Genomic DNA, 115,343 nt, shown 5'->3' on the forward strand with positions numbered 1-115,343 from the left:
ATCTGCAGCCGTTGCACTTAAACTTTCACCATTTACATAAGCTTTATCTAGGGTAACTGAATATTTTCCTGTAGCGTCTGCGGTAGCTGTACCGACTACAGTTCCTGCAATATTCTTAACTGTTACAACAGCATTCGCTTCGGTTACACCTGTAACCACTTTACCTGCAGCATCAATCGTTGTAGTTAAGTTTGATGGTGCCGTGGTATCTGGTGCAACAAGGGTTTTCGGCGCTGTAGCATTACCTGATTTATCTGCCGCTGTAGCGCTAAGGCTTTCACCATTTAGATATGCTTTATCTAGGGTAACTGAATATTTACCGGTCACATCCGCTGTAGCTGTACCGACTACAGTTCCTGCAGTATTTTTAATTGTTACAACAGCATTCGCTTCGGTTACACCTGTAACCACTTTACCTGCAGTATCTATAATTGCAGTTAAGCTTGATGGTGCCGTGGTATCTGGTGCAACAATGGTTTTTGGTGCGGTAGCATTACCTGATTTATCTGCAGCCGTTGCACTTAAACTTTCACCATTTACATAAGCTTTATCTAGGGTAACTGAATATTTTCCTGTAGCGTCTGCGGTAGCTGTACCGACTACAGTTCCTGCAATATTCTTAACTGTTACAACAGCATTCGCTTCGGTTACACCTGTAACCACTTTACCTGCAGCATCAATCGTTGTAGTTAAGTTTGATGGTGCCGTGGTATCTGGTGCAACAAGGGTTTTCGGCGCTGTAGCATTACCTGATTTATCTGCCGCTGTAGCGCTAAGGCTTTCACCATTTAGATATGCTTTATCTAGGGTAACTGAATATTTACCGGTCACATCCGCTGTAGCTGTACCGACTACAGTTCCTGCAGTATTTTTAATTGTTACAACAGCATTCGCTTCGGTTACACCTGTAACCACTTTACCTGCAGTATCTATAATTGCAGTTAAGCTTGATGGTGCCGTGGTATCTGGTGCAACAATGGTTTTTGGTGCGGTAGCATTACCTGATTTATCTGCAGCCGTTGCACTTAAACTTTCACCATTTACATAAGCTTTATCTAGGGTAACTGAATATTTTCCTGTAGCGTCTGCGGTAGCTGTACCGACTACAGTTCCTGCAATATTCTTAACTGTTACAACAGCATTCGCTTCGGTTACACCTGTAACCACTTTACCTGCAGCATCAATCGTTGTAGTTAAGTTTGATGGTGCCGTGGTATCTGGTGCAACAAGGGTTTTCGGCGCTGTAGCATTACCTGATTTATCTGCCGCTGTAGCGCTAAGGCTTTCACCATTTAGATATGCTTTATCTAGGGTAACTGAATATTTACCGGTCACATCCGCTGTAGCTGTACCGACTACAGTTCCTGCAGTATTTTTAATTGTTACAACAGCATTCGCTTCGGTTACACCTGTAACCACTTTACCTGCAGTATCTATAATTGCAGTTAAGCTTGATGGTGCCGTGGTATCTGGTGCAACAATGGTTTTTGGTGCGGTAGCATTACCTGATTTATCTGCAGCCGTTGCACTTAAACTTTCACCATTTACATAAGCTTTATCTAGGGTAACTGAATATTTTCCTGTAGCGTCTGCGGTAGCTGTACCGATTACAGTTCCTGCAGTATTTTTAATTGTTACAACAGCATTCGCTTCAGTCGTACCTGTAACCACTTTACCAGCAGCATCTATAATTGCAGTTAAACTTGATGGGGCAGTTTTATCGTCAGCCAAAATTGTTTGAATTGTTGATTTATTACCAGCTAAATCTTCGGCAGAAATAGTAAGATTTTCACCATTTAAATAAGCTTTATCTAGTATGACTGTATATTTTCCATCATTATCAGACTTTGCAGTACCAATGATTTTTCCAGATAAATCTTTCACAGTGACAGTTGAATTAGCCTCTGTCAAACCTGTAATAGTTTTACCATTAGAAGAAATAGCATATGCTAAAGTAGGAGCCGTAATATCAGAAGCGATAAGCTCTTGTTTAACTGTACTATTACCAGCAGCATCTTGAGCAGAAACTTTTAGTGTTTCACCATTAATATACGCTTTATCCAAATTAATTAAGAATGTCCCATCTGCTCCAGCTTTAGCAGAACCGATCACTTGGCCAGCTATATTTTCAACTGTAACAGTTGCACCAGCTTCTGTTAAACCAGTTATCGTTTTACCATCTTTCGACAATATTTTAGTTAAACTTGCTGGAGGAGTCCGATCTGAAGGTGCTGAGCTATCACTACCACCACTTGATGCTGCTACCGCAATACCACCAAGTGCGATCGCAGCGCCACCCCATAACATTGCTTGTGAATCCAATAAACTCTTTTCTTTTAAAACTTCGTCCTTTTCAACTTTCTCCTCAGCCTCAGAATTATTTTCTACTTGCTGACTAGAAACTTGCTCTATGAACTGATCATTTGGACTAATACTATATGATTCAGCTTGAATTACCTCACCACTTTTAAGAGTAATTTCAAAACCATTTCCAGTATCTTTTACACTTTGAACTAAAGAAGCATCTAAAGTAATTTTTTGACCATTTTTAATAAAAGTAAGTATGTTTTGCATTTTTGTAAAAACCTATTTATAACGCAAAAAATTTACCACAAAAAATAATAAAATCCATAAAAATTCATAATAATAATTTTATTAATCGATATAATTTACCTTACCAAGACTTTAGTTAATTAGCACAATAATTTGATCTTAATTTTAATAATTTCTAAAGCTCACTAGCTTTCATAGTTTAAAAAAGTAAATGATGATAGAAAAAGGCAAAAATCACAATATTATTTTAAAAACTTTTATAGAGATGCTTGAGAAGCGGATCGTGGGGAGTTAAAAATCTTTGTTTTTTAATTTATTAAGCTCAAACATCGCATTTTTATATTCAAAATATGCCTTTTCACTGATTAGAACCACAGAGTCTTTCTCTTTTCGTGTAATTTTTACGGCGTAACCTAACAGCACTCTTTCCATGACTTTTGAAAATTGTGATCTTGCATTTGCATAATTAATTTGTTCCACAATATTAGTCCTAATCAGATAAAAGAAAGCCACTTTGATATTAAAGTGGCTGTGATTACATTAAAAATTGTATCGACCTAATAAATTGATTCGAGATAACTTTCCTTCTAAATCTGAAAAAGTTTCTCTCTTACCATAGGTATATTCAACACCAAGATCGACTTTTTCGACAGGCGTCCAAAATAAATTGACGCTTGCATTGATTAGCCTTTTATTTTGATCAGGGTTATTTTCTGAAAAACTTGAATCTTTATAGACAAGACTACCAGCAGACAAAGAAGAGCGTAAGTTTTCATTCCATTTACGCATATAACCTAACTCAATAGAATCAAATTCACTTAAATACATTCGATTTTGATCAAAGTAGAATGCATCATTATCTTTTGAATACAGCATGTAACGGTTATCACCCGCTATGTGATAGTAATTAAACACAAGTGAGTCGTTTTCAGAAAGCTTATACTTTGTGCCTAATCCAGCACCCCAAGCAAGTTTAGTTTGCTCTTCATTCGTATCAGAGATTGCTCGATTTTCATGAAGCATACCGTGCAATTGAACCAAAAAATCTGGATTCTTAAATTCATATCGCATGGTTAATGCAGGAAAACGGCTGCCGCCTTCTACATTTTTATTTTCAACATCACCGCCTTCCAAAGCGACTAATAATTTTTGTTTGGCATCAACAACGTGCTGATAACGGATTTGGATATTACGCTGAGTTCCTGTACCCATCGCGCCTGTAAAATCAACCAAACTTGGAGCTGTATCACTATTCACAAAAGGTGAAGTGGTTTGACCAATCAACCAATTTCCTAGTGAAATATACGCATGTCTAACCCGAACCGAACCATTACCGTTATCTCCGCCACTTCCCATGAAATCGGCTTCTAGCTTTCCAATTAAATCTCCTTTTGAGGTCGGTTTGACAATATCAACACCTACACGGGAAGTCGCAGCAGAAACATTTAATGATTTACTTGTTGAGTTTGAATTATCTAATGGTAATGACCCTGTTTTATTCGCAATTGAACGCGTTGAGCCTTCAAAATCATATGCAGCATCAACCCGTATATTTCCATAAAATTTAATTTTAGTTTGGTCAGCTGTAACAGGCGTTTCGGTGTTTGATGTTTTGTTTCGAATCAAATCAGGTGCTTTGTTTAATCCATTATTTTTATTTAAATTTTGCTGCTCCATCAAATAATCTATTTGTGCTTGTAATTTACTTATTTTTTCATTTAGCGCTGAGTTATCTTCGCTTTCAGCTTGGGCTTGCTGCAAAGTCATACTCATTAATAACGATAAATAAATAATCCCTTTATATTTCATGTCCTTTTCCTTTAGACGAAATTATCTAGACCAAATTGAAATTTCCTATTTTTCAATTAGCGACCTAATAATTATTGAGTTAACTTTTGAGAGGCTAACGAAGCTCAACCATTGACTTCGCTAGTTCCGTTCTTGCTTGAATATTCTTGAATGACCTTATTCGGGTAATTCGCATCCTTTTTGTTTTAAGCTGTTGATCACCCAGCTACGGTCATTTTCACCTACGGCGATTTGATCTAATTGCTTTTGTTCAGCGGCATGTTTGGCACTTGCCTTCAGATAAACTTCTTCTACTTCAGCATACGGTACGCTTAAAAGCCCATCTTCATCCCCTAAAATCAAGTCTCCTGGTTCAATTACCATTCCATTGATTGCGATAGGGACATTAATTTCCCCCGGTCCGTCTTTATAAGGCCCTCGATGTGAAACTCCTGCCGCAAAAAGTGGGAAATCTCCCTCTCCAATTACAACCGAATCACGAATCGCACCATTAATAACAATGCCGGCTATACCTTTTTTAATGGCATAAGCAACCATCATCTCTCCAATTAATGCATTGGTTAGATCACCACCCGCATCAACCACAATGACATCTCCCGCTTGGGCAATATCAATAGCGTAGTGCAACATCAAGTTGTCACCCGGACGCGCCTTAACTGTAATGGCAGGTCCACAAAGATATCCCTTTTTATGCATTGGTCTTAATTGAGCCCCGCCTGAAGTCATTCGATTCATTGAGTCACTGACATTAGCGACTGGTAGATCTCGATATTGCTCAATCCATTTTTGCTCAACTTTTCTGTCGTTTTTTAGCACTCTAAAACCAATTGCCATAACTTTTCCCTTACATCAGTTTTCTTGTGCAAATTAATATGACAGCATTTTTTTGAAATGTCATTTCATTTTTAAATTTAATTTAACTAAAATTTACCCAATTTTTAAATTGAATTTTTACTATTGACTATTTTTTTGAAATGTCGTTTTAATAATATGGATTATTAAGGACGTATTTTGTTCAAAATACTTAAATGGAGTGCAAGTCAAAATGAAACGTAAAGTTCTTATCACGGGGCCAACATTAACTTCAGATGCGTTACTGTATGCTCAATCCCATGATATTCAGTTGATTCCAACTGAACCTTACATGGCAAAAGATGAAATGGAAAAACTCATCCATGATGAACAACCTGATGCAATTATTGTGCGAACAGGCAAACTTTCTAGGGATATGATTTTTGCTTCAGATAATTTAAAAGTCATTGCAAAACATGGTGTTGGGTTTGACACAATCGACACTCAAGCTGCCGCTGAACGAAAAATTCCTGTCACTATTGCCGTAGGCGCAAATGCACAATCTGTTGCCGAACACGCTTTTGCACTCATGTTTAATGTTGCTCGACAAGTCACGTGGTTAGACCAACGAATCAGAGAAGGTCATTGGGACAAAGCAAGTGCAAATGGTGTGGAGTTATATGGAAAAACGCTGGGCTTAATTGGTTTAGGGGCCATCGGCAGCATACTCATGAAGTTAGTCGCTCCCTTAAACATGAAAGTAAAAGTATATGATCCGTTTCTACAAAATCTGCCAGAGCTTGATTATGTAGAACAAGAGCATGACTTTGAAAAACTCTTAGAAACCAGTGACATTATTAGCCTACACTGTCCACTCACAGCAGAGAATAGACACTTATTTTCTCATGCCCAATTTGAAAAGATGAAACGCTCAAGCATCTTAATTAATACAGCACGTGGGGAATTAATTGATCAGGCTGCATTAGTTGATGCACTAAAAAATAATAAAATTGCTGGTGCAGGTTTAGATACTTTTTCTTCAGAACCACCTGAAAAAGATAATCCATTATGGGAATTACCTAATCTAGTTGTTACTCCTCACATAGGAGCAAACACAACAGATTCACGTAATCGCGTCGGTCTCTTAGCACTCGAACAGATTGTGAGTATTTGGGATGGTCAACTATTAAACCCACGAGCTATCGCTAACTGGAAGTTACTCAATAGCTAATCATGGAACTCAATTGTTTCTAAGCTTTTAGATGCGAGAACAATTAAAATATTGAATATAAAAAAGGATTTTTTTATGTCTACAGAATATTCTCAAGCGAGTGCGATTGAACGTGAAACAATGCGCAAGGTGGCGTGGCGATTGCTGCCTTTTTTAACGCTTTGTTATGTGATTGCTATTATTGACCGTGGCAATATTGGTATGGCTTCATTACAAATGAATGAAGACCTTGGATTAACAGCTACTGCCTTTGGTTTTGCCAGTAGCTTATTTTTCTTTGCATATTTTCTATTTGAAGTACCCAGCAACCTCGCCATGCAAAAATTTGGAGCAAAAGTATGGATTGCCCGAATTATGGTGACTTGGGGGGTAATTTCAGCTGCAACAGCATTCGTTGAAAGCTCCACATCGTTATATATTATGCGCTTTTTGCTAGGCGCTGCCGAGGCTGGTTTTTTCCCTGGCGTGATTTTATATCTAACTTATTGGTTGCCCGCCAATTATAGAGGCCGAATGATTGCTATATTTATGGTGGCAATTCCAGGTGCAAACTTTTTAGGTTCACCATTATCTGGTTTTTTGTTATCCCTAGATGGTTTGATGGGCATGCGCGGATGGCATTGGCTATTTATTTTAGAAGGTATTCCTGCGATTTTACTGGGTATCGCTTGCCTATTTGTACTCACAGATCGACCAGAACAGGCAAAATGGCTCAATAGCGAACAAAAAGCTTGGTTAGTTGAAAGACTACAATTTGAACGCCAACAAAAAACTCCGATTGGTCATATTTCACTATGGCAACTTCTAAAGAATAAATATATTTGGGCTATGATCATTATTTATTCTGGTGCTTCTGCTGCTGGAAGTACAATGAGTGTTTGGGCACCTCAATTAATTAAATCATTTGGTTTGAGTAATTTAGAAATCGGTTTAGTGAATGCAATTCCTTATGGCATCGCTTCTATTGCCATGATTCTTTGGGGTCGTAGCTCAGATCGTAAAAATGAACGCCTTTGGCATACAGCAATCGCTCTATTAATGATCTCAATTGGTTTATTAATTGCTTTGCTCACGTCTTCACTTATTGGCACAATCTTTTTACTCAGTATCGTTTTAATTGGTGCTTATTCTGTGAAAGGTCCATTCTGGGCTTTAGCATCCTCATGGATGTCACCGACTACAACGGCGGCTGGACTAGCAGCAATTGGCGCATGCGCTAACCTGATTGGTGGCGGCATGATGGTGAATATCTATGGTGCAATCCATGATGCAACAGGAAGCCATGCTATAGCCCTACTTCCACTTGCAGCCTTAAATCTCGTATCGGCTATTATGGTTTTCATTATGTCTAGAAAGAAAGCCGTTTTGTTTAACCAACCGCAAAGCACTTCGTAAATAATACGAATAAAAAAGGGGCTAAATCATTAGCCCCTTTTTTATATTTAAAATATTAAGATTAATTACGAATACTCTTACCACCTAAACTTTTCGTTAAATCATCTGCAATTTTGAAGAAAAAATCCCCCACAGATTTTGCAATTTCCGCAGTAAAACGACTTGATGGACCTGAAACAACCAATGCGCCAACCACATCATTTTGAGCATCAAACACAGGCAATGCCATTGAAGCAGCATGTGGCTCCGTTACACCCATTGAATAAAAAGGATCAGTTCTTGATAAAACTTGTTCATGTGTTGACCGCAATGCTTGAGCACCTGCCGCACCATCCATTGGTCGAACTTCACCCGGCTGAATATGAACGCGCAATCGATGGGTAGAGTTTATTCGATATTGGCAAAGACGATATGCCCCATGCTTAACGTAAAAAGAAGCTGTTTCGCCAATTTCATCTACAAGTTGCTGTAAACAAGGCACAACATGTCTTTCTAAGTCTAAAGCATCTTGATAAATTGTATTTAAACGCATGACTTCGCTGGCAAGCGTATATCTGCCATCTGAAAGACGGTTAACAAAACCAAAATCTTCTAGCGAAACAATTAAGCGCATGATGGTTGCTTTATTTAATTCTGTTCGTTCAGCGAGTTCTGCTAGGGTTAAAGATTTATCACCTATTCTAAAAGCAGTTAACAAAGTTAAAAGGCGATCAGCCGATGCATTTCCGCTTGTTGCTGGGTGAGGTTTAATTTTAACCATGTTTTTCCTACAATAGCTTGATATCAATTTTAATGTATTGAATTAGGTTTTTAACTTTACCATATTTCTTATATTTTAATTTAATCTCTCAAGTGACCTTCGGTTTTTCTTTACTCAATCATATAAAATTCATATCTTTCAGTCTATTATGCTAAAAACTTGTAAATATTATCTATAAATATCAAAAGCATAATATTTTTCTAATTATATAAAATGTGCATTCTTTTAGCAGAATGCACATTAAACTATCTTTTTAAATATCTACCCAATTTGCATGAAAACCCAAAGGCACCCTTACAGGTAAATCAATAGTAGCTTGGGGGTCTTGCCCAATTTTTTTGGAGTCGAGTATTACGACTTTACTTGGCTTTATTCCGTCTAAAGCATGGATATACGAAATTAACCAACCATCGCCTTCTTCACTCTTAGAGTGTTTTGGTAAAAAAATCACTTCGCCAGTGAAATAATCATCACCATATGAATGCTTATAGGATTCACCTTTGAGTAAATCATGGACCAATAAATTATTTGCTTTTAAATTAATATTATCTACTGGCTCACCTTCATTTCCAACAGAAATTGAATAAGCAAAACGATAAGGTTTCCCAACAAAACGTTCATCTAGACGAGGAAATTCTTGAGGAATTTTTGAAATTACTTCCCGTTTTAGAGTTTGAGTACCAAATTGCAGAGTCCATCTTTCAAACTGGATAAGCTGCTTATCTACTGGCCCCTGAATAGAGTCAGTAAAGGTCTTGGTGTGAACACAAGCATCAAAAATGATATCGCCATTTTCAAGATCATATGCATTAAATGAATGAAAAATAATACATGGATCTACATCAAACCATTTTATATCCTGTGCATCACCATTTTTTGGTAAGACACCTATTCGCGCAGGGTGCTTTTCATTCCATGAATAGGGCAATTGCATCCCTTGTAACATTCTCTCGATTGAAAAAGTTACAGGGAAATCCAGAACTAGCATTTTAGTTTTTGTCATACCGCAATCATGCATCATTGGCCCATGCTTAACAGGGATACTGACCCGCTTCTTAACTTGGCCCGATTGATCAATCACCTGATAATAGACTTGCATTGGCAGTAAAGCATCATAGCAAATCGCATGTAACTCTCCCGTATCTGGGTCTACATGAGGATGAGCTGTAAAAGGATAATTATCTTTACTGTTGAATAAACCATATTTAAGGCTATTTAATTCATGATCTAAAGCGACTGGAAACGGCCCTGATTCTGTTATTGTCCAGATCTTTCCTGCATGACCAATAATATTCGTATTTGCGACATCAACTGGACCTCGAGGCTCACCTTTTATTTTCTCTCGCCCTAATTTTTTATGTATGTGATGCGTCCCTACATATCGATTTTTATACCATAATGCTTGACCATCTTTTAACCTTAGGCCATGTACCATCCCATCGCCCATAAACCAATTATAGTTTGCAGGGTTTTCAACTTCTAATGGATTTGGACCCATTCTTAAAAAAATGCCATTTAATGAAGATGGTATTTCTCCATGCACAACCAAATCACTTGAAAAAACCTCTTTAGTAACTGGTGCAAAGGGACCTACAAGAAAAGGATTATCTGGGCTATAGGGAACTCGGCTTTGATGGAAACTCAGAAACTTCCCTACTACGGAAGAAACCAGCTTATTGTTAACAATTTCATTACGGATACTTGTCCTGTTCATTCGATTACATCCTACCTGTTGATTAATTTTTTGTATAATTCCAGTATGTATCAACGAATGTATACACTGTATACTTAATTAAAATTACACGAGGATGTTTATAGTGTCAACATCGAGCATAAATCCAACTTCTAGCTATCACCATGGTAATTTGAGAGAAGCTTTACTTATTAATGGCTTACAATTATTAGAGTCTAGCCAGGGTGTTGATTTTAGTATGCGAGAATTGACCCGCATGATTGGAGTATCCCCAAATGCGGTTTACAGGCATTTTGCAAATAAAGAAGAACTACTGACCGCTTTAGCCATATATGGTTTTGAACAATTAATAGAAGCTCAAGCGCATGCTATTCATAATGCAACCAACCCCAAAGCCGGTTTTTTAAACTCAGGTAAAGAATACATATATTTTGCTATTAAAAACCCATCTTTATTTAGACTGATGTATAGCCAGTTTGCTGTTGCTCAAGATGATGAAAAATTAAAATCTATGACAGATTTATTCTATACAGGAATGCTATATGCAGCGGCAACAGCATTTCAAACCTCTGTCGATACTGAACAAAGCCAAACGATGGCAAGATTAGCTTGGGGCATGGTTCATGGCCTAAGCTATTTAATTATTGACGGACAATTTAGTCATTTGAGTAATGATGAACTCAACATCATGATCGATAATGTGCTAGAAACAGCAATAGCTGTATCAGGAAAATAGCTGCTTTTAGATTCAAACAACAGCAAGATATGATGAATCAATGTTTTCCTATTCTTATACGAAAACCATGAGGATTTTCATCCGTAATTTTAATTGTATAAAGATATTTAAGCTGTTTTTGATCTTTCCTCATATCAATTTTAACTACCCCATCAGCCTTCTCGCCAACTATATCAACTTTATAAGTATAAAGTGGTCGTTTAGGGATAGAATTATTGATACCAACATATCATACGTTAAAAAAGAAAAACCCCACCAATACTTGATATTTGGCAGGGCTTTCTATGCAGAGAAAATACGACAGGTTAAATCGTAAATTTTCCTAAACGAAAGATTAATATTTAAATAAAGATATTAAAAACGATAACCCACACCTAGATATGTAATTAAGGGATCAATATCAACTTTGGTTGAGGCATGAATTAACTGCTTACCTGTTTTGCTATCAATCACATCAATATTTGCGCGGTTATTTAACTTTGCATAGGACACTGAACCAACAGCATACCAATTTGGAGTGATGTCATAAGTAGCTCCTAGACTCACAATTGGGGCAATCGCATCCGTTGCTTTAACCCGAACATAAGGGTTTGCACTTGAAGTTTTGCCATCTAAAGCTGCACCTGCATTATTATCTAGTACATTCTGAATCATATGCCCCGCAGCAATTAAGTCAGAATTAATTTGGTCGTTTAACTTAATGTTAGAGAAGCGTGAATACATAATTCCGGCACCAACATATGGACGAAATTTATTTACTCCTGCCTTACCAAACTGATATTGAGCCTCTAATGCTGGAGTCCATGCACGCACCGTAGCAGCTTTCGATTTATTACCAAGATTAGTGATTGGAATGTCTTGTAATAAATCAAGCCTATCCCCTATAACCAAAGCAGCCAATCCTTCAGGATTTGCAAAACCAGATAACGGCGCGTTGATTTCTCCTTTCCCCTTAATATCAACTTTTGGAGGAATCCCACCGATTAACTGTAAAGACACGTTCTCATTCACATAGTAATTGAACATTAAACCCAGAGTGTCTACATCTTCTGCTTCAAGCCCTGTTCCTTTACCTTCCCATTGTTCTAATCCTTTAATCGTTGCTGTACCAGTGATATCTGGCGAAACCATGTCATTTTCATCTACAAGCCCTAATAACTGACCAACCGATTGTTGTTGATTGCCGTTTTCATCGACTGGATGACTAAATACCATATCGAGAACTTCTTTGGCATTTTCCCCAGTTGATAATGTTGCATTAGGGTCTATTGATTTCATAAATGCTGAAGTAGAAATAGTTCCGACTTTGGCAGTGGTTCCATTTGCTACAGCAGTATTTATATTGAATGGATTTGCTTTCCCTTGTGGCATGACATGCAACCACCCAGCAGATACAGAAAACCGTTTAAATTCTGCATGTGCTGTTTGAGTTCCCGTTACTAAAGCCACGGCAAGCAGATTTCCGCCTATTAATTTTAAAATATCCATTTTATTTCCTTTATTTTATTTAAGAGGTTTCCATTAACCTCTTCATTTAAAATAAAGATTTTTTTAACTTTTGGTAAAATTTTCCGATAAAAAGCATTATAAAACAATATATTAATTTTAATTAATTTATTTTAATTGATTGAAAAATATACAATATAAGTGAATTTTCTATGGGAATTTATAAATTAAAAAAAAGCCCATCTTCCGATGAGCTTATTCTTACTAGGATAAAGCCGATTTTATTTTTCTTACATTTCACCCATAAAAAACTCCGCTAAATAATTTTTTAGCGGAGTTAAAAATACAGAATAGTCTGTATTTAGATTTAATCAAAAAAAATGCTATCGCATCTATGGAATTTAATTAGTAAATGAAAGAAAAACCATTTTCATAAATTTTATCTGTAGGGACATAGTAATATCCTTGACAAGCACCTGTTACATCATCTATTGCTCCGAGTGAAAGAATACCACTGGCAATCGTTAAAGCTGTAAATACGGGCCCACCACTATCACTACCACCACAAGTAGACGTATTTACATCTACCCAAAAACTGCCAGGAAATAGAGGCGCACCAGTATTAGGATCATATTCTGGAACAATTACACCCACACCTCTAACAGTACCGCAACTATATCCTGTTGCATTACCATAGTGACAAACACTATCACCAACTCTTGTTGCAGATAGAGTACGTCGACCAGTAAGTGTTCTAGTGGTGGTTGGTCCTACGTAGAACTTATTGGTGATATTGGCTGTTGTACTATTCCACTGAAGATCATTAGACTGTGCAAACGGAATCTCACCTACAAATGTATATGGAGTTCCATCCTGTTTACTCTTGAAGTTATTAGGGCAGTGAGCAGCTGTACTCATGTACTTTGTACCATTGACATTTTTGATGCCAAAACCTGTAGTACAATCTGCATACATTGTTGAGTTGATTTGTCCTGCAACAAAAGTTCCACCATTAGCATCTACAAGAGGCTTTACAGACCAGTTAACTAAATTAATTTCTAGCGGTAAGTTCGGGTTGTTCCATTCAGCTTTGATTTGATCTATTTTTCTTTGGTTCTCTGTTGTTTGTTTGCCCTTTACGCGAACATAAATACTTCCACTTTTTTCGTCATATCCAACAGTTTGAACTTTAGAAAAATATTTACTAGCTAATTTAGCAGCTTTATTTAATTGTCCTTTAGCATTCTCTCTTGTTTCTTTAGCTCCGTATTGAATTTCTATAGGCAAATTGCTTTTTGAAATAGCATTCCCTACCGCTACATTTCTTTTCTCATTCTGGCCATAACCTTTGACTCTAACCACAATTTTATATGTAGGTGCGTTTTCCACGTAAATACCACCTATACGCCCTTTAAATTCTTTTTCAATAGTGTCGAGTGCCGAGTCTCGGTTAGCTTCTAATACCAATGCTTTATTTGCTTCTGCTGTACTTACGCCATGCAATAAAGAATAGCTTCGAATATCTTGTTCAGCTCCATTATTTGGTGTAGCGAATGTATAAGTTGAGGATATTAAAATTGTTAGTGCTAATATTTTTTTCATTTTTTACCTTCTGGTCAAAAAAATAAGATTCAAATATAACGATATATTGTTTCTATAAAAACCAACCAAATTTTAAACATGAGGTGCATAACCTCGGGTATTCACATAATGTTTCACCATTAAATATAATATTTCTAAGGAAAAATTAGAGAATTACAATTTATAAAACAAAATATTCTTAACTGTTATTTTTTGTTTATTTTTTAAATAGTCTTTTTGCTTAACTTAGTGTAAGTATTAGAAGTTATAAGATGATGTCTCATAAACAATCAATAAGCTGGGGCTATCTTGTACCATAATTCCTGAGACTATCTGGTTGTAAAATATTATTTTTGATGCTGGCTCATTAATAAACCAAACTTACTAGCTATTATTTTTTTGTTTTAGAGCAGTTACTGCCCTGTCAAGATCGTCACAGCAAATGTTTATAACTCTGCTTACCACACTCATACGGTGTATCTTTTAATTCTTCCAATTCCTCTTGTAATTTTTGTCGATCATGTGGAAAAATATTCATAATATCCTGTTTTTTCAATCTAAATCTTTCTTTATTTAACTCCATAAATTCAATCATTGGTTTTTGTGCTTTCCCAACATCACATAAAAGGTCTGCTATTCTCATCTGATGTTTAAAGCTGACTTGTCCTGCCGAATGAATTCCGCTTAAATAATTTTCTAAATTTTGTTCAGCAGTTCGATAATTTTCTATCAATTTTACATAAGCTTCGATTTTCTCTTTTTCTAATTTTTCAGCATGTAAGTAAGTAGAGCTTAAATAAAATAAGATAAGGATAATTGAAAATAGTTTCATTTTTATTGGACGTAAAAATTCTTTGGATTTAAATTATAAATCAGAAACTCTAGTCTCAATAAACACTACTACAATAAAAAAGCCCATCTTCCGATGAGCTTTTTATTTAATTAAAATTAACGGTATGTATTAGGCTTTAAATTCTGCTAATACTAGACTTATAAGATCTATGATTTAAATACAACGACTACTTATTAAAAAAAAAGAGCACCTAAGTGCTCTCTTGTTCTTATTGATTTTTGGATAAGGCAAAATTTATTGCCCTGTCATATGCGTGTTCTTGTAACTCGGTATATACATAGAAATGCTGTTCTGTCTTGGTAACAGGATTAATGAGTTTCCTTGCTTCATAACTATGAGTATTTAAATCATTAGGATCAACATCAAATGCTTCTAATTGCTGCTCTCTCCACTCACCACTTAGAAAACCACCCACACAAAGCCATTTTGTTGAATTGTCTGACATATCATGTTTACTCTATATAATAGCTGTTGCCATCGGAACTGTTGAAAACCAAATTTAAAGTAGGGTAAATACATTCACCTTTTAACAAAATATATTCAACTTTGGGTCTCTGAACTCTAGATGAATGACCGATTTTATTAGTATCTACTTCTGTATAGTTTGCGTGCGCTCTTTTTTCTTTACCTTGGAAATCAATAATTGTAATTTCTTTTAGCATTAATATGCTCCAATTTAATCATACATATTATGCCCAACGATATTTTTATACTATGAATATTTTGTAGGCAACTAGATTGAATTAATTTTTAAAAACTATTAATCCAAAACGTGGAAAAAATTTATATATGTGTACTTTGTGTACCCCTACTTGAAAGTTGGATAAGGCAATTTCAAAATTTAAAGGATAAGACTCAACAGGTTATATATAATTGATTTTATTTATGAAATAAGTTGTCGACATAAAGATCCTTTCTTGGACAAATCAACACACATGAGTCTTAAAACTACCGCAATGTAAAAGCCTTTAAAGTGTACTATCAACTCTCCCTAATGAAGATAAGAAGATAAAAATGTCAGGTTTTAAAAGTTTTTCTCAAAATACAACTAACCACGCTAATATCATCAAATCTCAAATGAATAAGCATCCTGCAACACCACCTACTGAAACTCAACCTTCAGAAGTTCCAGGCACAGTAAAAGATCTGCCTGAGAATAATGAACAACCTGATCCTAATAACAAATAATTTCTTATTAACAGTGCCTTGGATGTTGTTTTGAGGCTCTGCTACTATAAAGAATAAATTAGTGCACTAATTTATTATACTATTAACTACTTTTATCAATTTGATTTGTTTAGTTATTTAAGAAATTACAGCCATTCATTCCAGAAAATTGATATGACTAGTCTCTCAGATATGAGGGGCTTTTTTAATTGTTTTTACTTAACTCGTATTTAGCCGACTCCGCCTAGATAGGTTAGGCCCACCATAATTGGCGGGCTTATTTTTTAATATGTGAATTATGAAAGATAGGGATGTTTTTGCGCCAAGTGATCATTCGCTATTTTTGTAATTTCAAAATAAGATAATTCTGCACAAAGCCAAAAACGATATATATTTTCGCCCACTAAGTAACTCTGGCGGTTGTATGTTGATTGTTTACTTGCATCTATTTCACTGGCTTCAAAGTAAGTACCTTCACGGTCATATACAACTTCACCATCTAAATCACCGCCAATACAAATGAACATTGTAATAATCCATAAATTTATGAAGATCAGCTTAACACATATAGAAAAAATCCCCCCAAAATAAGAATACTTTGCGGAGCTTTATTTACTGTAAACAGTCAGGAATTTTTAGTCGTATTGGTTAGGGTAGATAAGCTTTATTAATCAAATATCATCATACAGTTCGATAAAAATCGAATATCAACTCTTGATTGAACTTTCTATTTGAATTTTATACTTAATATTTTTCTCCTCATCAATATAGGATAGTAAATGCTCATCCCTTCTTTTCCTTAATTTTCCAATTTCTGAATCAATTTTTGCAGTAATCAACGATTCCTCTTCTTGCTCCTCATTAGGAATGTACTCACTTATTGATTTCATACTTTAACACTCCTGTTTTACTGCATTGTTAGTTTAGAACAACTAAATAAACAAGTGCATTAGAGTGTTTTTTATTATTAAAAGAAAATTTGAAATCTATAAAACAAAAAAGCTCACCTTCCGATGAGCTTTTATTTATTTAAAATTAACGGTATGTATTAGGCGTTAAATTCTGCTAATACAAAGTTTTTTACTATTTCATCAAAAGTTGGTTTCAGAAGAGCTTGCTCGCTATTTTTTATAGTTTTATAACAATAACTCGCTGCAACTCCCATACTGAACAAAGCTAACAATTTCATTGCTCACCTCACTTATTGGGAAGAGTGAAACTTAAAGTATCATTCGCGTTTGTAGCGTTCCAACTCATTTTAGCGAGGTTTCTGTATATATTTTAAGCAATTCGTAATAGAAAAGTTCACAACTTTTTAGCTTTATTTAATAACAATAGTGCAATTTCCTTAGAATTCGATCACTATAACGCAACATTAGCATTTACCCGGTCCCGGTATTGAAGAATATTTAAATTCTCATTTTAAAAGAAAAAATCATATATTTTTTCGGCTGAATATCCAGCTGAAAATATAACGATAGTAGGTGGTATTTCAATAATTATAAATATTATAATTAATTCTAAGAAAATCTTAGGTTTATGTATTCCTACAAGCAAGATATTTTTAAACAATGTACTCACCGATTGTAGAAATGTCATATTCTTACTTTCTTTTTTAGTTACATAGCCATCTATAGAAGCTAATTGGTCTTGAAGGTTTTTTAAAATAGGAGAAAGAAAATTAGCGAAATTTGCAATTACAATATATAGAAATATGATCCAAACTAATACGCTTAATATACCTAATGACCACTTACCAGTTTCAATAGTTCTGACAGTAAAAACAAAACTAATTGATCCCGTGAAAACCTGAGCAGCAAAATTACGTGTGAAATCTAGTGCAGCTTTGGCACCTTCTAATGTTAGTAAATAATGTGGGCCAATATTTAAGGTTGTATTTTTATCAAAATATTTTTCTGAAACTATATCATGGGTATCCCATATCTCATCGGTATCTAAAATTTGAGCGTGACGTGTAGCGCCTCTTTTAGTCCACAGAATTAACCTAGTAGAATTGTCACATATTAAATCTAGTTCTTTATTACTTTCTTTAAATTTCTGTAGATCATCACCTTCAACTTTCAGATAATGTATTCCCTCAACAAAGCCTGAACTTTTCTCTAAAAAATTTCGACGAATAGTTTCTTTATCTATTCGATATAATTCAGCTAACATTTCAGTTGTTAGAACATTAATAGATTGATAATTAATAATTAATATTTTTTTATCGTTAATAATTGTTGAGATATTCATAAGATCACCTTGTTGATATAACTCCTAATTAAGTAAGGAGTTTTACTTTTCACCAACCAAAATGTACCTCTATTTAGGAACAAGTCAAGACAATTTTTATTTTATCCAGAGTGAGATTTTTCAAATAATAAGAAATTTCTTTTCAATTCATGAGCTAAAGCAGCAGTATCCTTACTGTTTTCTTGTAGTAGTTTGACGACATCTTCCCAGAGGTTTAATGGAATTGGTCTATCTCCTGCCAACCACTGTCTAACTCTTCTCGGATCAATATCTATCGCTCGTGCAAAGTCAGTCTGCCAACTCTGGCCATACAATAAATTTCCAGCATGTCGCAATTGCTCAGGAGTCATACGATGCGTATCGTTTGATTCAGACATATAACTTTACTCAAGTACGTAAGTAAGTACTTACTTATAAAAAATTAAAAGCTTTTACTTAAAAATCAGTCAGCACTTACTGATAAAACTTAAAACTATTATTCCATATTTTGCATATTATTCTAAAAACATTTAAGTATTTTAAGGATAAGTTTTAGACTAATGTTTTTAAAAGTTTTAGAAAATTTACTAAAACCTTTAAGAAATATTTTATTAGTTTTAACTGATCCCTGCTAACACATACCCGACTGTACAGCCGTCCCCTCTGTACACTTCTAATAACACTCCCCACCAAAAAACCTCTCCACCACCACATCCCTTTCATCCAAACGATTTGAGCTTAAAATCTGGAACATCAAACCATCAATTAAGTTTAAAACCATATTGGCATCGGGTTTTAGTGGGCAGTTTTCTAAACTAAAAACCAGATCAAAAAGTTCTCGAAGCAACCATTTTCTATACTCAATTGCCATTTGGTAGGCCTGAGAGTAAATCTTTTTAATTTCAAAAATAGCTTTAAGTAATAGATAGTACAGACTATTAAAATTGACATGTAAAGCAATAATCTCTTTGAGTTTATCGCTTGAGGTTCGGTAACGGCTTGAGTAAATAATTGCCAGCACTTCTTCTTTCAGGCGGCTTTTTTGAAAAGATACACACCTTTCAATAAGCTGCTCTTTTGAGTGAAAGTAGTTGTAAAAAGTGGCTTTAGGAATTTTGGATTCTTTGGCAATTAAGTCCACGCTCGTATTGTGAAATCCATAGAGATTGAACAGCTCTATTGCGGTATGAATAACGTGTAATTTTTTGGAAGATGTTTCTAAAGTTGGCATAGTTTTACCGTTATAAATTCTTGTTGTTTCAAAAGAGATAAAAAAAGCCTGTGCCTTCTCTGGGAGAAAAAAAGGCACAGCAAAGCCGTAAAGACTGTGCTTGGCACATCTCAAGTTTTATTGTTGCTAAGTTTTAGACGTAACGAATTAAAGTCCGATAAGCCTATAGCTCATCAAACTGCTTTAAATTGATTTAAGTTGTGTCGAGATAGATTTTGACAGTGACTGCCAATAATTTATGAATGTGCATGGGCCAACTCCTTCTTTTGGGAGTTCTGCCGAAACATTATAAATTATGGTGGCAGAACGGAAGCGGGTTGACGGACTGGTTTCAACTCCAGCACACTCGAAAGTGTCCCACTCCCGTCCTACCGCTACGGGAGGGAACGAGGTGTGCACACAAGACTCTTCCTCAGAAGAAATAATCCTGATGTGGTTGAAATAACGGTCCGTCAAAACCGTCTGGCAATGTAGGCCAGCCCGCAAATGGTAATCTTCAAAAATTAAGGTGTCAATGCGAAATTGACTAGAAATTATTTAATTAATTATTGTTTTTCATTTAATTACACAATTAAGAAAAGCCTTAAATATTAACTTAATAAAACCCTCCTGTTTTATAAACATGTTAACTGTTAGGTTCAATTTGAGTCGTTTTACTACTTGAATATATAAAATAAAGCGCAATCGCTAAACAAATGAGCGCGCCCAATCTATAAGTTGAAAAAGGCAGAATTTCATTGCCAAACCAACCAAAATTATCAATTAACATACTCATGAGAAGTTGCCCAAAAATAACCGCAACAGTTGCAACAGCCGCCCCAATTCTCTGTACTGCTAAGACCATAATCACAATATAGGGAACGCCACACATTGCACCCAGTAATTGCCATTTAGGTACATCTAATAGGGTTAAAGTTTGCTTGGGTTCAAAATAAAAAATCAGTAATGCGGTAATTAAAGCGCCTACAGAAAACGTTAAAAATGCACTACGGAATACGCCAACTTTACTGCCAAGCTGTCCATTAATTGCCGCTTGTACACTGAGTAAAGCACCGCCGATGACTGCCAATAAAATCATAAATATAGTCATATTTCCCCCTTATGCTTTTGCGACTAATGAAAGTGCAACCACAATAAAAACAAGCGCAAGCACACGTTTTCGATCTACTTTTCTATGCGGGGTTCCGAGTAACCCATAATGATCAATAATCAGGCTCTTAAAAACTTGACCAGCCAAAATCCCAATCATGGTCATGGCAATACCAATAATCGGCGCTGTAATGGTGAGAATAATGACGTAGATCGGGCCAATTACCCCACCCAATAACTGCCATGATGGAAGAGTAAAAAATGAGGGACTATTGCGAGGACTACAAAACAACATAAGTAGAAAGGTAAGTGCGGCCCCTACACCAAAAATACTAAAAGTGGCCCACAATTCTCCAACTTGCGTACCTAATGGCCCTAAAAGACCTGCTTCTACCGATAGCCCCATCCCACCTAAAATGGTTAGAAACAGTAATAGAATTTGCATGAACATTGCCTCATGGTATTTAGGCAACGAATCATAGAGTAGCCAATTCAGCAGAAAAACAGCATAATCCATGAATCACTTTTGCAGAAACTGCACAGATGAATTTATCAAATTCGATTGATATTCGTACCCTTCGCTTTTTTATCAGTGTATATAAAGCTCAAAACTTCTCTGTTGTGGCGAGAAAAGAAGATGTCTCGGCATCAATGATTTCTCGGACTATTCAACAGTTAGAAGATGCGTTGGGGCAGCAACTTTTTTATCGAAATACACGAGCAATCACACCGACCGAATCAGGTAAATTGTTTTTTGAATATGCCAAAAGAATTACAGAGCAATTTGATGAAGCTCAAAAGGCGTTGCAGGATAAAACTGTAGAGCCCTCTGGGCTGGTTAGAATTAATGCACCCGTATTTTTTGGTCAAAGACATATTGCGCCGTGGTTAGCAGGTTTATCAGAACGTTATCCAAGACTTTTAATAGAACTGATTCAGACAGACGAATTTATAGACCCTCTTCGAGACAGTACTGATTTAATATTTCGTATCGGAACCCTCACAGATTCATCGTTTCATGCGCGTATTTTTGGCACACAAAAATATCATTTGGCGGCCTCTCCTGCTTACATTGCTAAATACGGCGCGCTTGATCATCCCAAGGTACTCAATGACCATAAATGTTTAGTCTATAAAGGGTTTGAAGGACCTAACCGCTGGTTAATTAGAAAGCCAAATGAGGAATGGGTACATTATCCAATTGTGCCTTTACTTGCTTCAAATAATGCTGAGAGCTTAATGACGGCTGCACTCAATGGTATGGGAATTGTTTTATTTCCTGACTGGCTCATTGGTGAGGCATTAAAGCACGGCAAATTAATAAAACTTTTACCTCAATATGAAGCATCTATTAAACCTCAACCACAGCACATCGCAGCAATTTATCCTAATGTGCGTCATCCGCCCTTAAACATTCGGGTAATTATTGATTATTTTGCTGAAGTCTACGGTGAAACACCTTATTGGCAGGATTAATTTTTCTTTTAATTACACAATTAAGAAAAACCTTAAATATGAGGTTTATTTAAGTTAGGATTAAAAGCCACTCTAACGGTGTAAGTTGGAAAAAGTGGTTCTAATAGGATAGTTTCATTAAAAATAAAGACTTTAGGACATAGAGCCATAACATCGTATATATTTTCGACTATTGATGTCAGCTTAGAAGTAAAGACTGGAATATTCTGATCATCTGCAACAACATAGACATTTTCATCCTGAATTGTTTGCATGCTTTCTAACAACTCGTCCATATCATCAAAATCTTTAAAATCTATATTTTTCCATAAAATATAGTTTTGTTTTATAGGATACATATTCAACTTCTTATAAACAACGTCTACGTCTATATCACTAATAATTTGAAAATCATTTTTGAGTGCATTTTTACATTCTTCAAATAAAGACATATCTTTTACCTAGTTTTCTTTTAACGATTAACAATATATTTCACACTCATTTTATAACTTTTTAGCTATTAATTTATTGTTTTCATTTAATTATACATTTCAGTAAAGTCTACATCTCAAATAAAGTTGCACTATACATCAGGAAAAAATCTGATCGGGTCAACTTACTTTGCATATTAATGATGGGAAACCTATTTATTAAAATATACAAAAGGCCTAAATCCGAACAATTTAAGCCTTTTTGCTTTTAGATAAGAACTATAGCGTTAACTTAAGATAAGAATTCTTTAATCGTCTCTTGCATACTTGTAGTGGCACGACCAATTAACTGGTGCAGATCTTTGCTATCACTATATAAGCCGCCTTTAGATACACCTTCATCTGAATCTGCCAAGATGCCAGCAAACCCTTCTGGTATGCCCAATTGTACCAAGAGCGCTTTATATTCCTCTTCTGGTAGGTCTTGGTAAATGACTTCTTTTTTACTAATTTCACTTGCCCATTTTGCGACATCATCAAGGGTATAACTCGTATCACCCGCTAGTTCATAAACTTTATTTTCATGCCCGTCTTGCGTTAATACCACAGCGGCAGCAGTCGCATAGTCTAAGCGCGAAGCAGAAGCAATTTTGCCGTGATGCGTTGCCCCAAAAATTTTGCCATGCTCAACTGCTTGTGCAAGCCCCATTGCATAGTTTTCGCTGTACCAGTTATTACGTAATAGCGTATATGGGATATCCGATTTTTTTAAATATTGTTCAGTTTCAACATGTTCTTGTGCTAATAGAAGCGGCGTTGTATCTGCGTTTAATAAACTCGTGTAAACAATAAATTTTACGTCTGCAAGTTTTGCCGCATTAATCACATTTTGGTGTTGTACTGTACGTTGACCCACTTCACTCGATGAGATTAATAAAAGCTTATCAATACCAGCCAATTGAACCGAAAGTTTATCTGCGTCATGACCATAATCAAAAGTACGCACTTCGATCCCTTTTGAGCTTAAATCTGATGCTTTTTCTGGATTGCGAACTAATGCGACAATATTTTTTGCGTCAGTCCGTTCGAGTAATTGAGAAATAACCAATTGGCCGAGTTGACCTGATGCACCAGTAACTGCAATACGCATGATGATCTCCATCTGATGTAGTTGATATATTCCAATCATCGTAGTACCTTAACTTACTAAAAGTAAGTACTTACCTAAAAGTAAGTTTAGAAACAAATGTAAACTTTTGTAATGAAGGTGGTACGCGATGAAAGGATACGTTTTTGCAGCAGATTGTCCCTCTCGAAAAATTTTATTAACTCTCACGAGCCGTTGGAGTGTCTTGATTTTAGTTGCACTTCGAGATCAACGTCTGCGTTTTAATGAGTTAAAGAAAATTATTGATGGCATTAGTGAAAAGATGTTGGCACAAACCTTAAAAACGCTTGAGCACGATGGTTTTATCGTACGTCAGGATTATGCAGAAATACCACCTCGTGTAGATTATCAATTAACTGACTTTGGACGCGAGGCTTCCGAACGACTTTTTGATTTAACTACTTGGCTTGAAAATAATTTATCCAAGTTATTAGAAAGTCAGCCTAGTACAGACATAGTTCAAAATTGACTCGGGACATAGAGTTATTATTGTATATCTAGCATTCAAACTCGCTTAATTCGCTACTTTGTGTTAGTATTGTTTTAGTAGTTACTATTGAGTTTATTAATTCGATATGAGTAAAAATAGCAATCTAGAAGTCTGCCCAATCGCCAGAAGCCTTTCTGTACTAGGTGATGCGTGGAGCATGTTGATATTACGAGATGCTCATGCAGGTTTTACACGTTTTGATCAGTTTCGTAAAAGCTTAGGCATTGCACCAACCATGCTAACAAAACGGTTATCTGTTTTAGTCGAAGAAGGCTTACTCGAAAAAAGACAATATTCTGAACACCCACCACGTGAAGAGTATGTATTAACTCAAGCAGGTAAAGATTTTTTACCAGCTTTATTTGTGATTGGTGCATGGGGTCGAAAATATAAACCCTTTGAGCAACCTGAAAAAATGGTAACTTTCATTGATGCAGAACAAGGCACTGAAATCAAACCTATTGTAATTGACCAAGTGACGGGAGCCGAAATTGGTACTCGCCCGATCAGTCAAAAGTAATGAATGATTTAAATATAAAAGCACTCAATTGGAGTGCTTTTTATTGGCCTGATGTAAAGTAAATGGGTTATTTTGCCCGGCTACGTTGGGTGGCATAAGTTCCCCAACCACTGAGTAAAACTGTTTTAATAAATGCCCATAAGCCACTTTCTTTAGGTTTCGGCTCTTTACCTTTACCAATCCGTTTGAGTTGTTGGGTATACCAAAGTACTTCCATAATCCCCAGACTATCAATTTTTTTGATGCCAGTTTTGATGGGTTGCACTGACTGAAAACCATTTTTTCCTGCCAGTAAAGATTTGGGTACATCAGGTTCAATTGCCATAAGTCTTGCAATTCCAATGACATCACATGCATGGGACTGCAAAGCTTGATCCATACCTTCTACAGTTCGGAATCCACCTGTTACCATCAACGGCGTTTTAACAAGTGTTCTCACTTTTTCTGCGAAATCAATAAAGAAAGCTTCGCGTGCAATTGTCGATGCTTTTTGTGGAGCTTTGGCTACTCCAGATTCGTAGGTACCACCCGATATTTCAATGAGGTCAATGCCTGCATTCGCTAATGCCTGAATGGTTTCTAAAGAGTCTTGCTCGGTAAACCCACCTTTTTGAAAGTCTGCCGAGTTAAGCTTAATCGCGATAGGAAACTCTTTACCGACTTGTTTTCTGATCTCTGTATAAACTTCCATTAAGAAACGGCGACGTTTTTCTGGTGTACCACCCCACTCATCATTTCTTAAATTGTGCAAAGGTGACAAAAACTGGTTAATCAGATAACCATGCGCAGCGTGAATCTCAACTCCACTAAATCCAGCCTTTTTACATATCGCAGCGCTACGACCAAAACGCTGAATAATTTCTAAAATCTCTTCGTGTGTTGCTTCATCAGGTGTTGCAAATAAAGACTGCATTTCTGCACCAAATGGCACTGCCGATGCAGAAATGTTCCGTACATTTAATCCTTTCGGTGATTGTTTTCCCGGATGATTTAACTGTGCCCACAATTGAGAACCTTGTTCGGTCACGGTTTTTGCCCATTTCTGTAAAATTGCAAAATCACGCTCATCCTCAACCACCACATTGCCGGCCTCACCTAAGGCTTTGCGGTCAATCATAATGTTGCCAGTTATGATCATCCCAATCCCTGATGCGGCCCAACGCTGATATAGCCGAACATGTTTTTCGTTTGGATTATTTGAATAGCTGGCTAAAGTTTCACTGGTTGCGGCCTTCGCTAACCGGTTTGGAATGATGACACCATTCGGTAAAGTTAAAGGCTGATTCAAAAGATTCGTTTTTAATTGCAGATGAGTCATGGCTTATCTCACACAGTTAAAGAGGGTTTTGAATGGGGTTGAATAAAGTCCACTAAACTTTGAAACCACATCACATCCACAAAATTTCCGGTAATGACAAGGTCTTGTGTTTTAAGTGCAGTTAAAAAAGTGTTTACACTGTCTTTCGCTGACAACACGGCGAAGCCCTTGCTACCCGTTTTAAACGTAAAGGTAAAACTTGGTGACTTGGTTAGCCCTGAATAAGAGTTAATCTTGCCGTTTTTTACTTCGAAATAGCGGCCTTCACCACTTGCTGTTTGAATCTGAAAGATGACATTTTTATCTTTCACATAAGCTGCGCATTTCGGGTTCTTTTTTACAGCACGCTGCATGAGCTTGGTCAGCATCCACAGCAATAATTTAAATTTCATCATTTTTATCTTCTTAATTCATCAAATTGAATGGACCGGACTCATGGACATTATTCATCTAAAAACTGTATTGCATGTTTTACGAAGCGTTCAGGGTACTGAAATTGGGCACCATGTCCTGCATCGGGATAAATAAATAGCTGAGCGTTTGGAATGTTAAGTGCCATGTGATATGCATTGATGGTCGGAATCATCACATCATCGACACCATTTAAAATGAAAGTAGGTTGTTTAATCTCACGTAAATGTGCAAAAGGATCTTGTTCATCAAGTTTAGGTAAAAAATGCATATTGGCTTCTATCTGTGCCTGCATGACTTCAACTGAGCTTGCTGGATCTTGGTTTTTACGCTCATGGCGACGTTGCCAAAATTCATGACCCGCCTGAATAGCAGCTTCAGATCGGCCAAAAAATAAAAAGAGGAAGTTTTCTTCAGAAGGCACAGCAGTTGTTGCATGCTTCAATACCAAAGCGGCAACTTCTGGATCATCTCCACGTGGTTTTCCACCTCTTGGTCCCGTACCTAAAAGCATCAATTTTCTGACGAGTTCAGGATGGCGACGTACTAAATCTTGTGCCTGAAACCCGCCCAGTGAAAAGCCTAATAGGTCAACCTGCTTTAAGCCTAGTGCACGAATAACTGCTGCCGCGTCGTCTGCCATATCTTCAATGCGAGTACGGGGCTGGCCAGTAGATGAAGCAATGCCGCGACCGTTAAACAAAATGACTTCACGCCCTTGCGCTAAACCATCAGTAATCAGTGGATCCCAATTGTCTAAACCACCTCGGAAATGCTGAAGAAAAAATAGCGGTGGTTGTTCTGTATTTGCACTACCCCATCGACGATAGGCAAAATTTGCTCCATCTACTTCAATGAATTGGGTCTCGGCTGTTTGGTGTGTAATTGTTGTCATGGTCATAGTCCTAAATTTAAGTTCTTATTTAGCTAAGAATGTAAGTGATTGTTTTACAAAATCTTCATTAAACTGAAATATTCCCCCGTGGCCTGCATCTGGATAGATTACAAGTGAACTATTCGGTAAACGCTTTGCTAAATCATAAGTATTTACTGTTGGCACCATTCGGTCATGATCACCATTGGCAACAAGAACAGGTTGTTGAATCACAGAAAGGTCAGCAGGTTTTTTACTTCCCCATTTTTTTAATGCTTTAAGCTGGGCACGATAGGCAGAAATGGTAATTTCTTTATCTCGGTTTTCAGTACGTTCATTAATACGTTGAATAAAGGCTTTTGCAGAAGCTTTACCATTTTCTGTACGAGTGAAGAAAAGATAAACCTTAGGGTCTTGACCAGTCACCATTCCACGAACTAAATCCCAATTAGAAACTCGCCCGACTGTACTAATTCCAGTACCGCCCGCAGGGCCAGTTCCCGATAAAATCATTTTTCTAACCAAATTCGGCTGTTTTAGCACAATCTCTTGTGAAATCATGCCGCCCATCGAGAAGCCGAATAAATCAACCTGCTTAAAGCCTTTTGCTTGAATGAAAGTAATCGCATCATCTGCCATTTGTTCAATTGACTTTGCTGGTTCACCAGTCGAAGCACCAACGCCGCGATTATCAAACACAACAACATGATGTTTAGCCGCAATTCCATCAATAATTCGTGGATCCCAGTTATCTAGTACAGCAGCTAAATGGTTTAAAAAAATGACAGGCGTTCCACCGTTTTGTTGACCATATTCTCGGTAAGCGAAGTTAACGCCACCTGCACTAATAAATTGAGTTGGGACATTTGTCCAATTTGTATTTAGTTGGGAATTTTGATCGGCTTGCTGATTGATAACACTGTTTTTTGACACTTCATTCGCCTTAGTAAAAGGGGTGCTAAAAGAGAGTGATTCCACAGTCTCGGCCTGAGTTAAGGGAGCACTAAAAATAGATATCGCCGTCAAACTCATAGCAACTGTATTTAATAAAAAATTCATTTCTCTGATCCTCAAATTTAATTCATTGATCTGATTCATCTGTTTTTATGAGTGATCTTTCAAAGAGAGAAAAGATAAAAACAGAGTAGGTATCGATTTAATATTAACTATATATTGATAAATTCCCTTTGTCACTATCTTTTTAGTACTAACTATTATTTACTTGAATTTCTTGTAAAAATTAAATGAAATAAAAAAGGACTGCTTCGTGTTGATACACAAAACAGCCCTTAAAATTACTGATTATCAGTTCAAGACTTAAAGGTTGGATATCTCTAGGGTTCTATTACTTTAGACATTGCATATTCAGCTAAAGCAGTAATTGTTAAAGCTGGATTTACCCCAGGATTTGCTGGCATTGCTGATCCGTCACAAACCAATAAGTTTTTATATCCAAATATTTGTAAATTATGATCAATCACACCGTGAGCAGCATCTTTTCCAATGACAGCCCCACCTAAAACATGTGCTGTCGTCGGGATATCAGCTATTGCTTCTAAAATATTACTCTGCGCAACACCACCTGTATAATCAGCTACCCACTGTGCAGCCTGATTTGCAATATCAATGTATGTTGGATTTGGCTTATCACTATTCTGCTTAGTGATTAATGTATATCCAGAACCAAACCAACGCTTTTTAGGTAAAAATTGGATTGAGTTATCTAAAGATTGCATTACCAACAACGTAATCATGTGCTGACTCCACCCAATAGGTGACACTGTTTTCAGCCATTGTGCCGGATGCCGCACAATTTGCCACAACCATTTGAGTGGGCGTGTTAATCGATTTCCGTTACCCACTAAAACGGTATACATCAAACTCATAAAGTCCGCATGTCGCCCATAGGTCAAAAACTCAATATGTGTGTTTTGATCAATATGTACGCTGCTACTTGCAGTGACGTCATTCCACGTTTTTAGATCTTTGGGCAATCTTACATTAAGCACAGATTCACTATTGGTACGCACCAATTGTCCCAATTTATTGCTGATATTGGGTAGTGAACCATTCAATTTACAATTGGCTAATAATTCATTGGTTCCCAGTGCGCCTCCTGCAAACACGACACCTTTAGTCGTAAACGTAATTTTTTTAGTAAAGAACAACCCTTTTGTTTGAACTGTAACGCGATAGCCATCACTTCCATCTGATGCATTTAAAGGTTTAATATCAGTAACTTGATGTTCTGGAAAAATTTGAACACCTTTCTTTTCAGCAAACCATAAATAGTTTTTACTTAATGAGTTTACCGCTCCGACTCGACAACCAACCATACATGCGCCACAGCGAATACATCCTGTACGCTCTGGACCTTCACCTCCAAAATAAGGATCAGGCACTTTTTTGTCTGGCTCCCCAAAGAAAATACCTGTTGGTGCACGCTTAAATCCATCACTACAACCAAAATGAGCTGCCATTTCTTTTGCAATATTTTGATTTGTAGAATCAAATTTAATTGTCTCTACGCCCAGCATATATTCGGCTTTATCGTAAAATGGCGTTAAAACCTGTTGCCAATCATCACCAAGATGATTCCACTGAGGATTTTTGAAGAACTCTGGTCTAGCCCGATAGAGAACTCCACCATAAACCGTACTACCACCACCAACAGCAGATTGACTAGGAAAAAAAACATGGCGAAAAATCTTCATTCGCATGATTCCTTTCCATCCAATTGAAGGTACCCATAAAAATTTACTGAGTTGCCAAGTCGATTTAGGCAAGTCCTCATCTTTATAGCGTTTTCCACGTTCTAATACGGCAACTCGATAGTCTTTTTCAGCTAAGCGTAAGGCAGAAACGCTACCACCAAAACCAGAACCTATAACTACCCAGTCGTAATCAAATAATGGGCTGTCAGAAGAAGTGTTTCGCATAATAATTCCTCACTCTAGCTTGTTATCTTTTAGACAACCCATTTTTTAGATGCATGACGATATTTAGTAATTTCGACATTTTATGCTCCCTGAACTTGATATAGCCCACGAAGCTTAGGTTTATCAATTTTACCAACTGCATTTTTGGGAAGAGTCGGAAGAACAATCACTTTTTCTGGTTGCTTATAACGAGTCAAATGCTGCTTACAATACTGATTTATTTGATCAATTGAACATTCGGCATTAGGCTTAAGGGATATAAACGCCCAAACTACTTCCCCCCATTTTTCATCAGAAACACCAATCACAGCCGCTTCAAAAACTTCGGATACCTCAAGCAATGTATCTTCAATTTCTTTTGGATAAATATTTTCGCCCCCGCGAATAATCATTTCTTTTAATCGCCCAACGATTGAAAGATATCCCTCATCGTCAATTCGACCTATATCACCTGTGTGTAGCCAACCATTTACAACCGTTTTTGCTGTTTCTTCTGGTTTATTCAGATAACCCCGCATAACGTTTTTACCTTGAATCAACACTTCCCCGATTTCACCTACAGGTAAATGTCTTCCATTAAAATCAGCTATAGCTATTTTTTGACCGGGTAATGGCAGTCCTACCGTTCCAGCTTTTCTGATACCATTCACTGGATTTAGTGTAGAGCCGCATGTACCTTCCGATAAGCCATATGCTTCTACTATTGGAAAACCATATCGCTTTTCAAAATTAACGAGTAAATCAGCTGAAGTAGGTGCTGCTCCACAAACGCCATAACGTAAACTAGATACGTCTGGCACAACCTCTTTAGGCAAGGCATATAACATTGCGTAAATAGTAGGCACAGCTGAAAAATAAGTCGGTTGCAATTGCTCTATATCAGAAAAGAAAGTTTCTATATCAAATCTTTGACGTATCGTTACACGGCCACCAGAAGCAAGAGGAACAAGAATACTCACAACAATTCCATTGACATGAAATAAGGGCAAAATTAAAAGGCAGTGGTCTTTTTCTGATATTTGTAATCCCTCACGCCCCATTTCAGTCATCGCTATGATATTAGAATGATCTAACATGACTCCTTTTGGTAAACCCGTTGTACCACTTGTATATATTAATAAAGCCAATGCCTCAGGATTAACAACTGGAGCATGTTGAAACTCATCACCATGCTTGAGCATAGTTACAGCTATTGAAGAGACATTATTATCGATTTTCTCACCTGTTAAATTGATGAGTAGTTTTGCTCCTGAATCCTTTAACTGATGATTTGCTTCTTTGTGCGTAAGCATAGGATTAATTGGAGTTATAGCCGCTCCTAAATACCATGCGGCAAACATGGCAACAACAAATTCAACTTGATTTGGTAGCATAAGTGCGACAACGTCACCTTCACGAATACCTTGGCGATCCATTGCGCCAGCTGCTCGAAGAATCGCTTTATGAAACTCAACATTGGTTAAAGAAATATTTGAGTCTGAAATGCAGTGAGCATTTGGGGCTTCCTCTGCCCTTAATTTTGAAAGCATAGTAAATTGCATAGTAGTTCCTTTACAAATTTTGATAAATTCAGTGCAAATTAGTTGAAATTTTGCTTAAGGAATTGAGTTTGATCTTTGACCAATTGCTCAAAAGCCTCACCTGTATAAAAATCAAAATGCCCTGCTTCATAACGTTTAATGACCCCACGTGGAGCATGTTTAACGAGTTTTAAAGTTTGGCCCGCTGGTGTAACTGTATCGGTATCACTTACACAAAAGAGTATTGGGCTTTGGATTTTAGATGCGACTAATCCAGGTCGATATCTTAGAATTTCTGGAATAATTCTTGCGGTTAAGTAATTTACGAATTCGACGCCTTCTGGCATTAATGCTAGATACCCCTCTAACGCATCATGAGCGTTCATAAGAGCGGGCTGTCCCGGAGGAGCTGCAATTGGCACCATGACTGGCGGCAATCCAAATAGTTTTGCAAATAAATCTTTGGTTACTACTGGAATTACTCTTAAGGTATCTTTTAAGCCTAGTGCAGATGCTGAAGCTAAACCATCTGTGAACGGACACTGTGCAATTGCGGCTTTAAGTTCTGGATGTCTGCTCGCAATAGTAATTGCATGCCCTCCACCGAAAGAACTTCCCCAAATTCCTACACGTTCACCATCAAGCGACGGATAGCTTTTTACAAATTTTAAAGCTGCTTCCCAATCATCTAATTGGCGATTTACAGACATGAGTTGACGAGGTTCACCACCACTGTCACCAAGATATCGATAGGTAAAGGCTAAAGCAGCAATACCCGCTTGGGCAAAACGTTCTGCGAAAGCATCTAATCTCATTTCTCGGATTGCACCGATACCATGCCCAAGCACAACTACAGGAGGTTTGGTTACGCCTTTAGGTAGAAACAGCCATGCAGAACAATAAGTTTCACCTGAATCAAAACGAATATCTTCTTTAATGACCTGATATTTAGAAACATTTACTTGATTTTTATTCATTTTTTATTTCCTTCAGACGCTAATGGAAGTGAGCCACTCTTTAAAGTCTCTTGAAATACTTCAGCATCATAGAAAGGTAATTTTTTACGTTGATCGGTTTGCTCTAAATAGCCTTTCATGAGCTTTTGTGCTGTCTCTGTTGGGGATATATGAATAAATTCAGTTCGCTCTCTATGCAGACCTTCTTCTAATGTTTCCGACCCACCAAAATATGCTGCTCGCTTAATTGCAGCGCGTGCTGTTTTAGGACGTTTACTCAAATAAATTGCTCGCTCTAAAGCTTTATCGATCAACTGATCTTTAGGCACGACTTCATCTACATAGCCAATTTCTAACGCAACTTTTGGAGATACAGGTTTTCCTTCAAGCATCATCATTAACGCTCGATGAGTTCCCACTAATCTCGTTAATCGCTGAGTACCTCCACCACCTGGATTAATACCCAGTAAGATTTCAGGTTGGCCAATCACATAATTGCCATCAGCCATAATTCTGATGTCACAGGCTTGTGCAAACTCGCTACCCAAACCCAGAGCAGAGCCATTTAATGCTGCGATAAAAATCACACCACTTCTATTCATTCGTAAAAAAGTTTCATGCAATTTATCTAATTGCATACCACCATCTAAAGGGGTAAGTTCCGCTAACTGCTCTAAGCCTGGAACTCCTCGAATACTTTTAGATGTACGTGCAACCAAAGAAGAAGTTTTTAGCCCCAGCTTTGGAATACTAGCTCCACCTTCTTGTAACCAACGGACATCAGCATGGGCAATAAAATAATCTGGATGATCCCCAGTAAAAATTACTGCCTCAACAGAGGTATGCTTTTTTTCAAGGTCATCTAATAGTTCAGATAACTCTTCAGCCATATCTAGTCCCATTAACTGATAAGGACCACCATCTAAGTGAGCAATGAGCACATTGTCATGAGTTTCCAATTTAATGTGCTTTCTCTGTATTTCACTATTAATCATTTCAGAACCCTTCTTTATTTGACTAACATTAGCCTTGCTATTACTTGTATTTAACGACTGAGAATAATGACTACAGGCCGCTAAACTTATTGCTACTGCTGACAAAACAGCACTTTTAAGTATCTTCATGATGCAATCCTAGTCACCACATTTTATGTCTCTAAGCTCGATATCTCGCTAGAAGAATCCGTTCAGCTTTGCTTAACTTTTATTTAAAAATATGAAATTAGTAGCTACTAAGCATTAACAATAACATTGTTATGGTTTAATATAACAATGTTATTTTTATTGCGCAATAACTTTGTTATGGAAAAAAAAAGTCCTCGTACACGTTTATTAGAAGCAGCAATGCGAATAATCGAAAACCAAGGTCCTTCTCAAATTAAAGCGAGAACTGTTGCTTTAGAAGCAGGTCAGTCCACTATGGGTGTTTATACTCACTTTGGCGGGGTGCCTGAGCTGCTGCAAGCCATAGCTGACGAAGGATTTACCCAACAAGCTCGTTTATTTAAAAGTATAGAAAATACAGACGAGCCAATGACAAACATGTGTTTAATGGCTTTAGAATGCCGAAATTTTGCTATGGCTAATCCGCATCTTTATGATTTGATGTTTGGCTTGTCTATTCAGGGACGATATACACCTCTTCGGAGAAGTGAAGCTTCAGCCAATGAAAGTACAGAAGCATTTAAAAATTCTTATTCACACTTGCGTCAAGAATGTGTCAATCTGATAGAAGCAAAATATATTCGAGACATTGACCCTGATGTGATGGCAGCACAGTTATGGAGTGCACTGCATGGATTTATTATGTTAGAGCTTGGGCAACATTTTACTAGTTGCCCTAATCCCACCACCGAAATTCTAATTCCAATGTGTATTAATCTAATAGTTGGATTAGGCGCAGAAGCACAAATAGCAGAAAATGCGGCAAGTAAAGCTCTAACCATCTGGAATTCAAAGAATATCGTATAAAGCTAGCTATATAAAATGATGTCAACCGAGGCATCATTTTATACAATATTCAAGTTATTCTAAAAACTGAATTACCTTTCCCACAAAGTCTTGATGAAATTGAAATATTCCTCCGTAACCTGTGTCTGGGTAAATAATTAATAAAACTAAACCAAGCGTTTCAAATTCAATCGCGTTATCAGCCATTACTTAAACAGTAGCTGGAGTTTTTCCTTGTGAACCGCCAACACCCCGATTGTCAAAGATGATGCCCCACTTTTCTTTAGCAATCCCATCAATGGCTCTAGGATCCCAATCATCAATTACAGCACTAAAATGATTTAGCAGAATAATTGGTGTGCCTTCTTTTTCCCAAATTCACGATAAGTAAATAAAGTTCCATCGACATTGAGCTTTAAGGTTGGTGAATGATTTGCAGAGCTTTTATTTTTTTTATGCAATTTCTTTCTCCATTAATTTTGAAATTGGTTTGAAAAATCGTATGAGCCAATAAAAACTAGAAATAAATTCGACAAAAGTCACTATCATTTTAGTAGTAACTATTTTGTTTTTAGATTATGATGAAAATATCAAGGTGAAACTGAATAGCGAACACCTTCAAATTGGAAAAAATGGTATGACTGGTAAAGTAGTTCTAATTACAGGCGCATCTTCTGGTATTGGTTTAGCAACAGCAAACCTTTTACATGAGGCTGGATTTATTGTTTATGGCACAAGCCGACAAGCAAAAGATTCATCAAAATACAAATTTCATCTTATTGAGTTAGACGTAAATCAAGATGATTCAGTTGCCCAAGCCGTTGAGAAAGTAATAGCGACCGAAGGAAAAATTGATGTCTTAATTAATAATGCTGGGTTTGCAATAGCACCTGCTGGTGCCGAAGAAAGTTCAATGCAGCAAGCACAGGCTATTTTTGATACCAATTTTTTTGGTGCGGTTCGAATGACTCGTGCTGTGATTCCACATATGCGCCAGAAACACTCAGGATTGATCTTAAATATCAGTTCAATTCTTGGGCTTTTACCTCTGCCTTTTGGTGCACTTTACGCTGCTTCAAAACATGCCCTTGAAGGCTACTCTGAATCTTTAGATCACGAATTAAGATCTCAAGGCATTCGTGTGTCACTTATTGAACCTGCTTACACTAATACTTCTTTGGGAGTAAACTTACTCGAAGCAGATAATAAAATTTCTTTTTACGATCAAACTCGTGAAAAGCTACATAAACAAATGATTAATTCAATTAATAAGTCAGATGACTCGAGTGTGGTTGCCAATACAATTTTAGCGGTCATTCAAAGTCAACATGTTGTGCCACGCTACACAGCAGGAAAAACTGCAAAAAGCTTAAAAGCGTTAAGACGATTTGCACCTGCAAAGATCTTTGACAAATTAATTCACCGTAGCTTGAAAGTTTAGAACAAACCCAAGCCTATAAAACTTTAAAATAATTTTGAGAAATAGAGGTTTCAAATGAAAGCAGCCTACATTAGCCGTTATGGCAACATTGATGACGTACAGCTCGATGAACAATCTCAACCACCACTAACAGCAGACGCTGTGCTCGTTAAAGTTCATGCAGCCAGCATTAACCCTCTCGACTTAAGAGTTTTAGAGGGTGAATTTAAAGCAATTCTCCCAGTGAAGTTTCCTTTTATATTAGGCAATGATTTTGCAGGTACAGTCGTAGAAGTTGGATCGAAGGTTACCCAGTTTAAAGCTGGAGATGAAGTCTATGCCAAGACAGATTTAAACGGCGCTTTTGCTGAATATACTGTGGTTCAACAGTCTTCACTTGCACTGAAACCGCAAAATATTTCAATGGAACAGGCGGCAGCCCTACCATTAGTTGCCTTAACTTCATGGCAAGCACTAGTTGAAATTGCAAAAGTTAAAGCTGGTCAAAAAGTACTTATTCATGCAGGTTCAGGTGGTGTAGGTTCAATTGCAATTCAACTTGCCAAATCACTTGGCGCTACGGTTGCGACCACAACTAGTGCCAAAAACAGTGGTTGGGTGAAAGAGCTAGGTGCTGACATCATCATTGACTATAAAACAATGGACTTTGAGCAAGAACTTAAAGATTACGACGTAGTCTTAGATACACAAGGCGGGAAAACCTTAGAAAAATCACTGAACGTTCTTAAACGTGGTGGACGTCTTATTAGTATTTCAGGACCACCTGACCATGCTTTTGCAGAGGCAGTTAATCCGAACTGGTTCCTAAAATGTGTTATTCCGATGTTAAGCTGGTCAATTCGACATAAAGCAAAAAAACGCGGCATTACTTATACATTTTTATTTATGCAGCCAAATGGTCAACAGCTCTCAAAAATTACTGAACTGGTAGAAGCTGGAAAAATTAAACCCGTAGTTGACCAAACCTATGACTTTATTCAAATTAAAGAAGCGCTCCAATATGTAAATACTGGACGAGCAAAAGGGAAAGTTGTTTTACAATTTGATGAATAAGGTACATAGCTCAAATATTATCTAGATTACGCAAGGGTTCGAAGATTATATAGCCGCTCATATGGCGGCTATAGACCATGAATAAGATGAATTAAAAGGTCTTATTCATTATTTTTGAGCCTAAAAGAAGTAATATTCGTACAAGCTTTTATTTAGTTAAGTTCTTTTATTGTAGATAAAAAAGTTAAGGCTTGCTCAGTTGACCCTTCATTTAAAGGGCTGTGGTTGGGATTAAAGTATCGCAAACAGGCACGTATTATATCGTCAACCTTAGGCACACGGTCTTGTCGAGCTGCTCGGAAATAATCTTTGAAACGAAAACGATGTGGTAATTGCGCATCTTGTTCTACTAGATTTTCGACAGCAACATAAGCCAAAACAATAAATAGAGGGAACGTGAAAACCGCTGCCCCCACTCGAAGTACATTACTATTGCTAAAATATCTAAACATTGCATCGGCTACTTCACGGTGCTCAACCTCTTCAGCTCCGTGCCATTGCAATAAACGTAACATTTCTACATCGACAGGTGCTTGTTGTAGCCCCTCTACATTGAGAACCCAATGTCCTAACACTCCAGTCATATGCTCGGCAGCGGCCACCATTGCTAATCGGGTCGTTAGCCACATCGACTTTAAGCGTGGATGCTTCAATTCATAGCCTAATGGTTTTGAGCCAATCATGTCATTAAATATCCAATTCATCATTTTAGTATAACGACTTAAATCAATCCCTAACGCCTCTATATGCCGAGTTCCGAGAGTGTGCCCATAACTATGAGCACCCTCTTGTTTAATGAAAGCAATTGCTGCCTCTTTCAGTTTTTCATCTTTAATATAAGGCAATGCATCTCTAAACGTCTGACAAAACCAACGCTCTGGTGCAGGTGTAATCGGGTTAATTGAATTTAATATTTGTGAAACTATGGGATCATCATAAATCCAATGACATGGGGTTTCAGTAAAATTAAATACTGGACGCCGTGGCACAATGACATGGTTTTGTCTGATTAAACTATTCATGATAATAAATCCTTATATATCAAAAGCACTTACTATTAATCCTGAGTCAAAATGTTAAAGCCCATACGTGGACCAAAAGCAATCAATGTTCGCACTAAGCCCTTAATCACTTTCGGCTTTTGTCCACTACTAATACGGCGGAATTGGGTCGCGTGCCATGCCAGTTGTAAATAGGCATCTACAGGTTTGTATCCAATGGCTGGAATTTTTGCTGGTTCTAATACCGATTTTCCTGCTAACAGTTGTTTGGCTAAATCAGGCTGTACTGCAAAAGGTCGAGCCAATCCAACCAAATCGACCGTACCATTGGCAACAATATGGTTCATAAAATCTACATCGCGCAGTCCACCAGTTAACATGAGTGGTAATTTGCTTTGTTTACGAAGTGCAGTGGCATAGTCAATAAAATATGCATCACGCTGAGCAGAACGATCTGGTGCATAGCCTAACTGTGCAGGGGATTCATAATTCCCGCCTGAAATCTCTAATAGGTCGATCCCTTCTGCTTCTAAAGCTAATGCAATGTCTATCGATTCTTCCTGACTTAATCCGCCTTTTTGAAAATCGGCAGAGTTGAGTTTTACGCTTAATATTTTGTTTTTCCCTATTGCAGCTCGTACAGCCTGAACCGTTTCAATGAGCATACGGCGTCGATTTTCAGGACTACCGCCCCACTTATCTGTCCGAACATTGGCTAGAGGTGATAAAAATTGTGAGAGTAAATAGCCATGTGCTGCATGCACCTGTACTCCATCAAAACCAGCTTCAATAGCCAGCCTCGCAGTTTGAGCAAATCGATTGATCTGTTCATATATTTCCGCTTCGGTCATCGCACGCGGAATGCGAATAATATTCATGGCAGGTAAATCAAGCCCCACTGCTGAGGGAGCTATTGGCTTTTTCAAAAGTGGTAAAACTGCAACACGGCCGGGATGGTTAATCTGCATAATAATTTTGCTGCCATTGGCCTTAGCAGCCTGAGCCCATAACTTATTTGCTTGCAGAAATTCTGCTGACTCTAAAACCACATTTCGTGGTTCCACAAAAGCACGATGGTCAATCATGACATTGCCGGTAATTAACAACCCTGCTCCACCTCTGGCCCAAGCTGCATAGAGTTGCTGTAAGTCAGTGGTCGGTGAACCATGCCGATCAGCAAGTTGTTCACTCATTGCAGATTTGGCAATTCGGTTTGGAATGCTAATGCCACAGGCTAACGTTAAAGGACTTGCTAATGTGGGTTTTGAATTAGGTTTTGTCATTTTGTTTCTTCCTAAATTTAAAAATCATTCATTAAGATATAGGTCTTTTAATTTCATCATTTGTTCACGGTTATCGTGTTGCCAAGGATGAAAATCTTTAGAATAAAAATCTAAGTAACTGCGACTAATTTTTCGGATCACACCTTGACCGCCAAGCAAATATTTCAAACCCACATATAGACTTTTAAAATCTCTATTTTTGCCCGAAGCCTTTAAAAGCTCTTTTGTTCCTCTGGTGGTAATGATGAGAAAAGAAAGCGTGGTTTCTAACATCACCAACCGTAAGAAATAAGGTCTATTCACTAAAGATTGGTAGACATCAAACGCCACAGCTTTATGCTCTGTTTCTTCAATCGCATGCCAAGCCCAAATTTTTCGCAAATTAACATTAAACAACTCTAAGTCTTCAGGCGCGATACTAATAAAATAGTCCGCTAAAATTGCCGTTAAATGCTCCATACATACCGTGCAAGCCAATTGATGCTCTAAAGAAAATCGTTGCTGCAACATACGGTTCATCTTTTTAAAACGCTTATAGATACGTTCAACGGGATAACCTTTTTTAAGCATGACAGCATTAAGCGCATCGTGCTCTTTGCCGTGATGTGCTTCTTGACCAATAAAAGCTCGGACTTGTTTAAGCAAAATAGGATCGCTAATTTTGTCCTGATAATTACGCACACTATAAATAAACTGCCGTTCACCATCTGGGAAAGCACTTGATAAGGCTGTAAATAACATGGTCAGCAAGGGATTATTTTTAAACCAAAACTCTGGTATTTCATCTGGAAAAGATAAGTCTAACTGGCGCACTGTAATGTCAATTGATGCAGAAATTTTAGAAAAATCTTGGGCTGGTTTTGACTGAAAAAATGCGTTCATGTTTATTCTCCAGTTATAAAACGCGTGGATTAAACTGACGTAATAAAAATAACGGCGTGCGTAAACGAGGTATTTGAATCGGTGGAATTAACCCTCCCGACAAATCAACGCGATGTAATCTGGCCTCTATAACTTCGCCTAACCCCATATCATGTAAAGGATCGTTTGCTGTGCCTGTAAAACGTAAGTTTATTTCAACCTGACGCACTTCAACTGGATGCTCTTTCGGGGTGAATCGAACTTCACGGGGTAAACTAATTCCTAATCCACCCGTAATATTCCGATGCGGTAATCCTAAAATTGGAGGTGCATCATGAATAACTTCACCAAGCTTGGCTTCCATTTCAATGAGTGTTGTGCCTCGGCGTGAAGCTTTGCTTAAAATGCGTTTGCCATCATTTTCCCAGCTAATTTCACCCATCTTTTTAGGGTAGCCGAGCAATTCACGACCAATAATCATGGCGCGGTCATCGTCCAAAATCATCCAAGGACAAAAGATTCCAGTCTTGTTGCCAACTTTAATATGAACAAATAAACCCGCTTCATGGTAAGCGCCCGTATAGACATTTTCTGGGAAATACGCACAAAACAAATCGGCTCTGGCAGGTTTAACTAGTGTCATTCCAGATGGTAACCAGCGCGCCATTGCTTTTTCATCGATTTCAACGACAGCAGTCAAATAGTGGGCATTGTGATAAAGCTTATTGCCAAGATTGGCTAAACCCACAGGCACACGTAAGTCATTAATCAATTGTTTCATGGGCTTAATCTCGAAAATACTTGTTTAAGAATGGGCAGCAAAATAATGCGTGGTGTGTAACGCCCTCCAAAGGTTTGGGCCTGTGCCACGAAACCCGGAATCACAATTCGACAATTCCGATCCATTCCCTGAATGGCTTCTTTGGCGACGCGTTCTGCGGTTACCCAAACAAGACCGCCACCAACACCATCAATTTTTGTAATGCCTGCAACTTCATTAAAACCAGTTTTCGTTGGCCCCGGAGCCAGTAGCGTACAGCTAACCCCTGTCCCTTTAAGTTCGCTATGTAATGACTCTGCAAAAGAATTAGCAAATGCCTTGGTTGCTGCATAAGTTGCATTTGCTGGGGTTGGCTGGTGACCAGAAGTAGAACCCACAATGAGTATTGCCCCAGCTTTTCTTTTAATCATTTGTGGCAACACGGCTAGAGTCAGATCATGAATTGCCACCGAATTAACTTCAACTTCTTCACGCTCTCGATCTGCATCTAACTCTTGAAGTCGTCCAAAAGTTGCAAAACCTGCGTTATTACAAAGAATTGAAACCTCAATACCTTCTAAATACTGACGAAACTTAGCTCTAGCTTGTCTATCTCCCAAATCACATGGATATAAATCTACAGATATTTGATATTCAGCTTTTAGTTTTTCAGCCAGTACTTCTAATTTTTCGACACGGCGAGCGACTAAAACTAAGGAATAGCCTCGTAAAGCGAACTGTTTTGCTAACTCCTCTCCAATACCAGATGAAGCACCTGTAATCACAACGCGAGATGAGGCTCGTGGAATAGGTAGGCTCATAATTCTTACTCAAAATAGAATAAATTGATTATTCCGAAGTTTTAACTTGAGCGTGAGATGTAGATCAGACATACTGATAATCATTTTCGGCCACAACAAAAAAAGAATATGAAGGATCCTTATGGGCTATCCAAAGCCAGTATTCCTATTTCTTATGCGCATTTGTTATTAGAAATCATGGTCGACAAAGGATTTTCTGCGCTTGAAATTTTGAAGAAAAGTAAAATTCCCTTAAACCTTTTAGATCAACTAGATGCGCGAATTACTCCTGTGCAGTGGTCTAAACTGGCATGGGAAAGCTTGTTATTGTCGAAAGATTCTGGCTTAGGATATGAATATGGGCTAAAACTGCGTTTAACTGCTCATGGCCCGATGGGATATGCCTTAATGAGTAGTCCAAACTTACATCAGGCTCTCGATGTTTCAACGCAATTCTTTAACATGCGATTAAAAGATTACCGCATTGCTCTGCTAGATGATCATGAATTTTCTATTATTGAAATTAAAGAAACTCATCCTGTTGTCAGCAATCAGCCCGCGCAAGTGGAAAAGCTTAGACGATTTTTTTATGAATGTTTGATGATTGGGGTGATTCAAGCTGGTCAGTTTTTGATAGAGCATGACTTTACTGAAATTGAGTTATGGGTGGATTGGCCAGAACCTACCTATCACAAAGCCTATCAGCATTTATTGCCACTTATTCGATTTAACCAAGCAACTAATCAAATTCGATATAAAAAACAGCTTCTAGATTTACCCATTAAAATGGCAGATCCGATTGCTTTTAAACAAGCTCTGGCACAGTGTGAAGCTGAACAAATCCGTTTTTCAGAGCAAATTAAAGATATATGCCTGACCGTAAAGGCCGAACTAAACTTAAAACCACAGGTGGGTTATCCCTCATTTGATGAAATTGCGACTCGCTTAAACATGTCTAGTCGAACATTACGGCGCCATTTGAACCAAGTCGGTTCTTCATATCTGCAACTGCTTGAAGAAGCTCAACAAAAAGAAGCTGAGCATTTGTTAATTCATAGTGATATGGATATACAAGAAATTGCGCTTTATCTGGGCTATATACAACCTACAAATTTCACACGAGCTTTTAAGAAATGGACAGGTCAAACACCCATTACATTTAGAACGAATCAATAATGTAGATCTAACAAAATATATCTTGCTGTCTTACTATTTTTATGTATGATTGAGTAGTCACTCAATTAATGTATTTATATATGGCTCGTCCACGCAGTGAAGATAAACGTAATGCAATTTTAAGTGCTGCTATTGAAACATTAGCAGAGCTTGGCGAGCGTGCGTCTACCTCAAAAATTGCAAAAGTCGCTGGTGTCGCGGAAGGTACTTTATTTACCTATTTTAGCAATAAAGAAGAACTGCTGAACCAGTTATATCTTTCACTAAAGGCTGAACTACGTCAGGTCATGATGCTTGGTTACCCTGATCACTCCGATTTGCAAACACAAATGTCTCATATTTGGCAAAGCTATTTGGACTGGAGTTTAGAAGCTCCACTCAAACGCAAAGTCATGGCACAGCTTTCAACCTCTGAACAAATTACCGAGCAAAGCAAACAAATTGGCATGCAAACCTTTTGTGACCTCACCCAAAATATTCAAGAACGTATTAATGATGGCAAATTAAGAGATTATCCACCGTTATTTATTGCTTCAATTTTAGGTGCGCTTGCAGAAGTTACACTTAATTTTATTGCTCAAGACCCTTCTCAAACCGAGCTTTATCGTAAATCTGGTTTTGAAGCGTTTTGGCATGCAGTTTCAATTTAGATAAAAGTTAAGGATGCGCGGCGTCCTTATTTTTAAACGAATTAATGAGTGAGCAAATACTCATTTAAATAAATCAAAATAAGCACTTAGCCCAAGTTCTTATTTGCACATATAGGTTTGTTCCAATAAGGAAAACAAAATGACTATTTCAAATACCACAGACTTGCCTTCCCCCTTAATGCCATCTCAGCAGTACAATGGCAAATTTAGAAATACGCGTCCGAACCAACACAAGCCTTCTTTTGGAAAAACGCTCCAGCTCATGTGGAAGTTTCTATTTAACAAACCCAAAGATACCGTTCCAAACAGAGAAATTCCTGTTTTAAGTTTGTCGAAAGAACAGTTGTTAAGTGCACCCGATCGCTCTCTATTTCGTTTGGGCCACTCAACCCTCTTGTTAAAACTGCAAAATGAATTTTGGTTAACCGACCCAGTTTTTTCAGAGCGTGCATCACCTTTTCAATGGATTGGACCAAAACGTTTCCACCAACCACCGATTAGTATTGCCGAATTACCACCCATTAAAGGCGTGATTTTGTCGCATAACCACTACGACCATCTCGACTACCATGCAGTGATGCAACTTAACGATAAAGTTGAGCATTTCTTAACACCGCTTGGTGTGGGTGACACACTCATTAAATGGGGAATTCCAGCAGAAAAAGTTCAACAACTTGATTGGTGGGATACTACTCATGTGGATGGACTAAAATTGGTGGCTACTCCTGCTCATCATTTTTCAGGCCGTGGTATGGGCGATAGTAATGCGACCCTTTGGGCTTCGTGGGTAATTATTGATAATGACTTACGTGTATTTTTCAGCGGTGATACAGGCTATTTCGATGGGTTTAAAGAGATTGGACACCGTTATGGCCCATTTGATCTGACCATGTTAGAAACTGGTGCTTATGATCCTGAATGGCCCGATGTTCATATGCAACCAGAGCAAACTTTACAAGCACATATCGATTTAAAAGGACGCCATTTGTTGCCTGTACACAACGGTACTTTTGACTTGGCGCTTCATGCTTGGGACGACCCGTTTGAACGTATTGTCGGTTTGGCTAAGCAAAAAGATTTAGGCATTAGCACACCGCAAATGGGTGAAATCTTAAATCTGAACGAGCCAAATGTAGAAAATTATTGGTGGCGTTCGTAAGTTTTCCGATATTTTTTAAATTATTTATTTCTCTTTAAAGGTATTTAAATTCAGATATATAACATCAATTTTCCTTATTTGTAGTATCTTAAAATAAAACTAGGACTAACTTTATCTTAGTTTTATTGTTGACTTAAAACACAGACTACATTAGTCTGTGTTTGTAATTGATCAATTATGAAATTAAATGGCTTATATCACTAGTAGCGTCGAGTATGCGATTCACTGTCTTCTTTTTCTTGTGAACAATGAAGATAAACCTTTGAGTAGTAAGGATCTGGCTGAATTACAAGGAGTCTCTCCAAGTTTTATGGCCAAGATTTTTCCTAAACTTGAAAAGGCAGGCCTTGTTATTGCTCAAGAAGGTGTTCGTGGTGGGTATTTACTCGCTCGATCCGCTCATGAAATCAGTTTTTTAGATATCGTGAATGCAATCGAAGGTGAAAAACCGCTTTTTGAGTGCCAAGAAGTCCGTGGGAAATGTGCGGTCTTTAATCATGCCCCGCCAGATTGGGCAACCAGTGGTGTGTGTGCAGTGCATGCCGTCATGCTACAGGCCGAAAAAGCCATGCGAGATGCGCTAGGTGCTCATACACTTGGTGATATTGCTGACCGTTTTGGCCGTTATGCACCCGACGTATTTTTTAGTGATGTAAATGGCTGGATCAATGAACGCATCGAAGGAAGAACAGCAAAAATGCGGAAAAACAAAATCTCACGGGATACCCCCGACTAATGAGCTGAAAGGGTCTCAAACACTAGAGTAATAACACCCCCTAATCGTTTTAAACGCCTTCTCAGATTTTTCGGACAATCAGGGAAAGGATTCGCTCACCCTAAATTTTGTGATGAGTTGGAATGTGTTGTCCGAAAATCTATCAAAAGGATAATCAAATGAGTAAGCGTATTATTATTGCTGGTTCTGGCTTTGCTGGTTTATGGGCTGCACTTGCTGCCCAAAGAGCAATTCATTTAGCGTCGCAAGAACAAAATATTGAAGTAGTGATGGTTTCCCCTAGCCCGAATGTTGGTATTCGCCCTCGTCTTTATGAAGCTGTACTAGAAAACATGAACCCTGATATTTCAGAGTTACTAGGCGTGGTTGGGGTTAAATATCTAGCAGGTTGGGTAAATCAAATTGATGGCAACCAACAGACAATCGAAGTTTCAACCACCGATGGCAACAAACAAACCTTAAGCTATGACCGTTTTATTTTGGCAACCGGAAGTACTACGTTTATGCCCCCGATACCGGGCCTTACCGAATATGGCTTCAGCGTAAGCACACTAGAAGATGCTGAAAAACTAGACCAACATCTTAAAAACTTAGCTAATAAACCTGCAAATGCAGCGCGTAATACGGTGGTCGTTGCAGGTGGTGGTCTTACCGGGTTAGAAACCGTTACTGAAATGCCTGAACGTCTGCGTAGCATTTTAGGTGAAACTGATGTCCGTGTAGTTTTAGTAGATTCCTCAACAGAAATTGGTGCAGCAATGGGTGACCAAGCTGCTACAGTTATTCGAGAAGCTCTCACAGAACTCGGTGTGGAAGGTAAAGCTGGGCTACGCGTTACTGCACTTGATGCATCAGGGGTAACGCTTTCAAACGGCGAAAGAATTGAAACAGAAACCGTGATTTGGACTGCGGGCATGCGAGCCAACTCGCTCACCTCTCAAGTTACTGGTGAAAAAGATAATTTAGGACGTATTTTAGGGGATGCTTATTTACATGCACCTGAAGCAAAAAATATTTTTGTCACTGGCGATACGGTAAAAGTTCCAACCGATGATTTAGGTAACTTTAACGTGATGTCTTGCCAACATGCCATGAGTCTAGGCCGTGTAGCGGGTTACAACGCTGCGGCAGAACTAGTTGATTTACCACTTCATCCATACAGTCAACCGAAGTATGTGACGTGTGTTGACTTAGGTCCTTGGGGCGCACTCTATAGCGAAGGTTGGGATCGTCAGGTTCAATTTGTGCGTGATGAAGCTAAAAAAATTAAACAAGAAATTAATACCATCTGGATTTACCCACCAGCCGCAGACCGCGAAGCAGTTTTTGCAATAGCAAACCCAGATTTTGTGATTGTTCCTTAAAGTTAGCCTTGCTAGATCACACCACTTTATTTAAACAGTCGAAAAGCAAAACCGTCACTGGTTTTGCTTGTCGGATTTATGTTTGAATCATTAACAATTATGACTTTTCTAGCTCTTCTATTATTGCTAAAGCCGTTCTTTTAGCAGAAAACGGATTTTGACCAGTAATTAAGTTGCCGTCTTGAACCACATACGGCGCAAAAGGAATAAAAGCCTTTTCATAACGAGCACCATATTCTTTCGCTAGCTCTTCGGCATTGTATGGGACTTTTTTTGCTACCCCTGCCAGAACTTCTTCACTCCAAGCAAAGCCTGTTAACTTTTTATCTTTTATCAATCGCTCGCCATTTGAAAGTCTGACATTGAGCAAGCCGCAATATCCGTGACAAACACTCGAAACAATGCCGCCTTTTTCATAAATATTTTTGGTGATTTCTTGCAGTTCTGGATTATCTAAAAAATCCCACATCACACCGTGACCACCAGTATAGTAGATCACGTCATAATCTTGCCAATGAATATCGGAAGGCTTAAAAGTATTTGCTAACAAGGTAATAAAAGCTTGGTCTTTTTCTCTGGCTTTAACAGATTTATCTGCAACCAAAGGCACAAGCGATTTAGGCTCGATCGGGGTTTTTCCGCCATTTGGACTGACAATATCTTGCACATAGCCTTGCTTTTCAAACTCATCATAGGCATGGGTGAGCTCACCCAACCACAGTCCTGTCGGTTCATCTACATCCTTATAGCGTGAAATATTTGTCACGACATGTAATATGCGTTTAGACATTTTCTCACCTCATTTTTCATATTTATAATTCTATTCTTTCATCTATCAAAGCATAGAAAGTTGTTACTGAAAGTGTGTGCTTGGTAAAGTTATGAACCTTGCTTTTAAGTGACTATAAGTCTAAAGTTAACTTGAATGTCAATAGAGTCTGTGGCCATGAATATTAGCGAGTTATCGAAACTAAGCGGTTTAAGCACCCCTACAATTCGTTATTACGAGCAAATCAAACTCTTACCTAAAGCAAAAAGAAAATCGAATGGCTATCGTGAATATACAGATAACGATTTGAAGCAACTTTCTTTAATTCAGCAAGCCCAGCAAGTTGGTTTTTCTTTAGCAGAAATTAAAGCTTTTTTGCCTTCAAAAGTTGCCACTTGGAACCATGACGCACTCATCCAAACGATTGAATTAAAAATTCAGGAAATAGAGCTTTTAGAACAAAAACTCAAGGTGAGTAAGCAAAATTTACGTACCATGATTAATGCCATTAATGACAAACCTGATGAAATTACCTGCGAGCAAAATGCAGAACGACTCATGAATCTCTATTTCGACAAAGCAAAAACACCGTAATTTCTTCGAGACCTATTGACCTTAAAGTGTACTTTAAACATACGATTGGCTACAGGTGATGAATGAGGACCTGTCATGTTTAAAGTTTGGAATTTTCAGCGTTGGTTAACCATTATTTTTGCCATTTTTTTATCTTCACATGCGGTATATGCCGCAGAGTCGGATAAAGCTCAAAATCTTACCAAAGCAAACGGAAAAATTTTAGTCGTAATGACCAATCACTCGGCTTACCCTTCCCGTTCAGATAAAACAGGACTTTGGCTAACCGAACTCACTCATTTTTACGATGTGGCTTTAGCTGCTGGCTATGAAATGGATTTTGTAAGTCCTTTAGGTGGTCAAGTACCACTAGATGAACGTAGTTTAAAGTCCATTTACCTAGACAAATTTGCCCGTCAGCATTTAGCCGACCCAGCATTTATGCAGCGGTTAAAAACAACGTTAGGTCCGAGCGCGATTAATCCTTCGCAATACAAAGCCATTTACTATACTGGTGGCCACGGCACCATGTGGGATTTCCCAACCAATAAAGCTCTGCAAAACATTAGCGAACAGATCTATCGCCAAGGTGGAATCGTTTCAGCAGTATGTCACGGCGTAGGCGGTTTATTACCTTTACAGGATGAAAACGGCAAACCGTTAATTGCAGGTAGAACTGTTACGGGTTTTGCAAATATAGAAGAAACACTTTCTGGTATTAAATCTCAAGTTCCATTTTCTTTACAAAATGGTCTCATTGAACGTAGAGCAAAATACAAAGAAGCATTTATACCGTTTACTTCGTATGTGGTTTCAGACGATAGAATTATTACTGGACAAAACCCGCAGTCGAGCAAAGAAATTGCCGAAGCAGTTGTTAAACGTTTAAACAGCATGCAATAAAGCTAAAAAGACGAATTATAGACCAGCGCTGTAATTCGTCTTTTTCATACAAATATTATAGAAAAAATTAGCTTATCTTTTGATAGTGAAGTCCAATTGCGCCAGAAGCAAATGTTTTATTTTCAATCAGTTTAAGATTGGTTTTTTCCTGAATACCTTGGAATAGTGGTAAGCCACTACCAATTAAAACGGGCGAAACCGTAATTTTATATTCATCAATTAAACCAAGTTGCATGAGATAGTGCGCGAACCGTGGACTTCCCAGAATCACCATATCCTTACCCGCTTGCTGTTTCAGCTTATTAATTTCTTCTTCAACATGATCTTTTACAAGACGGGAATTATTCCATTCAACTGTATCTAAGGTGGTTGAAAAAACGATTTTCTCTGTTTTTTCAATCCACTTAGCGTGGTTGCGTTCATGCTCCGAAGCTTCTGGATTTGAAAGCATAGTTGGCCAGTAATTATGCATCATCTGGTAAGTCGCACGTCCCCAAATTACCGTATCGGCAGTGCTCAAAATTTCTTTGGCATGGTTAGCCAAATCGGCATCGTAAGCAATCCAGCCTATGTCCATTGCCCCATTTGGACCTTCGACAAAACTGTCTAGCGATGCATGAAGAAACAGTATGAGTTTTCTCATTATTCTCATTCCTTTGTTATGAAAAATATTTATCACTTTTTAGTATATTCAATTTGAATTATTTCTTATGGAGTGTTTTGTTTTCTGTTTTTCTTTTTATCTATAGAAAGCTATATTTACTTGAAATATTTAAAAAATAACCCGAACAAGAATGGCTCCTTATCCGGGTTATCTATAAACATGCTGTTTTAATAAAGACTTGGTTAAGTAATGACTAGCGGACCAGAACCCGGTAACTCAGTCACTAGCTTATAACCCATCAATTTTGCTGGCGTATATGTACCGCCTTTCACGGTATTTTTGAGTAAATAATTCACCACAGTCAATGAACCATTTACGGTAAGGCTATACGCATTTTCTGTTTGGATGCGGGCAGTTTTGATTTCCCCACGGGTATTTCTTGCCTCACCCCAAACATAGGTAGGTACTTTCGCGCGAAGCTCTTCATTTGGCCCCACAACCGTTTTTTCAATACGCGACTTAATAAACTTCTGCACGGCATTGATTTTTAATATTGGACGTACATAGTTCATCATTTTCGCACCAAAAATCATTTTGGGAAATGCGGGTACAAATACTTCAATGTTTGGAATACCTGTTGTATAGAACGCGGTAGATACGTCTCCCCACGGAACACTCATGGCACTTTTTTTACCGTCACCAAAATCAATGGTTCGAACATAATGTGCTAATGGAACGGTGGTAATTTTTCCGTTCTTACGAATTTTTCCGCCTTCGGCCATGCCTTCTGTACTTGTTTTAGCAGTACCCGGTGAAAACCCTGTTCTAGAGTCAAAACCAAGTGCTAAATGAGTCGCATCTGGCAATGCTTTTTTCAAGGCAGCAGCAACACAGTCTGTTGGAATTACATCGAAACCGACACCCGGACAAAGCACAATATCGGCTTTTTCGGCTTGGGTGTTAAGTGACTGTGCCAACTCAAATACAGCGATTTCACCCGTAATATCTAAATAGTGAGCACCGGCATTTATACAAGCTTCCATCATGGGTTTTGATGTTGCTGAAAATGGCCCTGCACAGTGCATGACCAATTTAAAGCCTTGCAGTTGCTCACTGACCGCATTTACGTTATCAAGCCCAAAAGCTTTATAGTCGAGTCCCAACTCTTGAGCTAATGTTTCAACCTTAGCTTTGTTACGACCAGCCAAAGTTGGTTTTAGACCTTGGCGTACAGCTTCACGAGCGATTAACTCACCCGTGTAGCCATTTGCTCCATAAATTATCCAGTTTGAATCGTTAGGATTTGTCATAACACAACTCACTTATTAAGAAGCAAATGTATAGTCACGCATGCCTTTTTTGTATTGGCGGGTACGGCATGACATCGCTGATTGTTGCAAAATTAAAGCCCAAGCTGGTGAAACATTTGGTTTTGTTTTTTTACCAGCGCTTAAATTACGTAACTGGAATTTGACCACTGCCATATTGGCAAGTGAAGCGAATGTTTTATTTTCCCAAGTAATCGGCTTGAGTTCAGGTGAAACATTTTTGCCTTGTTTCCAAGCATTTGGCAAACTAGGTTCAATCGCTAAAGCTGTGGCAATACCGACCATATCTACACCACTTTCAACCACTTGCTCTGCCACTTGTTTACGGCGTATGCCACCTGTCACCATAACAGGCATTTTGGCAACTTTACGAATTTCTTGTGCAAATTCTAAAAAGTAAGCTTCACGAGCAAGTGTACGGCCATCACGCGCTTGACCCTGCATTGCTGGCGCTTCATAGCTACCGCCTGAAAGCTCAACCAAATCGACTGCATGCTCATTTAACATTTTAACCACCTGCTGAGCATCTTCAGCGCTAAAACCGCCACGCTGGAAATCGGCTGAGTTCAGTTTTACGGCAACGGTAAACTCTGGCGAAACCACTTTACGGACCGCTTCAACAATCTCAATTAAAATACGAGCGCGGTTTTCTAAAGAACCACCCCATTGATCTTGGCGTTTATTGCTCAGTGGTGAAAGAAACTGGCTTAGTAAATAGCCATGCGCTGCATGAATTTCCACACCAGTAAATCCTGCTTTTTCACCTAAACGTGCCGTGTTTGCAAAACGCTGAATCACCTCTGCAATCATAGATTCAGTCATTTCAATTGGTGTATTAAAGCGATTTGACATTTTGCCAAGATCTAGTGAAATAGCTGATGGCGCCCAAGTCTGCTGACCTAGGTTAGCTTGCATTTGTCGACCCGGATGGTTAATTTGAAGCCAAACCTGAGCACCTTTGGAACGGCTAATTTGTGCCCATTTTTTAAAAGTATCCAGATGCTTTTCATCTTCAAGCACTACGCCGCCCGGTCCAGTCATCGCTCGGCGGTCTACCATCACATTTCCGGTAATGATTAGACCTACGCCACCATTTGCCCAAGCCTGATATAAACGCATTAATTCTTCTGATGGTGCATGGTTTAAATCAGCCATATTTTCTTCCATTGCTGCTTTAGCAATACGGTTAGGAACATATGAGCCATTTGGGAATACTAATTTTTCGAACACTTTCATTGGAATGACCTCATTCAGTATGGCTTTACTTTAAGGTTAAAGCTAACTTTAATGTCAATACCTTTTAGCATTACTATATTTATTACTTTTAATTTCAATTTCTTATAAATAAAAAAGAGGCACTTAATAAGCCTCTTTTTTAAAGTTTAAAGCTTTAAATTATTCGCGAATAAACGCCAACAAGTCAGCATTAATCACTTCATGGTTTACAGTTAACATACCGTGAGAAAAACCCGGGTAGATCTTGAGTTGGCTATTTTGAAGTAACTCTGCAGATTTTACGCCAGACGTTTTATAAGGCACGATCTGGTCGTCATCGCCATGCAACACCAAAACAGGAATGGTGATTTTCTTTAAATCTTCGGTGAAGTCAGTTTGTGAGAACGCCACAATGCCGTCGTAATGTGCTTTTGCACTACCCGTCATGCCCTGACGCCACCAGTTCGAAATGATACCTTCAGATGGCTTCGCATCTGGTCGGTTAAAACCATAAAACGGGCCAGATGGAAGGTCTCGGAAAAATTGCGCACGGTTGGTGAGAACTTGATTTTGCAGGTCATCAAAAACTTCTTTTGGTAAACCTTCAGGATTACTTTCAGTTTTAACCATTATTGGTGGAACTGCACTGACAAGAACAGCTTTTGCAACGTTTTCTTGACCGTGACGAGCAATATAGTGAGCAACTTCACCGCCACCTGTAGAGTGTCCAATATGAATTGCATTTTTAATATTCAGATGTTTGACCACTTCTGCGACATCATCTGCGTAGTGGTCCATATCATGACCATCCCACACCTGACTTGAACGTCCATGGCCACGGCGGTCATGAGCAACTACACGAAAACCTTCTTTAAGGAAAAAAAGTAACTGTGTGTCCCAATCATCTGAACTTAATGGCCAACCATGATGAAAAAATAAAACTTGGGCATCGCGTGGTCCCCAATCTTTATAGAAAATTTCTACGCTATCTTTTGTGGTTACATATCCCATCTTTGTTCTCCTGGTGAAAAACCGCTTGTTGATTCGTTATAAAGATTTGAATATTTATACTAAGCTTAAAGTTAACTTTAAGGTCAACCATCTTAATCATCTTTTAAAAATAAAATTTATATGAAGACTCTCATCAAGTTTGTATCTTTTTAAACTTTAATTGTTTTTATTTTATTTCTTTTAAATGTCAAAGATTTGACATGTCAAAATTAAAGCCTTGACTTTAAAGTTAGCTTTAAACTTATAGTGACCACATTGGCTATTAATTAACACGTCTTGATAAAGACAACGGTAGCTACTCGGTCAATTAATGTAAAGGTGAACTCCAATGAATATAAAACAACAATTTACTGAGGTTGAATTTGGGCAACAAAAAGTCAAAGTACCCAAAGGTGGTTATTATGACCGCTTTAGAATGAATCCTGACCTAGATGAAGTGGCTCAAGATCCAGCTGCTGGCAATATCGACTTTTTCCGTCATATTCCTAAAAAAATTGTGGAATCCCGAGTAGGTCCTGTCTGGGCACCCAACTTTTATTATCGTAGTGCAAATGTTCAGTTGTTAATGCTTGCTCCAATTAAGCAAATTAAAGCAAAACTTCCTGCTGCTTTAACGCCGTTACAACCATTTCCGGGTTATGGGTTGGTCGCCGTCACATTCTTTACCTATTCAGTTTGTGACAATGACCCTTATAACGAAGTGTCGATTGCGATTGTTGTCCGTAAGCCTAATGCTCGTGGGCCACACATCGCCGAGTTAATGAAATCGATGCGTCAACGTCATTTTTATGCGCATGTTTTAGCTTTGCCTGTTGATACTGAAATCGCCAGAGTGCGTGGTGTATATGGTTACCAACTACCAAAATGGTTAACTAAAATTGACATCGACATTAACCCAAAAGAAGTGCAAGCCAATATTTTTGATGTTAATGGAAAATTAGATTTAAGTTTGAAAACTGCTGTTTCTACTTTAAAACGTGTTGACTCTGAAACGCATATTAATAAAGCAACTATGCTTCATGTGGTCGATGAGAAATGGCATCAAACCGAAGTTCAGTCCAACATTCTTTCTTTTGCGCAAAAGCTTTTTCCAAAGAAAGTACAACTAGTGAAAAATGAAGGCCCTTTAACAAAGTTACTAAATGAACTTGGCGCTTCAAAAATTTTACGCTTAGATGTTATTGAGGATGCTCAGGTGGTATTAAATCTACCAACCAGACTTTAGTCATCAGTTTATCTTGCATGCCATTGCCTTATTTAGCTTATCTTTTGCTCAAGACTCTAAAGGTATTTCATAGATTAGAAAGCCCTCACCTTGGGCTTTTTATTTTTGAATCATTTAATTGATATTTGCTAATTTCTCGTTAGTGATTTACTTGAGAGAAAAGTTACTTTTATTGCTTACTTAAAATGTAATTTTATAGCTTGAAGATTCAGAGGAACTTTTATTATTATCTTAATAATATTTAGTACAATAAAGAGATACAAAAAATGCCAAATCAATTTGATTCTGTTTCTATAATAAAAAAAGCGAATGTCTACTATGAGGGGCATTCTATTAGTCATTTAATTGAACTAGCTGATGGAACAAAAAAGACTCTAGGAGTTATTCTTCCATCAGATAAGGCTTTAATATTTAAAACTCATGTGCCAGAGCGCATCGAAATTATTTCTGGGAAATGCACTGTTCAAATTGGCGATGAACCAGAAGCTACAATTTATTCTAGCGGTGAATCTTTTAATGTTCCTGAAAATAGTAAATTTAAAATTATGACAAATGAAGTGATTGATTATGTCTGCCATTTAGAGTGATTTGTGACAGAAATACTATTTTCCATCGTGGCAACTTATTTGGCACTGTATAACAGTTACGCATTATAAAAGTTTATAATATTAGCATTTACATCAAATTAAATTATTGATAATAAAAGTTTTATTATTTTTACAATGAATAATTTTTTAGCTCTAAAAGCGACATCCTTCAATTATAATTTAAAACAATGATTGGATTTAAAAAAACTATTGCAATAATATAAAAACTCTTTTAAATACAATAGATTAATAAAAATTAAATATACATCCTCCTTTTAAAAATTCACTTATTAAACTATTGATTACATTCAACCTTCTTACAATTTTGATATTAATAAGAAAACTTGATAGTAAGGGATATTTACTGTGAATCAAACTCAACATCACACCACGGAAGTTGCAATTTTAGGGGCAGGACCTGTTGGATTAACAATTGCAAATTACTTAAGTAAGCAAGGTGTACAAGTTACTGTTATTGAACAATTAGATCAGCTTATTGATTATCCAAGAGCCATTGGTATTGACGATGAATCATTAAGAACAATCCAATCTTTAGGATTAATTAAACAAGTTTTACCGCATACCACCCCAAATCATGCAATGCGCTTTTTAACTCCTAAAGGACGTTGCTTTGCAGATATCCAACCCATGACTCGCGAATTTGGTTGGCCACGTCGTAATGCATTTATTCAACCTCAAGTTGACCGTGTTTTACTTGAAGGTTTAGCGTTATACCCAACAACACAGGTATTTTTTTCGCGCCACTTAAATAGTTTTACTCAAGACAAAGATCACGTAACTTTAAACCTCACTACAAAAGACAAGAAACAAGAAATTATTCAAGCACAGTACCTTATTGCTTGTGATGGCGGAAATTCATTTGTACGTCGTAATCTCAATATTAATTTTGAAGGAAAAACAGCGCCTAACCAATGGATTGTTATTGATCTTGCAAACGATCCATTAGCTACCCCTCATGTATATTTATGCTGTGATCCAGTTCGTCCTTACGTATCAGCAGCTTTACCACATGGCATCCGACGTTTTGAATTTATGGTAATGCCGGGAGAGACCCAAGAAGAACTTAGTAAACCTGAGAACATTAATCGTCTATTAGGAAAAGTTTTACCTCATACCGATAATATTGAAGTCATACGCCAACGTGTATATACACATAATGCACGTATTGCAGATCGTTTCCGCGTAGACCGTATTTTATTGGCAGGCGATGCTGCACATATTATGCCTGTGTGGCAGGGCCAAGGTTACAATAGTGGTATGCGTGATGCATTTAATCTTGCTTGGAAAATGGCTTTGGTCATTAAAAAAGTGGCAAGCCCTGAAATTCTTGATAGCTATCAACTAGAAAGGAAAGACCACGCGCAAGCAATGATTAATTTATCCGTTCTAGCGGGTCATGTACTTGCCCCACCGAAAAAATGGCAAGGTGTTGTTCGCGATAGTATTTCTTATGCATTGAACTACATACAACCCATAAAACGCTATTTACTAGAAATGCGTTTCAAGCCAATGCCAAAATATAATGAGGGAATATTGACACCATTTTCAGGAAAAAATACACCTGTTGGAAAGATGTTCATACAGCCTCATGTACAGTTTGGAAACAAAGACAAAATTTTATTAGATGATGTCATTGGAAATAACTTTGCCATTCTCGCTTGGGGAGTCAATCCAACTTGGGGCATCTCACCCAATATTATGAAAAAATGGATTAAATTAGGCATTAAATTTATTCAAGTCGTCCCTAACGTGCAATTAGATGCACCCAATCAAACCTCTAATGCAGATTTCATTACAATCGGTGATGCAGATAGTGAAATCCGCACTTGGTTTGGTCAAACAAATCAATCTATGGTGATATTACGACCTGACCGTTTTATAGCAGGTCTTGCTATTCCCCAAACGGTGAATAGTATAAGTGAAGAACTGTTTGAAAAAATGCATTTAATTAACTAAAGTTTTTTAAGCCATTCTTTTGAATGGCTTTTTTATATTAACTAAAGTCCAGATAAAATTGTTTTTTAAGTACATCTAAAATCAAATCTATAGCTTTATTAACATGATCTTTTCGATAAGAAACATATAAACCTATCATCGGTAATGGTTCTATCGTCTTTTTAACTATAATTTTATCTCCTAATAGAGGAATCACATACTGTGGTACCAAGCTCCAACCAATTTCCATTCCGACTAAATTAACGTTAAGTAAGATATTAGTTGAGTGCTGTACAACAGCGACGTTAAGCTTAGTTTTTTTAAAGAAGTTATGAATAATTCGATAAAGTTCTGGCGATGACTCTTCATTGCAAATCACAAAATCATGTTGTTCAAAACTTTTTATACTAATACGCTCCTGCTGAGCCTCTGGCGAATTTTTGGGAATAATTAAGGTAAGTGGCTCTTGAAATACCTGAATCGAAACCAGTTCATCTGAATCAGCACCATAGCGAGTAAAAGCGATATCTATTTCGCCTTTTCTAAGCGCTGCTAGTTGTTCATCATCCGTAAGGCTATGAAAATCAATTGTTAATTCTGGGAAGTGCGCTCTTATATTGGGCATGATATAGGGGAAGATTTTCATTTCTGCCGCTGGAACAAAACCAATATTTAATTGTTCTTGTTCAACTTTGGCAGTTTGTTGAGCCAAACTAATTGCTTTCTCTGTATGTTCTAAAATGATTAGAGCTTCTTTAAAAAAAACTTCTCCTGCTTTGGTCAGTTCAACTTTTCGCTTACTTCGTATAAAAAGCTGAACTCCCACTTCTTCTTCTAAATCTTTAATCTGCTGACTAAGAGAAGGTTGCACCGTATGCATACGCATTGCTGCCTTAGTAAAATTCAGCTCTTCAGCAACCGCAACAAAGTAGCGTAAGTGACGTAATTCCATGTCATATCCTGATTATTGTCTTTCCATCTTTATTACATATCCAACGATATAAAAACAAAGTCATTATCGTAAGGAATGCACACAACTGGTAAGTTTTCTCATAGCCTATTTGGGCAATAATTAATCCTACCAAAACTGAACCAATGGCCATTCCGAAATCAAATAAAGTAAAAAAGGTTGAAACAGCATGCCCTATTCTCTTTTTCTCAACCGATTGTATTGCCATGGTTTGAAAAATAGGAAAAAGGGATCCGTATCCCATTCCTATGAGTACTGCCGCTAACCAATAGCCCCACTGTGTTTGCATCCAACTAACTAAAAATAAGCCTAGTGAAAAAAGGATAAATGAAGGGTAAACCACGGAATTAGCTCCTCTTTTATCGTATGAATAGCCAACCCAAGGACGCGCGATAATCATTGATATTGCAAAGATAATAAAAAAAATACTTGTTTCAGCGAGTAAGTGTTTCGTTTCGCTATAGACACTAATGAAACTCATAATGCTTGAATAAGCCATTGCAATAAATAAAGCAATCACACCGATAGGAACTACTCTTCTTTCGATAATATCGTTTAAACTAATTTTTTGATTTACTTGAACAACCTCTCTATCTTTTAACGACGCAACTGGTATAAGAAAGCAAAAAACCAAACCTAGACACACAATTAAAGTGAGAAGAATAAATAGGTTATAAAAACTAGTGTAACGTACAGTAGCTAGCGCAATCATTGGCCCAAATACAACCGCTAAATTTGTAGACATGACGAAATATCCCATGCCTTCGCCTTTTCTCTGCTCTGGGATGAATTCATTTACAATGGGTACTGTTACTGTAGTCAAAATACTAAACCAGATGCCATGCGCGAACCGAATAAACAGTAATATCCATAGTTGATTTATAAATAAATAACCAAAGGCCAAAAATGCAAACAGTAATGCTGAACCGCGCAATGCGGTTTTTTCGCCTAACCGTTCAATGATCAAACCAGCAAAAGGACGAGTGATAATAGATGAAACCAAAAATAAAGTTAGTGCTAAACCTGCCTGACTAATTGAACCGGATAATTCTTTTAAAATATAAAGTGGCAATATTGTGAGTAATGCATAGTAATAAATGAATAAAAAAAGATTGTTCAATACACACAGAATAAATGAACGATTCCAAAGCTTTTCCTTGCTAACTGAATACATTTTTCTTACTCAATATAGATGATTAGTAAAACCAGAATTCGACTCATATGCTCGATACAGTTATTAACTTACTAAAACATTCCGATGATCAAATTTGAAATTTCACTCAAATAATGCCAAATATGAAAAAAGCTCCTAAATATGAGCTTTTTTCATTGTGATGTTCAAATTATTGGGCCTGATGTAATTTGCGAATCACTAAAAGCATCAGTAATGCTGAAATGATAATTCCAGGGATGGCAGCAGAAATTACGCCTGTAGCACCGCTTCCCATCGCGAGTAATTGTCCAGCAATCGCAGGTCCTAACATTGCACCAATACGCCCAACCGCTGCGGCACTGCCTACACCCGTTGCCCGAATCTCAGTTGGATATACAATGCTACCAAATGCATATAAAACGCCTTGCCCACCAATTGTAAATGTTCCCATTAAGGCTGCGGCTGCATACATCGCAGTAAGACTTCCAGCTCCATTTAAACTAAATAAACCAACTAAAATACCTATGTACATCAATATAATGACATAAGCTTTATTCCAGCGATCAATCAGAATACCCAAAACAACCGTACCTAGTGCAGCGCCCATTTGGAAACAGACTTGAGCTAAACTACCCTGTTGACGAGAGAATCCTAACTCCATAAAGAGAGATGGCAACCAACTCAACATGATGTATACAACCATCAAGGTAAAAAAATAGCTTGCCCAAAGTAATAGAGTCTGCCCTGCATAGTTATTTTGAAATAGATTTTTAAAAGAGCTTTCTATGCGTGTAATAGATTTATCCTGAAATCTAGTTTGTAAAAACTCCCGTGACTCCGGTAAAAATTTGATCATAAGTGGAAGTACAAGAAGAGGAACGATTCCACCAACATAAAAAATTGTTTGCCAATGTCCACTTACATCGTAGGCTGCCAGTAATGACACCAATATGGCTCCTATTGGCATACCACAATACATCAAACCGACAGCACGCCCACGATTTTCGCTAGAAACAGCTTCCGAAACTAGAGCAATTAAATTTGGCATTGCAGCCCCTAATCCAGCTCCTGCTAAAAAACGTACCAACAGCAACATATAGAAACTATTCACCCAAACGGTACTAAGGGTAAATACTGCAAAAATAGCGACAGCCCCGATTAACACCATCTTACGGCCAATGCGGTCTGCATAACGTCCACCAATTAATGCACCGGGTAATAACCCCAATATTCCGACACTAAAAAAAATACCGAGTTGAGAGCTATCTAGACCAAAAGATTCTCGAATACCTACAGCAGCGATACCCGCTGCCTGAATATCAATCCCTTCAATCACAGCAATTAAAAAACAAATGACGATCGTAATAATAGAGTGCTTATTTCCTGCACGGTCCATAGAAAAATCCTTTTCTACTAGTTTAAAAAATCATTCACCATCATTTATTAACTGCTTTTATTTCTAAATTAGCCTTAAGTTCTATAATTTCATAAAAAAATTAAAAAACATTTACTACATTTTACTTAAATACTTTAGCCTTATAAAAACAACCTATAATAAAATTAAAATAAACACATATTTCAATTATTTAAATTGAAAAATAAAATTTAAAATCTAAAAAACATATTAATCACTCAACAAAAATAAAATCTATTAATAGTTAAAAATTATAATTCAGTTCAAATTAAGTATTAATAACATCCACTCATGGAAAATATTTATGATTAACCATAAAAAAAACCACCATATAATCATGACGGTTTTTATTTTCAATATTAAATAGGCTTTTAGTATAACAACCCTAATTAAATTAATTTGCGTAATTCAATAGACACATCTAGCAACTTTTCTTTATCAAAGGCGCTAGAACTAGAAACCAATTTTTTTAAATGCCGAACATCACGCGCCTGATTGACTGCAATACCCGCTACAACGATACCTTGGTCTAACCCAAATAAGGTGAATCCAACATTTTTGTCTTCTTGCGGATTCATATTGCCTCGTATATGCCATTCTTTTGCAGACATATCGCCAACGAATTGAAAATTAATATCATATTGATCTGTCCAGAACCATGATGGATTAGCTTTAGGTTGCGCTAATCCCATGACATGACGAGCAAAAATACCTGCTTGATTATTGGCATTTTCCCAAGTTTCAATACGGGCATAATTACCATCTGTACGCAACTGAGTTGCTACATCACCAGCAGCATAAATATCTGGATGAGAAGTTTGGCAGTTTTCATTCACTTTAATAGCAAAATCGACGTCTAAACCAGCATCTATGGCCAATTGAGCATTCGGTACAATCCCAATGCCATAAACAACAGCATCGGCAATCAGCTCTTCACCACTTTCCAATATTACGACTATCTCTTCACCACGTAAGGAGACATTGGCAATTTGCACATTTAAGTGAATATCGACCCCTCGGTTGCGGTGTTCATCAAGTAAAAATTGGCTAATAATTGCTGGTGAACGTCCCATAATCATTGGGCTTTGTTCAATTAAGGTCACCTGACAATCTTTAAAACGAGCACTTGATGCTAATTCAAGACCAATAACCCCACCGCCTACAAGCAAAATGCGCTTCCCTGCTTGAAAGACTGGAACCAAGGCTTGTGCATCCTCCAAATTTCTCAGGGTATAAACATGTTTACCAACTGCATCTAAAATTGGAAGACGACGAGGAGCCCCACCTGTCGCGAGTAATAACTTGTCATAGTGAATACTTTCACCATTTTTCAAAATCACTTGATATTGTTCAGGCTCAATGCGAACAACCGCATTGCCTTGAATGGCTTCGACACCTAAATCTTTCAATTTTTGTTGTGACAGAATTTCAATTTTGGTCTGTTCAGGCCTTAAAATCATATCTTTAGATAAAGGAGGACGCTCGTAAGGCAGATGTGTTTCATCTCCAATCAAAATGATTTTACCGTCGTATTTGTTATTACGTAGTTCCAGAATAGCACTTGCACCTGCCTGTCCAGCACCGATGATGACAATAGTTTGAATATTCATCGTTTTATCCTTTATTTCAGCTCGGCAGATACAATGCCAAAACCAGCAATCCATTCACTGATAGGTTCATAGCAATGTAAGGTCATCTCATAATCGCCAACAGCTTCTAATGCCGCAAAAGCAGCCATCCATGTACGAACTTCTTGCCCACCACGCCCACCTTCACGGCGAATTTCATCTTCAGTCATATTTTCAAGCGCAGCAAAGTCTGCATTTTTGAATTTTTCCAATAACTGTTCATCCCATTCAGGATTAAGCGGAACAGATACGCTCTTGTCACCTGCTGCCAAACGCTGTCCCACTGAAATGATTTTGGCCTGACGTGTATTACGAGCTTCAACAGTTGGGTTACGCCCAGCGATTAGAAACTCTTCAACTTCTGGGGGTGCAGAGCCCATTTGAGGAGTAGGTGGATCGTGTGAAAGTCCACCTGTGCCCAAAATCAATATACGTTCATTTTCTAGATTAATTGAGTTGATGAAAGCCCCAACCGCTCGTCCTAAAGCAATCGTTCGTTTTGTCGTAGGCATTGGCGCAGCAGCACCATTAATAAATATTGGAATGGTTGGGTAACGATTAAGTTGACCATCACATAAAAAATGCAGCGGTTGGGTTACGCCATGATCCGCTTGCATACGATATGAATATGCAACATCCACACCTTCATCAAGTACACGTCGAATTAAACCCAATGCTGTGTTTTCTGGCACATTGAGCTCACCCGGACCATAATTCCAATCACCTGCTGCTGTTGCGCGGACACCTACACAGAAACTCGGCATCAGGTCATAAAAGAAGCCGTTAAAATGATCTGGCCCAAAAGCAATAATTAAAGTTGGGTCGTATGCTTTGACCTCGGCTGCCAGTTTTTCAAATGTCTTACGCACCGTTTGTTCTTGTTGTTTTTCTGCCGGAGACGCAAATTCCATTAGCGGGCTATGAGAAGCACAAATAAGTTTAACAGTCATGATTAGCTCCGAAATAAGACAGTTTTTAGCTGTCTTATTAGTCCATTAATATCGGATTAAAATTAAGCATCAAAAAAACCAGCGTTCGCTTGGCGTAAGCCACGAATACCCAAACCACAGTCAGCATTTATAAAAACGCCAGATAATGGTCGGTTATTTTGACGTGATGCGAGCAATACATAAGAACCAGTCATGTCTTCTGGTTCTGGTAAGAATCTCAATGGCATGCCTTGTCCAATTTTTTGCGGATCGCGTGCATCAAGTAATCCTAGATTTTCCTGCCCAAGAGATGCAGCACCTTTCACATTGACATTCATGCCTGATGGAGCAACTGCATTCACACGCACTTTCGGTGCCAGCTCATAGGCCAGTTCACGCACTAAACCTACACCAGCATGTTTTGATGCGGTATAAATTGGACCACCACCAGATGAATAAAACGCTGAGTTAGATAAGGTAAAAATCATTGAGCCTTCAGTTTTGAGTAACTCATCTAAAGCTGCTTTTGCACCAAGTAGATAACCTTTTGTGTTAATACTCATGATTTCATCAAAGGCTTTATCTAACTGTTCGCCACTCATGTTAACGATGTCGGCATAATGATCCCAAATACCAGCGTTACCAATAAAACAGTCCAGTTTTCCAAAACGTTCTACTGTAGCCTGCACAGCACGAACGTTATCCTGAAAACTCGCCACATCTCCATTAATCGCAACAATTTTGTCACCATAGCGTGCAATCAATTCATCTATTTTTGATTGAGACCGTTGCAACACACCAACATGCGCACCCTCTTGCAAAAAGCGCTCAACCAACGCAAGCCCTAGTCCCGAACCACCACCAGTAATTAGTGCAACTTCACCCTCTAGCCAGCCCATCATTACGCTCCTGCCATTTCGACATAAAGTACACCATCTTCAATCACGACAGAGAATGTCTGAATCGGATCAGTTGCTGGTACACATTGTGGTACGCCAGTTTTCAAACAAAAACGTGATGCATGAAGTGGACATTCAACCGTGCCATCATCCTCTAGGTAGCCTTCTGACATAGAAGCATTACCATGACTGCATTTATCATTCATGGCAAAAAACTCACCATTGAAATTGAACACCGCAAGTGCAGCAATATCACCTACATTACAATCTACTTTCAGCGCTTCGCCTTCATCCAACTCATCAATCTGACAAACGAAAATCTTATTCATTAGAAAAACACCGTAATATTGTGAGAAATCAAAGTCGCTTGATCGAGGGTGATATCGCGTTTAGCAATTTTCCAACCTAAACTACTGCTATCATCTTTTCGAATCAAATCAACTCGTTTACCAACATAGGTCAATACGTCTTTTTCTTTTTGCGAGCGATAAAGCAAATAATTACTAAAAACTTGATATTCATTTGCTTGCGTAGTTGCTTCGACCCGAATATTAGTAATCAAGTGACGAGTACGTGATGGCGGTTCTTCGGACCACGACATTCCTGTTTCTAATTTTGCTACGCGACGCTCTAATACAAATTTGTCGTCGTGATAAATCCATGTTGATGGTGGTGCAATACATTTACGACGATCACGTGTTTGCGCATTTGTCGTCGTTTTGAGCGTATATAAAATATCTTCGCTTAAGATGTCCAACCAATCACGGAATTTCCAGTCATCTAACAATTGTGCTTCTGCATATAGAAACTGACTAATGTCATGGTGAAGTTCCAATCCAATAGAACGCCATACTGGCTGTGATTTTAATGAGTCAATGATCTGGTTCATTTCACAAGCTCCTTCTCATCCTTTTTAGCCGCTTTTTTCAAAAGCTCTTGCTCATAAGCCTCATCTGCCCGTTGTACGTCTTCCCATTTTTCATGCATCAACAGGTTTGCCCAATGACGATACATGCCACGTGCAGCTGTTTCAGAAAAAACATGGTTAGTAATACCAGGAATACCATCTTCACGGTATTTTTCATTGCCAAGGCCCATTTCCATAATGAGTTTGCTTTTTCGCGCTTTATAACCACGTAACACTTTCTGGATCTCAATCCAGTTTTCACCATCGTCTGCTTCAGCAAAACCAGCTGGGCCAAATGCTCGGCAAGCATTCAACTCCATCGCTTCTTTGATGTGCTGCGGCGCTGCTTTGTCCGTGATACAGAATGCCCAAACTTCAGTTTTATCTGGTCCACGTGGATGCCAAATACGCATCGTCGTCATACCATTTAACCAAGATAAAGTTGGGAACATGGTGTTATGTCCAGCCAAGCGTAAAGCACGTGTGTCGCCCAAACGCTCTTTTGTTTCTTCATAGGTTTCACGGAAGTAATCTGCTACTTGACCATCAACCCAGAAATTAGCATCTGGTTTTTCAGTCAGGAAGAAACCTGAACCATGACCACGTTGACCATATTGCACACAGCTTTCTGCTGTTTCCCAAACTGGACGTGCCGTTTGTGCTGTTCCTAATGCTTTAGAAGCATCATCATTTGGTTTACCACCTAAAACTTGTACTGCAGAGGCATGCGAGTACGGCGCGTGGTATTGATCAGAAGCAAACTGTTCTGCTGCAAATTTCCAGTTACAGTTAATTTCCCATTTATGAATGCCACCAATGACTTCCGAACCACCTTCACGGCGGTCAATCATTGCATCGAGATACCAAGCAATATCACCCATATAGTCGAGTAATTCGGGTGTATCATCTGCCCAACAACCAAAAACCAAACCTTTATAGCTTGCAACACGCGGAACCTCTTGCAATCCCCATTGTTCTTTACAAGCCCCATGTGGAAAAGCAATACCTTCCAATGGAATATCTTTAAGAGAACCGTCAATCCCATAGGACCAGCCATGATATGGGCAGGTAAACGCACGCGTATTACCACAGTCAGCATAGCTAACCCGCATAGAACGGTGACGACATTGATTTAATAATGCTTTAATCGAACCATCTTTTTGATGCGTAACAATAATTGGGTCCTCACCCATATACGTATTGAAAAAGTCGCCTGATTTTGGAATCTGGCTTTCGTGACAAAGAAATAACCAACAACGTCCAAAAACACGCTCTAACTCTAGTTCGTATAATTGTGGATCTGTATAGATAGTTGGCGAGATACGTCCATTTTGTGCATCGACTAAAGCATCGATTTCACACACTTCAATTTTTCCATTCATGAGAAGCACTCCTGCTGCCGCCAAAAACGCACAACATAAAATTCAATTTGAATGGATAATGATTTTTTAACTGTTTTAAGTGAAATATTTTATTTGTTTCAAATTAGACTTTTTATGAATTATTCATTATAGATTTTAAATATTAAAATTAAGTTCGACTGATACTGATCAGTGGTTTTATAAACGGATTTATGGTTTTCAAGCATTTAGCATATTTTATTAACTATCCAACGTTAATAATAGGATTTTGGGATCACAACTGATATGGAATTACGTCATTTACGCTACTTTGTAATGGTGGCTGAAGAACTCAACTTTAGTAAAGCTGCACTTCGCCTCTACACAGCTCAACCCTCATTAAGTCAACAAATTAAAGACCTTGAGGATGAGGTTGGCGTTACATTACTACATCGCACTAAACGTAAAGTTGAACTCACTGAAGAAGGTAGTGTATTTCTTGAACAAGCCCGTCTGACTTTAGCTCAGGCGGACAAAGCGATTGCTATGGCTCGTCAAGTTTCAAAATTTAAAAAACAACAACTGACCATTGGTTTTGTTCCAGTAGTAGAAATGAAAGTTTTCCCGTGTGTTCTTCCGAGTTTACGCATACAAAATCCAAACTTAAAAATTGAATTACGGAGCATGAATAATACCGAACAAATGGAAGCCTTAAAGAAAGGTGAAATTGACATTGCCTTTATGAGAGATAACTTAAATAACGATGAGATTCAGAGTCAGTTTGTATTACGTGAACCTCTAATGCTATTGCTTCCTCGAGATCACCCACTTGCTCAGTACGAGCGTATTCCGGTGAAGCTTTTAAATAATATTGATTTTATTATCCCATCGTCAGAACAGTCGTCGATTTTACATAATACAATTCTTAATTTTGCTGAACTTCATAAAATTAAATTTAACATTGTGCAAACTGCTCATAATATTTTATTTAATATTAATTCAATAGGAATGGGATTAGGTTGCGGGATCTTGCCTAGCTATATAGAGCCGCTCACTTTAAATAATATTGTCACTAGACCCCTTGATGTCGATCTACCTTTTTTAGATTTATTTGTAAGCTATCGCAAAGATGCAGAATCTTCTGGGGTTAAAGAATTCATGGATTTATTAAGTAAAGTTTTTTACTTAAATATTAATCAGATCTAACTTATCTTATTTAATACAAAAGTCTAAGATAAAATGACAGGGCTCAGCAAAAAACCAAAATTTTTAATTTAAATACAGGAAGAATAATAATTTATCCTTCCTGTATTTTTTATATTTTATTTAACATCATGTACTGCTAAATATTGTTTAATAATCTGGTTAAATTCTTGTGCTCTTTCAACTTGCGACCAATGACCACATTGACTAAAAATATGAGCATCAGCATAAGGTACGATATTCAAAATATCCCATGTACGAGATACAGGAATAACTACATCTTGCACCCCATGAATGAGTAGTACAGGAACTTGAATCTCTTTCATCTTTTCAAAATCAAGCGGGAACTCAAAACGGTCACGGTCTCGTGCACCAACAACATCCATCAATCGATCCGAAGCGTAGTCATTTTTTGCTGAGTCAAAACGAACTTTAACCAATTCATCTGTAACTAAAGACTTATCGACCACAAACATTTCTAAAGTTTTACGGATACCAGCTTCTGTCAATTCAGGATTAGCATGTGCTTTAAGTGCTGCCGTCTGTTTAGCACCACCCGTTCCCATTGATACAATACCTAGTACACGCTCTGGGTAATCCAATATAAACTGGAATGCTAACCAACCACCTAAAGAATTACCTACTAACCAGGTTTTTTCAATTCCTAAAGCATCTAATACACGGACTGCATGATCTACCCATGCACGGATGCCATAAGCGGTCCCTTCTGCAACAACAGTTTGTCCATAACCAATCGAATCAATAGCAATACAGCGTGCCTGCTCAGCAATTTGTGGTAAGTTCAGCCACCAGTTTGCTGCTGCTGAAACACCAGTACCCGAACCATGTAAAAATAAAATTGGAGTACCTTCTCCAAGCTCATGATAATGAGTAAGCTCGCCTGCTGCTGTTTCAATCCATTTGTCTTCCAAACCAAAAAATGGATCTGTTTTATATTCGGGGATTTGTACTGTGCCCATGTCATTCCTCTTACAATTTATACAGCTCAACTCAAGATTAAGCTGCTTTTAGTAGGCCAAATTTTAAATGTTTTACTCACCCATTTTACCTGTTCACAGCGCCTAAACTGATACTTGTTTACGATGAGGTGATACAAAAAAAATATTAATAACCATTTGTTATTTAAATAAATATTTAAAAGTATTTAAAATTTATAGGTGTATGTCGTTGCAATACGATGTTCCTGCAAATCGCTTGCTTGGCCTGCAATATTGTCGAAGTTCACATCGATATACATCCACTGAAAACCCAAGCCTTTTAACTTCCCTTCTGGCACTACGTAATTCAGAATAAAGTTGAATTCATCTTCTTTTCCTTTGCCTGTTAATGCACTTGATTCATAAGCTGAATCAATGCCCCAACCATGCCAATATTTTGCAGTGGTTTTTAAACCTTTAATGCCAAGATCACTAAAATCATAGCTATAAGCCACACCCACCGATTTCTCATCTTTACGGATAAAGCTCGCAACTGACCAGTTATCCAAATAAGGCTGAGGTACCCAACCTGCGAGGGATGGGAAATATGGTGCACCAGTTGCTGCACTCGGGTTACTACCATGGTCACCAAACATTTGCTGATAAGATAAACCTACGCTGTGTGAGCCATAAGTTAAGGTTGAGCCTATAGACAATGCCTGATTATCAATATCACCATACAAGGCATCTCCCGACTCTGCATTGTCGAAAAAACGTATGTGTGAATCGACTTTTAACTTGTCATAATTGTTTTTATAGTTCACACCCAAGTAATTTTGACGATAGATATTCGTCACATCGCCATAAAAGTAACTTGCAGACCAGTTTTTATTTAATTGGTAATCTATGCCCGCAACATACATCCCATCAGTTTTACCATCATTATTTAATGCTTTAGGCCATAGACCAAAATCCATTGGCTGATTTTCATAACGGGCATTGATACTATCCAAATAACCTAACGTTAATTTGGTGTTTTTAAGATCTTTTGACTCCAGCCATACCCCATTATAAGTGGTCAATAATTGACGTGATGGGTCAAAATGAATTACTGGTGTTACAGGTAAAATTTCACCAATTCGTAATTCAGTTTGACTGATTTTCGCTTTAAGAGTTGCCCCTATTTTGCCAAACTGGCGCTCTTGTTTTCCTGTGCCTGTACCAGAAATCCCACTGTACGGCAGAACCCAATCGGCATTACGGTCACGGCCATCCAGACGCACAGCGTACTGTGCTAACACATCAACACCGAGTTGTAACGCCCCAAACTCTGCATAGCCCGATTTTGCATCCAGTGTCACAGCTTGCGACCAACTCCCCCAGTTTTTTGCAGGGGTGTCATCATACTGACGATCTAAATAGAAGTTTTTAAATTTAAGCTGAACCTGACTATCTTCAACAAAACCAGCATGTGTGCCAGTAGCCCCTATTGTTGCTATTGCGCAAGCCATTGCGATCCATAACGTTTGACGACGCATTGCGTACTTCCTTTCAATCAATCCATGAAACCAAGCCCTATCATGCTCAACTCTATTTTTATGAAAAATTCGACTAGAGTATTAAGATATTTTTCTTTTTAAACTCAATGCTTTAAAAAAAGGTTACTTTTCCAGTAATGAGGATTTTTAACAGATCACTAAAAACGATTAATCATCTACTTAAAACCAGAATAAACATTTGTTATATATATTTTTTTTATTAAAATATCTTTATTTAAATTTGCTATTTTTAATTTTCTAATCGTTTTTTTATTTAAATAGAAGCTCATCCAATCAAAAATGATGTCCATCCATTTATAGAAAATAACGCTTATACCCAAGTTATTTCATCTAGATCAAATCATTAGATGTAAAAAAGCACTCTCGTGGAGTGCTCTTTTTCATTTGTAAAAAACTTATGCGCTCATTACTTTCGCTTTTGACATGGTCAAGGCAAGATCTTCAATCATATCCTCCTGCCCCCCAACCGTACCACGGCGACCAAGCTCTAATAAAATTTCACGTGCAGAGACACCATATTTAGCTTCAGCACGTTTTGCAAACAACAAGAAAGAAGAATATACACCTGCATAACCTAACGTTGCTGCATCACGATCGGCACGAATTGGATTTAGCATCATTGGAATCACAAGATCTTCTGCAATATCCTGTACTTTAAACAAGTCTACGCCTGTTTCTATTTGCATACGATTTGCAACTGCAATAAATAACTCAAGTGGTGTATTGCCTGCTCCAGCTCCTAGACCAGCTGCCGCCAAGTCGACCCGAATTGCGCCAGCGTCAACCGCAGCAACAGTATTGGCAACGCCCATACCCAAGTTATGGTGACCATGGAAACCTAACTCAATACTGCTATCAAGTTCTTGGCGAAGTAACCCAACCCGATCGGTAACATCTTGTGGCAACATGTACCCAGCAGAGTCAGTGACATAAATACAGTTAGCACCGTAAGACACCATTTTTTTTGCTTCTTCTAGCAAATGTTGTGGCGATGCCATATGTGCCAACATTAGAAAGCCTACTGTGTCCATTCCCAATTTTCGTGCAGCAGTAATATGCTGTTCAGACACGTCTGCTTCTGTACAGTGTGTTGCAACACGAATGGTTGAAACACCAATCTCATGTGCCATTTTTAAATGGTCAACTGTTCCAATGCCAGGCAATAACAACGCTGACACCTTGGCATTTTTCATGCGTGGCACAACAGCAGATAAATATTCTTCATCTGTTGCAGCAGCGAAACCGTAGTTAACGGAACTCCCCCCTAAGCCATCACCATGAGTCACTTCAATTAATGGCACACCCGCTTCGTCTAACGCGGTTGAAATGGCAATCATTTGCTCAACTGTAGTTTGATGACGTTGTGGATGCATACCATCACGTAAAGTCATATCATGCACAATAATCTTAGACATACGGTTTCTCCTTAAACAACTTCAGCTTTTTGATTAGATAAAACGCGTTCTGCAAACATTTCTGCAGTACGTGCAGCTGCCGCAGTCATAATGTCAAGGTTACCTGCATATTTCGGTAAATAATCACCTAGACCTTCTACTTCAAGAAACATAGAAACACGATTGCCATCAAATACAGGTCCATTCACGAGTTTGTAGCCCGGAACATATTTTTGGACTTCTTTGATCATGGCATTGACTGATTCCGTAATTGCAACTTGGTCAGGCTCTCCTTCAACTAAACAATGTACTGTGTCACGCATCATTAATGGTGGTTCAGCCGGGTTAATAATAATGATGGCTTTACCTTGTTTGGCACCACCAACTTTTTCAATTGCTCCAGCAGTTGTACGGGTAAATTCATCAATATTTTTACGCGTACCTGGGCCAACCGATTTAGTCGAAACCGTTGCAATGATTTCAGCATAGCTAACCGTTTGTACCCGTGAAATTGCCGCGACCATTGGAATAGTTGCTTGCCCACCACAGGTCACCATATTTACATTGGGTACTTCACCAGCATCTAACAAAGCTTCCAAATTCACTGGCGGCACACAAAATGGACCAATTGCCGCAGGAGTCAAATCAATCATTAACACCCCAAGCTCATTGAGCTTGCGACTGTTCTCTGCATGTACATATGCTGAAGTTGCATCAAAAGCAATTTTGATATCATCTTCAAGTACGTGAGATAATAAACCATCAACGCCTTCAGCCGTGGTTTTTAAACCCATTGTTGCAGCACGAGCTAAGCCTTCAGAAGTAGGATCAATTCCAACCATCCATACTGGCTCTAAAACTTCACTACGCTGCAATTTATACAGCAAATCTGTTCCAATATTTCCTGGACCAATTAAGGCACATTTTATCTTTTTCATTTCCTTATCCTTTATTCAGCAGCAAAGCATGCAACAACCGAATTGAAGCCTTCAATTTCAACTTTAAACTCATCCCCAGGATGAGCCACCACCATTGGACCCAATGCCCCAGTCAGGACAATATCTCCTGCTTGTAATGGACGTCCGCGTCTTACCATTTCATCAGCTAACCAAACTGCTGCATTCAATGGATTAGCTAAACAAGCTTTACCAACACCTTGCGAAACGACCTCATTACCACGAGTCATCGTCATTTTGCAGTTAACTAAATCAAGTTGATTAAGCTGTACTGGACGTGAGCCCAACACAAAAGCTGCACTTGATGCATTGTCAGCAACCGTGTCAATCAATGAGATTTTCCAGTTCTCAATGCGACTATCGACTATTTCAATAGCCGGTAAGGCATAGTCAGTTGCACTAATAATGTCTGCATATGTATGTCGGGCTTGGGTTAAATCCTTTTTGAGTACGAGCGCAATTTCAGCTTCAACTTTTGGCTGAATCAACTTACCCGCTGGAATGAGTTCACCATCGCCATATGCCATATCAGCAAATAACATCCCAAAGTCAGGTTGATCTACGCCAAGTTGGGCTTGTACCACTTTAGAAGTGAGGCCAATTTTTCGACCTACTAAACGGCGCCCTTCCGAGAGTGCACGTACAGTATTGATTTCCTGTACTGCATAAGCGATATCCATATTTGCCTGTTCACCACCGAGCTCAGTACGAATAGGAATAATCGCAGTTTGTGATAGTTCAGCTTGTCTTAAGGCAAAAGCAACTGAATCAACAACAGCAGAATTCGACATCAATATTTCCTTAAACTGCAAAATTGAACGTATACTGCGTTACTGAAGGTATAAAAACGGAATACGAAGTTCAGGCAAAGTTAGACACAACAAATCCCTTGTATTTTCCGAGACAGCTACCTACTGGAACGTGTACATAAAACGGTTTAAGAATGGAAAAATCCCCATCTAAATGCCAATACTTATTTTGTTTCATATAATAGTTTTTATTTATAATCAGCCCAGAAATGCCTTTAAAGGATTATATTAATCTACAAGTTTCAAAAACTCTTTCATCTTTATAATTATCCAATTAAATATGATTAGATTTAATAAAATTTAAAGTAAACATACTAAATTTCTATATTTTTATTAATTTTTTAGATAAAAAATAAGTAAGCCTTTAAATATTAAAAATTATATAGTTCATTTAAAATACTATAATATAGTTGTATTTATTTAGAACGAGTCTATTAAGTTAATAGACTCGTTCTAAAGTTTTATTTCAGTGGCGATACTGAAGTTGGTAGTGCAATCATTGACCGCATTTCATGCGTTAACCATTGTGGACCACCTTTTGGTGGCCAAATACCATCTGCAACCGATTTAGCACGAACTTCCGAACGCTCATTCAATGACGCATATGGCCAAATACTTACAATACGAGGTGTGCCATCAAGAGCATACATCGCTATTGTTAATTTTGAGTATTGAGTCCGAGTTGGCACTGCATTTTTCCATGCTTCAAGGACATGAGGGACACCACCATGTTTCAACTCATAAGTGCGGATTTCATATACAGGACCAAATTCACCCACCTCAACTTCTGGTAAGAAATCAAAACCAGCAAAATTTTCTACTGAATATCTAATAATATTTTCAGATGCTCCAAACAAGTTTTCTTGTGCTGCTAAACGCGTATTTTCATCATCTAATTCTTGTTGTGAAGCATAGCTGCGTAATACAACAACTTGGTTGAGCTCGCCTATATCAGAGAAAAATACTCCAAGTAACTTACCTTTAGCTGCCTCATCTTGGTAAAAACTTTGAATACCTGCTGCAACAGTCGCAGTTGTACCCATTTTGATAGTGATGTTAATCAATTGATAAAGCTTCATGCGGTTCTCCGTGGTTGTGTCATTTGTGTAGGTTGTTCAGTCACTTGTTTATTTAGTTTTCCTGCGGCAAATTGAGCAATTCGCCAAGCAAATACCATCCCTGGCCCTAGTGTTGTTCCTGGGCCTGGATATGTTCCTTTAAAAATTGAAGATAGGTCATTACCGCAGGCAAATAGTCCAGTAATCACCTGATTATTCTGATCAAGCACTCGACCATAAATATCGCCAGCTAATCCACCACTACTCGCACAGTCCATTGGAATGACAGGTAAAGCGTAAAAGGGACCTTGCTCAAGTTTGCCCAAGCATGGATTAGGTTTGACTTCAGGATCTCCATTAAAACGATTCATCACACCACTGCCTTTACCAAAGTCTATGTCTACACCCTGTTCAACGAGGTGATTAAAACGTTGAACTGTATTCACCAATCCTTGAGCGTTAATCCCAACCTTTTGGGCAAGCTCTTCTAGTGAATTTGCAGAGAATAAATATTTTGCTTTGAGGTAGTAATCGAGTTTTTTTGCGCCAGGCAAAACAAAACCTAATCCATATTTTTGAATCGCAGTTTGGTCGCAAATCAGGTAAGACTGAATTTTTGGTTTACCTTGATTTGTTTTAAGCTGAGCCATACAAAAGTCGTGGTACGAATCTGACTCATTGACAAAGCGGTTACCATCGTCATTGACAGCTATTACACCTGGTTTGGCCCGGTCTAAAATAATGTGTGGCCAAATAGCTTTATAACCGTTGGCATGAACATGGATGGAGCATGGGAAATACAGCACACTGCTATCCACAGATGGGTCAAGTTTTGCACCTTTTTCCATAGCTTTACCAAGCCCATCGCCCGTGTTTGAGTAAGGTGAAAGTGAGTCTGCGATTAAACCTTTTGGGAACAATTGTTGGCGTAACTTTATATTCCATCCCACACCACCAGTGGCTAAAACTACCCCCTTTCTGGCACGAACAACTTTAACACCTTGTTCGGTTTCAATTTTGGCTCCCACAACTTTGCCTTTTTCGACCAGTAGCTCTTGCAGTGGTGCATTAAACCAAACAGAAACATGTTTTTGTTTAAGGTTATAAAATAAGCTACCTACCAAAGCATTACCCATAACAAGCCGTGTACCCCGATTAAAGCGTAGACGTGACAGAAAATAAGGTATCACAACTTTTAAGGTAGTCATAAAGTTCTGAAAGCTTTGTAAAGGATTTAACAATGCATTTAATTCAGTACGATTGACCATCATGCCTCCTAAGCCCATAAATTCCGGTCGTGGGGGACGTACATATTTAAAGTCAGCACCTAAAACACTTGCATCAAACTCAGCAGGTGCAAGTGCACGACCACCAAATGCTTCACCTGGTTGATTTTTCACATAATCGGGGTGTGCTAAACAAGCGTTAAGCTTAACTGTAGTTTTCTCATCTAAATCACGGACCATATCCGCACATGAAGCTAGAAATGCTTCACGAAGTTCTTCACCACCACGTTCACCAACGACAGATTTAAGAAAAATTCGAGCTTGCTCAATATCATCAGGAACGCCTGCTTGAACACTTAAATGTGAGCCTGGTGCCCAAATCGTTCCACCTGATGTTGCTGAAGTGCCACCTACTTGTGAAGCCTTTTCGCAAAGTAAGACATCTAATCCATTAAGCTTGGCAAAAAGTGCTGCGGACATGCCTGCTGCCCCACCGCCAATAACCAATAAATCAACTTCTTTATCCATGTTCAATTCTCCTTAGTCTTGCTTATGTGGCAGGAACGCTACTGTTTCAGTTCTAGCTTGTTCAGCAATTTTTTTTGCAGCAAGATAACCAAATGTCATGGCTGGACCCAAGGTAATTCCACCACTTGGATATTGCCCCCCCATGATGCTATTAAGATCATTTCCAGCCGCAAATAATCCATTAATCGGTTGCCCTGTTTTATTTAGAACTTGGGCATATTCATCTGTAACCAGTCCTGCAAATGTCCCTAAACTTCCTGGCACCACCTCAACTGCATAAAATGGTCCATTTTCAATCGGGGCAATACATGGGTTCGGATGATGATCGGCATCACCCTGTGCTTTTTGATAAGGAGTAGTACCACGTTGAAATTCGGGGTCTTGGCCTAAATAGGCATATTGGTTGTACTGCTCTACTGTTTTTAAAAACTGAACTGGATCTATACCGCACGCCACAGCCAGCTCTTGAATAGTGTGTCCTTGTTTTAAGTAACCGTTGTCTAGCCAAGGCTTTAGAGAAATTGGAAAAGGTTTAACAGCGCCTAAGCCGTAACGGCGGATGAACTTGTGATCACAAATCAACCAGCAATGTGCTTGTTTGCCTTGCGATGTATGTTTGAATAAATCTTTAATAAATAATGGATAGGAATCACCTTCATTCGTGAACCGACGGCCATTTTTTAAAACAGCAATTAACCCTGGTTTGCCTCGCTCAACCAAATGTGGAAAACGACCTAAAGTTCCATCTAAACGTGGCATTAGTGAAACAGGTGCCCATGCGCCAGACCAAGGCAAGGTTTGATCAACAGTTGCTCCAATTGCTTCTGCTGCAATTAAGCCATCACCTATATTTGTTTCAGGAGCAGCTGAATGATGAGGAGTTCCTTCACTCACATGTTTGAATAAAGCTTGTTTACGTTTTTCATCATGCGGAAAACCGCCTGTCGCTAATACCACGCCATGTTTTGCTACTATCTTGACGATACCAGCTGGTGTTTTAAATAATGCTCCAATCACTCGACCATTTTCTTCAACTAATTCAGTCATGGCATGATTTGCTAATAGTTTTACTTTGTAATCAAATGCAGATTTGAGTAGCCGAGCCACCAAAGCATTACCATTCACAATTTGAGTTGAGCGCTTAGTAAAAATTAGATCAAAAAAATGTCGTAATACTCGTTTGGTCGCATAGATAAAGGAAGGAATTGCATTAAAAGTATTAATGAAATGTTTCATATCTGCGCCAGAAGCGATACCCATTCCCCAAAGCGTAGTTTCAGGAATTGGCGGACGTAGGATATTTAGTTTCTGACCAAGTAAACGACCATCGTAAGGTGCAGCAACAATCGAACGCCACCCAACCCTAGCACCCTCAATATTGAAAAAGTCAGGTACTGCAGCACCAATATTAAACTTAACCTCAGTTTTGGCTTCGAAAAATTCCACCATTTTTGGTGCTTGAGTTAAATAAGTATGAATCTTTGCTTCATCATACTTTTCACCCAAAATATTTTTTAAATATAGCTTAGGTATCTCAATTGGTTCGGCTTTTCCTTCACGTACAGCATGAGGTGTATTAGGAATCCATAACCACCCTCCCGATACAGCAGTAGTTCCACCAAATACGGATGCTTTCTCTGCGACAATAACCTTTAATCCTTCATATGCTGCGGTCACGGCGCTTGAAAGCCCACCTGCACCTGAGCCAATGACCAAAACATCACATTCGTAGCATTCACGAATTGGCATCGGAATCATCTGAAATGGTTGTTGGGTTTTTGCGTTCATACTTATTACCCCGTAACCGTGCCCAATTGAGCGAGCGCAACGAGCTGCTTCATTGCTTGCAAATTAACTTCAGCGCGTTCGAGAGCAGGACGTTCAGCTAGTACTAAATTGGGGACTTCTGCAGCTAACATAATTTCTTTAGGTAAAGCACGAATTAACCCTACAAGATCAATTTCGCCTTGCCCTGGCACTAATCGATTAGAACGTGCAATCTTAATTAAGCCTTCGTCGCTCGGATCATATTCAGCAAAACCATCGCAAAGCTGAACATAGTTCAATTGCTTTGGATTAAGTGCTTTGATCTGCTCAAGTGTTGAATCTGATCGGTCAAAATGTAATGCATCAATTAAAATGGCCGCATTTTCTTGCCCTGATTGATTCACGATATATTCAGCCTGCGCCAAATTTTTCACATTGGTCCACGGCATGAACTCTAGGTCACAACTCAAGCCAAACTGTTTACTTAATTCACAAAATTGTGCGAAGTGATGTATTTGTCTTGACTGCTCAGGATCATTTCCTGCAACTAAAATATGCCTAGCTCCGAGTTGCTCAGCGGTACTTAAAAACTGCAAATATTTATTTGGTTCAAAGTCAGAAGTAATTCGTACAATTTCAACATCAGCAATACGAACACCTGTATCATCCAAAGCAGCCCTTGTTTCCTTAATTAGCTTGCTATCATTTAAAATTGGATAATCTACTTCATTAGGTGCTGCTGGCAGCAGGCGTAAGCCCACTGCTGCATAACCACACTTTGCTGCAATTTTGACTGCTTCTACAGGACTCACATCTGCAACTGTCAAAAATGAAAGTGAATATTCACGCGACATCTTGTTGCTCCTGCTCTTTCTCAAGTAAATAAGCAATCATTAGGTCACGAACTTCAATAAACATGTCCGTTCCTTTGACTGCGTTACATCCCAAAGTCGACGCATGCTGAATAAATGGCGTGTTTTCAGGACTAGTCACCACATCTGCAACTGACATTTGTGCAGTTATTTTTTCTAATTGAAAAGCTGCTGAAGGATCACCATTCATTCCCATAGGTGTCGCATTGACCACAACGTCGAATCCTGTTGGATCATTGTTATGTGCAACAACTTTGCCTTTACCTAGCTGTTGAAGTTGTTCAACTAGTTGTTGTTGACGCGTTTGATCTACATCAAAAATTGCTAACTCAGCCACCTCAGCAAGAAGTAATTCATAAGCAATCGCTTTACCTGCTCCACCCGCTCCCGCCAAAATGGCACGTTTATCTTTTAGCTCGATTAACTTATTTCGTATCGCTTGTACCATGCCTTTACCATCAAGCATGTCTCCTTCCCACCCTTCTTTACAGCGGCGAATCGTATTTACCGCCCCAATAAACTGTGCACGTGAAGTTAATTTTTGGCAGCAATTCAAAGCCAAAATTTTATGAGGCACCGTGACAATCAAGCCGTCACTATTATTTAAATACAAATTTTGCTGTACAAAATTTGGGAAGTGTTCTGGTGCTACATCAGCAGGTATAACAATCGCATTTAAATCCTTTTTAAGCAGCTCCATCGTTACACCCTCAGGTGATTTGACCTGTACAATCGGATGTCCGACCACAAAATAAAGACGAGTTGATCCATTCAATTGAATATCCATTATTCAATCTCCTTAAAAGTCGATGAGTTAGAAAATTTTAGATTTGAACTTTTTTAAGTTCGTGCTGACGTATCTTTGTTGGCGAATAAACCAGTTTCATAATGATTAATGCTGCGACCATGCCGGCGGTTGGTAAGCAAAGCACAAGAAAAATTTTGCTTGTTGCCCATCCTAGGCTTAAAAAATATGCTCCGGCAAATGCGCTACCCACTGCTCCTAATCGGCCTATCCCATGCATCCAACTGTTGCCGGTCGCGCGAGCAAAAACTGGGTAAAATGAACTGGAAACACTATTAATACCTGCATTCGCACCATTCATCCACATACCGATGAAGAAACACATCATGCTATACATTACAAAGTTATGACCCACTGCACCTAGAAAGAACATGAAGCCAATCGCTAAAAGATATGCAATCACTAATCCAAGGTGTGGATTCAACTTGTCCATCAAATAACCGCATGCGATACAACCTACTGGGCCCCCTAACTGATAAATCGCAGTGATAATTGAAGCTTCACTAATGCTGAAACCAAATTCATGGCTCATCATTGGTAACCAACTTCCAAGTAAATACACCACAAACAAACCAGATGCATAGCTCCACCAGAGCAAAAAGCTGCCTAAGAAATAAAAAGGACTCAGGACTGCTTTTACTGGATTATCAACCGTATTGGTTTTTGCTTTAGGTAAAACAAATACAGTGTTAACCGTATCAAACTCTGGCGCCATTTTATGGATAATGGCATCAATCTCTGCTTTTGGATGTTCCTTCAGGACTTTATAACCAATAGATTCAGGTAATTTAAATACTGCGATAACGGCTAGAACAAGCGGTAGGACTCCACCAATAATCATCATGGCATGCCAGTTAAAATGTGGAATCACCCAAGCAGCCAAAAAACCTCCAATAGCAGCACCAATTGTGAATCCACTTAGAATGATGGTAACCATACGGCCATTCATTCTCATGGGAGAGTAATCCGTTACCAACGTAACAGCTTGCGGCATTACTCCACCCATAAATAAACCAGCAATAAAACGGAACATCATCAGTTCCGTCACATTGCTAGAAACTGCTGCACATAAAGTAAATACACCAAAACCAATTAAGTTAATAATGAGTAGTTTTTTACGTCCAAACTTGTCTGCTAAAGGTCCTGAAATCACTGCGCCTACAGCTAAACCAATTAAAGCTGCACTCATTACGGGTGCAAGATCAGTTGTAGTAATTCCCCATTGCTGCTTAATGACGGGAGCCACAAATCCCATGATTGATATGTCGATACCATCAACAACGACAATCATTAAACATAAAAAAATAACTAGTTTTTGTATTGGGGATATGCGATTTTCATCAATAAACTCCCTTAAATTTACCTGTTGAGTCATACACTTACTCCATTAGTGTGTATCAGCAAATATGCGTTTTCCATCGCTTATTCAGTTTTGCTCCCTACTTATTCTCAAAAGCTGAATAATTAGGAAACTCCTTATCTGAATGATTCATCTGTAAGGCATTTGAGATAGAATCTAAAACAACTATAATCTGTTTTTAATTTTTTTGGAACACTGTTCCAGAAAATAATATTAGGATTTTTATGCTCAGCAATACCGATCGTTCTTTGCTCATCCTCGAAGCACTATTAAAAGAAGTGGATGGATGTGCACTTAGTCAGCTTTCTGTTGATCTTGATATCCCAAAGTCTGCAATGCATCGCATTCTGACTGCGATGAAAGACATGGGATATATCTATCAAGATGAAATCACCCAACACTACAAGCTCACTCTTAAAATTGCCTCAATGGGTTTGAGTTTTCTGTCTTCACGCTCGATTACCGAAACATTTCAACCCTATCTTGATGAACTGGCAGAAACCTCTTCTGAACTGGTTCGCCTTGGTTTAATCGAAGACGAAAAAATTATCTGGATTGGTAAAGCTCAAGGAGCCAAATCAGGTCTAAAATATGATCCTGACTCTGGCAACGTGGCCTATTTACCAGCTTCAGCTTGTGGTTTAGCCTATTTATCTACCCTTGACCAAAATGACTTTTCCCGAATTGTGGAACGTGAAGGTTTCGATAAAGCCAAGAACTTTGGACCAAACTCACCAAAAGACCTTACAGAACTAGAGCAAATGATTAAGGCTTCTAGAGAGCGAGGTTATGGTGTGATTAGTGACACCTATGAGCTAGGCATGTCTGCTATGGCTAAAATCATTCTCAATCCACAGACGGGCCAACCTTTTGGCACAGTCAGTATTGCAGGGCCTTCTGTACGTTTAAGTCCTAAACGTATTGAAGAGTTAGCACCAGCACTCATGGCAACTTCTGAAAAAATTGCTTCCATCATCAATTTAATCCATATCTAATTTTTAGCTTCTAAGGCAATCAAAATCATATTTCGATTGCCTAAATTCCCTTTAAACATATTTTAAGTTCCAAAAATTGATCAATCGTTATTTATGACAAGCCAATATAGGCGCCACCTTAAATTTAAGTTGATGCATCAACCAAACGATAGTCACCATTAATAATGCTGCAATTAGCCCTAATGTGATGACCACCCCGAAATATTCAATAAAATAACTGGAAAGGATGACAGGCCAGATCGTACCTTGATAAGCAATAAACAAATAACTAGAAAAGATCAGCGGATTTTTTTCCCGATCCATCATATTGCCAATAAAGTGGTAGACAGCACTTAAGGTAAAACCATGTCCCATACCCGTCAGTAAAATACTGATCAATAAAAACCAAACGATGTGTTCGATTTCTGCCATTACCAAACTAATGGTTCCAAGCAATAAAGCGAATAGCCCGGCATACAACACATGCAATTCTTTAAACGATTTACAAAATAATTGACTCAGTACTGACACAAATAAAATGATTGAAATTGATACACCTGTTAAGGTGGCTGATGATTTAATCGGTAATTCTTTAATAAAAGTCCCAGCTAAAGCTGCATATAAGCTGAAGGCTCCGAAACTACAAAGTGCAGCCACACTACAGACCCAGAAAACTTTACGTGAAGCTACCTGCGGCAATGCTAAACCTTGTAACTTTAATAACTCATTTAACTGATATTTTTTCTCAATTTTAAATCTGGGTTTGACCCAAAACACACTGATAAATATTAGAAGTGAAAAAAAGATAATAATCCAATAAGGATCAGCCAAAGGTCGCACAGTATGATCAGCTAATACACCACCGACCAAAGGTCCCAAACCAAAACCCAAGACAGTAATTATAGAAGTAAGCTTTTCAGCTAATGCCTTATTACGAAATGGATATTGGTCTTTGAGTCCCACCATTGCAGCGGTGGTAATAAGTCCTGAAGCAATTCCAATCAGAAACCTTGAAAAGCCCAGTAACCAAACAGAACTTGCCAATGCAGACAACATTAAACCTAAAATGGTTAAAGCCAGACTGACCAAAATCACATTTTTATAGTGATAAATTGCATTGAGTTTATTTAAAAACAGCAGTGAAAAAACTACGCCTAACATATAGGAAATAAAGATATAGCCTATTTGAGACGTTGAAACTCCCCACTCTTGTTCATAGATTGCATATAGAGGACTTGCTAGAGCGGTGCTTAAAGCAGCAAGACACAGCGCAAAGCTAATAATGCAATATTGAACACTGGACTTTGGTGTCTGCATAATTCAACCAAAAGTGACTTTTAAGTCGATTTTAATTCAAATATGACCCACAGGTCAATTTATGTTAAAATAATCTTGTTAACAATGAAATCTAGTTCAACATGACGAAATCTAAAACACGCGGCCCTAGTCTAGAAAAGACGCAAGAAACTAAAAAGAAAATTATTGACTCTGCTCTACAACATTTTATTGAAGTAGGTTTTGCAAGAGCAAAAATTTCAGATATTGCTAAACATGCTGAATTAGGCAAAGGTACAATTTATTCTTATTTTGAAACTAAAGATCAGTTATTTGAAGCAGTAATTGATGCTCTCATCAACGATTCATTTCGCCCTATTCGCGCTTCTGAAATCACTCAAAATGAAACTGTTTACGAGTTTATTTGTAAAAAGATTATTCCCAGTGTTTTAACGCTTGAAACGACTGGTCGTGCGGATATGGCACTCTTAATTTTACGTGAAGGAAATAATTTTCCGCATATTCGTCAAACTTACGTAAATAAGATTTTTTTACCTATTCAGTATGAGCTTGAGCAATTAACCAGTTTAGCGATTCAACGTGGAGAATTATCAGCCACTATTTCCCCACAGCAATTTGCATTGCTTATTGTGAGCCCTATGTGGATGGGTATGATTCACAATGGCATCCTAAATCCAAATGAAGTTTTATCACTTGAAACGCTTTTCCAAGAAAATCTAAAAATCTTGTTTGGAAAATAAAAAGGCAAACCTCTGTTTGCCTTTTTACTCATACATATTTAAAAATTAAGTTTCATGGTCATACCGACTACCCAAGCATCATCCACTTGTTTTAGACCACCAGCTTGATGCACATATTGAATATTTGGTCGTAAAGCAATACTAGGTGACCATTGAAAGTTATAGTTCAATTCAATATTCAATTCGTCATGCTGAATCGGTGTATATTTCGGATTCGCATAGTCAACTTCGGTTAATCCCAGCAATTGATTAGATGCATTTTGGCGTTCTCGGACACGATCATTCACATCAAAACGTGCCAGACCTAAACCAATAGTATCATTTGGTCGATGCTCGAATATGCCCTTATACCAAAGTGCTAGTTGCTGTGTGCTTTCAACGACAGTTGTAGATTTATCATTAAAAGTAAAGTTTGCTGAAATAAATAAACCATGCTTAGGGTCGTCCGCAGGCGCAAAAACCTGTTGTTGCGCATTAAGCCAAACACTATGCTTATTGTTTTGCCATTTCCGATCTGCTGCATTTGGCTCAATATTACCTTTTTCATCTGTACTAACATTATGTGCATCTGCCGTTGACAAAAATGCACCGACTTTATATTCACCACTTAAGCCATCGAAAAATGCTAGATTGGGTTTCCAAGATAGTTCCACAGGAATTAAAATACCTTTACGTTGATCCATATCCAAATTAAAACCATGTTGCTCTAAAGCATTTTCAGGATTGACCTCATAAATCCCTGTTCCAAACCAGAGCGATGGTAAAAATTGATATTTGGCGTTAATTCCCCATTGGCTTACAGGACTATTAAACCAAATATCTCCTACTGTTTTACCTAACTGACCTCCACATAACATTAAGTTTTGAAACTCACAATGTGATGCATTAAAATCATCTGAAAGTCCCATGCGACCTACCTTAATGTGTAGATCATTATTCAAAAATCCTTTTTTAATCCATGCACTGGTTAAGCGCCACCATTGTCCACGCCCATAAATCTCTTGAGCACTACTAAATTGCGGCGCTCTAGGATCACTAATCCGATCAGTAGAAAGCGGTTGTCCATCTCGTTTCGTTATGCTCAACTGGGCTTGAGTATCTTTCCAATCTGCTATTTTTTCTAAATCTAGACGTGTACCAAATGTCCATTGGTTTGCATTAAATAGTCGTGGTGAATCGTCATATCCTCCACTCAGATTAATAGCACTTTCATTTTGAAAAGCTGCGGTAAATTGATAACCTTGCTGCTCGAGTTGAGCGCGTTTTCCGTTCCAATCGCCCAATATCCATTTTTGGTCCTGAGCTAAAGGATCGAAGGCAAATACCGCACTACTTGCTAATGTAAAAGTTGAAATCATCGCAAGCGAAGTCATAGAAAATTTCATTAATGCTGTTCCTTAGCACATTGTTTATTATGAACATAAAGCCTTGAATTATTTCAGCTGAATCAACTGCTATACATTTTTTAAGTGTATTTATCCCTACCTGACCAGCATGCTGATCAAGCTAATTCAAAGCCATAGAAAACATTTAAGAAGCAAAGATAGATTTTAAAATAGTTAATCAACTTGCTTTATTACTGATTTAACTCAACTGTGTTTTGGTTTGCACAATAGACTGTTTCGTTTTAATACCCTGAATTAAAACGGCAAAACCAGAAAGTACAGCAGGAATCATTAATAATGAGAACATCATAGAAAATGGCATACCTGAACTGATCATCGCAGCTCCAGCAAACGCACTTAATATTGCACCAAAGCGCCCAATACCATTCATCCAGCTTGCTCCGGTTGCGCGAGCAGAAGTCGGATAATATCCAGTCGCTAAAGCACTCAAACCAACGGCCCCACCATTAAAAGTAAAACCAAGAATCCATGCAAAAATACACATAAGCACCATATCATGACCAAAATGCCCTAACCCAAAGGTTGCAAGTGCGCCAATCAACATGGCAATAAAAAGTACCAAACGCGGACGATAATGATCCATACACCAACCTAGAGTGATACTTCCAACAGGACCACCAATTTGAAAGAACGAAGTCACAATGGCAGCTTGAGAAATCGTAAATTGATTCGATTTAATTAAGGTTGGTAACCAGCTACTGCATAGGTAGATTAAAAATAATGCCATGAAATAACTGATCCAGAGCATAATAGTGCCATAGCGATATTTACTAGATAAAATTAGACCTAGACCAGATTTCTCGGTTTTTACTTCATTCAGATAAATTTCTTGATTTAAAAAAGAAGATTGTGGAAATAAGCGTTTTAAAATCGCTTTGATTTTGTCTTGGGAGTACGATTGTTTGACTAAATAAGTAATTGATTCAGGCATTTTCCAATATAAAAATGGTACCAAAATCAAAGGCAGTACGCCGCCTAATATCAACATACTACGCCAGCCAAACTCCGGAATCAGCCATGCTGCTAAAAAACCACCTGCGGCAGCGCCTAAAGAAAATCCACAGTAGGCAACAGTAACTGAAAATGAACGGCGATGATCTGCTGCATATTCTGAAACTAAAGTCGCTGCATTGGGAGCAGCAGCACCTGCACCTAATCCAGTAAGAAAACGATAAATTAAAAGATGTGTGATATCAGTTGAAAACGCTGTTAGCAAAGTAAAAATACCAAAGCCAAGTACGCTTAAAATTAGCACTGGTTTTCGGCCAAATTTATCTGATAAAGGCCCAGAAACTAATGCACCTATTGCTAATCCAACCAATGCTGCACTTAAAACTGGTGCTAACTCTTGTGCACTAATACCCCACTCCTGAATAATCTGAGGAGCAATCAATCCCATGACTACGACATCCAGACCATCTAAAGCAATAATAGCAAAGCAAAAAAATAGAATGAGCTTTTGTAGTCCACCCATCTTATTTTCATTTAATATGCTTTTTACATCTTTCCTTTGTATTTGACTTGTGCTCATGAGTTTCTCCTTATAAAAGCACGAAGTTTCCCTCGGTGTTTTTCTCAAAACACCTTTCCTTAAGGGAATTTTTAAATAAACTGCTGTTTAAGGCTTAATTAATGAAGCTAAGTTCACTGGCCTTAAAATTTGATTCACCTGTGACGTCACTAAACCTTCAGATGCTTTCAAATAAACTTGGAAGTCAGGATCTGTATCTCGGGCAAAACTACGCTTTTCATAGTCATCCAGACTGTCATAACCCCACAAATGTACGACCTGATTTAACGTACCGATATTACTAATATAAAAACCAAGTGGCTCGCCCAAGTGCTTTTTCAAAATAGGCATCGCCAGCTGATCGAATACCTCAAGAAATCTAGGCATGCATCGTGGTGTAATATTGTAAATACGGTGATCAACAATCGGTTTATGAAACATGAAAAGTCTCCTTAACAGATTGAGAGTTGGCAGATTTAGAATTTTTAGATGATATAAAACCATTCCCTCCTTTAGCTAAATCAGCAATATGTGATCCTGTGATATAACCAAAAGTCATGATTGGCCCTAAAGTAATTCCTGCACCTGGATAGTTTCCACCCATAATACTCGCACGGTCATTACCAACTGCGTATAAACCTTGAATGGGTTGGTGAAACTGATTTAAAACTTCACCAGTAACGGCTGTTCTGATTCCATCAAATGTTCCTAAATCGCCCATAAACACCTTCACAGCATAAAATGGACCTTGCTCAATTGGTGCTACACATGGATTTGGTTTGTGATCTGGATCGGCCAAATATCGGTTAAACGAAGTAGAACCACGGTGGAATTCTGGATCCTGGCCTTTCACAGCCCCTTCGTTATAACGCTGTACCGTCTTAACTAACTGCTCAGCATTAATTCCTGCCTGCTGTGCCAGCTCTTTTAAACTATTACCTTTAAAGAGATATCCTTTTTTAATTAAAGATGAAAGTGGCATTGGAGCTGGTTTGGCATAACCTAAACCATATTTGCCAATCGTTTTATGATCACAAATCAACCACATAGCAGTTTCATCAAGCTCCTCACAAGCCCTAAATAAATCTGCACCAACGTCATGATAAGAATTTGATTCATTGGTGAAACGCTTACCATTTTTAAGTACACCAATAATTCCAGGCTTATAGCGATCTAATAAATGGGGAAATACACCGTAACCATCTGCATAGGGAACTTTTGACACAGGCATCCATGCAGCAGAGTCCGCATATTGAATATCTACTACACCACCAACCGATTCTGCAAGGCGACATCCATCTCCTGTATTAGTCTTTGGTACAGGTGAGATGTGTTCACCACCACGTTTCAGGTGCGCGTAAACTTGTTTGAGTCGTTCAATATCATGTGAAAAACCTCCACATGCTAGTACTACTCCATTTTTAGATTTAATCTGGCAGCGCTGATCTTGTTGTTGAACTTGTACGCCAACAACTTTGCCATTCTCAAAATTTAACTGCTTAACTTCAGCTTCTGTATAGATTGGAATATTTAAATCAAATGCAGATTTAGCCAAACGTGCAGCCAAAGCATTACCGCTTGTGACATTAGTACCACGACCGTAAACAGCCAGTTCTTTTAAATGAATAGCTAATCGCTTTGCCACATAGATAAAGGAAGTAAACGATTTAGTGGCATTAAAAAAGTGCTTTAAATCTGCATTAGATGAATTAAACATCATGCCAATAAAGGTAATTGTTTTAAGGGGCGGACGTAGGCGTTTCATATTCTCGCCCAAACCACGAATATCATAGGGTGCAGCTAGTACAGAGCGACCAATATCAACCCCACCCAGAGCATCCGGATGATAGTCTGGATAAAGTGTCGGGATAAATTTGACTGAGGTATTTTGTTCAAAAAACTGGAGCATTTCAGGTGCATAATCCAGAAATGCATTTACAGCCTCAGCATTAAAAAACTCTTTGGTTTCATGCTTTAAATAGGTCAACGCTGCTTCACGACTATCTTGTATACCATTTTGTTTTGCATGATGATTCCCTGGAACCCATAGTACTCCACCAGAAAAAGCTGTTGTACCTCCGAACACATCGTCTTTTTCAAGGACAATAACATTTAAGCCTTTTTTCTTAGCAGTAATCGCAGTCGACAAACCGCCTGCCCCTGCACCCACCACAACCAAATCGCATTCAAGCTGTTGAGGTAATTTGGTATTCATTGTTGTCACTCCTTGCGACAGATCCATGCGTTCACTTGCCTGAAATAAGCTGGCTACACCATCCTGATAGTGTTGTATCGAACGCTTTTCTTTTTATTAAACTACGGGGCTATCACAGTTCCGACTAGACACTTTCTTTTAAATTGAACGATGATCGCGCAAACACATCTTATATCGTTCACTGTTTATAAAATCATCTCTTCCAACGGTTATATAAGACAAATTAAATAGTCTTAAAATATTGATAAAATTATTTTAAATATAAAAAAAACGCCCGATGAGGACGTTTGATTGAAACTACAGAACAATAAACTAAATCATGTCTCGAATTTCTTTGGCTGCCTCTCTTAGTAATGGCAAAACCGTATTAATCAGATAGGTATCATTTACTTTAGAAATCGGAGCAACAGCATTTAATCCCGCAATAATATCACCAGTCTGATTAATAATCGGTATCGCAATTGCTGTTACGCCCAGTTCATATTCTTCAGCGGAAATACAATAACCATTGTCCTTAATGGTCTGTAATGCAGCTAGAAAACTGGCTTCTTCTGTGTATGTATATGCAGTAAATCGTTTAAGTCCATATAACTTAATCCAGTTTTTCTGCTCTTCTAAGGATTTATGCGCTAATAAAACTTTACCCGTTGATGAAGCATGAGCAGGAATTCGGTTACCTAGATGAATACCAAAAGGACTTACCCGGAAATGATCATTTTGCGGGACACTTCTAGCAATCGGAACGACTTCATAATTATCTTGAACCACCACGGAGAAAACTAATGTCGTTTTTTCAGATAAATGATTTAAGACAGACTGCGATATTTTTGGCAAATGTGCTGTACTTAAAAAAGCCCCTGAAAACTTAAGTACCTTATGTGTTAACCAGTAATAATATTCATCAGTTTCAAGATAGCCTAAAAACTTGAGTGTCTTTAGATATCTACGTGCTGCTGTACGAGTAATATTAGTTCGCTCTGCGACTTGAGTAACATTTAAACGCTGTCGATCTGTGCCAAATGCTTCAAGAATATTGAGGCCCTTTGCTAAACCTGCAATATAGTCATCGTATTTAATCGTCTCTTCTGAGAGCGGATGTTGAATAATCTGATCCCTCATCATTTTCCCTTTTCTAAATTCCCTGTCCGATATTCGCTCAGTATGTCTGAATATCGTCTTCATTCCCAGATTGTATCTAGAGCTCGTTTGGCTAAATACGTATTTTAAGTCTTACAGGAGAACTTCAATATTTAAGCATCTATTTCACAAAGAGAGCTTAGATCAAAACTTAGGATTTAGGAAATGTATTATGTCTAGACTACAAAATAAAGTCTGTATTATCACAGGTGCAGCCTCTGGTATGGGTGAGTCCGAAGCAATTGCTTTTGCACAACAAGGAGCAAAATTAATTATTGCCGACATGAATTTAGAACAGGCTAACCAAGTTGCCGGGAAGATCATCAACGCAGGTGGAGAAGCCTTTGCTTTTCAAGTGGATGTCACTCAATTTAATCAGCTCAAGCAGTTAGTTGAATTTACATTAGAGAAATTTGGTCGAATTGATGTACTACTGAATAATGCAGGTATTTTCGACAAATATACCAATAGCTTAGATACGACCGAAGAACTTTGGGACCGAATGTTTGCCATAAATGTAAAAGCCGTATTCAATTTAAGTAATTTAGTTTTGCCTAAAATGATTGAACAGGGTTCTGGAGCAATTATCAATATTGCATCTATTGCGGGTCTAGTAGCTCAAATGGGAGGCGCTTCTTATACAGCCTCAAAACATGCTGTAATTGGTTATACAAAACATCTAGCAGCAGTGTATGCCAAACATGGCATCAAAATTAATGCTATTTGCCCAGGTACTATTCGTACGCCAATGACGGCCAAAATGCTAGAAACCCGTCCGACTGATAAAATTCCACTGGACCGTTTTGGAGAAGCGTCTGAAGTTGCCGAGTTAGCTATTTTTCTAGCTTCTGATGAAGCCCGTTTTATGAATGGCTCATGTATTACAATTGACGGCGGATACACTATTATTTAATAAAATATCTTTACTAATCTAATAGAAATATCTATTAGATTAGTTTAAAAACAATAGTAATTGTTTTAAATGATATATGTCTTATTTTGAAATTAAAGAAACAACAATATTAAATCTTTCTTGAGTAAGAAAATAAAACCCAAAATCACATGGTAATTTTGGGTTAATACAAAAAATAAGCACGATCTATATGCGAATATTTGGAGACAATAAACCATGTTTAATCAATCTTGCACGAATAATATTTCGGCTTATTCCTAGTAATTTTGCAGTATGCAATTGATTGTGATGACAATATTCATAGGCAGCTCCTGTAATTTCTGCCTCTAATTGCTCATTTAAATCTTCTATTCCTTGTTCAAACCAACTAAACAGCAATTGTTTTAAAGTTTGATTTGAGTTGCGATAAATCGAAAAATCATATTCAGAAGTGAGTAATTTATGCTTGAAACCGGAAAGTTGGAAATCATAACTTTGAATCACCCCATTTTTACAAATGAGCAATGCGTGATGAATTGCATTTTCTAATTCACGAATATTTCCCGGCCAATGATAATCAACGAGCAATTGTTGAGCTTCTTCACTTAACATAGGCGGTTTCTTATTCAGACTCTGCGAATAGTCATAAATGAAGTGCTGTGCTAGAGGTAAAATATCACCAGTTCGTAGGCGAAGCGGTAAAACATGGAGCGATGCAACTTTTAATCGAAAATATAAATCTTCTCTGAAATTACCTGCATATACGGCTTCTTCTAATCGAATATTCGTTGCAGCAATTACTCTGACATCAATTTTTTTGGTCTGTCGAGAACCAACCCGAACCACTTCATTTTCTTGTAAAATTCTTAGCAGCTTCACTTGAATGCTTGGTGACAAATCACCAATTTCATCTAAAAAAATAGTTCCGCCATGCGCTGCTTCAAACCACCCGATCTGAAGGCTTATGGCTCCTGTAAAAGCTCCTTTTTCATGACCGAACAACTCTGTTTCAGCTAACGTATCAGATAAAGCACCACAGTTTACAGCAACAAAGGGTTTATTTTTCCGATTAGATAAAGCATGAATCTTTCGAGCAACCAGTTCTTTACCTGTTCCTGTTTCACCAACAATTAAAACGGACGCTTCGCTTGGTGCGATTTGTTCAACATAAGACATTAAACACTTTGAATTTTGATCTTCAAATACATATGCACTAGCTTTAACCGTACGTACGAGTTGGCGAGATTCGGGATGTTTGACGATATCCATAATAATCTCCAAAATTTAAAGTGGATGAGATCAATCTGAACGAGTACTTTTTCTTAAATCAGAAAAATAGCTAAACAACGCACCTTAATCTAAGTTTTCTAGATAACTAATACCAATAATATTAAGTGCAAATAATATTAAATTTAATTATTTGCTCATTTAGAGTACTCGATGTGAAATAGGCAACATTCCAAAAGCATAGTGTTGTTTATGCAACAGCACATCAACACTTTAAATTTAAAGCCAACCTGCCACATGAGAAAAAAGATACAGTCTGTTGAAATTTAATAAATATTTTATTGGCATAGTGTTTGCTGGCTGCATGCTATGAGACTTTAGTTTGGTTGATCTCTTGTGATTTATCTAGCTATAACAACTTATAAATCAATTGAAGCACCAGCCAATTATTTATTCGTCCTTCACGCCACATCGTGAAAGTAAGTCTTAAATTATGTCAAAAATAGATAAATAAAGGATAAGGCAAGTATGAACGTTTTTAATCAGAACCACAGTATTCGTAGTCTTTCTGATGTTATTCCTGTTGCACAGTCTCTGGCTCAACAGTTTGCGCAAACTGCTATAGAAAGAGATAAAGTTGGCGGTACGCCTAAATATGAACGTGATTTAATTCGTCAAAGTGGTCTTCTTTCTTTATCTATTCCAGAGCAATTTGGTGGCTTGTCCGGTCAGTGGCAAGACATCTTTAATGTTGTCAAAATCTTTGCTCAGGCTGATAGCTCACTCGCCCATGTTTTTGGTTTTCATCATTTGCTTTTAGCAACGGTTCGCTTATTTGGCAATTCACAGCAATGGCAGCGTTGGTACCAACTCACGGCTGAAAAATCGTGGTTTTGGGGAAATGCATTAAACCCACTCGACAAACGTACCGTCGTAAAAAAACAAGATGACTGGTACGAATTTTCCGGGAAAAAAAGTTTTTGCTCGGGTGCGCTTGACTCAGAAATGCTTATTGCATCAGGAGTAGATGAAAAAACTGGAAATCTTTTAATTGCAGCGGTACCAACCTCACGCTCAGGAATTACGTTGTACCATGACTGGGATAATATTGGACAACGTCAAACAGACAGTGGTAGTTCCATTTTCGAACGGGTTCGTGTTGAAATAAAAGATATGTTGCTTGACCCAGGGCCACTAAGTACCCCATTTTCAACGTTAAGACCTTTAATTGCACAATTGGTTTTTGTGAATATGTTCTTGGGCGTTTCCGAAGGTGCAATGCTTGAAGCCAAACGTTATACAAAAACTGAATCACGTGCATGGTTTTTATCAGGCGTGGAACATGCCGACCAAGACCCGTACATCTTGCGACACTATGGCGAGTTCTGGTTAGAACTAGAGGCCTTACGTCTGTTAAACAAAAATGCGATCACCAAATTACAAGAAGCATGGGACATTGCTGAAAACCTGACAGAACAACAACGTGGTGAAGTTGCGATTGCCGTAGCAACAGCAAAAGTGGCAGCAACGCGTACAAGTCTGGATATTACCAATCGTATTTTTGAGGTGACAGGAGCCAGAGCAACTCAGGCATCATTACGATTTGACCGATTCTGGCGCAATGTACGAACACAAACCTTACATGACCCAGTGGAATATAAGCTGCAAGATTTAGGAATCTGGGCTCTAAATGATCTTTATCCCAAAGCGTCATTCTATTCATAACATCATCGACAATTGAATACTTAGGAATAACCGATATGCATCGAACTCCCACCGACAGAAACGATTTGATATAAATGAGAGACCTATATTAGATGCGGCATAATATTGTTACGCTACCTGAAATTACCCAGCGCAGTGACTCGCATAAAGCCACCGCACAGGTATTTAACGACCCAGAATCCAAAAAATTGCTTGAATATATCAAGCAGATTGCACCCAGCGAAGCGAGTGTATTAATTCATGGGGAAACAGGTACAGGTAAAGAGCTCATTGCCAGACAAATTCATAACCACAGTAAACGGCGTAATAAACCGTTTATTGCTGTAAACTGTGGGGCTTTTTCGGAGACCCTTGTTGAAAGCGAACTCTTTGGTCATGAAAAAGGTGCCTTTACAGGGGCATTATCGAGCAATGCCGGATGGTTCGAGGCTGCAAACGGTGGGACATTATTACTTGATGAAATTGGGGATTTATCTAAACGGATTCAGGTTAAACTTTTAAGACTATTACAAGAACGTGAAGTAGTCCGTTTGGGCTCTCGTAAAAGTATTCCGGTAAATGTACGAGTACTCGCCGCAACAAATGTAAACTTAGAACAAGCCATTCTTAGCGATCAGTTTCGCGAAGACTTATATTACCGCCTTAATGTGGTTACCTTAAACATTAAACCTTTACGTGAACGAAAAGGAGATATTCTACCTCTCGCCTATCACTTTATTGATAAATATCATGCTCAACTTGGTTATGAAAAAGCCGATTTTTCCAACGCTGCAAAAGAAAAAATCAGCAATTACTGGTGGCCTGGTAATATTCGTGAATTAGAAAACATGATCCATCATGCGCTATTAATTTGCCAAAATGGCATTATTGAAAGTCATGATCTCACATTAATTCAACCACCCACTCAATTGAACCCAAATAAGCTTCAAGAAAAAAAAGCCAGTGAACCCGTCATAAATCCTAAATTAAAAGAAGTTTTTCATCAGCTATTTCAGCAAAATGATGGAAAAGTTTATGCACAATTTGAAGAGCAATTATTACGAATCGCCTATCATTATTGTCATCAGAATCAAGTTAAAACTGCACAAATGCTAGGTTTAAGTCGTAATGTCATTCGTTCCCGACTGATTGATTTAGGTGAGTTGGTTGTAAATAAACGCGGCGAATAAATTATTTTTATCTATCAATATCAAGCCAGTCATCAATCATTTGATTGATGACTGGCTATTAAAAGCTAAGCAATCTCTCCTAAATATGCTTTTTGAATTTGTCCGGTTTCATAAAGAACTTGAGTCTGTCCAGAAACTTTGACTTCTCCACTTTCGATGACATACGCATAATTGGTGTAGCCAAGTGCCAAACGAATATTTTGTTCGGCAACTAAAAAACTCACACCTTGCTCTTCAGAGAGTGACTTAATTAATTCAAAAATTTCATAACTAATCTTGGGAGCTAACCCCATTGAAGGTTCATCTAATAAAACCAACTTTGGCTCTGTCATCAATGCCCGCCCAATGGCAAGCATTTGCTGCTCACCACCAGAAAGATAACCAGCCAATGTCTGCTTCTTTTCAGCAAGCCTTGGAAAATATTGATAAACTTTTTCTAATGCAGTTGAAAGTTTGGCGCCCGAATGATGCGAAATAAAACCGCCTGTTCTTAAATTTTCACCAACAGTCAAATGTGTAAAACAATGACGTCCTTCAAGGACTTGCACCAAACCTTTTTTGACAATATCACTTGGATTTTTCCCAAGTATGGATTCACCCTGATATTCAATTTTGCCACGGTGAATTTGCCCATTTTCAGCAAAAATCAACTGTGATATTGCTTTCAGAGTTGTACTCTTACCAGCTCCATTGGCACCAAGCAATGCAACAATAGAACCAGAAGGAACCGTTAAACTCACCCGTTTAACTGCCAAAATACTCTGGTCATATACGACTTCAATATCATCGACATTTAACAATGGTTCACTACTTTCAGGTTTGATACTGTTTAATGATTTAGACATGCGGTCATCTCCTGATCTTATTCTTCAGTTGCGCAATCTCGAATTTTTATGCCTTGCTCTTTGGCATATTTTTCTGAAGATTGTTCAATAATCGGACGTAATAAGCTGCGATCCGCTTGTACCCAATCACTAATTACTTTCCACTCTTTACCGTCCCATTGTTGGAAACGTACCGCACCACCGCCTTCATGGTCTTGGCACGATAGTTTTAAAGGCTGTACCAAACCATATGCACCAAGTTCTTTTAGACGTGCTTCAGTTAAGTTGATATGTTCAAAGCCCCAACGGACCTCTTCACCAGTAAGCGGACGTTTACCAAATTTATTTTGTGCCACACGTACTGCTTCTACATTCAAAATACCGTTTACCACACCTAGGTTATAGTAAACCGTACCGAAACGATTTTTATCGGCAAGATCTGACTGACCTTTATCAACAACAAGTTGTTTAATTTCTTGTAATACAGGGAAATTCGTTCCTGATGGATGAGTCGTAATTGAAATAAAACCATTTGCCGCAGCACCTGCTGGTGCAGCATCTTCTTCTGAGTTTGACCAGATATTCCCAATAATTTTATTGGTTGGGTAACCCACTTTCTGTGCAGTTTTTAATGCAACAGGATTCATCACACCCCAACCACGAAGAATGACCCAATCCGGTTGAATCCGTCTAATATTTAACCATTGAGATTGTTGTTCATTACCAGGGTGTGGTACTTCAATGTTGGTTACTTCAAAGCCATACTTTTTCGATAAAATCTCAATGACTGGAATCGTTTCTTTGCCGTAAGGAGAACCGTGATATAGAACCACGATTTTTTTACCTTTTAGTTTTTCCAAGCCACCGCTTTGCTGACCTAAATAATTAATAATTGCAGATACTTCACTATATGGATTGAGCTGCAATGGAAACACGTATGGGAAAACACGGCCATCCGTAGAATCTGTACGCCCATGGTTAATAGTAATCAACGGTAATTTATCTTTTGTTGAACGCTCCAAAGTTGCATAAGCGATACCGACAGATAAAGGGTTGGTTGCAGCAGCAGGCGCTCCATTTAAACCATTCTTCAAACGCTCATAGCATTCTACCCCCTTTTCTACTACATACTCGGTTTCACACTCAGACCACACCAGCTTCACGCCATTCACACCGCCTTTGGCATTGACGGCTTTCATGTAGTCAATAAAGCCCCCGAAAAAGCCCGTTCCCCCAGCAGCGTAAGGGCCAACCCGATAACTCTGTAACGGGAAATACTGGGCATTTTTATCCGATAATTGTGTTTGCTGCTCAGTTGCGGCTTGTTGTTTTTGCTCAGGTGGATTTTGTTTGTCTTTTTTCGTGACAAACACAATAGCGACTAAAGCGATGGCAATAACCACCAGCCAAAACCACAAGGATTTAAATAATTTCATAAATTAATCTCTAAATAAACAGACAAAAGTGTTGTTAAAACAATTAGTAACGTAATGGCCATTTTCTTAATCTGTGATACAAATTACGTAGTAAACGGCTTAATCCTTCTGGTTCCTTGATCAAGAAGTAAATGATCAAAGCCCCGAAAATAATTTTTTGTAGATTCTGTAGTAGTGCTTGATCGATAGCCTGTCCGAAAACAACTTGCCCCAAAACACTCAATAAAATAGGCAACAGCACAATAAATGCGGCGCCCAAAAAGCTGCCAGTTAGGCTGCCTAATCCACCAATAATGATGATGAATAGAATTTGAAATGATCGATTAAGATCTAGCCCATCTGCTTCAATGGTTCCAAGATAAGCAAAAGCCCAAAGTGCCCCCGCAATACCGAGATAAAATGAACTGATCGCAAAGGCCAGTAATTTAGTCTGGCTCACCGGAATGCCGATGGTGGTTGCCGCAGTTTCCATATCTCGTACAGCACGAAAATTACGACCATATTGACTATTGATCAGGTTGCGAGCCAAAACGGTGAGAACCACAACAATACTTAAGGTCAATAAATAGTGCCCGACTGGGCTATTTATGGAATAACCCAATATTTCCATACGAGGAGCAGTAATCACTCCCGAAGCATTATTGTTAGTAAACCAGCCATACTGTGTGAATAACCACGGTATAAAAAACTGTGCAGCCAAGGTAGAAACAATTAAATAAAAGCCTTTAATTCGAAGACTTGGCAGGCCAACCACCACCCCAGTTAAAGCAGCAATTACACCACCCAAAAAAATGCTGACCAGTAATGGCAACTGAGGAATTCGCAGCTCTAAGTTATAAGTTGCAAATGCGCCTACTGCCATAAAAGCTGCGGCACCTAATGAAAGTTGTCCGGTATAACCTGTCAGAATATTGAGCCCCAATCCGGCAAGTGCCAAAACTAGAAAAGGGACTAAAATGGCATTAAATAAGTAATCTGGTCCAACAAATGGAACGAAAAGAAAGGCAATCAATAGTGCAAAAATAAATAAAATACGATGCTCTTTAAGCCGGAAAATGCGTTTCTCATCTTGATATTGCTGTACGTATTGTCTTGCTTGGCTAAATAAAAACATGGCTTATACCCTCGTCACTTGTTTCTGACCAAACAGACCGGTTGGGTATACCAATAAAAAGAGAATCGCCAATACATATGGAAACCAGTTTTCAATTCCGGAGCCAATAATGCCGCCTAAATAAATCTCCGCTAGTTTCTCGGTGGCTCCCACAATCAAGCCCGCTAAAATCGCACCTGCAATCGAAGTAAAACCACCAATAATCAGTACAGGTAATGCCTTTAGTACCACCAATGAAAGCGAGAATTGAACACCTAAACGTGCGCCCCACAACAAACCAGCGACTAATGCAACAAACCCTGCCACTGTCCAGACTAATATCCAGATATGATTTAAACGGATCCCCACAGATTGTGCGGCTAAAGGATCATCAGCAACGGCGCGTAGTGAAATGCCAAAGCGAGTTTTACTAAATAAAAGGGATAAAATAATGACCAATGTTCCAGCAATACCTGTTGCGAACAGATCAAATTTGCTCAGCATGATGCCAAAGAAATTGATGGGTGAATCAGAAATTCCCAGATCTAATCCATGAACCTGTGTTCCCCATACAGTTTGAGCTAATCCCTCAATGACATAACTCAAACCCAGAGTTGCCATGAACAATGTAATAACAGAGCGATTAATTAAATGTTTTAAAATCAATGCATCGATCAGTAGTACCAGCACAAAAATGACAAATAGCGTGACAATAAAAGCCACCACGAATGGAATGCCACGTTCAGTTAAATTGACAAAAGTTAAAGCTGAAAATAAAACCAAAGAACCTTGTGCAAAATTAAAAACACCCGATGCCCGATAAATCAAAACAAACCCAATGGCAACCAAGGAATACATGACACCTGCCAACGTACCCCCTAGCAAGACTTCTAGAAAAAATGACATATAAAAACTAACCCCTTATTTTTTAATTTATTTGTATATGCTCAATGCGCTTCAAGCGCTTGAATCCCTAAATATGCGCTCAGCACTTCGGGATGTTCTTGAATTTGTTGTGGAGTGCCTTCTGCAATTTTTTTGCCATAGTCCAGCACCACAATATGGTCAGAAATATCCATAACGACAGCCAAATCATGCTCAATCATGAAAATGGTTATATCCAACTGTTGATTTATCTTTTGAATAAACTTGGCAATACTTCGTTTTTCAGCATGGTTCATTCCAGCCATTGGCTCATCTAAAAGCAGAAACTGAGGTTCTGCTGCCAATGCTCTTGCCAACTCCACACGTTTTTGCAAACCATAAGACAACGAGCTAACCAATTGGTCCCGGTATTCTTGTAGATTCAACAGTTTTAAAATTTCTTCAGCTTTAAAACGCTGTAAATCATCATTTTTTTGAGTGCTTGGTAAAGACAATAATGCACCTAGCAATGAGTGGCGACTTTTTAATACCCGTCCAGTTAAGACATTGTCCAATACCGACATTTGTTTGAAGAGTGCTAAATTTTGAAAGGTGCGCGCAATTCCTAAATAGGGTGCATGCTTTGCCTTATAGTTATGCAAAACCTGACCAGCAAAAATGATCTGACCAGATTGCGGCTGATAAATGCCATTAATAATATTAATTACCGAACTTTTGCCGGCACCATTGGGACCAATTAAAGAATAAATCTCTCCCTCTCTCACCTCTAAGCTAAGCTGCTTGAGCACTTGTGAAGAGCCAAAAGACAAATCAATCGCCTTAAGTTCTAGCAATACCACAGATGATACTGACATATATTTCCCTTCTTAATTTATTGTTGTTATTGGCAAAGAATGAAGCTGCGAATTGTCCAATTGGGTACTTTGCCATTCGGCATATTCTCCCCATTCGTGTAACTTCACACCTAAACTTTGATAAAAATTTCGTGTTGCAAGCGTTACAGGCTGCCCCACTGTTAAAGCTACTTTAAGATGTGAAAAACCCAACTCTTCTAAAATGACTTGCTTAAATAAGGCAAAGCTCAACTTATCAATGAAAGATAATTTTTCTTCATTTTTCTGTTTTTGAAGTGCTTGCTGGTAATGTTTGGCAAACCATTTACCACTTGGTAAGCGGTTATAAATTAACTGCTCAACACGGGCATAGGTTTCATTGGTCCCTAAAATCAATGTTGGCGCAATAATCTGTCTATCCTGATCGCGAGTATTTAAAGTCTCAGGAATATTTAAGTTAAAACCTGCAAGTAGCCATGACGACCATAGATAACGAATGTGCCCAACACTTGAAAAAGCACGCGTAACAAATGCTTCCTCATGATGATCTAGGTGGTGGTTTTGAACCAAATGTTTGGCCTCTGCAATCAACTCTTGATGAGAATATTGCACTCTCAGTCGTTGATTAGATTCAATCCGTTCAAAGCTAAAAGCAATTTGTGCAGGTTCTAGCTGAGTCTTTTTAAAATCAATACGATATTTCTCGTTGGAATTCTTTAATAACTTATCGACACCTACAACATAGTCATATTCAAATGTACTTAATTTGCTTTGTTCAATATAAAAAATATAAATTGGGTGATAACGTAATGTCTCAATTGAAACAAGCTGCTCTAGCTCTTCTACGAGAATATAATCTGGTTTTAAAATCGCAAGATGTCTTAAAAAGTCTTCTGTTTTTAATGTATCAACACTTTGGTCAATCAATTGAACTTCGCCACCTAAAGCCTGAATAGCCAGACTAATAGCAACTACATCAATATTCGGAGAACTGACAATAAGAAAAGTTTGCTTGTTTTGAAAACCATACTCATAAAGCGCAGACGCGTATCTTTCGCTAAGTTCTAGTAAATTTTTCCATGACCACTGCTGCCACAGACCTAGCTTTTTATGTCTTAATGCAATTGCATCCGGACGTGCTGTTGCGTGGTATGCCAACAGTGAAATAAGACTTTGCGAATAATCTGACATTTTTGCAATACCCCCCTCATAACGTCGATTGCTAAACGATGAGATAAAAAAATATTGCTGTTATATTTCAATTTACATGCCAAATATTTTTATAATTATTTTCAATGTCTTACAAAAAGATCTTTCTCTATCTGTGCATAAAAGTAATCGTTTATTGTTGAATAACTGTTTTTCAGGCAACAGTTATTACTTGGTTTCAAAAAAACATATTTAGAGAAATCTCAAGAACAAATTTTGATTAATACTTTTGATTTTCATAATAGCTCTTCTTTGCTTTAAAAGAGCTATTATGATTTTTATCAATATTTTAGCTAAATATTTAACTAAACCACAAAGAAACCATGTGTTCCATCTGTATTCAGTTGGGCAACTAATCCATATTCCCACTCTAAATAGTCTTGCATAGCTTGGATAGAATTATCCGTTCCTTCATAAGGGCGTTTATACCGATCTATACGGGGTGATAAGTACACATGTTTATCAGTTTCCAAAACATAAGTTTTTGTCCATGCTTGATTACCGCCTTCCAAGACATAAATATTTTCTGAAATTTTAGCTTGAAGAGCACATACTGCATATTGTGCTAACAGACTACTACCACAAGTCACAACAATTTTATGGTTTGTTGGAATTTTTTTCTCATTAAACAGTCGTTCAATATCTGCTTTTAATACCCATTGAGCAGTAGGAATATGCCCTTTTTGATAGTTTGCACTACTTGTAAAATCCAGAATAGTGACTTCCTCACCGACATCTAACCATGCTTGCAATTGTTCAGGTGTAATCCGATGTTTTGTATGCAACAACGGGACAACTGGTTTCCATCCTCCTTGCTCAGTAAATATTGTCTGAAAATCCGCATCGAGTACGTAGACATCCCAATTCATTTGCGCCAACCAAGAGGCAGTCATATAAGCACGGACGAGTTGATCATCAATGAGTACAATTCTGGCACCGCGTACACTCGCATAATGGTCAGTTTCCTGAACTAGTTGCCCACCACCAATCCAACGGCTATTGGGTAGATGCGCTTGTATATACTCTTCTTCTGACCGTACATCAAAAACATAGGTGGTGCGTTCACTCTGTTGTTGGAATAGTTGTAGTTGTTCCAAACTAATCGTTTTTACACCAGCCTGTTGTGTTAATTGTTTGGCATTCTCCAATACACCTGATGAATTATTTTTATTAGCAAAATTAGTATATTGTTGGTGTTGTCCTAAAGCTAATTGTTGCTGTGCCAATGTCCAACCAATCGTACCGTTACGTAAAGCATAGACTTCATGTCCAATCTTGGCATTAATCAATGACTGTGTACCAATTAAACTACGTGTACGCCCTGCACAATTCACAATAATTTTAGTATTTTCATCTTTAACAATATTTTTAGCATGGAGTACCAATTCAGCACCAGGTACGCTGATACCGCCCGGAATACTCATGGTTTGATATTCATCAAAACGACGAGCGTCCAGAATGACAATGTTTTCCTGATCATCAATTAATTTTTTGACTTCTTGAGCTGACAGTGACGGCGTTCCTTTATGATGTTCAACAAATTCACCAAAGGCTTTACTTGCTGAATTGACATCAATAAAAATTTCACCGCCTGCATCTTTCCAGCCTTGTAAACCACCATCCAATAATGAAATCTGCTGATAGCCCAATGCTTGTAACTGTTGATAGGCACGTTCTGCCAAGCCCTCACCATTGTCATAAATAACAATATCAGTAGACAGACGAGGTATTCGATTTAGAATTTCTACTTCAAATTTGGAAAGAGAAATATTGGCAGCAAACAAAGGATGACCTTGAGCATATGGATCTTCTTCACGTACATCAATTAGTGCGATTTCTTGACCAGCCAATAGCTTTTTGCGGATATCTTGATAAGTTTGAATATTGGTTGTCATATTAATGTTCCTGATTTGAATAACCTGAAATAAAACGCTTTGCTGTGCCATCTAAAGCAAAGGTATAGCGTTCTACTTTGCCAATATCAGCACCATAAATGTGAATGCTAATCGAAACCTGATCGGACAGCGCATTACGCACTTGATGCACATCACCCAAGGCTGGAGTAAAAAAATCAATTTCGCCAACTTTTAAATGATCTGGTTCACCTGTGATCTCAAAATGCCCTAATGCATTTCTTTGGTAGCGCTGTGAGATTTCTTCACCTTGCAGGACGCCAACGACTCCCCAAACTTCATGATTATGGATTGGAGTAGTTTGTCCCTTATCCCATACAAAACTGACAATTGAAAAATGATCTTCCGGATCGCAATATAATAAAAACTGTTGATAGCGTTCAGGGTTCGGTTGCCGATAAGAGCTTGGCAACCAATCATTTAAATGCAGCAATCTACGAAAATCTGGAATAAAAGATTGTATGAGATCAACATCTTCTAATTGCTGTGAAATTCCATATTCAATTCTTTCAATCAACGGCTGGAGTACTTGTTGCAACTGACTCATCTTTATTTTTGCTCCACTTTAAAATCAGTATCAAATGAAGATGTCACATCAAACTTTTTATCAATCAGCTTATATTTGGTATAAAAATCGGCAGTTCCTTGGGAAACTTTGATCACTTCATTATCGATCGGCTCCCACGAGGCATTACGGCGTTTAAAAGCTTTGATTCCCACATCTTCTGGTAGCCCAGTGATTTTGGCATAAGCTTTACCAAACTCATCTCCGTGTTGTCCTGCTCAAGCTTGTGACTCTTTTAAACGATAGATGAAATCTTGAATTGCCATACGTTTGCTCTGATCCTTTAAAGATTTATCTGTGGCTGCTAAAAAGGTATAACCTGAATACAAACCACGGCCATTAACCACAACACGAAAATGATCCTTAAGCTCAGCATATGCCGTATATGGATCCCATACTACCCAAGCATCTACTGAACCATTGGCAACAGCTAATTTTCCATCGGCAGGCGGTAAAAATTTAAACGTCACATCTTCAGGCTTCAGACCTTGTTGTTCTAGGGCCTTTAAAGTTAAAAGATGACTAATTGAGCCTTTATTAAATGCTAAACTTTTACCCTTTAAATCTTTGGCAGACTTAATTGGACTATTCTGTGGCACTAAAATAGCAACTGGATATGGATCTGCTTTATACACGGCAATAGCCTTGGCTGTTCCCCCATTAGAATTGGCAAAAATAAACGGTGCATCACCTAAGTAACCAATATCAATCGCATCTACTTTTAATGCTTCTGCAACTGGTGCAGCAGCTGGAAATTCATACCAATTGATTTTATATGAGACATTTTTTAAAGCACCAGATGCTTCAAGCTGTGCACGCATATTGCCTTTTTGATCACCAATATTGAGCACAACCTGCCCCTTATTTGCTTTGACTTCAGATGCCTGAGCATGTTCAGGTGAAGTCTCTTTTTTTGTACAACCGACCAAAATTGCTGTTGTAAAAACACCCAATAAAATTTTGCCATAGTGATTCATTATTATTTCCTTTCAGATTAGGCCGAAATCAGTTGTTGCTGTTGATCATATTTTTCTGTTTTTTCACGGATTTGGGGCAATAGCTCTCGACCATAATCAATTGCGTCCTGAACAGGATCAAACCCACGTATCAATACGCTACGAATGCCGAGTTTGTAATATTGCAAAATAGACTCTGCAACTTGTTCTGGGGTCCCCACTAATGCCGTGGAGTTATAACTGCCCTGAACTAAAGAAGTGATACCAGTCCATAAATTGGTATCTAAACGTTCGCCTTGACCCGCTGCTGCAAGTAAACGTTGCCCACCCGTACTTTGTGGTTTTTTTCTGGCAGCTTGTAAGCCAAAATTTTCTAATTGTTTTTTAGATAATTGATAAATTTCTTGCGCTTTTTCCCAAGCTCTAGACTCACTATCAGCAATAATTGGACGAAATGAAATGTTGTAATCAAGTTGGCGCTCATGTTGTGCTGCCAACTGATTTAGTGTTTCAACCTGCTCTTGGGCCCCCGCTAGAGGCTCTCCCCAAAGCGCAAAAATATCAACGTGTTTTGCGGCAACTTGTAAAGCTTCTATTGAAGAACCGCCAAAATAAATCGGTAAGTGTGTTTGGAGTGGTTTAATTTCAGAATAAGCATCTACTACATGGTAATAATAACCTTCATAACTAAAAGGTTCTTGGCTATACCATGTTTTTTGTACAACTTCGATGAACTCGGCACTACGTGCATAGCGTTGTTGTTTATTTAAAAAATCTCCATCTTTTTTCTGATCGATATCACTCCCACCAGAAATAACATGTAGTGCTAAACGTCCATCCGTCAACTGATCCAAGGTTGCCAATTTACGGGCTGCCAATGTTGGAGAAACAAAGCCCGGACGATGTGCTAGTAAAAATTTTATTTTAGACGTATGTGCAGCAGCATAGGCTGTCACTAAAAAACCATCAGCCTGATCGGACCAATAGCCACATAGAATACGGTCAAACCCTGCCTGTTCATGTGCCTGAGCAATTTTGACAATATAATTTTTATCAAAAGTTTTCGTCGCTGGAATAATTTCAGATGCCTCACGGTGCCAGATCATTCCTAAAATTTGAATTGCCATATTTAAACCCGATGTATTTTTTATAAGAATACGGCAGGTCTTAATATGTTAAAAACAAATATTAAATATATAATAATATTAAAATATGGAATACTAATAGGGTGAGTGGTGCTTAAAACATTGCGGACGCCAACGAAAGCATTATCTTCAATTAATGCTTTTTATATTGTTTTTGCTTAATAAAATTTCTTGATATTTTATTTCACCCCCATCCTAGTATGCTCTGTACTTTACGGCTCATCTCTTGGCAAATTGATTGATAGACTTCATTCAAATCGGGTTGAATCATATAAAAAAGTTGCACTGATAAATTAAAGTCAGTAAGTTCGATTGAGGTAAGTTGAGCAGCATAAATACTCTTTTCAAAAACCTCTTTAGGTAATAACCCTACTCCAAGACCTTGAGCCAATAAATTCATCTGCAAATTGGTTCCTGTAACCTCAATTTTTATATTAGGTAACTGATTCAATTTATGGTATTCCGATACAAGATATTGGCGAAAACCGCACCCTTCAGTATTAAGAATCCATCCTAAAGACTGACAATCGGTAAGATGCTGAACGGACATCTTTTTTAATTTTTTAGAAACAGTCGGCACAATTTGTAACTGACCTAATATTTCCATGTTTATCTGGTCATTCTGCCCATAAGTTTGAGCTGTTGTTGAAAAAATGCAATCTAGCTTTTTTTCTTTAAATTTATCTAATAAATCGATACCCCAACCTGTGCTAATTTCTAAGTTTAATGTGGGATAACTTTGCTTTAAGTCTTCTAAAATACCTGACAAGATCGTGTCTGATAGACTTGTCGCAATACCAATCCGTAAGTTTTGGGTCGATAATTTATAGCTGTTCACTAGTTGCCCTAATGCATCTATTTCAGCAGTAACCTGTGCACACTGCTCAAAAATTTGAAATCCTAGCTGAGTCAATTTTAGAGGGCGTGTATTACGGTCAAAAAGTTGTAATCCCAAATCTGATTCTAGATTTTGGATCCTTCTAGTAATAGCAGGTTGTGAAATACCTAATTGCTGGGCAGCCAGACTGGTAGATTGAACATTGACAAAACAAACAAAAGCTTCAATATCTTCAATTTTCATAATAGCTTAGGACAAGATTTATAAATAAAGGTTATATCCCATTATGATGTTTTTTTATGGAATAAACAGTAACCTACTATTCATTTTATTTCATATAAGTAATGTTTTTAGCTCAACTTATCTCTGCCTGTACTCATAACTATAATTTTATATTTTTCAAAATCTTATTTTTTATATACTTTTATACTCTAGATAAGTTTTCTAAAAATTAGAAAAAGACAAATATTTCATCTTTTCTGACCTTATTTATATATAAAAACTACGCTAGATAATTCTACGCTTAGATGTTATTGAGGATGCTCAGGTAGTATTAAATCTACCCATTAAACTTCTTTGATATTTGGCGGTATGATTACCGCCTCCCTTTAATTTAGAATAAACTTAAAGCTATCAATTGATCATTGTCTAATCACATATCTAAGTTAGGCTATTTTCGCCATTTCTACACTACGCTGCTGCAACAGTTTCACCGATTGCTTCGCTTGCCAAGCTAATTCCATCATATCAACATCAGGAATTTGATCATTTTCTACCACCATTTTTCCAGCCACAAACATGGCTTTAATATGTGCTCGCCCACCACTTGCCACAGGACCAATCGCCATATCATGTAAGCCGAAATAACGTGGATCATCCAATTGATAAGCCACTAAATCTGCCTGTTGTCCAACCTCAATTGAACCAACTTGATCTAAACCTAAAATCTTAGCTCCACCTAAGGTTCCCCAACGAATGATATCCTCAATACTTGCAGCATCTGCTCCGCCTTCAAATAACCCACCCTCATATTGAGGTAGAGCCGACATGCCCTTTCTGGCCCGTTGTAACAGCCATGCAGCATGGGTTTCAGATAACATATCTGCGGCTTCATTCGAGCCCGCACCATCTACTCCAATCGAAATAGTCATACCCGCTTGTTCTAAACTGACAAGATCAGCAATACCACTCCCCAAACGTGCATTACTCTGAGGGCAATGTGCAATCCCTGTTTGAGTTTGGCCCAACAGCTGTATTTCTTCAGGTAATAGCTTAACCAAATGGGCAAACCAGACATCGCTTCCAATCCAATCTTGCTCTGCACAAAACTGGACAGGTGTCATACCAAATTTGGCTCTAGCCGCATCCAGATAATCTACTGTTTCAGATAAATGGCTATGCATGCGAATACCCAATTGTCTAGCAATCTTGGCACTTTCTCTTAGTTGCTGTGCAGTGGTCGAATGCAAAGTTGAAGTCGGTGCCATCACAATTTTTCGGAACGCATCTGAACTCGGCTGATGATATCGCTGTACTAGGAGTTCTATATCCTCCATATAGTCTTCAAATTTCTCAGGACGTAATGCTTGCGGTAATTCACTTTCCAAGCCACGCGTTAGAGTTGCACCACCTCGGCATAACACAAAACGCAAGCCTAACTTTTCAGCTTCATCAAATAAAATCGCAGCCCCATCGAACGGCATTTGTGGCCAGTAAAGATAATGATGATCTGCTACTGTTGCACAACCTGACCTTAATAATTCAATCAACCCAATGCGTACTGCCACCCGAAATGTGACTTCATCGAATGCACCACGAAATCTATAGGGTGTACTGGCAAGCCATGAGGTTAGGTTTTGATTTAAACCTTGCGGTTCTCCCTTCAATAAAGATTGAAATAAATGATGATGAGTATTTACCCAAGCTGGATAAATTACACAGTCTTTCGCATCGATAATTTGTTCATTCGATTGTGCGGTCAGTTGTCCCAATTCAATAATTTTACCGTCTTGAATACGGATATCAGTAAATGAAGAACGTGCTGCATCCCCCGATAACCCTGTCAGAATGGCATAAGCATTTTTGATTAAATAGCGATGATTTAAAGAACCATTATTTGAAAGATCATGACTCATACTTGTTCACTCTCATGCCATTTACTTAAAAAGAAATGACTTAATAAAGACATCAGCACAAATAAACCCAAGCCTGTGCACGTGATAAGAAATAATGCTGCAAACATTAATGGTAAATCGAGCTGAAAACCTGCTTGCAAGATTTGGTAAGCCAAACCTGCACTAGTCCCACCTGCTCCAGCCACAAACTCAGAAACCACGGCGCCAATAAGTGCCAAACCAGAAGAAATACGCAACCCACCAAAGAAATAAGGCAAAGCATTCGGCACACGTAAGCGCATTAAAATTTGCCAACGACTGGCTTTATTGATCTGAAAAAGATTAAGCAAACCTTTGTTAACACTACGTAGACCTAAAGTGGTGTTGGTCAATATCGGAAATACTGCAACTAACATGGCACAGACTACTAATGCTAATGTTGTATTTTGAATCCAGATAATCACCAGAGGGGCAATAGCGACAATTGGAGTCACCTGAAATAAAATGGCATAAGGCATAAAACAGGCTTCTACTACACGGCTTTGTACAAAGACGAAAGCGATCAAGGTGCCAATGACTACAGCACAGACAAAAGCCAATAAGGTAATTTTTAGTGTGATCAACAAGCTTCCAAATAACACACTGGACTCTTTAATCATTGCCATAACAATATCGCTGGGTTTTGGTACGACATAGACAGGTACTTCAAGCTGTTGAAAACTCAACTGCCAAACCAGTAGGAAAATCAGACCTAACCCTAGTGGAGCTGCAATACGTTGTAACTTTGGATGTTCCATTAATGGTTTAATCATGACCATGCCCTCCGCTTGCCTCAGCTAATACTTGGGATAGATGTGAACATTGTTGAATAAAGACTTCAGAACTACGGAAAGCTTCATCACGCACATAAGGCCCCTCAATTTCAAGGTCAGCCACCACACGTCCTGGTCGTGCCCCCATCACAATGACCCGAGAAGATAAATACACTGCTTCATAGATGCTATGAGTAACAAAAACTACGGTTAAATCTCGCTCAGACCATAATTGACGAATATCACTGTCAAGTTTATGGCGAGTAAATTCATCTAAAGCTCCGAAGGGCTCATCCATTAACAGTAAATCTGGTTCAGTCACTAATGCACGAGCCAAAGAGGCACGCATTTGCATGCCCCCTGAAAGTTCGCGGGGATAAGCCTGACTAAAGTTTTCTAAACCAACGGCCTTTAACGCGGCCGTAACTTTTGGTGTACTAGTTGATTTCGAAATATGCTGCAAATCCAAAGGTAAGCGTACATTTTCTGCAATATTAGCCCAAGGCATCAGGGTTGCTTCTTGAAAGACCATTGCCATTTTGCATTGTGATTGAATCTCGGCCTTGCCATTCCAACGCACTAGTCCCGCAGAAGGTTGCTCCAGATCGGCAAACATTTTCAGTAAAGTACTTTTCCCGCAACCTGACGGTCCAAGTAATGAAATAATCTCACCACGTGCAATATTTAAATCCAAACGCTGTAAAGCATTAGTGCCATTTGGATAGGTCTTTTCTACTCCTCTGACCATAATCATTGGCGTAATAAAATTTGAAGATTCATGTATAGAAGTATCGATTGTTAATGCAGAATTCATATGGTTTCCCCTCCGCGCGAATGCCTTATTTCTTAACCCTATAACCCTGACTACTTGGCAGTTTTAACAAACTGTGTGGTATAAGCAGTTTTCCAGTTGGTTTGAACTTTTAACAAACCAGCGTTCACCATAAAATCTCGTGTGGCTTTCCAACGCGCATCGGTCATGACCCCGATTCCTTGTGTTTTAGCATCTCCTCCATCAATCAGTTTGAGTTTGCGCATTTGACCTACTGCAAAGGCCAGCAGATCATCTTTCATATTTGGGTTTTCTTTTTTAATCAGACTATTCCCTAATCGAGGATCAGCTAAATAGTTTTTCCATCCCTCCATCGATGCCTGAACAAAACGACGCACAACATCTGGCTTGCTTTGAATTAGATCATTACGTGTAACTAAAATACCGCCATAAGCTGGATAGCCAGCATCAGCAAATAAAAAGAAATTACTTGAAGGTTCTGCTTTTTTTGCCTGAAAGACTTCAGAGGTTGCATAGGCTTGCTGTGCCACATTTTTGCCAGCTAAAAATGGCTGCATATTGAAGGTATAAGGGCGGGCCTGCGCTGCATTTAATTTATATTTCCCTTTTAACCATGGCCACCAGCTTGCTTGCCCACTGGTTGAAACAAGAATTGTTTTGCCTTTTAAATCTGCCAAGGACTTTACATCGCTATGAGTTAATACACCTTGTGGATCAAACTGAAATGGTGCCGCAACTGCTTTGATTGGAAAATTACTTTCAATACCCTTTAAGACTTGTAAATCATAATTAATTATAATGTCGGCACGTTTGGACAATAGTAAGGTCATATTATTGACCTGTGGCCCACCAATTTTAATATCGACATCGAGTCCGTATTTTTTATAAATTCCTTGTGCAAGTGCCTGATAATATCCACCTTGCTCAGCTTGTGCATACCACGTGGTTTGTAGAACAAGTTTATCGACAGCATAACTGGTTGAACTAAAAATTGTTCCTAGCCCCAATAATGCACTTACAATAACAGTACGTCGCCCTTTGCCTACATAGTGCTGAATATTCATAAATAAGCCCCCTAAATCTGTATTGATTTATTTTGCTATTCTTTTTAGGGGGGCAATCAATGTATCAAATGCACATTTCTCTCAAAACCAAGATGGTTTTGTCCCCAAAAGAGGAACAGCAAATGCTGTAGAGCAATGTCCCGCATGTTTACTACACACTGACCGCTTATACTCAGGAATGAATTAGCAAGCTCTGTGCCAATTTTGATTTCATTTTATTTTTCATAGTAATAATCTAATTTGGGCTTATTTTTAATCATGCCTCAATGAACAAACTGCGTTAATTAATTTGTTTTATATGCGGCTTTGTGGTGCACTAGGTCATCATTCATGCACTTCACAGGTGCTTTCTAGAATAAAAGCTTTTTGATTATTCATCGCTGATTCATCTTAAATGCAATATTGCTCTCCCCATCTCAACTTCAAAACCTATCCTTATAAAGTGGCACAAAAAGTGCTACATGCTCTATGTCAGAGTAGAAGCGTTCAGCATAGTAGTAATATTAATTGCTATGTGGGTCATTGCTCAGAAAACAGCTCATGTTCTTTGCATAAAGTTATCTTTTATTAAGAACGTGTGGCTCTTTTTTGAATGTGACCCATCTATTTCAATCTATTTGATTGGGTCACGATTATCCAAAATATGAGGTTGAAATATGAATAGCGCCAATATGACTCCCGTAGCTGAAAATGACTACGGCTTAGAAGAACTGCAAAAAGAAGCTCGTATGGGAGCTTTTGGTCAAGAGACCTTTGAACGGGAAGTCCGGGTCATTAATTTATCAAATTTTGAACAACGCAAATATGAAATTGCGGACCAACTCTGGTCAGCAGCTACCGATATTGGCTTCTTTCAAGTATCGAATCATGGGATTCCACTTGAGCAAATTCAAACTGCATTTGAAATGACACAACAGTTTTTTAATCTGCCAGAATCAATTAAAGCTCGCTACCCACTCAATCGCAATGCAGGTTGGGAAAGTAAAGCACAGGTTCGTCCATCGACTAGTACACCAGACCAAAAAGAGTCTTATCAAATTACCCGCCCACGTATGGAAGGTCTTTATCCTAGTCAAGAGGAGTTACCTAATTTTAAAGATACCATGCTGGAGTTTGAACATGCATGCTGGCAAGTTGGCATGAAAATTTTATCTTGCTTTGCTTATAAACTAGGTTTTGTCGATAACTTCTTTACTCTCGCCCATGACCCTGACCAAGAAAGCTACCAAAGTACCTTAAGAATGCTGCACTACTACGCAATTGACCCTGCTCTTAAAGATCAATTAGGCCTATGGCGTGCAGGAGCACATACAGATTTTGACTGTTTAACGCTACTGTTCCAACGTAAAGGACAAGGTGGCCTGCAAGTTTGTCCGGGTAAAGATATGGAAGAACAGCAATGGACCAGCATTGAGCCACGTGATGATGTAATTACCTGTAATATCGGTGATATGCTCACGCGTTGGAGCGATGATCAACTGCCTTCTAATTTTCATCGTGTTAAAAATCCTGAAACAAATGAATATCAAGGGGCACGTTATAGTTTGGCATTCTTCTGCCAAGCCAATGAAGATATGATCATTGAAGGGCCACAAAAGAAATATCCGGCCATTACAGCTAAAGAATATTTAAAACAAAGAATTAGCGCAAACTTTAACGGAAAGTATTAAAAGTACTGTGTACGGTCAGAGATAAATAATCTCTGACCGTACTGAAGTTTCAGCAATACATATTCTCATTAATCATTCTTAAACTTTTTATCCTTATTCAATAACGTAATATCCAGTTCAACTGGTCTGATCTGTTATTAAAAATACGGCTAATTTTAAGCACGTGCACCAACAAATAGATAAATTTTGTGTAGAATCAAATTATTTATTTATATATTTACGGTGTGTTGCTTATGAGCCCACAAGCTATGCTCAATGGAAAATCATCTCAGGTGACTGAGCAAGCGGTGGAAATCATTTATCAACGCATTCAACAAAATACTTATGCAGTCGGGTCTGCCTTACCCTCACAACGTGAGCTTGCCATTCAATTAGGAATCAGTCGTGCTTCTTTACGTGAAGCATTAACCCGCCTCGCCGCTTTAGGTCTATTAGAAATCAAAGCAGGTAAAGGTGTTTACGTTATTTCACAGCATAGCCAAGCCGCAGAACAATGGGATGGTGAACATCGTGTATCACTTAAAGATTTCTATCAATTACGCTATGTACTAGAAAGTTTTTGCGCACTTCTCGCATGTGAGTATTTAACTGAAGATGATAAGTCAATCTTACAGCAACATTACCAATCATTAGCAAGTGCAATCAAAGAACAAGACTGGCAAGCAGCCTCTGAATTCGATTATGCATTTCATCAACATATTATTGAACTTAGTCATAATCAATCGATTATTCAAACACTTAAAATACATACTGACTGGATTAAAAAGAGTCAGATCCTACCCTTTGTTCAACCCAATCTGGCATTTAAAACCATTCATGAACATGAATTAATTCTGCAAGCTTTATTTAATCAGAACTCAGCAGCAGCTGAAAAAGCTATGCAAGCACATATTATTGGTGCCGCACAGCGCGCTGGTGTGTATTTTTCCAGACATAACAGCGCAATATAATCATAAATTCCAAATTTGTAGTGCTATGCACTACTTTGCTCCATACTTTGAACCACATCAATACCACTTTATTAAGATTGCTTTTTAATGAGGCAATATTACTGGTATGACCAGTAAAACCAGTTAATAAAATTGGCACACTTCTCGCTTAGAACCGTTTAGAAACTTACTTAAATACTTAGGATCTGAACAATGAATATCGCGATTGTAGGTGCAGGTATGGGCGGTTTAACTGCTGGTATCGCTTTAAAAAAATTTGGTCATCAGGTCACAATCTATGAGCAAGCAGCCGAAATATTACCTGTTGGCGCTGCCATCTCACTTTGGTCAAATGGTGTTAAGTGTCTCAACTATCTTGGTTTAACGGATCAAATCCAGAAACTAGGTGGACAAATGGAGTCTTTAGCATATCTCGATGGCCTTAACCAACAAACCATGACTCAATTTAGTTTGTTACCTCTATATAAAGAAGTAGGCCAACGTGCCTATCCTGTCGCTCGCGCTGATCTACAACAATTATTAATGCAGCAATTTGGTCTGGAAGACATCAAACTCGGTATGAAAATGACTGCAATTGAAGCTCATCCAAATGATGTAACCATACATTTTCAGGATGGTTCGCAAATTACAGCTGATCTACTGATTGGTGCAGATGGTACACATTCACTTACGCGGCAGTTTGTACTGGGTCATCAAGTTGAACGTCGCTATGCTGGCTATGTAAATTGGAATGGATTGGTTGATATTGATGAGCAGATTGCACCAGCCATGCAATGGACCACATATATTGGTGAAGGTAAACGTGTATCACTCATGCCCGTTGCACAAAATCGTTTCTATTTCTTCTTTGATGTGCCGCTTGAGGCTGGACTGTCAAATCAGCGTGAACATTATAAGCAAGACCTTAAAATGCATTTTAGTGGTTGGTGTGAACCAGTACAGAAACTCATTGAGCGTTTAGATGAGAAAAAAACCAATCGTGTCGAGATCCATGATATCGAGCCTTTTATGAATTTCTATAAAGGACGTGTAGTACTCTTAGGTGACGCCGCCCATAGCACGACTCCGGATATTGGACAAGGTGGCTGCCAAGCCATGGAAGATGCGATTTATCTTGCTCGTGCCTTACAAATCAATACCTTTGGTTTGGAAGATGCTTTGAACCGCTATCAAAACAAACGTA

111 protein-coding genes and 2 pseudogenes (1 of these 113 running past the window's edge) are annotated in these 115,343 nt (G+C 38.2%); 30 read left to right on the forward strand and 83 right to left on the reverse strand.

Annotation, left to right across the window (positions count from 1 at the left end; all coding sequences use genetic code 11):
- The coding region (locus tag F886_RS12150) for an Ig-like domain-containing protein (RefSeq protein WP_005305599.1) at nt 1-2,574 on the reverse strand (2,574 nt) is incomplete at its 3' end.
- A gap of 190 nt (nt 2,575-2,764) precedes the next feature.
- Here F886_RS12150 and F886_RS20670 point away from each other — a divergent pair.
- Nucleotides 2,765-2,848 (forward strand): annotated as a pseudogene (locus F886_RS20670) (hypothetical protein); the annotation flags it as partial.
- On the opposite strand, the gene F886_RS12155 reads toward F886_RS20670, so the two are convergent.
- The 3 genes from F886_RS12155 to F886_RS12165 form a co-directional block, all read right to left on the reverse strand.
- Nucleotides 2,845-3,033, reverse strand: a complete 189-nt coding sequence (locus F886_RS12155) for a type II toxin-antitoxin system Phd/YefM family antitoxin (RefSeq protein ID WP_005305602.1) — start codon at nt 3,031-3,033, stop codon at nt 2,845-2,847. The pseudogene F886_RS20670 and the gene F886_RS12155 overlap by 4 nt on opposite strands.
- A 60-nt stretch (nt 3,034-3,093) precedes the next feature.
- Nucleotides 3,094-4,362 carry a DcaP family trimeric outer membrane transporter gene (locus tag F886_RS12160; protein WP_005305605.1) on the reverse strand — a complete coding sequence of 423 codons (1,269 nt, stop codon included), beginning with the start codon at nt 4,360-4,362 and terminating at the stop codon, nt 3,094-3,096.
- A 156-nt stretch (nt 4,363-4,518) separates the two neighbouring features.
- Nucleotides 4,519-5,196: an RraA family protein gene (locus F886_RS12165; protein ID WP_005305607.1), complete on the reverse strand. Its 678-nt coding sequence runs from the start codon at nt 5,194-5,196 to the stop codon at nt 4,519-4,521.
- A 199-nt stretch (nt 5,197-5,395) separates the two neighbouring features.
- On the opposite strand from F886_RS12165, the gene F886_RS12170 reads away from it, so the two are divergent.
- Nucleotides 5,396-6,385: a hydroxyacid dehydrogenase gene (locus tag F886_RS12170; protein ID WP_080973570.1), complete on the forward strand. Its 990-nt coding sequence runs from the start codon at nt 5,396-5,398 to the stop codon at nt 6,383-6,385.
- Between the two features lie 75 nt (nt 6,386-6,460).
- Entirely contained in the window at nt 6,461-7,780 is a 1,320-nt protein-coding gene (locus F886_RS12175) for an MFS transporter (RefSeq protein WP_005305612.1), read from the forward strand.
- Between the two features lie 61 nt (nt 7,781-7,841).
- Here the strand turns inward: F886_RS12175 and F886_RS12180 are convergent, their stop codons facing one another.
- Together F886_RS12180 and F886_RS12185 are read right to left on the reverse strand one after the other, a co-directional pair.
- A complete protein-coding gene (locus tag F886_RS12180; RefSeq protein WP_005305615.1) occupies nt 7,842-8,540 on the reverse strand; it encodes an IclR family transcriptional regulator in 699 nt (232 codons plus the stop codon).
- A gap of 253 nt (nt 8,541-8,793) precedes the next feature.
- Complete coding sequence (locus tag F886_RS12185) at nt 8,794-10,254, reverse strand: carotenoid oxygenase family protein (RefSeq protein WP_005305618.1); 1,461 nt, start codon at nt 10,252-10,254, stop codon at nt 8,794-8,796.
- Between the two features lie 94 nt (nt 10,255-10,348).
- Between F886_RS12185 and F886_RS12190 the strand changes: the two genes are divergently transcribed.
- Nucleotides 10,349-10,969 carry a TetR/AcrR family transcriptional regulator gene (locus F886_RS12190; RefSeq protein ID WP_225623319.1) on the forward strand — a complete coding sequence of 207 codons (621 nt, stop codon included), beginning with the start codon at nt 10,349-10,351 and terminating at the stop codon, nt 10,967-10,969.
- Between the two features lie 37 nt (nt 10,970-11,006).
- Here the strand turns inward: F886_RS12190 and F886_RS20555 are convergent.
- From F886_RS20555 to F886_RS12220, 6 genes and pseudogenes are all read right to left on the reverse strand, one after another.
- Nucleotides 11,007-11,180, reverse strand: a pseudogene (locus F886_RS20555) (hypothetical protein); the annotation flags it as partial.
- A gap of 143 nt (nt 11,181-11,323) precedes the next feature.
- Nucleotides 11,324-12,457 carry an OmpW/AlkL family protein gene (locus F886_RS12195; protein WP_005305625.1) on the reverse strand — a complete coding sequence of 378 codons (1,134 nt, stop codon included), beginning with the start codon at nt 12,455-12,457 and terminating at the stop codon, nt 11,324-11,326.
- Nucleotides 12,458-12,820: 363 nt separating this feature from the next.
- Nucleotides 12,821-14,017: a hypothetical protein gene (locus tag F886_RS20560; RefSeq protein WP_005305628.1), complete on the reverse strand. Its 1,197-nt coding sequence runs from the start codon at nt 14,015-14,017 to the stop codon at nt 12,821-12,823.
- Nucleotides 14,018-14,429: 412 nt separating this feature from the next.
- On the reverse strand, nt 14,430-14,828 hold the full coding sequence (locus F886_RS12210) for a hypothetical protein (protein ID WP_005305631.1): 399 nt from the start codon (nt 14,826-14,828) through the stop codon (nt 14,430-14,432).
- A gap of 229 nt (nt 14,829-15,057) precedes the next feature.
- A complete protein-coding gene (locus F886_RS12215; protein WP_005305634.1) occupies nt 15,058-15,294 on the reverse strand; it encodes a hypothetical protein in 237 nt (78 codons plus the stop codon).
- 7 nt (nt 15,295-15,301) lie between these two features.
- Nucleotides 15,302-15,511 (reverse strand): hypothetical protein, encoded by a 210-nt coding sequence (locus F886_RS12220; RefSeq protein ID WP_005305637.1) that lies wholly within the window; start codon nt 15,509-15,511, stop codon nt 15,302-15,304.
- 352 nt (nt 15,512-15,863) lie between these two features.
- On the opposite strand from F886_RS12220, the gene F886_RS20375 reads away from it, so the two are divergent.
- Nucleotides 15,864-16,037 carry a hypothetical protein gene (locus F886_RS20375; protein WP_005305641.1) on the forward strand — a complete coding sequence of 58 codons (174 nt, stop codon included), beginning with the start codon at nt 15,864-15,866 and terminating at the stop codon, nt 16,035-16,037.
- A 275-nt stretch (nt 16,038-16,312) separates the two neighbouring features.
- Here F886_RS20375 and F886_RS12225 read toward each other — a convergent pair whose 3' ends face one another.
- The 8 genes from F886_RS12225 to F886_RS12255 form a co-directional block, all read right to left on the reverse strand.
- Nucleotides 16,313-16,543, reverse strand: a complete 231-nt coding sequence (locus F886_RS12225) for a hypothetical protein (RefSeq protein WP_005305644.1) — start codon at nt 16,541-16,543, stop codon at nt 16,313-16,315.
- Nucleotides 16,544-16,723: 180 nt separating this feature from the next.
- The gene (locus tag F886_RS12230; RefSeq protein ID WP_005305647.1) at nt 16,724-16,906 is read right to left on the reverse strand and encodes a hypothetical protein; all 183 of its coding nucleotides are present in this window, start codon (nt 16,904-16,906) and stop codon (nt 16,724-16,726) included.
- Between the two features lie 158 nt (nt 16,907-17,064).
- Complete coding sequence (locus tag F886_RS19915; RefSeq protein ID WP_005305650.1) at nt 17,065-17,205, reverse strand: hypothetical protein; 141 nt, start codon at nt 17,203-17,205, stop codon at nt 17,065-17,067.
- A gap of 233 nt (nt 17,206-17,438) precedes the next feature.
- Nucleotides 17,439-18,269: an ORF6N domain-containing protein gene (locus F886_RS19510; protein WP_005305653.1), complete on the reverse strand. Its 831-nt coding sequence runs from the start codon at nt 18,267-18,269 to the stop codon at nt 17,439-17,441.
- A 101-nt stretch (nt 18,270-18,370) separates the two neighbouring features.
- Entirely contained in the window at nt 18,371-18,646 is a 276-nt protein-coding gene (locus tag F886_RS12240) for a helix-turn-helix domain-containing protein (RefSeq protein WP_005305655.1), read from the reverse strand.
- Between the two features lie 275 nt (nt 18,647-18,921).
- Nucleotides 18,922-19,479, reverse strand: coding sequence for a TetR/AcrR family transcriptional regulator (locus F886_RS12245; protein WP_005305659.1), 558 nt, complete (start codon nt 19,477-19,479; stop codon nt 18,922-18,924).
- Between the two features lie 625 nt (nt 19,480-20,104).
- Nucleotides 20,105-20,569, reverse strand: a complete 465-nt coding sequence (locus F886_RS12250) for a DMT family transporter (RefSeq protein WP_005305662.1) — start codon at nt 20,567-20,569, stop codon at nt 20,105-20,107.
- 9 nt (nt 20,570-20,578) lie between these two features.
- Nucleotides 20,579-21,013, reverse strand: a complete 435-nt coding sequence (locus F886_RS12255; protein WP_005305664.1) for a DMT family transporter — start codon at nt 21,011-21,013, stop codon at nt 20,579-20,581.
- A gap of 98 nt (nt 21,014-21,111) precedes the next feature.
- Between F886_RS12255 and F886_RS12260 the strand changes: the two genes are divergently transcribed.
- Nucleotides 21,112-22,044 (forward strand): LysR family transcriptional regulator, encoded by a 933-nt coding sequence (locus F886_RS12260; RefSeq protein WP_005305669.1) that lies wholly within the window; start codon nt 21,112-21,114, stop codon nt 22,042-22,044.
- A gap of 32 nt (nt 22,045-22,076) precedes the next feature.
- Here the strand turns inward: F886_RS12260 and F886_RS12265 are convergent, their stop codons facing one another.
- Together F886_RS12265 and F886_RS12270 are read right to left on the reverse strand one after the other, a co-directional pair.
- Nucleotides 22,077-22,475, reverse strand: a complete 399-nt coding sequence (locus tag F886_RS12265) for a CDI toxin immunity protein (protein WP_005305672.1) — start codon at nt 22,473-22,475, stop codon at nt 22,077-22,079.
- A gap of 271 nt (nt 22,476-22,746) precedes the next feature.
- Nucleotides 22,747-23,604, reverse strand: coding sequence for an SDR family oxidoreductase (locus F886_RS12270; RefSeq protein ID WP_005305675.1), 858 nt, complete (start codon nt 23,602-23,604; stop codon nt 22,747-22,749).
- A gap of 127 nt (nt 23,605-23,731) precedes the next feature.
- On the opposite strand from F886_RS12270, the gene F886_RS12275 reads away from it, so the two are divergent.
- Both F886_RS12275 and F886_RS12280 read left to right on the forward strand, forming a co-directional pair.
- On the forward strand, nt 23,732-24,091 hold the full coding sequence (locus tag F886_RS12275; RefSeq protein WP_005305677.1) for a winged helix-turn-helix transcriptional regulator: 360 nt from the start codon (nt 23,732-23,734) through the stop codon (nt 24,089-24,091).
- A gap of 106 nt (nt 24,092-24,197) precedes the next feature.
- Nucleotides 24,198-24,632, forward strand: a complete 435-nt coding sequence (locus F886_RS12280; protein ID WP_005305679.1) for a winged helix-turn-helix transcriptional regulator — start codon at nt 24,198-24,200, stop codon at nt 24,630-24,632.
- A 67-nt stretch (nt 24,633-24,699) separates the two neighbouring features.
- On the opposite strand, the gene F886_RS12285 is transcribed toward F886_RS12280, so the two are convergent.
- The 8 genes from F886_RS12285 to F886_RS12320 all read right to left on the reverse strand — a co-directional run bounded on the left by F886_RS12285 (nt 24,700) and on the right by F886_RS12320 (nt 33,774).
- Entirely contained in the window at nt 24,700-25,950 is a 1,251-nt protein-coding gene (locus tag F886_RS12285; RefSeq protein ID WP_005305681.1) for an NADH:flavin oxidoreductase/NADH oxidase family protein, read from the reverse strand.
- An 8-nt stretch (nt 25,951-25,958) separates the two neighbouring features.
- Nucleotides 25,959-26,345 carry a hypothetical protein gene (locus F886_RS12290; protein ID WP_004642957.1) on the reverse strand — a complete coding sequence of 129 codons (387 nt, stop codon included), beginning with the start codon at nt 26,343-26,345 and terminating at the stop codon, nt 25,959-25,961.
- Nucleotides 26,346-26,392: 47 nt separating this feature from the next.
- Nucleotides 26,393-27,256: an alpha/beta fold hydrolase gene (locus tag F886_RS12295; RefSeq protein WP_005305683.1), complete on the reverse strand. Its 864-nt coding sequence runs from the start codon at nt 27,254-27,256 to the stop codon at nt 26,393-26,395.
- Between the two features lie 24 nt (nt 27,257-27,280).
- Nucleotides 27,281-28,294 (reverse strand): alpha/beta fold hydrolase, encoded by a 1,014-nt coding sequence (locus F886_RS12300; RefSeq protein ID WP_005305687.1) that lies wholly within the window; start codon nt 28,292-28,294, stop codon nt 27,281-27,283.
- A gap of 275 nt (nt 28,295-28,569) precedes the next feature.
- The gene (locus tag F886_RS12305) at nt 28,570-30,174 is read right to left on the reverse strand and encodes a GMC oxidoreductase (RefSeq protein ID WP_005305689.1); all 1,605 of its coding nucleotides are present in this window, start codon (nt 30,172-30,174) and stop codon (nt 28,570-28,572) included.
- Nucleotides 30,175-30,254: 80 nt separating this feature from the next.
- Nucleotides 30,255-31,715: a class I adenylate-forming enzyme family protein gene (locus F886_RS12310; protein WP_005305692.1), complete on the reverse strand. Its 1,461-nt coding sequence runs from the start codon at nt 31,713-31,715 to the stop codon at nt 30,255-30,257.
- Between the two features lie 38 nt (nt 31,716-31,753).
- On the reverse strand, nt 31,754-32,671 hold the full coding sequence (locus F886_RS12315) for an alpha/beta hydrolase (protein WP_005305695.1): 918 nt from the start codon (nt 32,669-32,671) through the stop codon (nt 31,754-31,756).
- A complete protein-coding gene (locus F886_RS12320; RefSeq protein WP_005305698.1) occupies nt 32,668-33,774 on the reverse strand; it encodes an enoyl-CoA hydratase/isomerase family protein in 1,107 nt (368 codons plus the stop codon). Before F886_RS12320 ends, F886_RS12315 begins: the two co-directional genes overlap by 4 nt.
- Before the next feature lie 147 nt (nt 33,775-33,921).
- Here F886_RS12320 and F886_RS12325 point away from each other — a divergent pair, with 147 nt between their 5' ends.
- From F886_RS12325 to F886_RS12335, 3 genes are all read left to right on the forward strand, one after another.
- Nucleotides 33,922-34,620: a TetR/AcrR family transcriptional regulator gene (locus tag F886_RS12325; RefSeq protein ID WP_005305701.1), complete on the forward strand. Its 699-nt coding sequence runs from the start codon at nt 33,922-33,924 to the stop codon at nt 34,618-34,620.
- A 616-nt stretch (nt 34,621-35,236) separates the two neighbouring features.
- Complete coding sequence (locus F886_RS12330; RefSeq protein WP_005305705.1) at nt 35,237-36,040, forward strand: oxidoreductase; 804 nt, start codon at nt 35,237-35,239, stop codon at nt 36,038-36,040.
- 54 nt (nt 36,041-36,094) lie between these two features.
- Complete coding sequence (locus F886_RS12335; protein ID WP_005305708.1) at nt 36,095-37,093, forward strand: NADP-dependent oxidoreductase; 999 nt, start codon at nt 36,095-36,097, stop codon at nt 37,091-37,093.
- A 152-nt stretch (nt 37,094-37,245) separates the two neighbouring features.
- On the opposite strand, the gene F886_RS12340 is transcribed toward F886_RS12335, so the two are convergent.
- Genes F886_RS12340 through F886_RS12360 form a run of 5 tightly spaced genes read right to left on the reverse strand, consistent with a single transcriptional unit; the run spans nt 37,246 to nt 41,819 of the window.
- Nucleotides 37,246-38,115 (reverse strand): metal-dependent hydrolase, encoded by an 870-nt coding sequence (locus F886_RS12340; protein WP_005305711.1) that lies wholly within the window; start codon nt 38,113-38,115, stop codon nt 37,246-37,248.
- A gap of 35 nt (nt 38,116-38,150) precedes the next feature.
- Complete coding sequence (locus F886_RS12345; protein WP_005305715.1) at nt 38,151-39,377, reverse strand: NADH:flavin oxidoreductase/NADH oxidase family protein; 1,227 nt, start codon at nt 39,375-39,377, stop codon at nt 38,151-38,153.
- Nucleotides 39,378-39,401: 24 nt separating this feature from the next.
- Complete coding sequence (locus F886_RS12350; protein ID WP_005305718.1) at nt 39,402-40,259, reverse strand: metal-dependent hydrolase; 858 nt, start codon at nt 40,257-40,259, stop codon at nt 39,402-39,404.
- Nucleotides 40,260-40,272: 13 nt separating this feature from the next.
- A complete protein-coding gene (locus F886_RS12355) occupies nt 40,273-41,019 on the reverse strand; it encodes an acetoacetate decarboxylase family protein (protein WP_005305721.1) in 747 nt (248 codons plus the stop codon).
- Nucleotides 41,016-41,819 (reverse strand): SDR family NAD(P)-dependent oxidoreductase, encoded by an 804-nt coding sequence (locus F886_RS12360; RefSeq protein WP_005305724.1) that lies wholly within the window; start codon nt 41,817-41,819, stop codon nt 41,016-41,018. Before F886_RS12360 ends, F886_RS12355 begins: the two co-directional genes overlap by 4 nt.
- A 108-nt stretch (nt 41,820-41,927) precedes the next feature.
- Here F886_RS12360 and F886_RS12365 point away from each other — a divergent pair, with 108 nt between their 5' ends.
- The 5 genes from F886_RS12365 (at nt 41,928) to F886_RS12385 (ending at nt 46,883) form a co-directional block, all read left to right on the forward strand.
- Complete coding sequence (locus F886_RS12365) at nt 41,928-42,974, forward strand: AraC family transcriptional regulator (RefSeq protein ID WP_005305727.1); 1,047 nt, start codon at nt 41,928-41,930, stop codon at nt 42,972-42,974.
- Nucleotides 42,975-43,054: 80 nt separating this feature from the next.
- Nucleotides 43,055-43,624, forward strand: coding sequence for a TetR/AcrR family transcriptional regulator (locus F886_RS12370; RefSeq protein WP_013197746.1), 570 nt, complete (start codon nt 43,055-43,057; stop codon nt 43,622-43,624).
- A gap of 139 nt (nt 43,625-43,763) precedes the next feature.
- Nucleotides 43,764-44,783, forward strand: a complete 1,020-nt coding sequence (locus tag F886_RS12375; RefSeq protein WP_005305734.1) for an MBL fold metallo-hydrolase — start codon at nt 43,764-43,766, stop codon at nt 44,781-44,783.
- Nucleotides 44,784-44,970: 187 nt separating this feature from the next.
- Nucleotides 44,971-45,519 carry an RrF2 family transcriptional regulator gene (locus F886_RS12380; RefSeq protein WP_003651943.1) on the forward strand — a complete coding sequence of 183 codons (549 nt, stop codon included), beginning with the start codon at nt 44,971-44,973 and terminating at the stop codon, nt 45,517-45,519.
- 158 nt (nt 45,520-45,677) lie between these two features.
- The gene (locus tag F886_RS12385; RefSeq protein ID WP_005305737.1) at nt 45,678-46,883 is read left to right on the forward strand and encodes an NAD(P)/FAD-dependent oxidoreductase; all 1,206 of its coding nucleotides are present in this window, start codon (nt 45,678-45,680) and stop codon (nt 46,881-46,883) included.
- 97 nt (nt 46,884-46,980) lie between these two features.
- Here F886_RS12385 and F886_RS12390 read toward each other — a convergent pair whose 3' ends face one another.
- Nucleotides 46,981-47,673, reverse strand: a complete 693-nt coding sequence (locus F886_RS12390) for a type 1 glutamine amidotransferase domain-containing protein (RefSeq protein WP_005305740.1) — start codon at nt 47,671-47,673, stop codon at nt 46,981-46,983.
- 156 nt (nt 47,674-47,829) lie between these two features.
- On the opposite strand from F886_RS12390, the gene F886_RS12395 reads away from it, so the two are divergent.
- Together F886_RS12395 and F886_RS12400 are read left to right on the forward strand one after the other, a co-directional pair.
- A complete protein-coding gene (locus F886_RS12395; protein WP_005128575.1) occupies nt 47,830-48,246 on the forward strand; it encodes a MerR family transcriptional regulator in 417 nt (138 codons plus the stop codon).
- Between the two features lie 75 nt (nt 48,247-48,321).
- Nucleotides 48,322-49,128, forward strand: a complete 807-nt coding sequence (locus tag F886_RS12400; RefSeq protein WP_005305743.1) for a type 1 glutamine amidotransferase domain-containing protein — start codon at nt 48,322-48,324, stop codon at nt 49,126-49,128.
- A 67-nt stretch (nt 49,129-49,195) separates the two neighbouring features.
- Here the strand turns inward: F886_RS12400 and F886_RS12405 are convergent, their stop codons facing one another.
- The 4 genes from F886_RS12405 to F886_RS12420 all read right to left on the reverse strand — a co-directional run bounded on the left by F886_RS12405 (nt 49,196) and on the right by F886_RS12420 (nt 53,286).
- The gene (locus F886_RS12405; RefSeq protein ID WP_005305746.1) at nt 49,196-49,771 is read right to left on the reverse strand and encodes a dihydrofolate reductase family protein; all 576 of its coding nucleotides are present in this window, start codon (nt 49,769-49,771) and stop codon (nt 49,196-49,198) included.
- Nucleotides 49,772-49,974: 203 nt separating this feature from the next.
- Nucleotides 49,975-51,042: a saccharopine dehydrogenase family protein gene (locus tag F886_RS12410; protein WP_005305749.1), complete on the reverse strand. Its 1,068-nt coding sequence runs from the start codon at nt 51,040-51,042 to the stop codon at nt 49,975-49,977.
- Between the two features lie 15 nt (nt 51,043-51,057).
- The gene (locus tag F886_RS12415; protein WP_005305752.1) at nt 51,058-52,296 is read right to left on the reverse strand and encodes an NADH:flavin oxidoreductase/NADH oxidase family protein; all 1,239 of its coding nucleotides are present in this window, start codon (nt 52,294-52,296) and stop codon (nt 51,058-51,060) included.
- A 159-nt stretch (nt 52,297-52,455) separates the two neighbouring features.
- Nucleotides 52,456-53,286: an alpha/beta fold hydrolase gene (locus tag F886_RS12420; protein WP_005305755.1), complete on the reverse strand. Its 831-nt coding sequence runs from the start codon at nt 53,284-53,286 to the stop codon at nt 52,456-52,458.
- Nucleotides 53,287-53,614: 328 nt separating this feature from the next.
- Between F886_RS12420 and F886_RS12425 the strand changes: the two genes are divergently transcribed.
- The 3 genes from F886_RS12425 to F886_RS12435 all read left to right on the forward strand — a co-directional run bounded on the left by F886_RS12425 (nt 53,615) and on the right by F886_RS12435 (nt 57,075).
- On the forward strand, nt 53,615-54,511 hold the full coding sequence (locus tag F886_RS12425; protein ID WP_005305756.1) for a hypothetical protein: 897 nt from the start codon (nt 53,615-53,617) through the stop codon (nt 54,509-54,511).
- 266 nt (nt 54,512-54,777) lie between these two features.
- The gene (locus F886_RS12430; protein WP_005305759.1) at nt 54,778-55,098 is read left to right on the forward strand and encodes a pyrimidine/purine nucleoside phosphorylase; all 321 of its coding nucleotides are present in this window, start codon (nt 54,778-54,780) and stop codon (nt 55,096-55,098) included.
- Nucleotides 55,099-55,464: 366 nt separating this feature from the next.
- Nucleotides 55,465-57,075, forward strand: coding sequence for a bifunctional 3-(3-hydroxy-phenyl)propionate/3-hydroxycinnamic acid hydroxylase (locus tag F886_RS12435; RefSeq protein ID WP_005305762.1), 1,611 nt, complete (start codon nt 55,465-55,467; stop codon nt 57,073-57,075).
- Between the two features lie 37 nt (nt 57,076-57,112).
- On the opposite strand, the gene F886_RS12440 is transcribed toward F886_RS12435, so the two are convergent.
- The 9 genes from F886_RS12440 to hcaE all read right to left on the reverse strand — a co-directional run bounded on the left by F886_RS12440 (nt 57,113) and on the right by hcaE (nt 66,336).
- The gene (locus F886_RS12440; protein WP_005305765.1) at nt 57,113-58,006 is read right to left on the reverse strand and encodes a LysR substrate-binding domain-containing protein; all 894 of its coding nucleotides are present in this window, start codon (nt 58,004-58,006) and stop codon (nt 57,113-57,115) included.
- 1 nt (nt 58,007) lies between these two features.
- Entirely contained in the window at nt 58,008-59,198 is a 1,191-nt protein-coding gene (locus tag F886_RS12445) for an MFS transporter (RefSeq protein WP_005305767.1), read from the reverse strand.
- 169 nt (nt 59,199-59,367) lie between these two features.
- Entirely contained in the window at nt 59,368-60,573 is a 1,206-nt protein-coding gene (gene mhpT / locus F886_RS12450) for a 3-(3-hydroxy-phenyl)propionate transporter MhpT (RefSeq protein ID WP_005305771.1), read from the reverse strand.
- A gap of 407 nt (nt 60,574-60,980) precedes the next feature.
- The gene (gene hcaD / locus F886_RS12455) at nt 60,981-62,201 is read right to left on the reverse strand and encodes a 3-phenylpropionate/cinnamic acid dioxygenase ferredoxin--NAD(+) reductase subunit (RefSeq protein ID WP_005305773.1); all 1,221 of its coding nucleotides are present in this window, start codon (nt 62,199-62,201) and stop codon (nt 60,981-60,983) included.
- Between the two features lie 11 nt (nt 62,202-62,212).
- Nucleotides 62,213-63,169, reverse strand: a complete 957-nt coding sequence (locus F886_RS12460; protein ID WP_005305775.1) for a 3-carboxyethylcatechol 2,3-dioxygenase — start codon at nt 63,167-63,169, stop codon at nt 62,213-62,215.
- A gap of 62 nt (nt 63,170-63,231) precedes the next feature.
- Nucleotides 63,232-64,047: a 3-phenylpropionate-dihydrodiol/cinnamic acid-dihydrodiol dehydrogenase gene (gene hcaB / locus F886_RS12465; RefSeq protein WP_005046831.1), complete on the reverse strand. Its 816-nt coding sequence runs from the start codon at nt 64,045-64,047 to the stop codon at nt 63,232-63,234.
- A 2-nt stretch (nt 64,048-64,049) separates the two neighbouring features.
- Nucleotides 64,050-64,376, reverse strand: coding sequence for a 3-phenylpropionate/cinnamic acid dioxygenase ferredoxin subunit (hcaC, locus tag F886_RS12470; RefSeq protein ID WP_005305778.1), 327 nt, complete (start codon nt 64,374-64,376; stop codon nt 64,050-64,052).
- Entirely contained in the window at nt 64,376-64,936 is a 561-nt protein-coding gene (hcaF, locus tag F886_RS12475) for a 3-phenylpropionate/cinnamic acid dioxygenase subunit beta (protein WP_005305781.1), read from the reverse strand. The genes hcaC and hcaF overlap by 1 nt, the downstream gene beginning before the upstream one ends.
- The gene (hcaE, locus tag F886_RS12480; RefSeq protein ID WP_005305785.1) at nt 64,933-66,336 is read right to left on the reverse strand and encodes a 3-phenylpropionate/cinnamic acid dioxygenase subunit alpha; all 1,404 of its coding nucleotides are present in this window, start codon (nt 66,334-66,336) and stop codon (nt 64,933-64,935) included. Before hcaE ends, hcaF begins: the two co-directional genes overlap by 4 nt.
- A 264-nt stretch (nt 66,337-66,600) precedes the next feature.
- On the opposite strand from hcaE, the gene hcaR reads away from it, so the two are divergent.
- Nucleotides 66,601-67,500, forward strand: a complete 900-nt coding sequence (gene hcaR, locus F886_RS12485; RefSeq protein ID WP_005046827.1) for a DNA-binding transcriptional regulator HcaR — start codon at nt 66,601-66,603, stop codon at nt 67,498-67,500.
- Nucleotides 67,501-67,616: 116 nt separating this feature from the next.
- Here the strand turns inward: hcaR and F886_RS12490 are convergent, their stop codons facing one another.
- The 11 genes from F886_RS12490 to F886_RS12540 form a co-directional block, all read right to left on the reverse strand.
- Nucleotides 67,617-68,477 (reverse strand): alpha/beta fold hydrolase, encoded by an 861-nt coding sequence (locus tag F886_RS12490; protein WP_005046825.1) that lies wholly within the window; start codon nt 68,475-68,477, stop codon nt 67,617-67,619.
- A gap of 185 nt (nt 68,478-68,662) precedes the next feature.
- Nucleotides 68,663-69,973 carry an OprD family outer membrane porin gene (locus F886_RS12495; protein ID WP_005305790.1) on the reverse strand — a complete coding sequence of 437 codons (1,311 nt, stop codon included), beginning with the start codon at nt 69,971-69,973 and terminating at the stop codon, nt 68,663-68,665.
- Nucleotides 69,974-70,389: 416 nt separating this feature from the next.
- A complete protein-coding gene (gene dmpG, locus F886_RS12500; protein ID WP_005305792.1) occupies nt 70,390-71,409 on the reverse strand; it encodes a 4-hydroxy-2-oxovalerate aldolase in 1,020 nt (339 codons plus the stop codon).
- Between the two features lie 11 nt (nt 71,410-71,420).
- Nucleotides 71,421-72,326: an acetaldehyde dehydrogenase (acetylating) gene (locus F886_RS12505; RefSeq protein ID WP_005305798.1), complete on the reverse strand. Its 906-nt coding sequence runs from the start codon at nt 72,324-72,326 to the stop codon at nt 71,421-71,423.
- 11 nt (nt 72,327-72,337) lie between these two features.
- Nucleotides 72,338-73,135, reverse strand: a complete 798-nt coding sequence (locus F886_RS12510; protein WP_005305800.1) for a fumarylacetoacetate hydrolase family protein — start codon at nt 73,133-73,135, stop codon at nt 72,338-72,340.
- 479 nt (nt 73,136-73,614) lie between these two features.
- Nucleotides 73,615-74,232, reverse strand: coding sequence for an NIPSNAP family protein (locus tag F886_RS12515; RefSeq protein WP_005305802.1), 618 nt, complete (start codon nt 74,230-74,232; stop codon nt 73,615-73,617).
- Nucleotides 74,229-75,965, reverse strand: coding sequence for an FAD-dependent oxidoreductase (locus F886_RS12520; protein WP_005305805.1), 1,737 nt, complete (start codon nt 75,963-75,965; stop codon nt 74,229-74,231). The genes F886_RS12515 and F886_RS12520 overlap by 4 nt, the downstream gene beginning before the upstream one ends.
- A gap of 12 nt (nt 75,966-75,977) precedes the next feature.
- Nucleotides 75,978-77,753 carry an FAD-dependent oxidoreductase gene (locus tag F886_RS12525; RefSeq protein ID WP_005305809.1) on the reverse strand — a complete coding sequence of 592 codons (1,776 nt, stop codon included), beginning with the start codon at nt 77,751-77,753 and terminating at the stop codon, nt 75,978-75,980.
- A gap of 5 nt (nt 77,754-77,758) precedes the next feature.
- A complete protein-coding gene (locus F886_RS12530; RefSeq protein WP_005305813.1) occupies nt 77,759-78,586 on the reverse strand; it encodes a sugar phosphate isomerase/epimerase family protein in 828 nt (275 codons plus the stop codon).
- Entirely contained in the window at nt 78,576-79,391 is an 816-nt protein-coding gene (locus F886_RS12535; protein WP_005305817.1) for a shikimate dehydrogenase family protein, read from the reverse strand. Before F886_RS12535 ends, F886_RS12530 begins: the two co-directional genes overlap by 11 nt.
- Nucleotides 79,392-79,428: 37 nt before the next feature.
- Nucleotides 79,429-80,784: an MFS transporter gene (locus F886_RS12540; RefSeq protein WP_005305820.1), complete on the reverse strand. Its 1,356-nt coding sequence runs from the start codon at nt 80,782-80,784 to the stop codon at nt 79,429-79,431.
- Between the two features lie 209 nt (nt 80,785-80,993).
- On the opposite strand from F886_RS12540, the gene F886_RS12545 reads away from it, so the two are divergent.
- Nucleotides 80,994-81,764, forward strand: coding sequence for an IclR family transcriptional regulator (locus tag F886_RS12545; protein WP_005305821.1), 771 nt, complete (start codon nt 80,994-80,996; stop codon nt 81,762-81,764).
- A gap of 87 nt (nt 81,765-81,851) precedes the next feature.
- Here F886_RS12545 and F886_RS12550 read toward each other — a convergent pair whose 3' ends face one another.
- On the reverse strand, nt 81,852-83,060 hold the full coding sequence (locus F886_RS12550) for an MFS transporter (RefSeq protein ID WP_005305824.1): 1,209 nt from the start codon (nt 83,058-83,060) through the stop codon (nt 81,852-81,854).
- Nucleotides 83,061-83,161: 101 nt separating this feature from the next.
- Between F886_RS12550 and F886_RS12555 the strand changes: the two genes are divergently transcribed.
- On the forward strand, nt 83,162-83,779 hold the full coding sequence (locus tag F886_RS12555) for a TetR/AcrR family transcriptional regulator (RefSeq protein WP_005305827.1): 618 nt from the start codon (nt 83,162-83,164) through the stop codon (nt 83,777-83,779).
- Nucleotides 83,780-83,817: 38 nt separating this feature from the next.
- On the opposite strand, the gene F886_RS12560 is transcribed toward F886_RS12555, so the two are convergent.
- From F886_RS12560 to F886_RS12580, 5 genes are all read right to left on the reverse strand, one after another.
- Complete coding sequence (locus tag F886_RS12560) at nt 83,818-85,152, reverse strand: carbohydrate porin (RefSeq protein ID WP_034591330.1); 1,335 nt, start codon at nt 85,150-85,152, stop codon at nt 83,818-83,820.
- A 211-nt stretch (nt 85,153-85,363) separates the two neighbouring features.
- Complete coding sequence (locus F886_RS12565) at nt 85,364-86,716, reverse strand: MFS transporter (RefSeq protein WP_005305835.1); 1,353 nt, start codon at nt 86,714-86,716, stop codon at nt 85,364-85,366.
- Nucleotides 86,717-86,803: 87 nt separating this feature from the next.
- Complete coding sequence (locus tag F886_RS12570) at nt 86,804-87,136, reverse strand: NIPSNAP family protein (RefSeq protein WP_005305836.1); 333 nt, start codon at nt 87,134-87,136, stop codon at nt 86,804-86,806.
- Complete coding sequence (locus F886_RS12575) at nt 87,126-88,910, reverse strand: FAD-dependent oxidoreductase (RefSeq protein WP_005305839.1); 1,785 nt, start codon at nt 88,908-88,910, stop codon at nt 87,126-87,128. Before F886_RS12575 ends, F886_RS12570 begins: the two co-directional genes overlap by 11 nt.
- 312 nt (nt 88,911-89,222) lie before the next feature.
- Nucleotides 89,223-90,029: an IclR family transcriptional regulator domain-containing protein gene (locus F886_RS12580; RefSeq protein WP_005305842.1), complete on the reverse strand. Its 807-nt coding sequence runs from the start codon at nt 90,027-90,029 to the stop codon at nt 89,223-89,225.
- Between the two features lie 190 nt (nt 90,030-90,219).
- Between F886_RS12580 and F886_RS12585 the strand changes: the two genes are divergently transcribed.
- Nucleotides 90,220-90,960 carry an SDR family NAD(P)-dependent oxidoreductase gene (locus F886_RS12585; protein ID WP_005305845.1) on the forward strand — a complete coding sequence of 247 codons (741 nt, stop codon included), beginning with the start codon at nt 90,220-90,222 and terminating at the stop codon, nt 90,958-90,960.
- A 186-nt stretch (nt 90,961-91,146) separates the two neighbouring features.
- On the opposite strand, the gene F886_RS12590 is transcribed toward F886_RS12585, so the two are convergent.
- The gene (locus F886_RS12590) at nt 91,147-92,208 is read right to left on the reverse strand and encodes a sigma-54 interaction domain-containing protein (protein ID WP_005305848.1); all 1,062 of its coding nucleotides are present in this window, start codon (nt 92,206-92,208) and stop codon (nt 91,147-91,149) included.
- 486 nt (nt 92,209-92,694) lie between these two features.
- On the opposite strand from F886_RS12590, the gene F886_RS12595 reads away from it, so the two are divergent.
- Both F886_RS12595 and F886_RS12600 read left to right on the forward strand, forming a co-directional pair.
- Nucleotides 92,695-93,891 (forward strand): acyl-CoA dehydrogenase family protein, encoded by a 1,197-nt coding sequence (locus F886_RS12595; RefSeq protein ID WP_005305851.1) that lies wholly within the window; start codon nt 92,695-92,697, stop codon nt 93,889-93,891.
- A gap of 92 nt (nt 93,892-93,983) precedes the next feature.
- Entirely contained in the window at nt 93,984-95,060 is a 1,077-nt protein-coding gene (locus F886_RS12600; protein ID WP_005305854.1) for a sigma-54 interaction domain-containing protein, read from the forward strand.
- A 65-nt stretch (nt 95,061-95,125) separates the two neighbouring features.
- Here the strand turns inward: F886_RS12600 and F886_RS12605 are convergent, their stop codons facing one another.
- The 16 genes from F886_RS12605 to F886_RS12675 form a co-directional block, all read right to left on the reverse strand.
- Nucleotides 95,126-95,905, reverse strand: a complete 780-nt coding sequence (locus F886_RS12605) for an ABC transporter ATP-binding protein (RefSeq protein ID WP_005305857.1) — start codon at nt 95,903-95,905, stop codon at nt 95,126-95,128.
- Nucleotides 95,906-95,922: 17 nt separating this feature from the next.
- Nucleotides 95,923-97,320 (reverse strand): ABC transporter substrate-binding protein, encoded by a 1,398-nt coding sequence (locus tag F886_RS12610; RefSeq protein ID WP_005305859.1) that lies wholly within the window; start codon nt 97,318-97,320, stop codon nt 95,923-95,925.
- A gap of 43 nt (nt 97,321-97,363) precedes the next feature.
- Nucleotides 97,364-98,434 (reverse strand): branched-chain amino acid ABC transporter permease, encoded by a 1,071-nt coding sequence (locus F886_RS12615; protein WP_005305862.1) that lies wholly within the window; start codon nt 98,432-98,434, stop codon nt 97,364-97,366.
- Nucleotides 98,435-98,437: 3 nt separating this feature from the next.
- Nucleotides 98,438-99,319 carry a branched-chain amino acid ABC transporter permease gene (locus F886_RS12620; RefSeq protein ID WP_005305864.1) on the reverse strand — a complete coding sequence of 294 codons (882 nt, stop codon included), beginning with the start codon at nt 99,317-99,319 and terminating at the stop codon, nt 98,438-98,440.
- Nucleotides 99,320-99,360: 41 nt separating this feature from the next.
- The gene (locus tag F886_RS12625; RefSeq protein ID WP_005305866.1) at nt 99,361-100,152 is read right to left on the reverse strand and encodes an ABC transporter ATP-binding protein; all 792 of its coding nucleotides are present in this window, start codon (nt 100,150-100,152) and stop codon (nt 99,361-99,363) included.
- A 12-nt stretch (nt 100,153-100,164) separates the two neighbouring features.
- Nucleotides 100,165-101,322 (reverse strand): AMP-binding protein, encoded by a 1,158-nt coding sequence (locus F886_RS12630; RefSeq protein WP_005305869.1) that lies wholly within the window; start codon nt 101,320-101,322, stop codon nt 100,165-100,167.
- A gap of 323 nt (nt 101,323-101,645) precedes the next feature.
- Nucleotides 101,646-103,235: a rhodanese-like domain-containing protein gene (locus tag F886_RS12635; RefSeq protein WP_005305872.1), complete on the reverse strand. Its 1,590-nt coding sequence runs from the start codon at nt 103,233-103,235 to the stop codon at nt 101,646-101,648.
- Nucleotide 103,236: 1 nt separating this feature from the next.
- Nucleotides 103,237-103,800, reverse strand: a complete 564-nt coding sequence (locus F886_RS12640; protein WP_005305874.1) for a cysteine dioxygenase family protein — start codon at nt 103,798-103,800, stop codon at nt 103,237-103,239.
- A gap of 2 nt (nt 103,801-103,802) precedes the next feature.
- Nucleotides 103,803-103,973 (reverse strand): hypothetical protein, encoded by a 171-nt coding sequence (locus F886_RS20445; protein ID WP_212749662.1) that lies wholly within the window; start codon nt 103,971-103,973, stop codon nt 103,803-103,805.
- A gap of 63 nt (nt 103,974-104,036) precedes the next feature.
- Complete coding sequence (locus F886_RS12645) at nt 104,037-104,795, reverse strand: ABC transporter substrate-binding protein (protein WP_005305877.1); 759 nt, start codon at nt 104,793-104,795, stop codon at nt 104,037-104,039.
- Between the two features lie 17 nt (nt 104,796-104,812).
- On the reverse strand, nt 104,813-105,901 hold the full coding sequence (locus F886_RS12650; RefSeq protein WP_005305880.1) for an LLM class flavin-dependent oxidoreductase: 1,089 nt from the start codon (nt 105,899-105,901) through the stop codon (nt 104,813-104,815).
- A 202-nt stretch (nt 105,902-106,103) separates the two neighbouring features.
- Nucleotides 106,104-107,000: a LysR family transcriptional regulator gene (locus F886_RS12655; RefSeq protein ID WP_005305883.1), complete on the reverse strand. Its 897-nt coding sequence runs from the start codon at nt 106,998-107,000 to the stop codon at nt 106,104-106,106.
- A gap of 422 nt (nt 107,001-107,422) precedes the next feature.
- Nucleotides 107,423-108,892, reverse strand: a complete 1,470-nt coding sequence (locus tag F886_RS12660; protein WP_005305886.1) for an amidohydrolase family protein — start codon at nt 108,890-108,892, stop codon at nt 107,423-107,425.
- Nucleotides 108,889-109,683, reverse strand: a complete 795-nt coding sequence (locus tag F886_RS12665) for an ABC transporter permease (protein ID WP_005305891.1) — start codon at nt 109,681-109,683, stop codon at nt 108,889-108,891. The genes F886_RS12660 and F886_RS12665 overlap by 4 nt, the downstream gene beginning before the upstream one ends.
- On the reverse strand, nt 109,676-110,497 hold the full coding sequence (locus F886_RS12670; RefSeq protein WP_005305894.1) for an ABC transporter ATP-binding protein: 822 nt from the start codon (nt 110,495-110,497) through the stop codon (nt 109,676-109,678). Before F886_RS12670 ends, F886_RS12665 begins: the two co-directional genes overlap by 8 nt.
- A 50-nt stretch (nt 110,498-110,547) precedes the next feature.
- Nucleotides 110,548-111,540, reverse strand: coding sequence for an ABC transporter substrate-binding protein (locus F886_RS12675; protein ID WP_005305897.1), 993 nt, complete (start codon nt 111,538-111,540; stop codon nt 110,548-110,550).
- 656 nt (nt 111,541-112,196) lie between these two features.
- Here F886_RS12675 and F886_RS12680 point away from each other — a divergent pair.
- The 3 genes from F886_RS12680 to hpxO form a co-directional block, all read left to right on the forward strand.
- Nucleotides 112,197-113,210 (forward strand): isopenicillin N synthase family dioxygenase, encoded by a 1,014-nt coding sequence (locus F886_RS12680; protein ID WP_005305900.1) that lies wholly within the window; start codon nt 112,197-112,199, stop codon nt 113,208-113,210.
- A 233-nt stretch (nt 113,211-113,443) separates the two neighbouring features.
- A complete protein-coding gene (locus tag F886_RS12685) occupies nt 113,444-114,160 on the forward strand; it encodes a FadR/GntR family transcriptional regulator (RefSeq protein WP_034591156.1) in 717 nt (238 codons plus the stop codon).
- Nucleotides 114,161-114,352: 192 nt separating this feature from the next.
- On the forward strand, nt 114,353-115,343 hold the 5' portion of the coding sequence (hpxO, locus tag F886_RS12690) for an FAD-dependent urate hydroxylase HpxO (RefSeq protein ID WP_005305905.1). Its footprint extends 167 nt past the window's final position; only the first 991 of its 1,158 coding nucleotides appear in the window; the start codon lies at nt 114,353-114,355; the stop codon falls past the right edge of the window.

Source organism: Acinetobacter sp. NIPH 542, assembly GCF_000369825.1.
Classification (GTDB): Bacteria; Pseudomonadota; Gammaproteobacteria; order Pseudomonadales; family Moraxellaceae; genus Acinetobacter; species Acinetobacter oleivorans.

What these genes read in the sequence shown, in the direction of transcription:
- F886_RS12495 (WP_005305790.1), bottom strand. Translation starts at nt 69,973, where the DNA reads ATGCGTCGTCAAACGTTATGGATCGCAATGGCTTGCGCAATAGCAACA.
- F886_RS12565 (WP_005305835.1), bottom strand. Translation starts at nt 86,716, where the DNA reads ATGAGCACAAGTCAAATACAAAGGAAAGATGTAAAAAGCATATTAAAT.
- F886_RS12630 (WP_005305869.1), bottom strand. Translation starts at nt 101,322, where the DNA reads ATGTCAGATTATTCGCAAAGTCTTATTTCACTGTTGGCATACCACGCA.
- F886_RS12260 (WP_005305669.1), top strand. Translation starts at nt 21,112, where the DNA reads ATGAATTTATCAAATTCGATTGATATTCGTACCCTTCGCTTTTTTATC.
- F886_RS12430 (WP_005305759.1), top strand. Translation starts at nt 54,778, where the DNA reads ATGCCAAATCAATTTGATTCTGTTTCTATAATAAAAAAAGCGAATGTC.
- F886_RS12505 (WP_005305798.1), bottom strand. Translation starts at nt 72,326, where the DNA reads ATGAAAAAGATAAAATGTGCCTTAATTGGTCCAGGAAATATTGGAACA.
- F886_RS12365 (WP_005305727.1), top strand. Translation starts at nt 41,928, where the DNA reads ATGAAGGATCCTTATGGGCTATCCAAAGCCAGTATTCCTATTTCTTAT.
- F886_RS12275 (WP_005305677.1), top strand. Translation starts at nt 23,732, where the DNA reads ATGAAAGGATACGTTTTTGCAGCAGATTGTCCCTCTCGAAAAATTTTA.
- F886_RS12180 (WP_005305615.1), bottom strand. Translation starts at nt 8,540, where the DNA reads ATGGTTAAAATTAAACCTCACCCAGCAACAAGCGGAAATGCATCGGCT.
- F886_RS12595 (WP_005305851.1), top strand. Translation starts at nt 92,695, where the DNA reads ATGAACGTTTTTAATCAGAACCACAGTATTCGTAGTCTTTCTGATGTT.
- dmpG (WP_005305792.1), bottom strand. Translation starts at nt 71,409, where the DNA reads ATGTCTAAGATTATTGTGCATGATATGACTTTACGTGATGGTATGCAT.
- F886_RS12420 (WP_005305755.1), bottom strand. Translation starts at nt 53,286, where the DNA reads ATGGGATATGTAACCACAAAAGATAGCGTAGAAATTTTCTATAAAGAT.
- F886_RS12600 (WP_005305854.1), top strand. Translation starts at nt 93,984, where the DNA reads ATGCGGCATAATATTGTTACGCTACCTGAAATTACCCAGCGCAGTGAC.
- hcaD (WP_005305773.1), bottom strand. Translation starts at nt 62,201, where the DNA reads ATGAATATTCAAACTATTGTCATCATCGGTGCTGGACAGGCAGGTGCA.
- F886_RS12460 (WP_005305775.1), bottom strand. Translation starts at nt 63,169, where the DNA reads ATGACTGTTAAACTTATTTGTGCTTCTCATAGCCCGCTAATGGAATTT.
- F886_RS12545 (WP_005305821.1), top strand. Translation starts at nt 80,994, where the DNA reads ATGCTCAGCAATACCGATCGTTCTTTGCTCATCCTCGAAGCACTATTA.
- F886_RS12645 (WP_005305877.1), bottom strand. Translation starts at nt 104,795, where the DNA reads ATGAATCACTATGGCAAAATTTTATTGGGTGTTTTTACAACAGCAATT.
- F886_RS12250 (WP_005305662.1), bottom strand. Translation starts at nt 20,569, where the DNA reads ATGACTATATTTATGATTTTATTGGCAGTCATCGGCGGTGCTTTACTC.
- F886_RS12415 (WP_005305752.1), bottom strand. Translation starts at nt 52,296, where the DNA reads ATGAAAGTGTTCGAAAAATTAGTATTCCCAAATGGCTCATATGTTCCT.
- F886_RS12215 (WP_005305634.1), bottom strand. Translation starts at nt 15,294, where the DNA reads ATGTCAGACAATTCAACAAAATGGCTTTGTGTGGGTGGTTTTCTAAGT.
- F886_RS12160 (WP_005305605.1), bottom strand. Translation starts at nt 4,362, where the DNA reads ATGAAATATAAAGGGATTATTTATTTATCGTTATTAATGAGTATGACT.
- F886_RS12280 (WP_005305679.1), top strand. Translation starts at nt 24,198, where the DNA reads ATGAGTAAAAATAGCAATCTAGAAGTCTGCCCAATCGCCAGAAGCCTT.
- F886_RS12640 (WP_005305874.1), bottom strand. Translation starts at nt 103,800, where the DNA reads ATGAGTCAGTTGCAACAAGTACTCCAGCCGTTGATTGAAAGAATTGAA.
- F886_RS12320 (WP_005305698.1), bottom strand. Translation starts at nt 33,774, where the DNA reads ATGAAGATACTTAAAAGTGCTGTTTTGTCAGCAGTAGCAATAAGTTTA.
- F886_RS12240 (WP_005305655.1), bottom strand. Translation starts at nt 18,646, where the DNA reads ATGTCTGAATCAAACGATACGCATCGTATGACTCCTGAGCAATTGCGA.
- F886_RS12230 (WP_005305647.1), bottom strand. Translation starts at nt 16,906, where the DNA reads ATGAAATCAATAAGTGAGTACATTCCTAATGAGGAGCAAGAAGAGGAA.
- F886_RS12340 (WP_005305711.1), bottom strand. Translation starts at nt 38,115, where the DNA reads ATGAATAGTTTAATCAGACAAAACCATGTCATTGTGCCACGGCGTCCA.
- F886_RS12550 (WP_005305824.1), bottom strand. Translation starts at nt 83,060, where the DNA reads ATGCAGACACCAAAGTCCAGTGTTCAATATTGCATTATTAGCTTTGCG.
- F886_RS12425 (WP_005305756.1), top strand. Translation starts at nt 53,615, where the DNA reads ATGAATATAAAACAACAATTTACTGAGGTTGAATTTGGGCAACAAAAA.
- F886_RS12560 (WP_034591330.1), bottom strand. Translation starts at nt 85,152, where the DNA reads ATGACTTCGCTTGCGATGATTTCAACTTTTACATTAGCAAGTAGTGCG.
- hcaE (WP_005305785.1), bottom strand. Translation starts at nt 66,336, where the DNA reads ATGAATGGAAAAATTGAAGTGTGTGAAATCGATGCTTTAGTCGATGCA.
- F886_RS12665 (WP_005305891.1), bottom strand. Translation starts at nt 109,683, where the DNA reads ATGATTAAACCATTAATGGAACATCCAAAGTTACAACGTATTGCAGCT.
- hcaC (WP_005305778.1), bottom strand. Translation starts at nt 64,376, where the DNA reads ATGAATAAGATTTTCGTTTGTCAGATTGATGAGTTGGATGAAGGCGAA.
- F886_RS12315 (WP_005305695.1), bottom strand. Translation starts at nt 32,671, where the DNA reads ATGAATAAAAATCAAGTAAATGTTTCTAAATATCAGGTCATTAAAGAA.
- hcaB (WP_005046831.1), bottom strand. Translation starts at nt 64,047, where the DNA reads ATGGGCTGGCTAGAGGGTGAAGTTGCACTAATTACTGGTGGTGGTTCG.
- F886_RS12330 (WP_005305705.1), top strand. Translation starts at nt 35,237, where the DNA reads ATGACTGGTAAAGTAGTTCTAATTACAGGCGCATCTTCTGGTATTGGT.
- F886_RS12395 (WP_005128575.1), top strand. Translation starts at nt 47,830, where the DNA reads ATGAATATTAGCGAGTTATCGAAACTAAGCGGTTTAAGCACCCCTACA.
- F886_RS12635 (WP_005305872.1), bottom strand. Translation starts at nt 103,235, where the DNA reads ATGACAACCAATATTCAAACTTATCAAGATATCCGCAAAAAGCTATTG.
- F886_RS12525 (WP_005305809.1), bottom strand. Translation starts at nt 77,753, where the DNA reads ATGAACGCAAAAACCCAACAACCATTTCAGATGATTCCGATGCCAATT.
- F886_RS12445 (WP_005305767.1), bottom strand. Translation starts at nt 59,198, where the DNA reads ATGTATTCAGTTAGCAAGGAAAAGCTTTGGAATCGTTCATTTATTCTG.
- F886_RS12175 (WP_005305612.1), top strand. Translation starts at nt 6,461, where the DNA reads ATGTCTACAGAATATTCTCAAGCGAGTGCGATTGAACGTGAAACAATG.
- F886_RS12355 (WP_005305721.1), bottom strand. Translation starts at nt 41,019, where the DNA reads ATGAAACAATTGATTAATGACTTACGTGTGCCTGTGGGTTTAGCCAAT.
- F886_RS12625 (WP_005305866.1), bottom strand. Translation starts at nt 100,152, where the DNA reads ATGTCAGTATCATCTGTGGTATTGCTAGAACTTAAGGCGATTGATTTG.
- F886_RS12225 (WP_005305644.1), bottom strand. Translation starts at nt 16,543, where the DNA reads ATGTTCATTTGTATTGGCGGTGATTTAGATGGTGAAGTTGTATATGAC.
- F886_RS12605 (WP_005305857.1), bottom strand. Translation starts at nt 95,905, where the DNA reads ATGTCTAAATCATTAAACAGTATCAAACCTGAAAGTAGTGAACCATTG.
- F886_RS12380 (WP_003651943.1), top strand. Translation starts at nt 44,971, where the DNA reads ATGGCTTATATCACTAGTAGCGTCGAGTATGCGATTCACTGTCTTCTT.
- F886_RS12305 (WP_005305689.1), bottom strand. Translation starts at nt 30,174, where the DNA reads ATGCGAAACACTTCTTCTGACAGCCCATTATTTGATTACGACTGGGTA.
- F886_RS12670 (WP_005305894.1), bottom strand. Translation starts at nt 110,497, where the DNA reads ATGAATTCTGCATTAACAATCGATACTTCTATACATGAATCTTCAAAT.
- F886_RS12390 (WP_005305740.1), bottom strand. Translation starts at nt 47,673, where the DNA reads ATGTCTAAACGCATATTACATGTCGTGACAAATATTTCACGCTATAAG.
- F886_RS12575 (WP_005305839.1), bottom strand. Translation starts at nt 88,910, where the DNA reads ATGAATACCAAATTACCTCAACAGCTTGAATGCGATTTGGTTGTGGTG.
- F886_RS12675 (WP_005305897.1), bottom strand. Translation starts at nt 111,540, where the DNA reads ATGAATATTCAGCACTATGTAGGCAAAGGGCGACGTACTGTTATTGTA.
- F886_RS12580 (WP_005305842.1), bottom strand. Translation starts at nt 90,029, where the DNA reads ATGAGGGATCAGATTATTCAACATCCGCTCTCAGAAGAGACGATTAAA.
- F886_RS12405 (WP_005305746.1), bottom strand. Translation starts at nt 49,771, where the DNA reads ATGAGAAAACTCATACTGTTTCTTCATGCATCGCTAGACAGTTTTGTC.
- F886_RS12615 (WP_005305862.1), bottom strand. Translation starts at nt 98,434, where the DNA reads ATGTTTTTATTTAGCCAAGCAAGACAATACGTACAGCAATATCAAGAT.
- F886_RS20375 (WP_005305641.1), top strand. Translation starts at nt 15,864, where the DNA reads ATGTCAGGTTTTAAAAGTTTTTCTCAAAATACAACTAACCACGCTAAT.
- F886_RS12585 (WP_005305845.1), top strand. Translation starts at nt 90,220, where the DNA reads ATGTCTAGACTACAAAATAAAGTCTGTATTATCACAGGTGCAGCCTCT.
- F886_RS12650 (WP_005305880.1), bottom strand. Translation starts at nt 105,901, where the DNA reads ATGGCAATTCAAATTTTAGGAATGATCTGGCACCGTGAGGCATCTGAA.
- F886_RS12570 (WP_005305836.1), bottom strand. Translation starts at nt 87,136, where the DNA reads ATGTTTCATAAACCGATTGTTGATCACCGTATTTACAATATTACACCA.
- F886_RS12440 (WP_005305765.1), bottom strand. Translation starts at nt 58,006, where the DNA reads ATGGAATTACGTCACTTACGCTACTTTGTTGCGGTTGCTGAAGAGCTG.
- F886_RS12410 (WP_005305749.1), bottom strand. Translation starts at nt 51,042, where the DNA reads ATGACAAATCCTAACGATTCAAACTGGATAATTTATGGAGCAAATGGC.
- F886_RS12540 (WP_005305820.1), bottom strand. Translation starts at nt 80,784, where the DNA reads ATGACTCAACAGGTAAATTTAAGGGAGTTTATTGATGAAAATCGCATA.
- F886_RS12360 (WP_005305724.1), bottom strand. Translation starts at nt 41,819, where the DNA reads ATGAGCCTACCTATTCCACGAGCCTCATCTCGCGTTGTGATTACAGGT.
- F886_RS12310 (WP_005305692.1), bottom strand. Translation starts at nt 31,715, where the DNA reads ATGCAATTTACTATGCTTTCAAAATTAAGGGCAGAGGAAGCCCCAAAT.
- F886_RS12375 (WP_005305734.1), top strand. Translation starts at nt 43,764, where the DNA reads ATGACTATTTCAAATACCACAGACTTGCCTTCCCCCTTAATGCCATCT.
- F886_RS19510 (WP_005305653.1), bottom strand. Translation starts at nt 18,269, where the DNA reads ATGAATATCTCAACAATTATTAACGATAAAAAAATATTAATTATTAAT.
- F886_RS12685 (WP_034591156.1), top strand. Translation starts at nt 113,444, where the DNA reads ATGAGCCCACAAGCTATGCTCAATGGAAAATCATCTCAGGTGACTGAG.
- F886_RS12510 (WP_005305800.1), bottom strand. Translation starts at nt 73,135, where the DNA reads ATGTCGAATTCTGCTGTTGTTGATTCAGTTGCTTTTGCCTTAAGACAA.
- F886_RS12190 (WP_225623319.1), top strand. Translation starts at nt 10,349, where the DNA reads ATGTTTATAGTGTCAACATCGAGCATAAATCCAACTTCTAGCTATCAC.
- mhpT (WP_005305771.1), bottom strand. Translation starts at nt 60,573, where the DNA reads ATGGACCGTGCAGGAAATAAGCACTCTATTATTACGATCGTCATTTGT.
- F886_RS12185 (WP_005305618.1), bottom strand. Translation starts at nt 10,254, where the DNA reads ATGAACAGGACAAGTATCCGTAATGAAATTGTTAACAATAAGCTGGTT.
- hcaF (WP_005305781.1), bottom strand. Translation starts at nt 64,936, where the DNA reads ATGAACCAGATCATTGACTCATTAAAATCACAGCCAGTATGGCGTTCT.
- F886_RS12210 (WP_005305631.1), bottom strand. Translation starts at nt 14,828, where the DNA reads ATGAAACTATTTTCAATTATCCTTATCTTATTTTATTTAAGCTCTACT.
- F886_RS12490 (WP_005046825.1), bottom strand. Translation starts at nt 68,477, where the DNA reads ATGGGCACAGTACAAATCCCCGAATATAAAACAGATCCATTTTTTGGT.
- F886_RS12255 (WP_005305664.1), bottom strand. Translation starts at nt 21,013, where the DNA reads ATGCAAATTCTATTACTGTTTCTAACCATTTTAGGTGGGATGGGGCTA.
- F886_RS12530 (WP_005305813.1), bottom strand. Translation starts at nt 78,586, where the DNA reads ATGTCGCGTGAATATTCACTTTCATTTTTGACAGTTGCAGATGTGAGT.
- F886_RS12335 (WP_005305708.1), top strand. Translation starts at nt 36,095, where the DNA reads ATGAAAGCAGCCTACATTAGCCGTTATGGCAACATTGATGACGTACAG.
- F886_RS19915 (WP_005305650.1), bottom strand. Translation starts at nt 17,205, where the DNA reads ATGAAATTGTTAGCTTTGTTCAGTATGGGAGTTGCAGCGAGTTATTGT.
- F886_RS12680 (WP_005305900.1), top strand. Translation starts at nt 112,197, where the DNA reads ATGAATAGCGCCAATATGACTCCCGTAGCTGAAAATGACTACGGCTTA.
- F886_RS12555 (WP_005305827.1), top strand. Translation starts at nt 83,162, where the DNA reads ATGACGAAATCTAAAACACGCGGCCCTAGTCTAGAAAAGACGCAAGAA.
- F886_RS12245 (WP_005305659.1), bottom strand. Translation starts at nt 19,479, where the DNA reads ATGCCAACTTTAGAAACATCTTCCAAAAAATTACACGTTATTCATACC.
- F886_RS12220 (WP_005305637.1), bottom strand. Translation starts at nt 15,511, where the DNA reads ATGCTAAAAGAAATTACAATTATTGATTTCCAAGGTAAAGAAAAAAGA.
- F886_RS12165 (WP_005305607.1), bottom strand. Translation starts at nt 5,196, where the DNA reads ATGGCAATTGGTTTTAGAGTGCTAAAAAACGACAGAAAAGTTGAGCAA.
- F886_RS12270 (WP_005305675.1), bottom strand. Translation starts at nt 23,604, where the DNA reads ATGCGTATTGCAGTTACTGGTGCATCAGGTCAACTCGGCCAATTGGTT.
- F886_RS12370 (WP_013197746.1), top strand. Translation starts at nt 43,055, where the DNA reads ATGGCTCGTCCACGCAGTGAAGATAAACGTAATGCAATTTTAAGTGCT.
- F886_RS12300 (WP_005305687.1), bottom strand. Translation starts at nt 28,294, where the DNA reads ATGAATTTTTTATTAAATACAGTTGCTATGAGTTTGACGGCGATATCT.
- F886_RS12385 (WP_005305737.1), top strand. Translation starts at nt 45,678, where the DNA reads ATGAGTAAGCGTATTATTATTGCTGGTTCTGGCTTTGCTGGTTTATGG.
- F886_RS12610 (WP_005305859.1), bottom strand. Translation starts at nt 97,320, where the DNA reads ATGAAATTATTTAAATCCTTGTGGTTTTGGCTGGTGGTTATTGCCATC.
- F886_RS12620 (WP_005305864.1), bottom strand. Translation starts at nt 99,319, where the DNA reads ATGTCATTTTTTCTAGAAGTCTTGCTAGGGGGTACGTTGGCAGGTGTC.
- F886_RS12655 (WP_005305883.1), bottom strand. Translation starts at nt 107,000, where the DNA reads ATGAAAATTGAAGATATTGAAGCTTTTGTTTGTTTTGTCAATGTTCAA.
- F886_RS12290 (WP_004642957.1), bottom strand. Translation starts at nt 26,345, where the DNA reads ATGATGAAATTTAAATTATTGCTGTGGATGCTGACCAAGCTCATGCAG.
- F886_RS12345 (WP_005305715.1), bottom strand. Translation starts at nt 39,377, where the DNA reads ATGACAAAACCTAATTCAAAACCCACATTAGCAAGTCCTTTAACGTTA.
- hcaR (WP_005046827.1), top strand. Translation starts at nt 66,601, where the DNA reads ATGGAATTACGTCATTTACGCTACTTTGTAATGGTGGCTGAAGAACTC.
- F886_RS12350 (WP_005305718.1), bottom strand. Translation starts at nt 40,259, where the DNA reads ATGAACGCATTTTTTCAGTCAAAACCAGCCCAAGATTTTTCTAAAATT.
- F886_RS12295 (WP_005305683.1), bottom strand. Translation starts at nt 27,256, where the DNA reads ATGACAACAATTACACACCAAACAGCCGAGACCCAATTCATTGAAGTA.
- F886_RS20560 (WP_005305628.1), bottom strand. Translation starts at nt 14,017, where the DNA reads ATGAAAAAAATATTAGCACTAACAATTTTAATATCCTCAACTTATACA.
- F886_RS12520 (WP_005305805.1), bottom strand. Translation starts at nt 75,965, where the DNA reads ATGGATAAAGAAGTTGATTTATTGGTTATTGGCGGTGGGGCAGCAGGC.
- F886_RS12400 (WP_005305743.1), top strand. Translation starts at nt 48,322, where the DNA reads ATGTTTAAAGTTTGGAATTTTCAGCGTTGGTTAACCATTATTTTTGCC.
- F886_RS12195 (WP_005305625.1), bottom strand. Translation starts at nt 12,457, where the DNA reads ATGGATATTTTAAAATTAATAGGCGGAAATCTGCTTGCCGTGGCTTTA.
- F886_RS12535 (WP_005305817.1), bottom strand. Translation starts at nt 79,391, where the DNA reads ATGGATATTCAATTGAATGGATCAACTCGTCTTTATTTTGTGGTCGGA.
- F886_RS12265 (WP_005305672.1), bottom strand. Translation starts at nt 22,475, where the DNA reads ATGTCTTTATTTGAAGAATGTAAAAATGCACTCAAAAATGATTTTCAA.
- F886_RS12660 (WP_005305886.1), bottom strand. Translation starts at nt 108,892, where the DNA reads ATGAGTCATGATCTTTCAAATAATGGTTCTTTAAATCATCGCTATTTA.
- F886_RS12515 (WP_005305802.1), bottom strand. Translation starts at nt 74,232, where the DNA reads ATGAAGCTTTATCAATTGATTAACATCACTATCAAAATGGGTACAACT.
- F886_RS12285 (WP_005305681.1), bottom strand. Translation starts at nt 25,950, where the DNA reads ATGACTCATCTGCAATTAAAAACGAATCTTTTGAATCAGCCTTTAACT.
- F886_RS12590 (WP_005305848.1), bottom strand. Translation starts at nt 92,208, where the DNA reads ATGGATATCGTCAAACATCCCGAATCTCGCCAACTCGTACGTACGGTT.
- F886_RS12325 (WP_005305701.1), top strand. Translation starts at nt 33,922, where the DNA reads ATGTTATTTTTATTGCGCAATAACTTTGTTATGGAAAAAAAAAGTCCT.